100 protein-coding genes (1 of these 100 only partly in view) are annotated in these 112422 nt (G+C 74.8%); 50 read left to right on the top strand and 50 right to left on the bottom strand.

All coding sequences use genetic code 11. The features are described from left to right. Positions 1-194: 194 nt before the first annotated feature. The 5 genes from map (at position 195) to ACFVXH_RS16950 (ending at position 6385) form a co-directional block, all read left to right on the top strand. A complete protein-coding gene (gene map, locus ACFVXH_RS16930) occupies positions 195-962 on the top strand; it encodes a type I methionyl aminopeptidase (protein ID WP_074003633.1) in 768 nt (255 codons plus the stop codon). A 24-nt stretch (positions 963-986) separates the two neighbouring features. Next, the gene (locus ACFVXH_RS16935; RefSeq protein WP_074003632.1) at positions 987-1682 is read left to right on the top strand and encodes an HAD-IA family hydrolase; all 696 of its coding nucleotides are present in this window, start codon (positions 987-989) and stop codon (positions 1680-1682) included. A gap of 66 nt (positions 1683-1748) precedes the next feature. Then, positions 1749-2174, top strand: coding sequence for a thioesterase family protein (locus ACFVXH_RS16940; RefSeq protein WP_074003631.1), 426 nt, complete (start codon positions 1749-1751; stop codon positions 2172-2174). Between the two features lie 169 nt (positions 2175-2343). Next, entirely contained in the window at positions 2344-3876 is a 1533-nt protein-coding gene (locus ACFVXH_RS16945) for an alpha/beta hydrolase (RefSeq protein WP_074003630.1), read from the top strand. Between the two features lie 199 nt (positions 3877-4075). Continuing rightward, the gene (locus ACFVXH_RS16950; protein WP_074003629.1) at positions 4076-6385 is read left to right on the top strand and encodes a transglycosylase domain-containing protein; all 2310 of its coding nucleotides are present in this window, start codon (positions 4076-4078) and stop codon (positions 6383-6385) included. A gap of 123 nt (positions 6386-6508) precedes the next feature. Here ACFVXH_RS16950 and ACFVXH_RS16955 read toward each other — a convergent pair whose 3' ends face one another. Both ACFVXH_RS16955 and ACFVXH_RS16960 read right to left on the bottom strand, forming a co-directional pair. Continuing rightward, positions 6509-7105: a hypothetical protein gene (locus tag ACFVXH_RS16955; protein WP_049660092.1), complete on the bottom strand. Its 597-nt coding sequence runs from the start codon at positions 7103-7105 to the stop codon at positions 6509-6511. 49 nt (positions 7106-7154) lie between these two features. Beyond that, positions 7155-7703 (bottom strand): alpha/beta hydrolase, encoded by a 549-nt coding sequence (locus tag ACFVXH_RS16960; protein ID WP_049660091.1) that lies wholly within the window; start codon positions 7701-7703, stop codon positions 7155-7157. 257 nt (positions 7704-7960) lie between these two features. Between ACFVXH_RS16960 and ACFVXH_RS16965 the strand changes: the two genes are divergently transcribed. From ACFVXH_RS16965 to ACFVXH_RS16975, 3 genes are all read left to right on the top strand, one after another. Next, the gene (locus ACFVXH_RS16965; RefSeq protein ID WP_049660089.1) at positions 7961-8527 is read left to right on the top strand and encodes a DJ-1/PfpI family protein; all 567 of its coding nucleotides are present in this window, start codon (positions 7961-7963) and stop codon (positions 8525-8527) included. A 174-nt stretch (positions 8528-8701) separates the two neighbouring features. Beyond that, positions 8702-10000, top strand: a complete 1299-nt coding sequence (locus ACFVXH_RS16970) for a serine hydrolase domain-containing protein (protein ID WP_387824291.1) — start codon at positions 8702-8704, stop codon at positions 9998-10000. 56 nt (positions 10001-10056) lie between these two features. After that, complete coding sequence (locus ACFVXH_RS16975) at positions 10057-10575, top strand: gamma carbonic anhydrase family protein (RefSeq protein ID WP_049659101.1); 519 nt, start codon at positions 10057-10059, stop codon at positions 10573-10575. Positions 10576-10586: 11 nt separating this feature from the next. On the opposite strand, the gene ACFVXH_RS16980 is transcribed toward ACFVXH_RS16975, so the two are convergent. Further along, positions 10587-11780, bottom strand: coding sequence for an MFS transporter (locus tag ACFVXH_RS16980; RefSeq protein ID WP_387824293.1), 1194 nt, complete (start codon positions 11778-11780; stop codon positions 10587-10589). 199 nt (positions 11781-11979) lie between these two features. On the opposite strand from ACFVXH_RS16980, the gene ACFVXH_RS16985 reads away from it, so the two are divergent. The 4 genes from ACFVXH_RS16985 to ACFVXH_RS17000 all read left to right on the top strand — a co-directional run bounded on the left by ACFVXH_RS16985 (position 11980) and on the right by ACFVXH_RS17000 (position 13847). Then, entirely contained in the window at positions 11980-12225 is a 246-nt protein-coding gene (locus tag ACFVXH_RS16985; RefSeq protein WP_117486559.1) for a DUF2277 domain-containing protein, read from the top strand. A 15-nt stretch (positions 12226-12240) separates the two neighbouring features. Continuing rightward, positions 12241-12477, top strand: a complete 237-nt coding sequence (locus tag ACFVXH_RS16990) for a DUF6296 family protein (RefSeq protein ID WP_049659098.1) — start codon at positions 12241-12243, stop codon at positions 12475-12477. 68 nt (positions 12478-12545) lie between these two features. Beyond that, a complete protein-coding gene (locus ACFVXH_RS16995; RefSeq protein ID WP_049659097.1) occupies positions 12546-12830 on the top strand; it encodes a DUF427 domain-containing protein in 285 nt (94 codons plus the stop codon). Positions 12831-12875: 45 nt separating this feature from the next. Continuing rightward, positions 12876-13847, top strand: a complete 972-nt coding sequence (locus ACFVXH_RS17000; protein ID WP_387824296.1) for a hypothetical protein — start codon at positions 12876-12878, stop codon at positions 13845-13847. Between the two features lie 94 nt (positions 13848-13941). On the opposite strand, the gene ACFVXH_RS17005 is transcribed toward ACFVXH_RS17000, so the two are convergent. From ACFVXH_RS17005 to ACFVXH_RS17025, 5 genes are all read right to left on the bottom strand, one after another. Further along, positions 13942-14280 (bottom strand): hypothetical protein, encoded by a 339-nt coding sequence (locus ACFVXH_RS17005; RefSeq protein WP_117486557.1) that lies wholly within the window; start codon positions 14278-14280, stop codon positions 13942-13944. 103 nt (positions 14281-14383) lie between these two features. Beyond that, a complete protein-coding gene (locus tag ACFVXH_RS17010) occupies positions 14384-14548 on the bottom strand; it encodes a hypothetical protein (RefSeq protein WP_158077733.1) in 165 nt (54 codons plus the stop codon). Positions 14549-14717: 169 nt separating this feature from the next. Then, positions 14718-15932 carry a cytochrome P450 gene (locus tag ACFVXH_RS17015; RefSeq protein WP_387824299.1) on the bottom strand — a complete coding sequence of 405 codons (1215 nt, stop codon included), beginning with the start codon at positions 15930-15932 and terminating at the stop codon, positions 14718-14720. Between the two features lie 109 nt (positions 15933-16041). After that, positions 16042-16275, bottom strand: coding sequence for a ferredoxin (locus tag ACFVXH_RS17020; protein WP_074003623.1), 234 nt, complete (start codon positions 16273-16275; stop codon positions 16042-16044). 247 nt (positions 16276-16522) lie between these two features. Next, a complete protein-coding gene (locus ACFVXH_RS17025) occupies positions 16523-18067 on the bottom strand; it encodes an ATP-dependent DNA ligase (RefSeq protein WP_380743081.1) in 1545 nt (514 codons plus the stop codon). 329 nt (positions 18068-18396) lie between these two features. On the opposite strand from ACFVXH_RS17025, the gene ACFVXH_RS17030 reads away from it, so the two are divergent. The 3 genes from ACFVXH_RS17030 to ACFVXH_RS17040 all read left to right on the top strand — a co-directional run bounded on the left by ACFVXH_RS17030 (position 18397) and on the right by ACFVXH_RS17040 (position 21875). Then, on the top strand, positions 18397-18876 hold the full coding sequence (locus ACFVXH_RS17030) for a GNAT family N-acetyltransferase (RefSeq protein WP_049661127.1): 480 nt from the start codon (positions 18397-18399) through the stop codon (positions 18874-18876). A gap of 115 nt (positions 18877-18991) precedes the next feature. Continuing rightward, positions 18992-20029 carry a CAP domain-containing protein gene (locus ACFVXH_RS17035; RefSeq protein ID WP_387824304.1) on the top strand — a complete coding sequence of 346 codons (1038 nt, stop codon included), beginning with the start codon at positions 18992-18994 and terminating at the stop codon, positions 20027-20029. A 265-nt stretch (positions 20030-20294) separates the two neighbouring features. After that, positions 20295-21875, top strand: a complete 1581-nt coding sequence (locus tag ACFVXH_RS17040; protein ID WP_387824307.1) for a sigma-70 family RNA polymerase sigma factor — start codon at positions 20295-20297, stop codon at positions 21873-21875. Between the two features lie 14 nt (positions 21876-21889). Here ACFVXH_RS17040 and ACFVXH_RS17045 read toward each other — a convergent pair whose 3' ends face one another. The 3 genes from ACFVXH_RS17045 to ACFVXH_RS17055 all read right to left on the bottom strand — a co-directional run bounded on the left by ACFVXH_RS17045 (position 21890) and on the right by ACFVXH_RS17055 (position 24379). Then, positions 21890-22126, bottom strand: coding sequence for a hypothetical protein (locus tag ACFVXH_RS17045; RefSeq protein WP_049659354.1), 237 nt, complete (start codon positions 22124-22126; stop codon positions 21890-21892). A 60-nt stretch (positions 22127-22186) separates the two neighbouring features. Then, positions 22187-22693, bottom strand: coding sequence for an NUDIX hydrolase (locus ACFVXH_RS17050; protein ID WP_074003825.1), 507 nt, complete (start codon positions 22691-22693; stop codon positions 22187-22189). A gap of 171 nt (positions 22694-22864) precedes the next feature. Then, positions 22865-24379: a M1 family metallopeptidase gene (locus ACFVXH_RS17055; RefSeq protein WP_387824310.1), complete on the bottom strand. Its 1515-nt coding sequence runs from the start codon at positions 24377-24379 to the stop codon at positions 22865-22867. Positions 24380-24837: 458 nt separating this feature from the next. Between ACFVXH_RS17055 and ACFVXH_RS17060 the strand changes: the two genes are divergently transcribed. Beyond that, positions 24838-25722 (top strand): carbohydrate kinase, encoded by an 885-nt coding sequence (locus ACFVXH_RS17060; protein WP_387824313.1) that lies wholly within the window; start codon positions 24838-24840, stop codon positions 25720-25722. A 63-nt stretch (positions 25723-25785) separates the two neighbouring features. Here the strand turns inward: ACFVXH_RS17060 and ACFVXH_RS17065 are convergent, their stop codons facing one another. Continuing rightward, positions 25786-26313, bottom strand: a complete 528-nt coding sequence (locus ACFVXH_RS17065) for a GNAT family N-acetyltransferase (protein ID WP_387824316.1) — start codon at positions 26311-26313, stop codon at positions 25786-25788. Positions 26314-26553: 240 nt separating this feature from the next. On the opposite strand from ACFVXH_RS17065, the gene ACFVXH_RS17070 reads away from it, so the two are divergent. Beyond that, positions 26554-27504, top strand: coding sequence for a polysaccharide deacetylase family protein (locus tag ACFVXH_RS17070; RefSeq protein ID WP_387824319.1), 951 nt, complete (start codon positions 26554-26556; stop codon positions 27502-27504). A 49-nt stretch (positions 27505-27553) separates the two neighbouring features. On the opposite strand, the gene ACFVXH_RS17075 is transcribed toward ACFVXH_RS17070, so the two are convergent. The 3 genes from ACFVXH_RS17075 to ACFVXH_RS17085 form a co-directional block, all read right to left on the bottom strand. Continuing rightward, on the bottom strand, positions 27554-27985 hold the full coding sequence (locus ACFVXH_RS17075) for a YchJ family protein (protein ID WP_049657121.1): 432 nt from the start codon (positions 27983-27985) through the stop codon (positions 27554-27556). Positions 27986-28104: 119 nt separating this feature from the next. Further along, on the bottom strand, positions 28105-29649 hold the full coding sequence (locus ACFVXH_RS17080) for an FAD-dependent monooxygenase (RefSeq protein ID WP_074003619.1): 1545 nt from the start codon (positions 29647-29649) through the stop codon (positions 28105-28107). A 44-nt stretch (positions 29650-29693) separates the two neighbouring features. Beyond that, positions 29694-30308, bottom strand: a complete 615-nt coding sequence (locus ACFVXH_RS17085; RefSeq protein ID WP_074003618.1) for a TetR family transcriptional regulator — start codon at positions 30306-30308, stop codon at positions 29694-29696. Positions 30309-30512: 204 nt separating this feature from the next. Here ACFVXH_RS17085 and ACFVXH_RS17090 point away from each other — a divergent pair, with 204 nt between their 5' ends. Continuing rightward, positions 30513-30914 (top strand): cytochrome C oxidase subunit I, encoded by a 402-nt coding sequence (locus ACFVXH_RS17090; protein WP_143204590.1) that lies wholly within the window; start codon positions 30513-30515, stop codon positions 30912-30914. 93 nt (positions 30915-31007) lie between these two features. On the opposite strand, the gene ACFVXH_RS17095 is transcribed toward ACFVXH_RS17090, so the two are convergent. Next, positions 31008-32630 (bottom strand): ubiquinol-cytochrome c reductase cytochrome b subunit, encoded by a 1623-nt coding sequence (locus ACFVXH_RS17095; RefSeq protein WP_074003822.1) that lies wholly within the window; start codon positions 32628-32630, stop codon positions 31008-31010. A gap of 408 nt (positions 32631-33038) precedes the next feature. On the opposite strand from ACFVXH_RS17095, the gene ACFVXH_RS17100 reads away from it, so the two are divergent. The 3 genes from ACFVXH_RS17100 to efeB all read left to right on the top strand — a co-directional run bounded on the left by ACFVXH_RS17100 (position 33039) and on the right by efeB (position 37029). Then, on the top strand, positions 33039-33365 hold the full coding sequence (locus ACFVXH_RS17100) for a hypothetical protein (RefSeq protein WP_049657126.1): 327 nt from the start codon (positions 33039-33041) through the stop codon (positions 33363-33365). Between the two features lie 242 nt (positions 33366-33607). Then, positions 33608-35689, top strand: a complete 2082-nt coding sequence (gene efeU, locus ACFVXH_RS17105) for an iron uptake transporter permease EfeU (protein WP_387824324.1) — start codon at positions 33608-33610, stop codon at positions 35687-35689. Continuing rightward, a complete protein-coding gene (gene efeB / locus ACFVXH_RS17110; RefSeq protein WP_387824327.1) occupies positions 35689-37029 on the top strand; it encodes an iron uptake transporter deferrochelatase/peroxidase subunit in 1341 nt (446 codons plus the stop codon). Before efeU ends, efeB begins: the two co-directional genes overlap by 1 nt. A 54-nt stretch (positions 37030-37083) precedes the next feature. Here efeB and ACFVXH_RS17115 read toward each other — a convergent pair whose 3' ends face one another. Continuing rightward, complete coding sequence (locus ACFVXH_RS17115; RefSeq protein WP_387824330.1) at positions 37084-38562, bottom strand: sensor histidine kinase; 1479 nt, start codon at positions 38560-38562, stop codon at positions 37084-37086. Then, on the bottom strand, positions 38559-39239 hold the full coding sequence (locus ACFVXH_RS17120; protein ID WP_049654967.1) for a response regulator transcription factor: 681 nt from the start codon (positions 39237-39239) through the stop codon (positions 38559-38561). Before ACFVXH_RS17120 ends, ACFVXH_RS17115 begins: the two co-directional genes overlap by 4 nt. A gap of 198 nt (positions 39240-39437) precedes the next feature. On the opposite strand from ACFVXH_RS17120, the gene ACFVXH_RS17125 reads away from it, so the two are divergent. Beyond that, complete coding sequence (locus ACFVXH_RS17125; protein ID WP_387824333.1) at positions 39438-40964, top strand: glutamate synthase subunit beta; 1527 nt, start codon at positions 39438-39440, stop codon at positions 40962-40964. A gap of 51 nt (positions 40965-41015) precedes the next feature. On the opposite strand, the gene ACFVXH_RS17130 is transcribed toward ACFVXH_RS17125, so the two are convergent. Next, positions 41016-42545 carry a hypothetical protein gene (locus ACFVXH_RS17130; protein WP_387824336.1) on the bottom strand — a complete coding sequence of 510 codons (1530 nt, stop codon included), beginning with the start codon at positions 42543-42545 and terminating at the stop codon, positions 41016-41018. A 249-nt stretch (positions 42546-42794) separates the two neighbouring features. On the opposite strand from ACFVXH_RS17130, the gene ACFVXH_RS17135 reads away from it, so the two are divergent. Further along, positions 42795-43322 (top strand): YcxB family protein, encoded by a 528-nt coding sequence (locus tag ACFVXH_RS17135; protein WP_387824339.1) that lies wholly within the window; start codon positions 42795-42797, stop codon positions 43320-43322. Positions 43323-43351: 29 nt separating this feature from the next. Here ACFVXH_RS17135 and ACFVXH_RS17140 read toward each other — a convergent pair whose 3' ends face one another. Further along, positions 43352-44665 carry an MFS transporter gene (locus ACFVXH_RS17140; RefSeq protein ID WP_387824342.1) on the bottom strand — a complete coding sequence of 438 codons (1314 nt, stop codon included), beginning with the start codon at positions 44663-44665 and terminating at the stop codon, positions 43352-43354. A 127-nt stretch (positions 44666-44792) separates the two neighbouring features. Here ACFVXH_RS17140 and ACFVXH_RS17145 point away from each other — a divergent pair, with 127 nt between their 5' ends. Together ACFVXH_RS17145 and ACFVXH_RS17150 are read left to right on the top strand one after the other, a co-directional pair. Next, complete coding sequence (locus ACFVXH_RS17145) at positions 44793-45512, top strand: TetR/AcrR family transcriptional regulator C-terminal domain-containing protein (RefSeq protein WP_387824345.1); 720 nt, start codon at positions 44793-44795, stop codon at positions 45510-45512. Between the two features lie 19 nt (positions 45513-45531). Next, positions 45532-46044 (top strand): isochorismatase family protein, encoded by a 513-nt coding sequence (locus ACFVXH_RS17150; protein ID WP_387824348.1) that lies wholly within the window; start codon positions 45532-45534, stop codon positions 46042-46044. Between the two features lie 59 nt (positions 46045-46103). Here the strand turns inward: ACFVXH_RS17150 and murQ are convergent, their stop codons facing one another. Beyond that, positions 46104-47009: an N-acetylmuramic acid 6-phosphate etherase gene (gene murQ / locus ACFVXH_RS17155; protein ID WP_387824351.1), complete on the bottom strand. Its 906-nt coding sequence runs from the start codon at positions 47007-47009 to the stop codon at positions 46104-46106. Positions 47010-47198: 189 nt separating this feature from the next. On the opposite strand from murQ, the gene ACFVXH_RS17160 reads away from it, so the two are divergent. Then, entirely contained in the window at positions 47199-47330 is a 132-nt protein-coding gene (locus tag ACFVXH_RS17160; RefSeq protein ID WP_387824354.1) for a hypothetical protein, read from the top strand. 30 nt (positions 47331-47360) lie between these two features. Here ACFVXH_RS17160 and ACFVXH_RS17165 read toward each other — a convergent pair whose 3' ends face one another. Further along, positions 47361-48041, bottom strand: coding sequence for a DUF6445 family protein (locus tag ACFVXH_RS17165; protein ID WP_074003610.1), 681 nt, complete (start codon positions 48039-48041; stop codon positions 47361-47363). Positions 48042-48159: 118 nt separating this feature from the next. Beyond that, positions 48160-48807: a TetR/AcrR family transcriptional regulator gene (locus ACFVXH_RS17170; RefSeq protein WP_387824357.1), complete on the bottom strand. Its 648-nt coding sequence runs from the start codon at positions 48805-48807 to the stop codon at positions 48160-48162. A gap of 195 nt (positions 48808-49002) precedes the next feature. Here ACFVXH_RS17170 and ACFVXH_RS17175 point away from each other — a divergent pair, with 195 nt between their 5' ends. Both ACFVXH_RS17175 and mca read left to right on the top strand, forming a co-directional pair. Then, positions 49003-50448: an MDR family MFS transporter gene (locus ACFVXH_RS17175; protein ID WP_107086515.1), complete on the top strand. Its 1446-nt coding sequence runs from the start codon at positions 49003-49005 to the stop codon at positions 50446-50448. Between the two features lie 28 nt (positions 50449-50476). Next, positions 50477-51400 (top strand): mycothiol conjugate amidase Mca, encoded by a 924-nt coding sequence (gene mca, locus ACFVXH_RS17180; protein ID WP_387824361.1) that lies wholly within the window; start codon positions 50477-50479, stop codon positions 51398-51400. A 113-nt stretch (positions 51401-51513) separates the two neighbouring features. On the opposite strand, the gene ACFVXH_RS17185 is transcribed toward mca, so the two are convergent. Continuing rightward, on the bottom strand, positions 51514-53001 hold the full coding sequence (locus ACFVXH_RS17185) for a PHB depolymerase family esterase (RefSeq protein WP_387824364.1): 1488 nt from the start codon (positions 52999-53001) through the stop codon (positions 51514-51516). 200 nt (positions 53002-53201) lie between these two features. On the opposite strand from ACFVXH_RS17185, the gene ACFVXH_RS17190 reads away from it, so the two are divergent. Further along, positions 53202-53750 (top strand): PaaI family thioesterase, encoded by a 549-nt coding sequence (locus tag ACFVXH_RS17190; RefSeq protein WP_049654559.1) that lies wholly within the window; start codon positions 53202-53204, stop codon positions 53748-53750. A gap of 144 nt (positions 53751-53894) precedes the next feature. Here ACFVXH_RS17190 and ACFVXH_RS17195 read toward each other — a convergent pair whose 3' ends face one another. From ACFVXH_RS17195 to ACFVXH_RS17205, 3 genes are all read right to left on the bottom strand, one after another. Next, on the bottom strand, positions 53895-54893 hold the full coding sequence (locus ACFVXH_RS17195) for a YdcF family protein (protein ID WP_387824367.1): 999 nt from the start codon (positions 54891-54893) through the stop codon (positions 53895-53897). 72 nt (positions 54894-54965) lie between these two features. Continuing rightward, a complete protein-coding gene (gene pip, locus ACFVXH_RS17200) occupies positions 54966-55928 on the bottom strand; it encodes a prolyl aminopeptidase (protein WP_387824369.1) in 963 nt (320 codons plus the stop codon). Between the two features lie 131 nt (positions 55929-56059). After that, the gene (locus tag ACFVXH_RS17205; RefSeq protein ID WP_387824372.1) at positions 56060-56758 is read right to left on the bottom strand and encodes a TetR/AcrR family transcriptional regulator; all 699 of its coding nucleotides are present in this window, start codon (positions 56756-56758) and stop codon (positions 56060-56062) included. Positions 56759-56882: 124 nt separating this feature from the next. Between ACFVXH_RS17205 and ACFVXH_RS17210 the strand changes: the two genes are divergently transcribed. Next, positions 56883-58448: an MFS transporter gene (locus tag ACFVXH_RS17210; RefSeq protein ID WP_387824375.1), complete on the top strand. Its 1566-nt coding sequence runs from the start codon at positions 56883-56885 to the stop codon at positions 58446-58448. Positions 58449-58504: 56 nt separating this feature from the next. Here ACFVXH_RS17210 and ACFVXH_RS17215 read toward each other — a convergent pair whose 3' ends face one another. The 9 genes from ACFVXH_RS17215 to ACFVXH_RS17255 form a co-directional block, all read right to left on the bottom strand. Beyond that, positions 58505-59326, bottom strand: a complete 822-nt coding sequence (locus ACFVXH_RS17215) for a lysophospholipid acyltransferase family protein (RefSeq protein WP_387824378.1) — start codon at positions 59324-59326, stop codon at positions 58505-58507. Beyond that, positions 59323-60159: a GNAT family N-acetyltransferase gene (locus ACFVXH_RS17220; RefSeq protein ID WP_387824381.1), complete on the bottom strand. Its 837-nt coding sequence runs from the start codon at positions 60157-60159 to the stop codon at positions 59323-59325. The genes ACFVXH_RS17215 and ACFVXH_RS17220 overlap by 4 nt, the downstream gene beginning before the upstream one ends. Positions 60160-60564: 405 nt before the next feature. Beyond that, positions 60565-61944: a serine hydrolase domain-containing protein gene (locus ACFVXH_RS17225; RefSeq protein ID WP_387824384.1), complete on the bottom strand. Its 1380-nt coding sequence runs from the start codon at positions 61942-61944 to the stop codon at positions 60565-60567. 165 nt (positions 61945-62109) lie between these two features. Then, on the bottom strand, positions 62110-63435 hold the full coding sequence (locus ACFVXH_RS17230; RefSeq protein WP_387824387.1) for a M1 family metallopeptidase: 1326 nt from the start codon (positions 63433-63435) through the stop codon (positions 62110-62112). A 47-nt stretch (positions 63436-63482) separates the two neighbouring features. Beyond that, positions 63483-67445 carry a Pls/PosA family non-ribosomal peptide synthetase gene (locus ACFVXH_RS17235; RefSeq protein WP_387824390.1) on the bottom strand — a complete coding sequence of 1321 codons (3963 nt, stop codon included), beginning with the start codon at positions 67443-67445 and terminating at the stop codon, positions 63483-63485. A gap of 391 nt (positions 67446-67836) precedes the next feature. Continuing rightward, positions 67837-68703, bottom strand: a complete 867-nt coding sequence (locus tag ACFVXH_RS17240) for an NmrA family NAD(P)-binding protein (protein ID WP_375874969.1) — start codon at positions 68701-68703, stop codon at positions 67837-67839. Beyond that, positions 68700-69188, bottom strand: a complete 489-nt coding sequence (locus tag ACFVXH_RS17245; protein ID WP_387824393.1) for a hypothetical protein — start codon at positions 69186-69188, stop codon at positions 68700-68702. Before ACFVXH_RS17245 ends, ACFVXH_RS17240 begins: the two co-directional genes overlap by 4 nt. Positions 69189-69302: 114 nt before the next feature. Further along, the gene (locus ACFVXH_RS17250) at positions 69303-69824 is read right to left on the bottom strand and encodes a MarR family winged helix-turn-helix transcriptional regulator (RefSeq protein WP_387824396.1); all 522 of its coding nucleotides are present in this window, start codon (positions 69822-69824) and stop codon (positions 69303-69305) included. Positions 69825-69881: 57 nt separating this feature from the next. Beyond that, positions 69882-71147, bottom strand: a complete 1266-nt coding sequence (locus ACFVXH_RS17255) for an FAD-dependent monooxygenase (RefSeq protein ID WP_387824399.1) — start codon at positions 71145-71147, stop codon at positions 69882-69884. A gap of 210 nt (positions 71148-71357) precedes the next feature. Here ACFVXH_RS17255 and ACFVXH_RS17260 point away from each other — a divergent pair, with 210 nt between their 5' ends. The 3 genes from ACFVXH_RS17260 to ACFVXH_RS17270 all read left to right on the top strand — a co-directional run bounded on the left by ACFVXH_RS17260 (position 71358) and on the right by ACFVXH_RS17270 (position 75976). Further along, a complete protein-coding gene (locus ACFVXH_RS17260; RefSeq protein WP_387824402.1) occupies positions 71358-71963 on the top strand; it encodes a TetR/AcrR family transcriptional regulator in 606 nt (201 codons plus the stop codon). A gap of 406 nt (positions 71964-72369) precedes the next feature. Further along, a complete protein-coding gene (locus tag ACFVXH_RS17265; protein ID WP_198959396.1) occupies positions 72370-73989 on the top strand; it encodes an alpha/beta hydrolase in 1620 nt (539 codons plus the stop codon). A 364-nt stretch (positions 73990-74353) separates the two neighbouring features. Next, positions 74354-75976, top strand: coding sequence for an FAD-dependent oxidoreductase (locus ACFVXH_RS17270; protein ID WP_387824405.1), 1623 nt, complete (start codon positions 74354-74356; stop codon positions 75974-75976). 123 nt (positions 75977-76099) lie between these two features. On the opposite strand, the gene ACFVXH_RS17275 is transcribed toward ACFVXH_RS17270, so the two are convergent. Continuing rightward, a complete protein-coding gene (locus ACFVXH_RS17275) occupies positions 76100-76831 on the bottom strand; it encodes an ABC transporter ATP-binding protein (protein WP_049656422.1) in 732 nt (243 codons plus the stop codon). Between the two features lie 430 nt (positions 76832-77261). On the opposite strand from ACFVXH_RS17275, the gene ACFVXH_RS17280 reads away from it, so the two are divergent. From ACFVXH_RS17280 to ACFVXH_RS17290, 3 genes are all read left to right on the top strand, one after another. Continuing rightward, positions 77262-80633, top strand: a complete 3372-nt coding sequence (locus tag ACFVXH_RS17280) for an ABC transporter permease (protein WP_387824408.1) — start codon at positions 77262-77264, stop codon at positions 80631-80633. Beyond that, positions 80630-83476 (top strand): hypothetical protein, encoded by a 2847-nt coding sequence (locus ACFVXH_RS17285; RefSeq protein ID WP_387824411.1) that lies wholly within the window; start codon positions 80630-80632, stop codon positions 83474-83476. The genes ACFVXH_RS17280 and ACFVXH_RS17285 overlap by 4 nt, the downstream gene beginning before the upstream one ends. A gap of 133 nt (positions 83477-83609) precedes the next feature. Next, on the top strand, positions 83610-84599 hold the full coding sequence (locus ACFVXH_RS17290) for an ABC transporter ATP-binding protein (RefSeq protein ID WP_049658967.1): 990 nt from the start codon (positions 83610-83612) through the stop codon (positions 84597-84599). A gap of 21 nt (positions 84600-84620) precedes the next feature. Here ACFVXH_RS17290 and ACFVXH_RS17295 read toward each other — a convergent pair whose 3' ends face one another. Both ACFVXH_RS17295 and ACFVXH_RS17300 read right to left on the bottom strand, forming a co-directional pair. Continuing rightward, on the bottom strand, positions 84621-84803 hold the full coding sequence (locus ACFVXH_RS17295; RefSeq protein ID WP_049658969.1) for a hypothetical protein: 183 nt from the start codon (positions 84801-84803) through the stop codon (positions 84621-84623). Between the two features lie 167 nt (positions 84804-84970). After that, positions 84971-86521, bottom strand: a complete 1551-nt coding sequence (locus tag ACFVXH_RS17300) for an AMP-binding protein (RefSeq protein ID WP_387824415.1) — start codon at positions 86519-86521, stop codon at positions 84971-84973. A gap of 304 nt (positions 86522-86825) precedes the next feature. Between ACFVXH_RS17300 and ACFVXH_RS17305 the strand changes: the two genes are divergently transcribed. Further along, positions 86826-87434 carry an AAA family ATPase gene (locus ACFVXH_RS17305; protein WP_380743294.1) on the top strand — a complete coding sequence of 203 codons (609 nt, stop codon included), beginning with the start codon at positions 86826-86828 and terminating at the stop codon, positions 87432-87434. A 19-nt stretch (positions 87435-87453) separates the two neighbouring features. Here the strand turns inward: ACFVXH_RS17305 and ACFVXH_RS17310 are convergent, their stop codons facing one another. Next, positions 87454-87660, bottom strand: a complete 207-nt coding sequence (locus ACFVXH_RS17310; protein WP_380743296.1) for a hypothetical protein — start codon at positions 87658-87660, stop codon at positions 87454-87456. A gap of 287 nt (positions 87661-87947) precedes the next feature. Here ACFVXH_RS17310 and ACFVXH_RS17315 point away from each other — a divergent pair, with 287 nt between their 5' ends. The 3 genes from ACFVXH_RS17315 to ACFVXH_RS17325 all read left to right on the top strand — a co-directional run bounded on the left by ACFVXH_RS17315 (position 87948) and on the right by ACFVXH_RS17325 (position 91499). After that, positions 87948-89156, top strand: a complete 1209-nt coding sequence (locus ACFVXH_RS17315; RefSeq protein ID WP_387824418.1) for a proteinase inhibitor I4 serpin — start codon at positions 87948-87950, stop codon at positions 89154-89156. 152 nt (positions 89157-89308) lie between these two features. Then, entirely contained in the window at positions 89309-90061 is a 753-nt protein-coding gene (locus ACFVXH_RS17320) for a thioesterase II family protein (protein ID WP_049657441.1), read from the top strand. A gap of 154 nt (positions 90062-90215) precedes the next feature. Next, positions 90216-91499: a styrene monooxygenase/indole monooxygenase family protein gene (locus ACFVXH_RS17325; RefSeq protein WP_387824421.1), complete on the top strand. Its 1284-nt coding sequence runs from the start codon at positions 90216-90218 to the stop codon at positions 91497-91499. A gap of 79 nt (positions 91500-91578) precedes the next feature. Here ACFVXH_RS17325 and ACFVXH_RS17330 read toward each other — a convergent pair whose 3' ends face one another. From ACFVXH_RS17330 to ACFVXH_RS17340, 3 genes are read right to left on the bottom strand one after another with little or no spacing between them, the layout of a single operon-like run. Continuing rightward, on the bottom strand, positions 91579-92280 hold the full coding sequence (locus ACFVXH_RS17330) for a FadR/GntR family transcriptional regulator (protein ID WP_387824424.1): 702 nt from the start codon (positions 92278-92280) through the stop codon (positions 91579-91581). 10 nt (positions 92281-92290) lie between these two features. Further along, entirely contained in the window at positions 92291-93532 is a 1242-nt protein-coding gene (locus ACFVXH_RS17335; RefSeq protein WP_387824427.1) for an MFS transporter, read from the bottom strand. Next, positions 93529-95022, bottom strand: a complete 1494-nt coding sequence (locus tag ACFVXH_RS17340; RefSeq protein ID WP_387824430.1) for an amidase — start codon at positions 95020-95022, stop codon at positions 93529-93531. The genes ACFVXH_RS17335 and ACFVXH_RS17340 overlap by 4 nt, the downstream gene beginning before the upstream one ends. A 230-nt stretch (positions 95023-95252) precedes the next feature. Between ACFVXH_RS17340 and ACFVXH_RS17345 the strand changes: the two genes are divergently transcribed. Together ACFVXH_RS17345 and ACFVXH_RS17350 are read left to right on the top strand one after the other, a co-directional pair. Further along, a complete protein-coding gene (locus ACFVXH_RS17345; protein ID WP_079272352.1) occupies positions 95253-95585 on the top strand; it encodes a PadR family transcriptional regulator in 333 nt (110 codons plus the stop codon). After that, the gene (locus ACFVXH_RS17350; RefSeq protein WP_387824433.1) at positions 95582-96577 is read left to right on the top strand and encodes a hypothetical protein; all 996 of its coding nucleotides are present in this window, start codon (positions 95582-95584) and stop codon (positions 96575-96577) included. Before ACFVXH_RS17345 ends, ACFVXH_RS17350 begins: the two co-directional genes overlap by 4 nt. A gap of 159 nt (positions 96578-96736) precedes the next feature. Here ACFVXH_RS17350 and ACFVXH_RS17355 read toward each other — a convergent pair whose 3' ends face one another. Beyond that, the gene (locus tag ACFVXH_RS17355; RefSeq protein WP_049651185.1) at positions 96737-97360 is read right to left on the bottom strand and encodes a LysE/ArgO family amino acid transporter; all 624 of its coding nucleotides are present in this window, start codon (positions 97358-97360) and stop codon (positions 96737-96739) included. 69 nt (positions 97361-97429) lie between these two features. Here ACFVXH_RS17355 and ACFVXH_RS17360 point away from each other — a divergent pair, with 69 nt between their 5' ends. Then, the gene (locus ACFVXH_RS17360) at positions 97430-98347 is read left to right on the top strand and encodes a LysR family transcriptional regulator ArgP (protein ID WP_074003582.1); all 918 of its coding nucleotides are present in this window, start codon (positions 97430-97432) and stop codon (positions 98345-98347) included. A gap of 26 nt (positions 98348-98373) precedes the next feature. Here ACFVXH_RS17360 and ACFVXH_RS17365 read toward each other — a convergent pair whose 3' ends face one another. Continuing rightward, entirely contained in the window at positions 98374-99288 is a 915-nt protein-coding gene (locus ACFVXH_RS17365; protein ID WP_387824436.1) for a hypothetical protein, read from the bottom strand. A gap of 138 nt (positions 99289-99426) precedes the next feature. On the opposite strand from ACFVXH_RS17365, the gene ACFVXH_RS17370 reads away from it, so the two are divergent. Continuing rightward, positions 99427-101829 (top strand): ATP-binding protein, encoded by a 2403-nt coding sequence (locus ACFVXH_RS17370; protein ID WP_387824439.1) that lies wholly within the window; start codon positions 99427-99429, stop codon positions 101827-101829. Positions 101830-102100: 271 nt separating this feature from the next. Here the strand turns inward: ACFVXH_RS17370 and ACFVXH_RS17375 are convergent, their stop codons facing one another. After that, positions 102101-102880 (bottom strand): NAD(P)H-dependent oxidoreductase, encoded by a 780-nt coding sequence (locus tag ACFVXH_RS17375; RefSeq protein WP_387824442.1) that lies wholly within the window; start codon positions 102878-102880, stop codon positions 102101-102103. A gap of 162 nt (positions 102881-103042) precedes the next feature. Here ACFVXH_RS17375 and ACFVXH_RS17380 point away from each other — a divergent pair, with 162 nt between their 5' ends. After that, positions 103043-103933, top strand: coding sequence for a helix-turn-helix transcriptional regulator (locus ACFVXH_RS17380; RefSeq protein WP_387824444.1), 891 nt, complete (start codon positions 103043-103045; stop codon positions 103931-103933). Positions 103934-103948: 15 nt separating this feature from the next. Here the strand turns inward: ACFVXH_RS17380 and ACFVXH_RS17385 are convergent, their stop codons facing one another. After that, complete coding sequence (locus tag ACFVXH_RS17385) at positions 103949-104347, bottom strand: VOC family protein (RefSeq protein ID WP_074003579.1); 399 nt, start codon at positions 104345-104347, stop codon at positions 103949-103951. Between the two features lie 135 nt (positions 104348-104482). Here ACFVXH_RS17385 and ACFVXH_RS17390 point away from each other — a divergent pair, with 135 nt between their 5' ends. Both ACFVXH_RS17390 and ACFVXH_RS17395 read left to right on the top strand, forming a co-directional pair. Next, on the top strand, positions 104483-105478 hold the full coding sequence (locus tag ACFVXH_RS17390; RefSeq protein WP_387824447.1) for a helix-turn-helix transcriptional regulator: 996 nt from the start codon (positions 104483-104485) through the stop codon (positions 105476-105478). A gap of 141 nt (positions 105479-105619) precedes the next feature. Further along, a complete protein-coding gene (locus ACFVXH_RS17395; protein WP_049651192.1) occupies positions 105620-106117 on the top strand; it encodes a phosphoribosyltransferase in 498 nt (165 codons plus the stop codon). 322 nt (positions 106118-106439) lie between these two features. Here ACFVXH_RS17395 and ACFVXH_RS17400 read toward each other — a convergent pair whose 3' ends face one another. After that, the gene (locus ACFVXH_RS17400) at positions 106440-106988 is read right to left on the bottom strand and encodes a hypothetical protein (RefSeq protein ID WP_387824450.1); all 549 of its coding nucleotides are present in this window, start codon (positions 106986-106988) and stop codon (positions 106440-106442) included. Between the two features lie 156 nt (positions 106989-107144). Further along, a complete protein-coding gene (locus ACFVXH_RS17405) occupies positions 107145-107738 on the bottom strand; it encodes a TetR/AcrR family transcriptional regulator (protein ID WP_387824453.1) in 594 nt (197 codons plus the stop codon). Positions 107739-107862: 124 nt separating this feature from the next. Here ACFVXH_RS17405 and ACFVXH_RS17410 point away from each other — a divergent pair, with 124 nt between their 5' ends. The 3 genes from ACFVXH_RS17410 to ACFVXH_RS17420 all read left to right on the top strand — a co-directional run bounded on the left by ACFVXH_RS17410 (position 107863) and on the right by ACFVXH_RS17420 (position 111549). Further along, entirely contained in the window at positions 107863-108972 is a 1110-nt protein-coding gene (locus ACFVXH_RS17410; RefSeq protein WP_387824456.1) for an FAD-dependent oxidoreductase, read from the top strand. A 285-nt stretch (positions 108973-109257) separates the two neighbouring features. Beyond that, complete coding sequence (locus tag ACFVXH_RS17415) at positions 109258-110838, top strand: alpha/beta fold hydrolase (protein ID WP_387824458.1); 1581 nt, start codon at positions 109258-109260, stop codon at positions 110836-110838. A gap of 72 nt (positions 110839-110910) precedes the next feature. Continuing rightward, positions 110911-111549 (top strand): hypothetical protein, encoded by a 639-nt coding sequence (locus ACFVXH_RS17420; RefSeq protein WP_387824460.1) that lies wholly within the window; start codon positions 110911-110913, stop codon positions 111547-111549. A gap of 49 nt (positions 111550-111598) precedes the next feature. Here the strand turns inward: ACFVXH_RS17420 and ACFVXH_RS17425 are convergent, their stop codons facing one another. Further along, positions 111599-112422, bottom strand: the 3' portion of a protein-coding gene (locus ACFVXH_RS17425) for a helix-turn-helix domain-containing protein (protein ID WP_387824463.1). It continues 79 nt past the right edge of the window; only the last 824 of its 903 coding nucleotides appear in the window; the start codon falls outside the window, past its right edge; it ends in the stop codon at positions 111599-111601.

Here is a 112422-nt window from a genome sequence, read left to right on the forward strand (position 1 = left end):
TCGGTCGCCAATGCTCCGCAGTGGCTCCCTCCTCCGCCTTGCGATGCACGCACCCCAACGCCGCCCCGCCCGCCCTCCGGGCGGACGACGGGAGCTTGAAGACAGGCCCAGGTCCTCCCGCCCTGGGGCGTCCCACCCCCACGACCGTGATACAAATACCGGTATAAGAATTGGATCCAGGGGAGAGAAGCACCATGGTCGAACTCAAGTCGGACGCCGGGCTGGCCGCGATGCGCGAGGCCGGGCGGGTGGTGGCGGACGCGCTGGCGGCCGTCCGGGAGCAGGCGGCGGTCGGGGTGAGCCTGCTGGAGCTGGACGAGGTGGCGCGGGGCGTGCTCAAGGCGGCCGGGGCCACCTCGCCGTTCCTCGGCTACCGTCCGGCCTTCGCGCCCGTCCCGTTCCCGGCCGTCATCTGCGCCTCGGTGAACGACGCCGTGGTGCACGGCATCCCGGACGGCTACCGGCTGCGCGACGGCGACCTGGTGAGCATCGACTGCGGCGCCCTCCTGGACGGCTGGGCCGGGGACGCGGCGGTCAGCTTCACCGTCGGCACCGCCCGGCCCGAGGACACCGCCCTGATCGAGACCACCCGGCGCGCCCTGGAGGCCGGCATCGCCGCCGCCGTGGTCGGCAACCGCACCGGCGACATCGCCCACGCCATCGGCGCCGTCGCCCGCGCCGGCCGGTACGGCCTGCTGGACGGCTACGGCGGCCACGGCATCGGCCGCCGGATGCACGAGGACCCGCACGTGCCCAACGAGGGCCGCCCAGGGCGGGGTTACCCGCTGCTCCCCGGCCTGGTGCTGGCGATCGAGCCGATGCTGCTGGCCGGCGGCCGCGACGACCACCGCACCGACCCGGACGGCTGGACCCTGCGCACCGTCGACGGCGCCCGGGCCGCCCACATCGAGCACACCGTTGCCATCACCGAGGACGGCCCGCGGATCCTCACCCTGCCCTGATCCGGAAGGACTTAGGCTCGGGCCATGACCAAAGCTGTGATGTTCGACTTCTCCGGCACCCTCTTCAGGGTCGTCTCCACCGCCGAGTGGCTGGCGGCCCACCTCGCCGCCACCGGCCTCGCCCTGCCCGCCGGGGAGGAGGCCGAACTGATAGCCCGGCTGGAGGAGTTCGGCGCGCTGCCCGGCGGTGTGCCGCCGCGCCGCATCCCGCCGGAGGTCCAGCAGGCCTGGGACACCAGGGACTTGACCCCGGAGCTGCACCGCACCGCGTACACCGCGCTGACCCGCGCCGCCGAGCCGCCCGCGGCCATCGACGTGGACGCCCTCTACGAGTCCCACCTGGCGCCCGCGAGCTGGCGCCCGTACCCGGACGCCGCCCCCGTGCTGCGCGAGCTGCGCCGCCGGGGCGTACCGGTCGCCGTGGTGAGCAACATCGCCTGGGACCTGCGGCCGGTCTTCCGCGCGTACGGCCTGGAGGAGCTGGTCGACGTCTACGTGCTGTCCTACGAGGTCGGCGCCCAGAAGCCCGACCCGGTGATCTTCGAGGCCGCCTGCGAGCGGCTCGGCCTCGCCCCGGCGGACGTCCTGATGGTCGGCGACGACCGGACCTGCGACGGCGGCGCGACCGCGCTCGGCTGCGGCTTCCACCCGGTCGAGCACCTGCCGGTCGACCGGCGGCCGGACGCCCTCACGCCGCTGCTGGCCGTCCTGTCCGGGTGATCCGGGTGGGACGGGTGACGGAGGACACGAGGTGGTGCCCCGGGGGCCCGGAGTACCGTGCGGGGCATGAGTGATCAGGACTTCACCACGCACATCACCGTCCGCGGGTACGAGACGGACTCCCAGGGGCACCTGAACCAGGCGGTCTACCTCCAGTACGCCGAGCACGCCCGCTGGGAGTACCTCCGGGCGGCCGGGATCCGCCAGGCGGACCTGGTCGCCAAGGGGGTCGGCCCGGTGGTCCTGGAGACCACGGTCAAGTACCTGCGGGAGCTGCGCGCGGGCGACTCGGTGGCGGTCAGCTGCTCGTTCACCTGGCGGGACGGCAAGACCTTCCAGGTGGTGCAGCGGCTGGTCCGCGAGGACGGCGTGCTGGCCGCCGAGATCACCGGTGTCGGCGGCATCCTCGACCTGGCGGAGCGCAGGCTGGTCGCCGACCCGCGCGAGCCGCTGCGCGCCCTGGCCGCCGAACCGGGCCGGCTCGGCCTCTGAGCCGGACCGGACCCCGCCGTACCGCTCCCACCACCCCCACCCCGCGCGGCCGGAGACCGCGGCCGGAAGCGGTCTCCGCCCCCTCCCCGGCGCCCGGGGGCTTTCCCCACCCCCGACCGGCCCGCTGCCCGCATGGTCCCAAGTCCCGTGCCCCAGCAGACTCTTGGGCATGACGAAGCCCACCCGAACCACAGTCACCCGCACCGCCCCCACCCGCACCGTCACCGCCGCGGTCACCGCGGCCGCCGCCCTGGCCGTGACCGCACTGAGTGCCCTGCCCGCCGGTGCGGCCGAGAGCGCGAAACCCGGGCGGGACGGCCTCGCCTGGGCCGCGTGTCCGGGCGCCCCGGCCGACAGCCCCCAACGGTGCGCCGAGGTCACCGTCCCGCTGGACTACGCCGATCCGGACGGCGCCCGCGTCACCCTCGCCGTCTCCCGGATCAGCGCCGCCGACCCCGGCCGGCGCCGAGGCGTCCTGCTGGCCGTCCCCGGCGGACCGGGAGGTTCCAGCCTCGACCTCGTCCACGGCATGGCCGGGCGCCTGCCCCAGTCCGTCCGGGACCGCTACGACGTGGTCGGCTTCGACCCGCGCGGCGTCGGCCGCTCCACCCCGGTCAGCTGCGGCCTCGACCCCGCCGACCTGTCGATGGTCAAACTGCGTCCCTGGCCGGCCGCCGACGGCTCGATCGACGGGAACCTGGCCACCGCCCGCCGCATCGCCGACACCTGCGCGCGCAACGGCGGCCCGGTGCTGCGCAGCATCTCCACCGCCAACGAGGCCCGCGACCTCGACGGCATCCGCCGCGCCCTCGGCGAGCGCCGCCTCTCCCTCTGGGGCGTCTCGTACGGCACCTACGCGGGCGCCGTCTACACCACCATGTTCCCGGAGCGGACCGACCGGGTCGTGCTGGACAGCAACGACGACCCGGACCCGTCGCGGGTCGGGCGCGGCTGGCTGGACGCCTACGGCCGGGGCGTCGAGGACCGCTTCCCGGACTTCGCGAGGTGGGCGTCCGCGCCGGACAACCCGGACCGGGTCGCGGACACCCCCGAGGAGGTCCGCCCGCTCTTCCTCGACCTCGCCGCCCGCCTCGACCGGGCCCCGCTGCCCTGGCCGGGCGCCAACCCGGCGGAGCTGAACGGCAACGTGCTGCGCCAGACCCTGCTGGACGGCATGAACGCGGACGCCCGCTTCCCGGACGTCGCGGCGCTGATGCTGGCCGGTCTCGGCCGCCGTCCGCTGCCCGCCCCGGTGGTGCCGCCGGAGGCGGCGGTGCAGAACACCATCGCCGTCTCGGTCGGGACCCTCTGCAACGACGTCCGGTGGCCCGCCGACCCGGCCGGCTACGCCAAGGCCGTGACCGCCGACCGCGCCGCCCGCCCGCTCACCGCCGGCCTGCCGGTGAACGTGATGCCCTGCGCCTTCTGGCCGTTCGCGCCCGCCGAGCCGCCGGTGCGGGTCACCGACCGGGGCCCGTCCAATGTGCTGCTCACGCAGAACCTGCGCGACCCCGCGACGCCGTACACCGGCGCGCTCAAGCTGCGTGCGGCGTTCGGGGACCGGGCGCGGATGGTGACGGTGGACTCGGGCGGCCACGACGTGTACCGGGCCAACGGGAACGCCTGCGGCGACGAGGTGGTGACGGACTACCTGGTCACCGGCCACCGCCCGGCCCGGGACGTCTTCTGCCCGGCGGGTTGAGCGGGTTCGGCTGAGCGGAACCGGCCGAGCGAGGTCGGCCGAGCGGCACGCGGGGCAACGGGCCGTGGACGAACGGTCCTTGCCCCGTCGTGCACGCCCGTTCGACCTTCGGGAATGAGTCGAATCCGTCGCGATTTTGTGACAATCCTTCGCCAACACCCGCTCCCCATGGCCTGTTCACGGCCGTAATGTTCGATCTATGTCACCGAAGAGCCGCATACCCGCCGCTTCGGACCCGGGCGACACCTGGGTGCCGCGACCGAGGCGCCGCGAGACCCCGATCGGCTTCCTGGGCCACGCGGCCACCTTCCTCGGCTCCAGCGTGCTGGGCGGGGTGCTGCTGGCGGGCCTGATCCTCCCGGCGGCCGGGGCGGTCGGGCTCGGCGCGAAGAACGGCGCCGAGGGCTTCGAGAGCATCCCCGACGACTTCAGGACCCCGCCGCTGAGCCAGGCGACGCAGATCTTCGACGCCAACGGCGGCCTGATCGCCAAGGTCTACGAGCGCGACCGCACCGTCATACCCGCCGACCAGATGTCCCCGCTGATCCGCACGGCGCAGGTGGACATCGAGGACGCCCGGTTCTACGAGCACGGCGCCGTCGACCTCAAGGGCATCCTGCGCGCGATCACCAAGAACGCGGAGAGCGGCGCCGCCGTCCAGGGCGCCTCCACCCTGACCCAGCAGTACGTGAAGAACGTCAATGTGGAGAAGGCCGGGGACGACGCCGACGCGGTGCGCGAGGCGCAGCGCAAGACCCTCGGCCGCAAGATCCAGGAACTCCGGTACGCCATCAAGCTGGAGGAGGACCTGAGTAAGGAGCAGATCCTCACCAACTACCTCAACATCACCTTCTACGGCCACCAGGCGTACGGCATCCAGGCCGCCTCCCAGCGCTACTTCAGCAAGGACGCCAAGGACCTCAGCCTGCCCGAGGCGGCGATGCTCGCCGGGCTGGTGCAGAACCCGTCCCAGTACGACCCGAAGCTGCACCCGGTGGCCGCGCAGAAGCGCCGCGACACCGTCATCGACAAGATGGTGGAGAACAAGCACATCACCGCGGACCAGGCCAGGGAGGCGAAGGCCGCCCCGCTCGGCCTCAACTACCGGGACCCGCAGAACGGTTGCATCACCGCCAAGGCCGGCATGGGCTTCTTCTGCGACTACGTGCGGCACGTGGTCAAGCAGGACCCGGTGTTCGGCAAGAGCTCGGCCGAACGCAAGAAGCTGTGGGACACCGGCGGCCTGAACATCTACACCACGATGGACCCGGACAAGCAGGCCGCCGCCCAGAACGCCGTCTCCACCAAGGTGTACGTCACCGACCCGGTCTCGGCCGCGATGACGATGGTCGAGCCCGGCAGCGGCAAGATCCTGTCGATGGCGCAGACCCGCCCGTACGGGCTGGCCAAGGAGAAGAACGAGACCGTCGTCAACTACAACGTGGACGCGGCGATGGGCGGCGGCATCGGCTTCCAGCCCGGCTCCAACTTCAAGCCGATCGTGGCCGCCGCGGCCCTGGAGGCCGGCCTGTCGCCCACCCAGCGGTACGACTCGCCGAACCGGATGGACTGGCCGACGATGAAGACCTGCGACGGCACCTGGAAGAACCTCAGCAAGGGCAAGAAGGAGGGGACCATCCCCAACGAGAGCGCCGGTGAGGTCGGCCCGTACGAGCTCAAGCAGGCCATGGCGCTCTCCGTGAACACCTACTTCGTGCAGATGGAGCAGGAGATCGGCCTCTGCGCGGTCAAGCAGATGGCCAACAAGCTGGGCATGGAGGGCAAGGCGAACGGCGAGCCGCTCCAGGAACTGCCCGCGCTCGGCCTCGGCACCCAGGAGGTCAGCCCGCTGACCATGGCCAACGTGTACGCGACCTTCGCCGCCCGGGGCACCTACTGCGCGCCGCTGGCGATCAACAGGATCACCACCGTGGACGGCACCGACGTCCCGGTGCCCCCGGTCCACTGCTCCCCGGCGATGTCCGAGGACACCGCCGACGTGATCAACAGCGTGCTGCTCGGGGTGACCGAGAAGGGCGGCACGGCGCGCGACCTCGGCCTGGACGACGGTCGCCAGATCGCGGGCAAGACCGGGACGACGGACGAGAAGAAGTCGGCCTGGTTCACCGGCTACACGGGCAACCTGGCGGGCTCGGTCTGGCTGGGCAGCCCGGGCACCAAGGTGCCGATGCGCAACATCCGGATCGGCGGCAAGTACCAGGCCGAGGTCTTCGGCGCCACCGGCCCCGGGCCGATCTGGCAGCAGGCGATGAGCGACGCCGTCCGGAGCATGCCGGAGAAGCCGTTCGCCACCGTCCGCATCCCGGACCCGCCCCGGCGGGACGCCAACTGCACCACCGCCAGCGGCTCGCCGGGCTCGGTCACCTGCAGCGGCGCGCCCGCCACCGGGGGCCCGGGCAACACCGGCCGGCCGCGCGACACCGGCCCGACGCCCGGCCGCACCGCGCCGTCCGCCCCGCCCGGCACCACCGACCCGTCGGACCAGTGACGCGTCGGACCAGTGACCCCGAGGAGCAGCGACTCCGGGCAGCAGCGACTCCGGGCAGCGGTGACCCCGACGACCGGTGAACTGCCCGGCCCCGCCTGAGTACCCGTACCCAGGCGGGGCCGGCTACCGTGCCTCGACCGGTTCGCCGCTGTCCTGGTCGAGGTTGAACACCCGCCGGTAGGAGTCGGTCACCACGGTGATCTGCGAGCGCCCGGTCCAGCTCGCCTCCACCAGCCGGGCGTCGCCCGGGCGCCGGCCGATGTCCGCCAGCGACCAGCGCCGGGCCGACCAGCCCTCGCCGCTCTCCAGCAGCACCTGCCAGCGCTCGTCCGGGCCCGGCCCGGTGGCGTACGAGCGGTGCACCACCACCAGGGCCCGCTCGGCCCCGGCCGGGGCGTCCTCCCGGCTGCGGGTCTCGGCCGCCGACACCTTGTGCGCGGCCAGCACGCCGAGCAGGAACACCACGCCGGCGGTCACCGTGACCGCCCGGGTGGCCGTCCGCACGGCGGCGCGCGGGTCGCTCAGCCAGGCGGCCGCGATCAGCGCCGCCAGCGCCCCGCCGATCAGCAGCTCCGGCTGGTTGAGCAGGTCGGCGACCAGCATCAGCCCGCCCGAGCGGCTCTCCCACTGGCCCTCGGTGTAGAGCAGGACGGCGGCCAGCCCGCTGCCCGCCAGCAGCCGGACCAGGACGCGCCTGGTCCGGGACGTCCGTCGGTTCATCGTCCCCCGGTTCATCGTCCCCGCGCCCCCGTTCCCCCCGTCGCCGCGGTCACAGCCCGGCGAGCAGTTCGCGGCCCTCCGGCCAGTCGCCCAGTCCGGAGTCGGAGTTGAGGTGCCCGTACGCGCCCGGCTCGACGTACCGGGCGCCCCAGGCGGCGGCGAACGCGCGGGCCCGCTCGGCCGAGACCCACGGGTCGTCGGTCGAGGAGACCACGACGGCCGGGAACGGGAACCGCTCCAGCGCCACCGGGCGGAAGTTCACCAGCTCCGGGACCTCGGCGGTGTCGACGTCCGCCGGGGCGACCAGCAGCGCGCCCCGGACGGCGGCGGTCCGCTCGGCGGAGGCGGTGGCGACCCAGTGAGCCGCGGTGACGCAGCCCAGGCTGTGGGCGACCAGCACCACCGGGCCTTCGGCGGCGGCCGCGGCCACCGCGGCGTCCACCCGGGCCACCCAGTCCGTCCGCTCCGGGTGGTCCCAGTCCGCCTGCTCGACCCGGCGGAAGGACTCCGGCCCGGCCGCCTCCCAGCGGGTCTGCCAGTGCTCGGGGCCGGAGTTCTGGTAGCCGGGGAGGACGAGGTAGGTGGTGCGGTCGGGCATGGGCTCCTCCGGGAGCGGGACGGTCGTGGGCAGCAGGAGTCTAGGACGCGGGCCGCCGACCCCCGCAGCCGGGCGCCCGACCAGGCGCGCACTCCTCGCAACCGGCGCGCGTAGCTCCGTATGCGCCGTCGTACGCCCGGTGCGCCCCGTTGCCAACGGTGTCGCCGGTACGGGAGGTTGGACCGGGCCCGGGCCGGCCGCCACCGCCCGGCGCCCGTACCCGATCCGAGGCTCGACCACGTGGAGGGATGTCGGCGATGACATCGAAGATCCTGCTCGTCACCGGGGACGCCGCCGAGTCACTGGAGGTGTTCTACCCCTACCAGCGGCTGCGCGAGGAGGGCTACCAGGTCGACATCGCGGCCCCGACGAAGAAACGCCTCCAGTTCGTGGTGCACGACTTCGTCGAGGGCTTCGACACCTACACCGAGAAGCCCGGCTACACCTGGCCCGCCGACGTGGCCCTCGCCGACGTCGACCCGGCCGACTACGCGGCCCTGGTCATCCCCGGCGGCCGCGCCCCCGAGTACCTGCGCAACGACCCGGACGTACAGCGGATCGCCCGGCACTTCTTCGCCGAGGACAAGCCCGTCGCCCAGATCTGCCACGGCCCGCTGATCACCGCCGCCGCCGGCCTGCTGGACGGCCGCCGAAGTTCCGCCTACCCGGCGCTGGCCCCGGACATCAAGGCGGCGGGCGCCGAGTTCGTGGACGGCGAGGCGGTCGTGGACGGCGTCGTCGTCTCGGCCCGCGCCTGGCCCGACCACCCGGCCTGGCTGCGGGCCTTCATCGAGGTCCTGCGCACCAAGGCGCCGCTCGCCTAGCGCTGATCCCGGAGCCGGACCCCGAGGCGTCTCGGGGTCCGGCTCCGGGATCCCTCGGGGGCGGGACCCCCTCCCCAGGCGGACGATCCGGCCCGGCCGATCCGGCAAGGTGTCAGGTGAGCACCAGCCGACCGGAGTTGCCCACTCCGCCGACCCCGGACCAGGGAGGACGGCATGACCGCCGACCCGACCGCCCCCGCCCGCCGCCGGACCGCCCTGCGCGTCGCCGTCGCCGCCGCCGTGGGCGCGGGACTGCTCACCACCCTCGCCCCGACCGCCGTCGCCGGGCCCGCCGGCCGGCCGCCGGCCCCCGGCTGCCACGGCGCCGTGCACCTCTCGGTCACCGGCGGCACGCCCGGCGATGGCACGGGCACCGACGGCGCCGCCGAACGGCGCGGCGACTGGACGGCCGCCGACGCCGCCCTCGCCGGGATGACCGACCCCGGCTACTCGACCTCCGCCCTCGCCGCCGTCCGCGAGAACGGCCGACTGGTCTGGCGCAACGCCACCGGCGTCGCCGAACTCGGCACCGGCGAACCCGCCGACCCGGAGGGCGCGTTCCGGATCGGCAGCGCCACCAAGACCTTCGTCGCCACCACCCTGCTCCAACTCGTCGGCGAGCACCGGCTGGACCTCGACGACCGCCTGGAGTGCCTGCTGCCGGGCATCGTCCCGAACAGCACCGCGATCACCGTCCGGCAGCTGCTCGACCACACCAGCGGCGTCGCCGACTACACCCGGGACCGGGCCTTCGAGGTCGACCGGGACTGGCTGGCCGACCGCCGCTACAAGTCCTACCGGCTGCGGGACCTGGTGGACCTCGCGAACACCTACCCGCCGGACTTCGCCCCCGGCGAGGGATGGCAGTACTCCAACACCAACTACATCCTGGTCGGGATGATCATCGAGAAGCTCACCGGCCACAGCTGGAACGACGAGGTCACCCGCCGGATCATCCGCCCGCTGCGGCTCACCGGCACCTGGATGCCCGGCGACCTCCCGTTCATCCCCGGCCCGCACGCCCACGGCTACGTCAGGACGGACACCGGTCCGGCCGACGTCACCGTGCTCAACCCGTCCATGGCCGGCTCCGCCGGCGGCGGCATCTCCACCACCACCGACCTGACCGCCTTCCTCGACGCCCTGCTCGGCGGCCGCCTGCTGCGCCCGGCCGAACTCGCCGCGATGAAGCGGACCACCGACCACGGCGAGGGCCGGACGTACGGCCTCGGCCTCCAGCGCCTGGACACCCCCTGCGGCCCGTTCTGGGGCCACGCCGGCGGCATCCCCGGCTACAGCACGATGATGCTCGCCGCCCCGGACGGCAGCCGCTCGTTCGCCGCCGACACCACCTTCTACGACGCCCCGGACCCGGACGCCGCCGACACCGCCTGGCGCAAGGTGACCACGACCGCCCTGTGCGGCGCCCAGGCGGCGGCCGCGGCACCCGACCTCGCCCGCATGGCACCGTGACCGACCCCCTACGCTGACCGGCGACAGAACCGCCGACCGTCACAGGAGGACGACCCATGGCAGAGCCGCTGATCGCCGCAGTCGGGGGCCGGGTGCCCGCCGTCGACCCGGGCGCCTTCGTGGCGCCGAACGCCGTCGTGGTCGGGGACGTGACCGTCGCCGCCGGCGCGAGCGTCTGGTACGGCGCGGTGCTGCGCGGCGACGCCGAGTCGATCAGCGTCGGCGCGGGCAGCAACATCCAGGACAACTGCACCCTGCACGCCGACCCCGGCTTCCCGCTGGTGGTCGGCGAGCGGATCTCGGTCGGCCACAACGCCGTGCTGCACGGCTGCACGGTCGAGGACGACGTCCTGGTGGGCATGAACGCCACCGTGCTCAACGGCGCCCGGATCGGCACCGGCTCGCTGGTCGCGGCCGGCGCGGTGGTGCCGCAGGGCATGGTCGTCCCGCCCGGCTCGCTGGTCGCCGGCGTCCCGGCCAAGGTCCGCCGCGAGCTGACCGAGGACGAGAAGACCGGCATCAAGGCCAACGGCGCCGGCTACCAGCTGCTCGCCGACGCCCACCGGGAGATCTAGCGGCTTCCCGGCTAGGCCGTGGTCATCGCGGCCGCCGCCGGTTCCGTCGCCACCGGGGCGGGCCGGCGGCGGTCGGCCGCCCAGGCGAGCACCGCGACCACCGCGCCCGCGGCCGCCAGGACCGCGCCGACCAGCGTCGGCGCGGTCCAGCCGAGCCCGGCGTCCAGCGCCAGCCCGCCGAAGTACGCGCCCTGGGCGTTGGCCAGGTTGAAGGCGCCCTGGACGGTCGCCGAGGCGAGGGTCGGCGCGCTGCGCGCCTTCTGGAGCACCAGGGTCTGCACGGCCGGCACGATCGCGAAGCCGAACAGCCCGATCAGCACCACCGTGACGGCCGCCGACCAGCGGGCGTGCGCGGTCAGCGCGAACAGCGCCAGGGTGGCGGAGAGCAGCACGAAGGCCGCGCAGACGGTGGGGCGCAGCGCCCGGTCGGCGGCGAAGCCGCCCAGCACGTTGCCGATCGTCATGCCGACCCCGAACAGCGCCAGCACCAGGGTCACCGAGCCGGTCGCGTACCCGGAGACCTCGGTGAGCAGCGGGGCGATGTAGCTGTAGCAGGCGAAGAAGCCGCCGCAGCCGAACACCACGGTGGCCAGCGCCAGCCAGAGCTGGCCGCTGCGGAAGGCCCGCAGCTCGTGCCGGAGCCCGGACTGGCCGGAGGAGGGGAGCGCGGGCACCAGCCGGGCGATGGCGACCGTGCCGGCGGCCGCGATCAGCACGACCACCAGCATGGTCGCCCGCCAGCCCAGGTGCTGGCCGAGCAGGGTCGCGGCCGGGACGCCGACGATGTTGGCGACGGTCAGTCCGGAGAACATCACGGCCACCGCCCGGGCCCGCCGGTCCGGCGCGACCAGCTCGGCCGCCGCCACCGCGCCCGCCCCGAAGAAGGCGCCGTGCGGCAGCCCGGTGATCAGCCGGGCGGCGGCCAGCGTCCAGAAGTCCGGGGCCACCGCGCACAGCAGGTTGCCGGTCGCGAACAGCGCGGCCAGCGCCACCAGCACCGCCTTGCGCGGCCGTCCGGCGGCCAGCGCGGTCAGCAGCGGCGCGCCGACCACCACCCCCAGCGCGTACGCGGAGATCAGCCAGCCCGCCTGCGGGATGGAGACGTGGAGACTGTCGGCGACCTGGGGGAGCAGCCCCATGGCGGCGAATTCGGTGGTTCCGATGGCGAACGCGGTGACGGCCAGCGCGAGCAGCGCGAGAGGCAAGGGGGTGACTCCGGAGTGATGCCGACGGACCGGGGAAGCGCGCGGCGGGATGAAGGCGGGAATGACGGCGGGATGAATTCGTTCGTCCGGAATCCTAATCCGGCCGGATGACGGCGCCGTGAGGTGCGTGTGACGAAAGGGCGTCGCCGGCTGACGAAAGGGGGTCGCCGACGCGGCTCCGGCGCGCGAGACTGGGAGCATGTGCCGCAACATCAAGACGCTGCGACCTCCCGTCACGCCCGACGCCGACGAGGAGGACTTCCACGCCGCAGCCCTCCAGTACGTCCGCAAGGTGTCCGGGTTCCGCGCCCCCGCGGCGCACAACCGGGAGGCCTTCGACCGGGCGGTGGACGCCGTCGCGGAGGCCACCGCCCGGCTGCTCGCCGAGCTGGAGGTCCGCGGCCCGCACGCCCGGGCCGCCGTGCCGGCCGAGGCCGCCGGGTAGGCAGGAGCAGCTGTGATGAGCCACGCCGAGCGTTACGCCCTCACCTTCCCCGGCACCCCGGGCACCCAGGCCCCGCAGGACGTCGTGGTGGTCACCCGCACCGACGCGACCGGTCCGGGCGGCCACCCGGTGTACGAGGACGAGAGCGGCATCGTCCGGGCGGAGATCAGCGACGCCGGCGAGGTCCGGATCCTCGCCAGCGGCGGCCACCAGAGCCCGCACCTGCCGGTGCACGCCCACCCGCTGCCCTGACCGCCCGGAACCCTGGGCGGGCACTCGGAACCCCGGCGCGGATTCCGTCCGTCGGGCACAATCGCGGTATGACCACAGCGAGTTGGCAGGGCGTCGTCATCGCCGAGAGCGACGACACCGTCGTCGTCGAGGGCAACCACTACTTCCCGGCCGAGGCGGTGCGCACCGAGTACCTGCGCCCCTCGGAGACCACCACGGTGTGCGGTTGGAAGGGCACCGCCGGCTACTACAGCCTGGAGGTGGACGGGCGGACCAACCCGGACGCCGTCTGGTACTACACCGACCCGAAGCCCGAGGCCGAGCACGTGCGCGGCCGGGTGGCCTTCTGGCGCGGGGTGGTGGTCGCCGAGTAGGCGGCCCCGGGCCGTGCCGTCCTCGCGAAAGGGGTACCGGAGCCCATGGCAGTCTTCCGCAGGCCGGACCGCTTCCGGCCGCGTCCCGGATCCGCCCCGGCCGAGCCCGACCCGGCCGAGCCCGACCCGGCCGAGCCCGACCCGAGCGGGCCCGCCCCGGCCGAGCCCGACCTGGGCGAGCGGCTCGCCGAACTGGTCGAGGAGTCCGAGCAGCCCGTCGGCCGGGGCCCGGTCGCCGCGTACGCGGCGAGGCAGCGCGGCCGCGGCCGGGCCGTGGTCCTGCACACCGCCCGGCTGCTCGGCCACGGCGGCCGGGTCGCCGCCAAGGGGGCGGCGAGGGGAGCGGCCAAGGGCGCCGCGTTCGGCGGCAAGGCGCTGACCGACCAGCTGGTGCGGACCGCGCCGCGGATCCCGGTGCGCGACCTCGCCACCCTGCGGGCGCAGCACCCCGACGCGGCCTTCCCGGAGCAGCTGGCCGACCTGCTGGTCACCGGCGCCGTCCGGGCCTCCGGCGCGCTCGGCGCGGGCGTCGGCGCGGCGGCGATGCTGCCGGTGCCGCCCGCGATGCCGCTGGAGATCGCGGCCGAGACGCTCGCGGTCGCGGCCGTGGAGATCAAGCTGATCGCCGAGCTGCACGAGGTCTACGGCACCCCGGCGCAGGGCACCGCCACCCAGCGGGCCGGCGCCTACCTCGGTGCCTGGGCCAACCGCCGCGGGATCGACGCGGGCCTGCTGGTGCGCCCGGCCGGCTTCGCCGCGCTGGCGATCGGCTCGGAGGTGCGCCAGCAGGTCCGCCGCCGGCTGACCCGCAGCTCGCTGCGCCACCTGCCGGCGGTGACGCCGCTGCTGGTCGGGGCCGGCATAGGCGCCACCATGAACCGCCGCGACACCCGCCGGCTGGCCGGCGAGGTGCGCGAGGACCTGCGCGAGCGCCGCCCGGCGGACGGCGCCTACTGGGCCGCGGCCGCGCCGCCGCCGAAGGGGGAGACGGCCCCGCGGCCACCGGGGGAGGAGTGACAGGCGCGCCCGGGACCGGTGACGGTCCCGGGCGCGCCTGTCGCCGGAGGCTCTGGAACCCCGGGCGTCGAGGGGCCTGGGGTTCCTGGTGTTCCTAGGGTTTCGGCGGTGCCGGGGCACCCGCGCCCCGGCCGGCCTTGACGCCGTTCACCATCGCCTGGTGGATCGCCCGAGCGGTGGTCTCGTCCTGCGCCGGCACCGGGCTGCCGGTGACCGTGTACCAGTCCAGCGCTCCGGTGTACTGGACGGTCAGCCTCGCCTCGCCGTCCACCCAGGTGGTGTGCACGGTGAGGTCGCCGGAGATCGGGCCGATCTCGGTGGTGGTCACCCCGCCGGGGCCGCTGATGATCGATTGGGTGGTCCAGGTCGCCCACGACGTGCGCGGGTCCGCGGGCGGCTGGGCCTGGCGGTTTCCTTGGTCGTGTTCGGTCATGCGCCTATCCTCCCCCGCGGGTGGCCCGCCGCCGGAGCAGCGACACCTGCGGTCGCGGCGACCGCCCGGCGGCACCGGGCGGTCGAGTCGGTACGGCGGACGGTCAGCCGGGCTGGCCGGGCTCGTCCAGCATGGGGGCGCCCTCCGCCTGGGAGGTGTCCTGTGCGTGCAGGTTCTGCATCGAGGGGACGCCCTCCTCGGGGTCCGCGGCGCGGATGTCCTCGTCGTCCTCGGTACTCACCTTGGACCGGTCACTCATGTCGGTCATCGCGGGCTCCGTCTCCTCGGCCGGTCCTGGCGCGCCGGGCCGGAGGCGCGGCGGGACCGGTGGTGGCTCTTCGCCCCTCCAGCCTGCCTCCGCCCCGGCGCGAGGGCCAGCCGGGTGATCCGGGAAGCGCCCCGCGGACCCCACCCGGGCGTCAGGAGACCCCCGGGCGTCACCAGGCGACGGGCAGCGACCGCATGCCGTAGATGAACGCGTCGGTGCGGAACGCCAGCTCGTCGCGCGGGACGGTCAGCCGCAGCCCGGGCAGCCGCCGGAACAGCGTGGCCAGCGCGATCTGGAGCTCGGCACGGGCCAGCGGCTGGCCGAGGCACTGGTGCACGCCGAAGCCGAAGGCCATGTGCCGCCGGGCGTCCCGGTCCAGGTCCAGTTCGTCGGCCGGCAGCCGGTCGGCTCCGCCGAACACCGCCTCGTCCCGGTTGGCGGTGGAGAGCATCGCGACCACGCCCTCCCCGGCCCGGACGGTCGTACCGCCCAGCTCCACGTCCTCCAGCGCCACCCGGAGCACCCCGGTGTGGATGATGGTGAGGAGACGCAGCAGCTCCTCCACCGTGCCGGGCACCGCGGCCGGGTCGGCCAGCCTGGCGATCTGCTCGGGCCGGTCCAGCAGCAGGGCGGTGGAGAGCGAGATCATGTTCGCGGTCGTCTCGTGCCCGGCGACCAGCAGCAGGAAGCCGGTGCTGGCGACCTCGCGCGGGGTGAGGTCGTCGCGGACGGCGAGCCGGCTGAGGATGTCGTCCCGCGGCTCCTCCCGCTTGCGGGCGGTCAGCGCCTCCAGGTACTCCAGCATCTCGTCCCGGGCCGCCAGGAGCTCCTCGAAGGGCCTGGTGTTGCTGAGCAGCGTCCGGCTGATGCCCTGGAAGAACTCGTGGTCCTCGTACGGGACGCCGAGCAGAAGGCAGATCACCAGCGAGGGGACGGGCAGGGCGAAGTCGGCGACCAGGTCGGCCTCGGTGCGGCCCGCGGTCATCCCGTCCAGCGCCTCGTCCACGATCCGCTGGATGTCCGGGCGCATCGCCTCGACCCGTTTGACCAGGAAGTCCCCGGTGACCATCCGGCGCAGCCGGGCGTGCTCGGGGTCGTCGAGGTTCAGGAAGTTCGGGTTCTCGCCGATCCGTTCCCGGCTGCCGGCGATCAGCAGCGGGAAGGTCGGGTGGCGCAGGTCCGCGCTGAACCGGCGGTCGGACAGGATGGCGCGGACCTCGGCGTAGCCGGTGGCCAGCCAGCAGGACTCGCCCCCGGGCAGCTCGGCGCGGCTCAGGTTCGCGGTGGCGGCGGCCTCGGTGTAGGCGGGCGGCGGGCCGAACGGGCAGCCGGCGGAGTGCCGGGCCGGCAGCGGGACGGCGGGCACGGTGGGTGTGCTCGTCAAGGCGGGGTCTCCTTGCGTCGCGATGGTTCTCCGGTGGGGGTGGGGTTGCCGGACGCTCGCCGGTCCCGGGTGCGGTTCCGGTCCGCGGCCGGCCCGGACCGGCGTACGGTCAGCCGTCGACCGAGGCGGCCCCGGCCTCCGCCGGCCCGTCCTCGACCACGGTGATGGCGCCGCCCGGGCAGAGCTGGGCGGCCAGTCTGAGATCCTCGAACTGGTCGGGCCTGAAGGCGGTCTGACGGAGCCTCACCAGACTGTCGTCGTCGTCCTGGTCGAAGACCTCGGGAACGTTCGTGACGCACATCCCGGAGCTGCAGCAGCGGTCCCGGTCGACACTCACCCGCATGGTCGGGCACCTCTCGCCAGTGCGCCGCCGGCTGCCCGGCGGCCGCCTCTCGTTGTCATTGCCAACCTAACCGCCGCTACTCCGTCCACGGAGTGCGCGGTGGCGGGATCGCCGAGAATGGCCGATTCGGCTCCCGTCGGAGCCGCCGGAGCGGCGCGGGAGGTTTGAACGGACGTCACCCCAACAAGCCTGTACCGTACGGTGGTTCAAGCCCTCCGGGTGCTGCCCGTAGCCGCCCGCTCCCGGCTCAGAGCCCCTCGGCGGCGGCGATCTCCCGCACGGTCGCGACGGTGTCCGCCTCGGCTGCGTCCTTGTCCGGCCGGTAGCGCACCACCCGGGCGAACCGCAGGGCGAGCCCGGCCGGATAGCGGGAGCTGCGCTGCACCCCGTCGAAGGCGATCTCGACGACCAGTTCCGGCCGGACCCGCACCGTCCAGGCGTCCCGTCCGGTCTCCCGGGCCAGCAGTTCGACGGTCTGCCGGGCGAGCGTCTCGTCGGTCAGGCCCTTGAAGGTCTTGCCGAGCATCACCCACGGGCCCAGCCCCGGCTCGCCCGCCGCCCGGGCGCCCAGGTGCAGGTTGCTGAGGAAGCCGCGCCGCCGCCCGCTGCCCCACTCGGCGGCCAGCACCACCAGGTCCAGGGTGTGCCGGGGCTTCACCTTGATCCAGCCCGCGCCGCGCCGCCCGGCCGCGTACGGGGCCGACGGGTCCTTCACCAGCACGCCCTCGTGCCCGAGCGCCAGCGTGTCGCGGAAGAAGGCCAGCGCCCGGTCGCGGTCCCCGGTCTCGGTGCGGGCCACCCGCAGGCCGTCCGGCACCGCCCCGGCCAGCGCCGCCCAGCGCTCCCGGCCGGGACGGTCCACCAGGTCCTCGCCGTCCCGGTGCAGCAGGTCGAAGAAGTAGGCGTCGAGCGGGACCTCGGCGCGCAGCCGGTCCGGGTCCCGCCGGGAGGCGGTGCGCGCGGCGGTCTCCTGGAACGGGCGCGGCCGGCCGTCCGGACCGAGCGCGATCGCCTCGCCGTCCAGCACCGCCGAACGCAGCGGCAGCGCCAGCGCGGCCTCGACCACCTCGGGGACGCGGGCGGCGATGTCCTCCAGGCCGCGGGTGAACACCGCGACCTCCCCGCCCTCCCGGTGCACCTGCACCCGGATGCCGTCCAGCTTCCACTCCAGCGCGGCCGGACCGGTGCGCTCCAGCGCCGTCGCCACGTCCGGCGCCGAGGCGGCCAGCATCGGCCGTACCGCCCGTCCCACCTCCAGACGGAACGCCGCCAGCGCCGTCTCCCCGCCGGTCAGCGCCGCCTCCGCCACCGCGCGCGCTGACCCCCGGAACATCAGCGCCCGCCGCACCGCCGCCGACGGCACCCCCGCCGCCCGCGCCACCGCGTCCCCGACCACCGAGTCCAGCGCCCCCTGCCGCAGGTCCCCGACCAGCACCGCCCGCAGGAACCCCTGCTCCTCCGCCGTCGCCCGCGCGAACAGCCCGTGCAGCAGCCGCCGCCGCTCCGCCTGCGCCCCGGCCCCGTGCACCCCCGCGATCCGCTCCAGCTCCCGTTCCACCTCCCGCACCCCGAGCGAGGCCTCCACCGCGGGCCCGGGCAAACCCCGCAAGGCCGCCGGCCCGATCCCGGTCCGCAACCGCTGCGACTCCCCGGACAGCAACGCCACCGCCGCCGCCCCCTCCAGCGGCCCCAGCCCCCGCAGACACCCGGCCAACAACCCCGTCTTCGCCCGCCGCCCCGCCTCCGCCGCCACCTCCCGCGACACCGACGCCAAGCTCGACAACCCCGCCACACCACCACCTCCACCCCCCTCAGCATCCGCCCCCACCCCCACCCCCGCACCCGAGCACCCGCGCAGCCGTCGCCCAGCCGGGCCCGGCCCGGCCCCCGTGTCCACCCGCTCGCGCGCCCGGCGGGCCGGTGTCCGAGGCCGCCCCTGCCCCCGCCCCGGGCGGGTTGGGCTGATCGGGGTGGTGCTGCGTCCGGGGGTCCTGGCCGGGGAGGCAAGGCGCCGGAGTGGCGTAGCGGGTACGTGCTCTTGGCCGGGGCGGTGATCCGCGGCGGGGCGACGGGGCGTCATGCTGGGTGGCTCGTACCGCCCCCTGAGTGATGGAGACCGAGATGAACGACACCTCCACGGCCCGTTGGAGCGTCGGCGTGCCCGAGGCCGGTGACTACCCGGCCTGGCGTGAACTCTTCCGTGGGTACTGCGAGTTCTACCGGGTGCCGATTCCGGAGGAGAAGGCCGAGCTGGTGTGGTCCTGGGTGATGGATCCGGGGCACGAGGTGGCGGGGCTGCTGGTCCGGGACGGGGAGGGGCGGCCGGTCGGGCTGGCGCACTACCGGCCGTTCTCGCGGCCGTTGCACGGGGCGGTCGGGTGCTTCCTGGACGATCTGTTCGTGGCGCCGGAGGTCCGCGGCGGCGGGGCGGTGGACGCGTTGTTGGGCCGGCTGCGGGAAATCGCGGCGGAACGCGGGTGGAACACCGTCCGCTGGATCACCTCTGAAGACAATTACCGGGCCCGTGGAAAATATGACAAGGTCGCCAATCAGACCAGGTTCATCACCTACGACATGGCTCCGGAGGCACCGGCCGGCTGAGACCGCGGCCTGGCCCCCGGACATTCGTTCGGAATTTCTGTTATCGGCGCCCCGCCGGGAGGTCTCCCATGTGTCGACACCCGACCAGTCGACCCGGAACAGAAAGCGTGGCCACGTGAACAGCGACGACAGGACGACCATCCTCCCGGCGAGCGGGGGCGGCGCCGGCAGCGACAGCGGGCACGGGGCCCGCGGCCGCTCCGGTGGCCGGGCGGCGCGGCGGGCTGCCGAGCGGCACGCCGGCCGGGGCCGCCGGGCGCGGCGGGGCGGCGGGATCGTGCCGGTGACCGCGGTCGTCGTCGCCGTGGCCGGGACGGGGCTGTTCGCCGCGCTGGCCGGCGCGGGCTACGCGGCGTACGGCGGCAAGCAGACCGACCGCGACATGGCGGGCCAGTCGCTGGCCGCCGACATGCTGATCTCGGCGGAGCTGGGCACGCACGACGGCATCCAGGTGCCCGGCGCCGGGGGGACGAACCCGGACGTTCCGCTGCCGGCCACCCCCACCGCCGCCGACCCGGCGGCCACCCAGGGCGCCTCCGCCACGCCGACCGCTCCGGCCTCCCCGACGGCTTCGGCCGCCGCCTCCCCGACGGCCGTCCCCACTCCCACGGCCTCCGCCGTCAAGGCGACCCCGACCGCCGCCGGTGCCTCCACCGCCGGCCAGGGCACCGCCAAGCGGGGCATCCCGGGGATGCCGGGGGGCGGCAGCTTCCCGGGGAGCGGGGGCATGCCGGGGGGCGGGGGCGTGCCGGCCGGCGGAGGCGCGGCCCCGTCGTACGCCCAGCAGGTCGTCGACCTGGTCAACGTCGAGCGCAGTAAGGCCGGCTGCGGGCCGGTCAGCGCCGAGCCCCGGCTGACGAGTGCGGCCCAGTCGCACAGCGACGACATGGCCGACCGCAACTACTTCGACCACGCCAGCCCCGAGGGCAAGCACGCCGACTACCGGATCGAGGCCGCCGGGTACAGCTGGAGCACCTGGGGCGAGAACATCGCCCGCGGCCAGAAGGACCCGGCCGCCGTGATGGACTCCTGGATGAACAGCCCCGGCCACCGGGCCAACATCCTGAACTGCGCGTTCAAGCAGCTCGGCGTGGGCGTGCGGACCGGCAACAACGGCCCGTGGTGGACCCAGGTGTTCGCCTCCCCGGCGTGAACCGGCCCTGAACCGGCCCTGAACCGGCCCTGAACCGGCCCTGAACCGACCCTGGTCCGGCCCCCGTTCGGCCCCGCTCCGACCGTGGTCCACGCCTGATCGTCCCGGCTTCCGCTCCTGCCCAGGCCCGGTCTGACCCTCAGACCGGGCCCGCCGATCCGGGCCGATTTTCCGATTCCGTGCACATTGTTGTTATCTGATCACTCCCCACGGGTCTCCGAGGAGGCAGCGGCGGACGGATACACGGCAACACGGAGTGCGGACCATGAACGCTGAGGTGCAGAACAGGACCGGGACCACCCTGGTGCTCGCGGCGCAGGCAGGTGACCGGCAGGCCCGGGAGGCGCTGGTCGCCGCCTGGCTGCCGCTCGTCTACAACGTGGCCGGCCGCGCCCTCGGCGGCCACGCCGACGTGGACGACGTCGCGCAGGAGACCATGATCCGGGCCCTGGACGGCCTGGACGGGCTCCGCGACCCGGAGTCCTTCCGGTCCTGGCTGGTCGCCATCACCATGAACCAGGTGCGCCGTCGGCACGCCGCCGGTCAGCAGCAGCCGACCGTCGGCGGCCTGGACGAGACCTGGGAGGTCGCCGACCCCCGGGCCGACTTCACCGACCTCACCATCCTGCGCCTCGGCCTGTCCGGCCAGCGCCGCGAGGTGGCCGAGGCCACCCGCTGGCTGGACCCCGACGACCGCGAGCTGCTCGCCCTCTGGTGGCTGGAGGCCGCCGGCGATCTGACCCGCGCCGAACTCGCCGAGGCCCTCGACCTGAGCCCGCAGCACACCGCCGTGCGCGTGCAGCGGATGAAGAAGCAGCTCGAAGCGGGCCGCATCGTCGTCCGCGCGCTCTGCGCCTACCCCCGCTGCCCCGGACTGACCGAGCTCACCGCGGGCTTCGACGGCACCCCGAACTCGGTCTGGCGCAAGCGCATCGCCCGTCACATCCGGGACTGCGCGGACTGCGGCGGCCTCGGCCGGGACCTGTTCCCGGCCGAAGGACTGCTGGCCGGCCTCGCCCTGGTGCCGATCCCGCTCGGCTCGCCCGTGCTGCTGCACTTCCAGCACACGGCGGCCGCCGTCGCCTCCTCGGCCGCCACCGGAGCGGGCTCGGGCGCGGGAGCCGGGGCCTCTACCGGTACCGGCGCGCACGCGGCGGCGGGAGGGCACGGCGGCTGGGCCGGCACCGCGGCCCGCAAGGCCGTCCTGGTGAGCGGCGCGGCCGCGGCGGTCGCCGTGACCACCCTCGCCCTGGTATGGCCGCAGGCCGGCGAGCCGCCGCGGCCGACGGCACCCGAGCCCACCGCCCCGGCCGCGGCCCAGGACGTCCCGACGGCCGCCGCCGCACCCGCCGCCACCGCCCCGACACCGGTGCCGACCCCGCTGCCCGCGGAGAGCCCGACGCCCACGGCGACGGCCACACCGACCGCGACCCGCACCGCCATCGCGACACCGCAGCCCAACCCGGAGCGCCAGCTGGTGGACCTGGTCAACGCCGAACGCGCCAGGGCCGGCTGCGCCCCGCTGCGGATCGACCCCCGGCTGCACGGCTCGGCCCAGAAGCACGCGGACGACATGGCCACCCGCGGCTTCTTCGACCACGTCAACCCGGACGGCGTCCGGACCGAGGCCCGGATCACCGCCGCCGGCTACCGCTGGTCCCAGTGGGGCGAGAACCTCGACCGGGGCCCGACCACCCCGGCCGCCGTCTTCGCCCGCTGGATGGACGGCGGGATCCACCAGTCCAACATGCTCGACTGCGGATTCAAGGACATCGGCGTCGGCTTCGCCACCAACGCGGCCGGCACCCCCTACTGGACCCAGGACCTCGGAGCCCCGATGTCCTGAACCATGGACGGGGACTACGCCGGAGTGGCCGCCACCAGGCCGTTCGCCGACCCGGTCACGTAGCCCGTGGCATCCCCGAGGACGCCGCCCGCGTCACCGACCTGCCCGGGCACCAGGTCCGGAGCGCTGCTCAGCGGCCCGGGCAGTCCCTCCTGCCCGCCCACGGCACTGGCGTGCGCGCTCGGCGCGGTGAGGGAGGCCACGACACCGACGGCGATCGAGGCGACGGCAAGCATGCTGCGCTTCTTCATGGCCGGTCCAACGACGCTGCGCCGGAAGGGTTACGGCGCGGCGTGCCCGAGCTGCGGTCCTCAGTGATGCCAGGGCAGCTGAACCGGATCAGTGGGGACACGCCCGGCCACCAGCTCGGCCGCCAACCCGGCCAGGCCGAGCGGGTAGACCGTCTCGCCGGTGGCCGCGAGGTCGGTGACGGACCACCAGCGATGGCCGGCGTGGTACGTGCGCTCGTTCGCCTCCTGGCCGCTGACGTCGACCTGGTGGCCCGTGACGCGAAGCCGGAAGAAGACGTCCCGGAAGATCCCTTCGGCCCAGCCGACATCCGCGTATCCGGAGGTCTCCGCGACGGCTGACCGCAAGGCCTCCGGCTCCACGGACAGGCCGGTCTCCTCGCGAAGCTCGCGGGCTGCCGCCTCTGCCAGGGTCTCCCCGTCCTCGACACCACCGCCGGGCGTGCACCATCCGTGACCGCTCTCGGGAGCGTCCGGGTCGACATGGAACTTCAGCAGGAGCAGGCGGTCCAGCTCGTCGATCAACAGGACACGGGCGGATTCGCGGCGGTAGCTTCCCTGATCGGACATGCCGGCAGCGTAACCCTGGACGGCCCGCGAGCCGACCGGGACTCTGCCGGGCGGCGGGCGGGCCGTGGGAACCACCATGGCCCCACCCGCCCCTGCCGGTCAGGGGCGTGCGAGCCGCGACCGGACGCACGGCGGCGCGCCGGGCGTGCACCAGCAGTCCCAGCCGCGCCGTCAGAGCGTTCCGGAGCCCCGCGCCACCGCTGGCCCGCCCGCCTCCGCGGCCCCACCCTCCCAGAGCGACGCCCCGGGAACCGGCGCCCCGGGAGCCCCCGGAGCCGCCCCCGCCAGGCCCACCGGGCCCACCACCCAGTCCGGGTGACCGGGCATCGGCGGCGTCCGCAGCCCGTACAGCCAGTCGTCGAGGAAGCCCCGCAGGTCCTGGCCGGACACCGACGAGGCCGTCCGCACGTAGTCCTCGGTGGTGGCGTTCCCGGACCGGTAGGTGCGCAGGAACGCCCGCTCGATCCGGTCGAAGGCCGCCGCCCCGACCTTCTCCCGGAGCGCGAACAGCACCAGCGCGCCGCCCGTGTACCGCTGGCTGTCGAAGAGGTCGGCGGCGGTGGGGGAGGCGACCGGCCCGGAGTCGTGCCGCCACTGGTCGCCCAGCCCGTAGAGGTAGCGCATCCGGTCGGTCAGCGTGGTGTGGCCCCAGGCGTCCGGCCATCCGCGCTCGTAGCGGTACACCAGTCCGTAGAAGTCGGCGTGGCCCTCGTTGAGCCAGAGGTCGGACCACCTGGCGGGGGAGACGCTGTTGCCGAACCAGGAGTGGACCAGCTCGTGCATCATGTGCGAGCCGATCGCCGGTTCCGCCTGCCGCAGGAAGTTCGGCTTGTAGAGGGTGAGCGTCTGGGTCTCCAGGCCGGTGAAGGCGAACGCGGCCGGATCGTCCGTGTTGGCCGGCAGGAGCCCGTACGTCTCGAACGGGAAGGGCCCCAGGTGCGCTTCGGCCCAGGCGAGCTGGCCGGGGGTGAGGGCGAGCGCGGGTTCCAGTTCGGCGGCGCGCGCGGTTGGTACGACGTCGCGCAGCGGCAGGCCGTGCGGGCCGGTGCGCTCGCGCACGGTGTAGTCGCCGACCGAGATCTGGACCAGCTCGGTGGCCATCGGCTCGCGGGACACGTACCGGCGGGTGGTGCGGCCGTCGCCGCGCCGTTCGGTGGCCGTCAACTCGCCGTTGGCGACGCCGCGGAGAGCGTCCGGGGTGGTCACGGAGATGGTGAACCGGGCCTTGTCGCTGGGGTGGTCGTTGCACGGGAAGACGGTGTGCGCGCTGTTCGGCTGGCCGGCCACCGCGAAGCCGTCCGGGGTGGGGACCCAGCCGGTGTGCGGCAGCGCGGCGCGCGGGTCGGCGGTGTACTCGACGGTCAGCCGGGCGACGGCGCCCGGGCGGAACGGCCTGGCCGGAGTGACCGTCAGCTTCTCGTCGTGGGCGGTGAAGCCCGCCGGCCGCCCGTCGACCCGGACGGCGCGCACGGCCAGGCCGAGCGCGTCCAGGTCCAGCCGGGCCAGCGTGCGGTCGGGCCGGACGGTGAGCACGGCCGTGCCGTCCACCGTCCGGGGCCCGTCCCGGTAGTCGAAGGCCAGGTCGTACCCGAGCACCCGGTACCCGGTGTTCCCGAGCGAGGGGAAGACCGGATCGCCCAGCCCGTCGGCGGCGCCGGCCGTCGGCACGCTCGCGGACAGCAGCACCGCGCTGAGCGCGAGTGACGGGACGAGCCGGGCACGGGGCCTGAAGGGCCTGAAGGGCCTGAGGAGGCCGAGGGGCCTGGACAAGGGTGATCACCGCACTTCACGAGCGGGAGCGGAGGCGGAGCCCCCGGGGCGGGGAGAGCCTGGCCCACGGATGCTAGTGGACCGTCGGGCCGGCGCGGGCGCGATCGGTGCGGTCCGCCGGCGCGGCGTGGTGCGACGGCGGACCACGGTCCGGCGACACACCGTGTCCCCCGGACGGCCCACGGTGATGGCGCGGCGCCCGTACGCGGTCTAACGTCAGGAGTGCATCGTCCCCTGACGGACGAGCCACGGCCGTCGGAAAACCTGGCCAGGTCCGGCGGCCGTACTTTCCTGCCCGGGCGCCGTGCGTCCGGACGCACCCCGTAGGCTTGGCGGTCGAGACGACGCCCGCGTACCGGATGCCAGGAGCCGCCGTGACCAGCCCAGCCTCGCCCGTTCTGGTGATCGGCGAGTGCGTCGCCGACATCGTCCGAACGAGTGACGTCCCGGACCGGGTGCACCCCGGCGGCAGCCCCGCGAACGTCGCGTACGGCCTCGCCCGGCTGGGCCGACCGGCCACCCTGCTCACCGAGCTGGGGCCGGACGCCAACGGCCGGCTGATCCGGCGGCACCTGGAGTCGGCGGGGGTGCGGGTCCGGGCCGCCGAGGTCGCCCGGACGCCCTCGGCGGTGGTGGAGCTGGACGGGCAGGGGCGGGCCCGCTACACCTTCGACATCCACTGGACGCTCCCGCCCACCGAACTCGCCGAGCCGCCCGCCGCGATCCACCTCGGTTCGATCGCCGCGGTGACCGAGCCCGGCGCGGGTTCGGTGCTGGCACTGGTGGAGCGCTGGCGCGGGCACGCGCGGATCAGCTACGACCCGAACGTGCGCCCGGCGCTGATGGGCGACCGGGCCGGGGCCGTCCGCCGGGTCGAGCGCTGGGTGGCGCTGAGCGACCTGGTCAAGGTCAGCGACGAGGACCTGGACTGGCTCTACCCGGGCGAGCGGCCCGAGGCGGTCGCCGAGCGCTGGCTGGCCCTCGGCCCGGCCGTGGTCGCGGTCACCCTCGGCGCCGAGGGCGCGTTCGCCCGCACCGCCGGGGGCGGACGCGCCGAGGCCGCGGCCCTCCCGGTGCCGGTCGCGGACACGGTCGGCGCCGGCGACGCCTTCATGGCCGCCTTCCTGCACGCCCACGCGTCCGGCGCCGACCTCGGGGCCTGCCTCACCCGGGCGGTGACGGCGGCGGCGCTGACCGTCGCGCGCCCGGGCGCCAACCCGCCCTCGGCGGCCGAACTCGCGGCCGCCCTGACGGACTGACCGGAGCCCTCCCGGCGCGTCGGCGCGGTGTGAACCCGGTCCGTTCCCTCCGGGCCGCCGCCGCTACTCGACGGGGGCGAGGTCCTTGCCGTACCAGACCTGGGCGTACGGCCCGCTGCTGTAGGCGGGGATCTCCCGGTACCCGTTGCGCAGGTAGAGCGCGCGGGCCTCGACCAGGTCGAGGCGGGTGTCGAGGACGATCCGTTCGGTGCCCAGGGAGCGGGCGGCCCGGTCGACGGCGGCCAGCAGCACGGCGCCGCCGCCGGTGCCGCGCAGGCCGGGTCGGACGAAGACCCGGGTGAGTTCGACGGTGGCGGCGTCGAGTCGGCGCAGGCCGGCGCAGGAGTGGGCGGCGCCGTCGTGGCGGCCGATCAGGAAGTGGCCGTCCGGGGCGGCGAGGTCGTCGCTGGGGGAGTCGGCCAGGCCGGACTCCAGCTCCTCGGGGGTGCCCTCCCGGTCGAAGTGCAGGCGGTAGTAGCGGTTGGCCACGTCGTAGTAGTACTCGCGCAGCAGGTCCAGGGCCTCGGGGGCGGTCACATCGGCCGTGGTGACGGTCCAGAGGTCGGAACGGCGGGGCGCGGTGTTCGTCATGCGCGCATGATCCGATTCGGGGGCCGTCGCCGCAATCGGTTTTCCCGGCGGCCCCACCCGGCCCGCTCCGCCCCGGCCGTCGACCGGCGGTCACCCGGTCGCCCCGCCGCCCGGGCAAAGGAACGGCAAGGACCCGGTGCGTCGTTGCCCCGCACGGGTGACGCGGGGATTGGCGGTGGTGCACGGCAGGGGAGCAGTGCACCCATGAACAGACCATCAGTTTGTCGTAATAATGGGGGTTTGAGGGGAAGCCAGCACCACCGGGGCGGTGTACGGACCGGCCTGCTGGCCGCCGTCTGCCTCTCCGCCGTCCTCGCCGGCTGCGCCGCTCCCGCCGGGCCGAAGGCCGCCCCGGCCCCCGAGGCGAACACGGCGCCCGAGGCGAACACGGCGCCCGAGGCGAACGCGGCGCCCGCCGCTCCGGACGCCGACCACGCCGGCGCCCCGCCCCTGGCGGAGGACGCGAACGGCGCCGAGGCCGTGGCCCGTCAGGAGGCGGCCGCCCAGCACTGGGGCCTGGAGCGCCCGCCGCTGAAGGCCCCGCCGCGTCCGGCGACCAAGCCCGAGCTCACCCCGGTGCAGGGCGTCAAGCTCGCCGACGGCCGCCCGCCCGTCGTCTTCCGGGTGCCGACCGACGACAAGGTGGTCTTCCTGACCGTCGACGACGGTGACGAGAAGGACCCCGAGTTCTCCCGGATGGCCGCGGACCTGGGCATCCCGCTCAGCACCTACGTCTCCGACTACCTCGCCCGCGAGAACTACGGCTACTTCCGCGACCTGCACGCCCAGGGCGTGGAGATCAACAACCACACGATCAACCACCGCAACCTGAAGGTGCTGGACTACGACACCCAGCGCGAGGAGATCTGCACCCAGCAGGACCAGCTGGAGAAGCAGATCGGCGTCCGCCCCCGGCTGTTCCGGCCGCCGTACGGTGAGTACAACGACGACACCCTGCGCGCGGCGGCCTCCTGCGGGGTGCAGGCGGTGCCGATGTGGAACGAGGAGGCCTTCCCGGACCACATGGAGTGGCGCTACGACGACCGGAAGCTGCACCCGGGCGACATCATCCTGACCCACTTCCGGGGCACCGACATCTGGAAGGCCTCGATGCCGGACCTGCTGCGCAAGGTCGTCAACGACGTCACCGCGCAGGGCTTCGCACTGGCCCGGCTGGACGACTACCTGTAGCGGCGGCCCGGAGCGGCCACCCGACCGCAACCGCCGCGGGTCGGGTGGCTCAGCCGAGCGAGAGGGCGTCCAGGTACACCCAGGCGCCCTCGTGCCGCACGAAGCGGCTGTTCTCGCTGAGCACGCCCTCCTCGCCGCCCTCCGTCCAGTGTGCCCGGAAGGCGACGGTGCCCTGCGCGTGGAAGGCGCCGCCCTCGGTGGTGTCGACCACCTCCAGCCCGGTCCAGCGCAGCCCCGGGTCGAAGTCGACCTCGGCCGGCCGGGTGTCCGGGTGCCAGGTGCGCAGCAGGTACGCCTCGTCCTGCGCGGCGAAGGCGCTGAACCGGGAGCGCATCAGGGACTCGGCGGTGGTGGCCGCCGCCTGGCCCCGGTGCAGCCGGCCGCAGCAGTCGCCGTAGGCGGCGGGCAGGCCGCACGGGCAGGGGGACGAGGGCAGCAGCCGGGGCGCGGCGGCGCGGGGCGCGGAACGACGTCGGGACATGCCGCCATTCTCCCCCACCCGTCCGGCGCCTCCCCGGCGGCCCCGCGGACGGGGGGTACGGGCCCGTCCGCGTCGTCGTGGAACCCGTCGCCGGGGAGCTCGTCCGCGGGTGCCCGTCCTCAGGAGGAGGCGGCGCCGAACCAGGTGCGCAGCGCCCGGGCCAGCCCCTCCCGGTCCGCCCGGTCGGGCCCGGTCGCCCAGGCGACGTAGCCGTCCGGGCGCAGCAGCAGGGCGCCGGCCGGCGGCTGCGGGCAGTCGGCCGTGACGAGGTCGACCCGGTCCTTCCAGCCCGCCGCCGGGTCCGCGAGGCCGAGCCGGCCGCCGGTGAGGTCGACGATCAACGGGCGTCCGGTGCGGGCGAGTTCGGCGATCCGGGTGGGGCCGTTCGGGGTGGTCGTCGCGAGCTCCGGCACGAACCGACCGGCCAGCGGGTGCGGGCAGCCGACGTCGTGGCGGACGTCGCTGCCGGCCATCAGCGCGGCGATCCGGCCGAGGTTGTCCGGGTGCGCCAGCAGCTCGTCGAACAGGGCGCGCACCGCGGTGGTCCCGGGGCCGGGGGCCATCAGGGCGGTCTGGGCCTGGGAGTGCATGAACACCCGCTCGCCGACCGGGCGGCGCTCGTTCTGGTAGCTGTCCAGCAGGCCGGGCGGGGCCCAGCCGTGCAGGTCGGCGGCGAGCTTCCAGCCGAGGTTGGCGGCGTCCTGGAGGCCGAGGTTGAGGCCCGGGCCGCCGGTCGCGGCGTGCACGTGGGCGGCGTCGCCGACGAGCAGGACCCGGCCGTCGCGGTAGCGCTCGGCGAGCCGGGTGTTGTGGCCGACGGTGCGGCGCGGGGTGAACGGTCCGGCGGTACGGGCCGGGGCGAGCGGCAGGTCGGCGCCGGTCACCCGGCGGACGCTGGCGCGCAGCTCGTCCAGGGTCAGCGGGGTCCGCTGGTCCACCGGCGGGCCGCCCCACTCCATCGTGGCGATCATGACGGCGTCCGGGCCGAACGGGGAGATGACGAACACGCCGTGGTCGGTGCGGGTGTGGGTGAAGACGCGGAACGGGGTCGGGCAGCCGGGCAGCAGGACGTCGCCGTTGTCGGTGGTGCGCACCCCCTCGGGCGGCAGCACGTGCGCGATGCGGGAGACGGGGTCGGGCGAGGTGACGCCGGGGAAGCCGATCCCGGCGAGCTTGCGGACGGTGCTGCGGCCGCCGTCCGCGCCGACCAGGTAGCGGGCGCGCAACTGTCCGGCGCCGTCGGGTCCTCGGACGTCGACGGTCACCCCGGTCGGGTCCTGGCGCAGGCCGGTGACCTCGCGGTCGCGGCGCACGGTGACGCCCAGGTCGAGGAGGCGCTCCTCCAGTACCTCCTCGATCCGGTGCTGGGGTACGGGCACGGCGTGCAGCGGGTTCCGGTCGAGCCGGTGCAGTTCCAGCGGGAAGGCGCCGAACACGAAGCGCGGCACGGGCCGCGGCGCGCCCGGGACGCCGCTGAGCGGCTGGTACAGGCCGCGGTGGTCGAGCAGCCGGAGCACCTGGCCGACCAGCCCGTTGGCCTTCTGCTCGCCCGAGCGCGCGGGCAGCCGGTCCAGGACCACCGGCCGGATTCCGGCCAGCGCCAGTTCGCCGGCCAGGAACAGCCCGACCGGGCCGGCGCCGACGATGACGACATCGCTGTTCATCTCAAGTCCCCGTTCATGTCGAATCCCCCTCGGATGCGGTGGGGTCACCGTGACGAAGGATCGGGCAGCCCGGCCGCCAGCTGGCGCAGCGCCTCGGTGAGCAGCGGCTGGAACGGCACCACCGGGTCGGCGGCCAGGTAGTGCTCGTTGGCGGCCTGCAGCGCGGAGAGCGCGGCCGAGGCGACCAGGTTCGGGTAGAGGTCCCGGTCGGCGTCGGTCCCGGTCCGGGCGGCCACCGCCGCCGCCAGCTCCCTCCGGACCCCGGCGCTGTCGCGGAGCAGTTCGGCCTGGAGCGCCGGTTCGCGCAGCAGCAGCCGCACGGCGGCGGTCCAGCGCGGGTCGGGCCCCTCGGGCGCGCCGACGTACGGTGCGACGAGGGAGCGGGTCAGCGCCTCCCACAGCGGCTCCTGCGCCGGGCGGGCCCGCAGCTCCCCGGCGGCTTGCAGGACCCGGTCGCGGTGCCGGGAGACGATCGCCTCGGCCCTGCTGGAGAAGTAGTTGTTGTAGGTGCGCGGGGACACCCCGGCCGCGGCCGCGATGTCCTCCACCCGGACGTTCTCCAGCCCCCGCTCCACCGCGAGCCGCAGTGCGGCCCAGCCCAGTGCCTCCCGCGTCGCGGCCTTCTTCCGTTCCCGCAGGCCGGGCTGGTCCTTCGTCATGGCCACCACTGTCCCGCGAAAGGTGCGCGGTGCGCAATAGTGCGTGGCACGCAAGTTTTTCCCGGCCGCGCGGGCTGTGGCGAGCCGCCCGCCACCTGCGGTTTGTCGCTGGTAGTAGTTGCCTGGTCGCGGAGCGATCCCCGTCGGGAGCCCGACCCCGCAGGCTTTCCGGCGGGACGACTCGACAGGACTGGAGGAGCGGTCATGGGTGGCAGACAGCGTCCGCCGAGAGCGCGGACGCCCCGTCAGGGCAGGCCCGCCGGCGTCGGTGCCCGGGTGAACTCCCGGGCGGAGTTCGCCCGCATCGAGGGGTTCCTGGCCTGGGAGGCGGAGGTCGCGGCGGCCGAACGGGACGCCCGCGCGTTCGCCGCGCAGTTCCCGTGGCTGCCGGCGGCGGAGCGGGAGAGCCTCGAACAGGCCTACGCCGCCGACCGGTTGCGCTACGCCGAGGAGGTCGTCGACCGCGCGGTCGAGCGCTGCCGCCGGCTGGCCGCCCGGTACCGCGTCGAGTGCCGCCGGATCTGCGCCCGCTGGGCCGCGCTCTGCCTCTCCGTCACCGTGACGGCGGCGCTGTTCGCCGTGGTCCCGGCCGTCCTGCGCGGCTGAGCGGCCCGGGCCCGCCGTCGACGGGCCCCGGCACGACGAGGGCCCGCCGCACCGTTCCCGGTGCGGCGGGCCCTTTCCAGGTGCGGGAGGGGATCAGTGGTGGCCGTGGCCGCTGCCGATCTCCTCGTGCTCCTCGACGGTGGGCTTGGCGATCTGGCTGTACTCGCCGTAGAAGCCGCGGGAGAGCTTGACCCGCGCGCGGGTCCACAGCCCGGCCTTGCGGGCCACGCCGTTCTCGTCCACCTCGGGCGGCAGCTCGGAGGGCTGCGGCTGGTCGTGCGAGGTGAGGGTGTAGAGCCGGCCCTTCGGCAGCGGGGCGTGCACCTCGACGAACTCGCCGTGCTGGAGGCGGTTGATGACGCCGGTCTCCCGGCCGTGCAGCACCTTCTCCTTGTCCCGCCGCTGGAGGCCCAGGCACCAGCGCTTGGTGATCACGAACACGACGACCGGCACGGTGAAGAAGCCGATCCGCACCGCGTAGGTGATCGCGTTGATCGAGAGGTGGAAGTGGGTGGCCAGCAGGTCGTTGCCGCCGCCGGCCAGCAGGATCAGGTAGAGGCTGATCCAGGCCGCGCCGAAGGCGGTGCGGACCGGGGCGTTGCGCGGCCGGTCGGCGATGTGGTGCTCGCCCCGGTCCCCGGTGATCCAGGCCTCCAGGAACGGGTAGCACCAGATGGCCAGCAGGACGGTCGGGAAGACCATCAGCGGGACGAACACCCCGAGGTTGAGGGTGTGGCCGCCCCAGACGCTGATCTCCCAGCCGGGCATCACGCGGATCAGGCCCTCGGAGAAGCCCATGTACCAGTCGGGCTGGGCGTTGGTGGTCACCTGGTCCGGTCGGTACGGGCCGTACATCCAGATCGGGTTGACGGTGGCGATCGCCGCCATCACCGAGACCACGCCGAAGACCAGGAAGAAGAAGCCGCCCGCCTTGGCGGTGTAGACCGGCAGCAGCGGCATGCCGACCACGTTGCTGTTGGTCCGGCCGGGCCCGGCGAACTGGGTGTGCTTGTGGTAGAAGACCAGGATCAGGTGCGCCGCCAGCAGGCCCACCATGATCCCGGGGATCAGCAGGACGTGGACGGTGAACAGCCGGGGGATGATGTCGTGCCCCGGGAACTCGCCGCCGTAGAGGAAGAACTGCAGGTACGTCCCGACGATCGGGACGGCGAGGACCGCGCCCTCCATGAAGCGGATGCCGGTGCCGGAGAGCAGGTCGTCGGGCAGCGAGTAGCCCATGAAGCCGTCGAACATGCCGAGGATCAGCAGGAGCGCCCCGAAGACCCAGTTGATCTCGCGCGGCTTGCGGAACGCGCCGGTGAAGAAGACGCGCATCATGTGGGTCAGCATCGAGGCGACGAACACGATCGCGGCCCAGTGGTGGATCTGCCGCATCAGCAGGCCGCCGCGCACGTCGAAGCTGATCTTGACGGTCGAGGAGAAGGCCTCGGACATCGGGATGCCCCTGAGCGGGACGTACGACCCGTCGTAGACGACCTCGCCCATGCTCGGCACGAAGAACAGGGTGAGCCAGACGCCGGTGAGGATGATGATGACGAAGGTGTAGAGCGCGATCTCGCCCAGCATGAAGGACCAGTGGTCGGGAAAGATCTTGCGCAGGTTGGCCTTGGCCAGGGAGTAGATGCCGAGCCGGCCGTCCGCCCAGTCGGCGAGCGCCTCGGCCTTGTTGGCGGGGTCGGCGCGCGTGGTGGTCACCGGTCCCGGCTGCGACTGCTGGTCGGCTCTCACGACGGGCTCCCCGGCGTCCGCGGCGTACCGTGCCGGAGGCCCGCCGGCGGGAACGGCGGCCGGCGAAGTGTTGTGATCATGGGACCTCTCGATACGGGCCCGCCGGCGGGACCGGCGCGCGGACCAGCTGTTCCGCTGGGCCCGTTGCTCAGGGTGATGGAGCGCTTACTCTGTCATGCTGTCGGCAGGGGGCCGACTGTGCACGTCCATCGGCCCGTCCGGCCGTGCGTGTCGGGCCGGACGGGGGTTCCTGACGCCCGATCGGCTGGCCGCCGCTCGGCCCAACGGGTGCCGATGCTGCGGTCGGGTGCCGCTGAAGCGTTTCGGCGCGCGCCGCGTCCGGGGGTCGCGAGGTCCGGGGCCTACGCTGCGCCAATGGTGGATCACCGTGAACTCTTCGAGGACGTCACCGAGGCCCTGGCCCGCGCCGGGTTCGACACCGGACCGGGCCCCTCACCGCTGTGGATCGACCGCCACCCCGAGGGCGTGGTGGTCGGCTGGACGCCGGGAGCGGAGCCGGGCGGGCCGCCCTCCCGGGAGGCGCTCGCGGCGCTGAGCGGCGCGGCCGCGGTCGTGCTGCGCGAGTGCGGCTACCTCGTCGCCGGAACGGAGGAGGGTGATCTCCTGGTGCGTTGCGCCGAACCGGTGACGGTGCCGGAGTCGCCCGAACCGGAGGCGGTGCCGGAGCAGTGGTGGGGATGACCGGGGGCTCCTGACGGTCCCTCCGGCCTGCGGGTTTGGTCAACACGAGGGCGAGCTCATACCGAACCCTTACCCGAACCGGGGGTGCGGTTGACCTGCGCGGCTCTAAGGTTTGCCTAAGCTAAGCCGTGGCGCCCTGGACCGCAGTGTCCGGGGCGTTCGGCTGTGCCGCCCCGCCGCCACCGCGGCGGGGTCGAGGACAGGTGAACGACCCGGGCCGGCCCGGGGGAGGAGCCCGCCGCATGTGGGATGAGGCGTTTCCCAGCTTCCTGATCGGTCTGCGCGAGGGCCTGGAAGCCGGACTGATCGTGTCGATCCTGGTCGCCACGCTGGTACGGGCGGACCAGAAGGCCCGGCTGCCCCAGGTGTGGTCGGGCGTCGCGGCGGCCGTCGCGCTCAGCCTGAGCTTCGGCGCGGTGCTCACCTTCACCGCCGCCAACCTCTCCGGCCACGCCCAGGAGGCGTTCGGCGGGGTGCTCAGCCTGATCGCGGTCTGCTTCGTCACCGCGATGGTGTTCTGGATGCGGCGCTCGGCGCGCACCCTCTCCGCCGAGATCAAGGAGAAGGTCCAGGCCTCGCTGGCGATGGGCGCCGGCGCGCTGGTGCTCACCAGCTTCCTCGCGGTCGCCCGCGAGGGCCTGGAGACCTCGCTCTTCCTGTGGACCAACGTGCGCACCGCCGGGGAGTCCACCGGGCCGCTGATCGGCGCGGCCGTCGGCCTGGTGCTCTCGGCCGGGCTCTGCTGGGGCCTGTACCGGCGGGCCCTGAAGATGAACCTCACCCGGTTCTTCACCATCACCGGCGTCGGACTGATCGTCGTCGCGGCGGGCGTCCTCGGCTACGGCCTGCGGGACCTCCAGGAGTCCGGCCTGGTCGGCGGCGGCACCTCGTACGCCTTCGACCTGAGCGGGCACCTGGACGCCTCGTCCTGGTACGCGACGCTGGTCCAGGGCACCCTCAACCTGACCGTCACCATGACGGTGCTCCAGGTCGTCGGCTACGTCGCGTACCTGGGCGTCGTGATGACGCTGTTCGTCGAGGGGGTCCGCAGCGGTGGGCGCGCCCAGGCCGCCCCGGCCGCCGCTCCCGCCGCTCCCGCCGAGGCGAAGCCCGCCGCGGGCGGGGCCGAGGGCGAGGGCGGGGGTACGGCCGGACCGGTGCGGGCGGGCCGGCCGCGCTGGGTGCTGCCGACCGCGGCGATCGCCGTGCCGGTGGTGGTGGCCGGCGTGGTGATCGCGGTCAGCGAGGGCAAGCAGGGCGGCTCCGCCACCGTCGCCGTCTCCGAGCAGGAGTGCGGCAAGGGCTTCGCCGACCCGCGGCCCGGCCAGCAGGTGTTCCAGATGCGCAACACCGGCGACAAGGTCGCCGAGGTCTACCTGGTCGACCCGGGCAGCGGCGCGGTCTACGGGGAGATCGAGGGCCTGGCCCCCGGCACCACCCGCGCCCTGACCGCCACCATCGGCTCCGGCGACTACGCCTGGCGCTGCGTGCCCACCGGCGGCAGGTCCGTCACCTCGGCCGCCGTGCACGTCAGCGGCGCCGCCGTGGTCAAGGCCGTCAAGCCGGTCGCCGAGGAGGACCTCAAGGCTCCGCTGGACAGCTACAAGGAGTACGTCGACCAGGGCCTCGCGACACTCGTGACGGAGAGCCGGAAGCTCCAGGCCGACGTGCGCTCCGGGGACCTCGCCACGGCGAAGGCCGACTGGCTCACCGCCCACCTCCAGTACGCCTCGCTCGGCGCCGCGTACGGCACCTTCGCCGACCTCGACGGCAAGATCGACGGCCGCCCGGACGGACTCGCCGAGAAGGAGCGGGACCCGGGCTTCACCGGCTTCCTGCGGCTGGAGTACGGCCTCTGGCACGACCAGTCCGCCGCCGAGCTGACGCCCGTCGCCGACGACCTGGCGCAGAACGTGGAGAAGCTGGCGCACGACTTCCCCGGCCAGGACTTCGCCCCCGGCGACCTGCCGCTGCGCGCCCACGAGATCCTGGAGAACACCCTCCAGTTCGAGCTGACCGGCGACACCGACATGGGCAGCGGCACCAACCTGGCCACCGCCCAGGCCAACCTGACCGGCACCCAGGAGCTGCTGACCCTGCTCCAGCCGCTGCTCGACGAGCGGGACCCGCAGGTGCTCGTCAAGGTGAACGCCGGGATGAAGCGGGTCGGCGACCTGGTCGCCGCCGCCCACCGGCCCGAGGGCTGGACCCCGGTCGACCGGCTGCCCGCCGACGCCCGCCGACAGCTCAACGGCGCCACCGGTGAACTGCTCGAAGACCTCGCCCCCGTCCCCGCCCTGCTCGAGATCCGGAAGGCCGCCTGATGACCGACCACACCGCAGCCACCGGCTCCTGCCCGTTCCCGCACGCCGCTGCCGCCGCCTCCGTTGCCGCTGCCGAGGCTGTCGGGGAGGGCGGCTGCCCGGCCGGACCGGCCCGGCGCAGCTTCGTCCGGGCCGCGCTCGGCGCGGGCGCCGGAGCGGCCGTGCTGGCCGGCGGCGGCCTCGCCCTCGCCGCCGGACCGGCCGCCGCCGGGGACGGCACGCAGGAGAAGGCCGGGGCGGTGCCCTTCCACGGGGCCCACCAGGCGGGCGTCACCACGGCGGCCCCCGGCTTCGCGGCCTTCGTCTCCTGCCAGGTGATCGCCCAGGACCGCAAGGGCCTCGAAGCGCTGTTCCGGACCCTGACCGAGCGGATCCGCTTCCTCACCGCCGGCGGCACCCCGCCGGACCTCGGCGTCGGCGCGCCGCCCTCGGACAGCGGCATCCTCGGCCCGACCGTCCCTGCCGACCACCTGACCGTCACGGTCGGCGTCGGCGCGTCGCTCTTCGACGACCGCTACGGGCTGGCCAAGGCCAAGCCCGTCAGGCTCGCGCCGATGAAGACCTTCCCGAACGACAACCTCCAGGCCGCCGAACTGCACGGCGACCTCTCGCTGCAGATCTGCGCCGACCGCCAGGACACCGTGCTGCACGCGCTGCGCGACATCACCCGGCACACCCGGGGCGCGCTGCAGATCCTCTGGCGGATCGACGGCTTCCAGAACCAGTCCCGGCCGGACGGCGCCCAGCGCAACCTGCTCGGCTTCAAGGACGGCATCGTCAACCCGGACACCGGCTCCGCGCGCGAGATGGACCGGCTGGTCTGGGTCACCGACGGGACGGGCGAGCCGGCCTGGGCGACCGGCGGCAGCTACCAGGTGATCCGGATCATCCGGATGCTGATCGAGTTCTGGGACCGCGTCACCCTCACCGAGCAGGAGAAGATGTTCGGCCGCCGCCGGGACACCGGCGCACCGCTGGACGGCGCCCGGGAGACCGACGCGCCGGACTACGCCAAGGACCCGGACGGCAAGGCGATCCCGCTCGACGCCCACATCCGGCTGGCCAACCCGCGCACCGCCGACACCGACAACTCGCGCATCCTGCGCCGGGGCTTCAACTACGACCGGGGCGTCGACCGGGCCGGGAACCTGGACATGGGCCTGGTGTTCTGCTGCTACCAGCAGGACGTGGTGCGGCAGTTCGAGGCCACCCAGACCCGGCTGATCGGCGAGCCGCTGGTGGACTACATCTCGCCGACCGGCGGCGGCTACTTCTTCGTCCTGCCGGGGGTGAAGGACGAGGCCGACTGGCTCGGGCGGGGGCTGCTGGCCGCCGTCTGACGGTCGGTTCCACCGCGGGCCCGGCGCTGCCACGCGCCGGGCCCGTCCGCGTGCTCAGCCGTCGGGCCCGTCCGCTCCGTCGGCGCCGAGGGTGAAGCCGATCACCGCGCCGCCGCCCTCCCGGTTGGCGGCGAAGGCCGTACCGCCGTGCGAGCGGGCCACCTCGTGCACGATGGCCAGGCCCAGGCCGGAGCCGGGCAGGCCACGGGCGGCGGTGGCCCGGTAGAAGCGGTCGAAGACCCGGTCGAGGTCGGCCGCGTCGATGCCCGGGCCGCGGTCGCGCACCTCCACCCGCGGGCCGCGCACCACCACCTCGATCGGGCCCGTCCCGGCGGGGTCGAACTTGGCGGCGTTGTCCAGCAGGTTGCCCACCGCGCGGGCCAGCGCGTCCGGCCGGGCGGTGACCACGGTCGCGTCCGCGTCCACCACGACCTCCCGGTCGCTGCGCCGCCGGGCCTGGGCGGCGGCCTGCCGGACCACGTCGGCGAGCAGCACCTCGGTCGGCTGCTCGTCCGCCCTGCGGTCCGCCGCGAGCGCCACCAGCTCCTCCACCAGCTGGGTCAACTCCCGGGTCTCCTCGACCAGATCGGCCATCAGCGCGGCGCGTTCGGCGGGCGGCAGCCGGTCCAGGCTGGGGAGCACCGAGAGGTTGGTGCGCAGGCTGGTCAGCGGGGTGCGCAGCTCGTGCCCGGCGTCCTGGACCAGTCGGCGCTGGTTCTCCTTGGCGGTGGCGAGCCGGCCCAGCATCCGGTCGAAGGCCCGGCCGAGCCGGCCCACCTCGTCCGTGCCGGCGGCGGGCACCGGGACGTCCAACCGCCCACTGGCGGCGACCAGTTCGGCCGCGTGGGTGAGCCGGACCAGGCGTCGGGTGATCCGTCGGGCGAGCAGTCGGCCGGCCCCGCCGGCGAGCACCGCGACGATCGCCACCAGGGCGACCGTACGGGTCCGCAGGGTGGTCAGCAGCTTCTCGGTGGGCCCGACCTGCTGGATGATCTGGACCGCCCCGCGCCGGCCGCCGAGCGAGACCACGCCGACCCGGTAGGCCTCGCGGTGCTCGTGGCGCAGCCCGATCGAGGTGCGGCCCGGCTGGTCGGCGTGGGCGAGCTCGTGGTCGGACGGGCTCGGCGGCAGGTCGAGCCGGGCGGTGCCGGGCAGCACCGCGCCGTCGGGGTCGAGCGACTGGGTGGTGACCCGGATCGGGCGGACCAGGTCGGCGCTCAGGCCGCTCGGGCCGGCGAAGTCGCCCGGGAAGAGGACCTCCCGCTGGACCTGGCGGCCGACGGAGTCGACGGCGGCGCCGAAGTCGGCGGTCTCGTCGTCCCGGATCAGCCGCGCGGCGGCGTCGTAGCCGAGTGCGCCGATCAGCACCGCGACCAGCGCGGCGATCGCGGCGAAGGCCAGCGCGAAGGTGGTGGGCAGGCCGGGGCGCGGCAGCCGGGGGAGACGGGGGAGCCGGCCGCTCGGGCGCGGCGGCCGGGGCGCGCGGCGGGCCGGGCGCGGGAACCGGGGGAGGCGGCGGGCCGGGCCGGTCACGGCTCGCGCAGCGTGTAGCCGACGCCGCGGACGGTGTGGATCAGCGGCGCCAGGCCGGGGCGGTCGAGCTTGCGGCGCAGGTAGCCGATGAACACCGCTAGGTTCTTCGAGCCGGGGCCGAAGTCGTAGCCCCAGATCCGCTCGTACAGGGTGGCCTGGTCGAGGACGGCGCCGGCGTGCCGGGCGAGCAGCTCCAGCAGGTCGAACTCGGTGCGGGACAGTTCGAGCTCCTGGGCGGCGCGCCAGGCCCGGCGGGCGGGCGGCTCGATCCGCAGGTCGGCGACGGTCAGCACCTCGGTGGCGGACTCCGGCGGACGGCGGCGCAGCATGGCGCGCAGGCGGGCGAACAGCTCGTCCACGTCGAAGGGCTTGACCAGGTAGTCGTCCGCGCCCGCGTCGAGGCCGGCGATCCGGTCCGGCACCTCGACCCGGGCGGTGAGCATCAGCACCGGGGTGCGGTCGCCGGCCGCGCGCAGCCGGCGGCAGACCTCCAGGCCGTCCGGCTCGGGCATCATCACGTCGAGCACCAGGACGTCGGGGCGCTGCTCCGCGAGGACGGCCAGGGTCTGGGTACCGTCGGCGGCGACCCGCACCCGGTAGCCCTGCAGCATCAGCGCGCGGGCGAGCGAGTCGCGGATGGCCCGGTCGTCCTCGGCGATCAGCACGGTGTGGGTCATGGCGAAGATTCTCCCTGGCGTGCTCACGGCGGTTCCGGGCGGGGGCGGGGTGTCCGGGCCCGCTCCGCAGCCGCTCCGGGGCGGTCCGTGACGGCCGGGGCTGTCGCGCGGTGCTTCGCGGGCGTACGGTGGCCGTACGGTGGCGCGCCGCCGGGTGGGCCGCCTGATCCGAGTCGGCACGCCCTGCCGGAGGCCGCGATGGCAGACCGGATGGCCTTCTTCACCACCCCGCGCGAAGAGCGGGTGCGGCGTGATGCGCGGGAGCGGCTGGGGGACTGGCGGGAGGTGTACCGGCCCGGCCCGCTGCTCCCGGTGGTGGGCGGGCAGGCGGGGCGGTGCATGGACTGCGGGCTGCCGTTCTGCCACAGCGCCTGTCCGCTCGGGAACCTGGTGCCGGAGTGGAACCGGCTGGTGGCGGAGTCGGGGACGGGTTCCGGGGAGGGGACCGGAGCGGGCGCGGAGGTCGGCGCGGATTGGCGGGCGGCCGCGGCACGGCTGCTGGCGACCAACAACTTCCCGGAGTTCACCGGGCGGCTCTGCCCGGCGCCCTGCGAGAGCGCCTGCGTGCTGGCCATCGACGGCGCGGCGGTGACGATCAAGAACGTGGAACTGGCGATCGCCGACCGCGCCCTGGACGCGGGCTGGGACGGGCCCCGGCCGCCCGACCGCGCCGAGCGCTCCGGTGGGCGGCGGGTCGCGGTGATCGGCTCGGGCCCGGCCGGGCTGGCCGCCGCCCAGCAGCTGACCAGGGCCGGGCACGCCACCACGGTGTACGAGCGGGCCGACCGCGCGGGCGGGCTGCTGCGGTACGGCATCCCGCCGTTCCGGCTGGAGAAGCACCGGCTGGAGCGCCGGCTGGACCAGCTGCGGGCCGAGGGCACCGACTTCCGCACCGGGGTGTGGGTCGGCCGGGACGTCCCGGGCGAGGAACTGCGGGCCGGGTACGACGCGGTGGTGGTCGCGGTGGGCGCGACCGCCTGCCGGGAGCTGCCGGTGCCGGGGCGGGACCTGACCGGGGTGCACCAGGCGATCGAGTACCTGACCTGGGCGAACCGGGTGGACGAGGGCGACTGCCCGGTCTCGCCGCTGTCCGCCGAGGGGCGGCACGTGGTGATCGTCGGCGGCGGCGACACGGCGGCGGACTGCCTCGGGACGGCGCTGCGCCAGCGCGCCGCCTCCGTCACCCAGCTGGACATCAACCCGCGGCCGCCGCGGGACCGGGCCGACGGGCAGCCCTGGCCGGTGTACCCGAAGGTGTACCGGGAGACCACCTCGCACGAGGAGTCCGGTGCGGCGGAGGCCGGGCCCCGGGTGTTCGCGGCCACCACCGTCGGCTTCGAGCCCGGCCCGGACGGCCGGCTGGCCGCCGTCCGCTTCGCCGAGGCCGAGCCCGCCGACCGCAGCCCGCGGGCGGGCACCGAGCGGAGGCTGCCGGCGCAGCTGGTGCTGCTCGCGCTGGGCTTCACCGGGCCGGACCCGGACCGGCCGCTGTTCGCCCAACTCGGCCTCGCCACCGGGCCGGAGGGCACCCTGGCCAGGGACGACGGCTTCGCCACGGCGGCGGAGGGCGTGTTCGTCGCGGGGGACGCCGGGCGTGGGCAGTCGCTGATCGTCTGGGCGATCGCCGAGGGGCGGGCGGTGGCCGCGGCGGTCGACCGGTACCTGCGGGGGTGGACGGAACTGCCGGCGCCGATCCGGGCCTCGGCGCGGGCGCTCACGGTGTGAGACCGGGAGCACCCGCGCCGGTCGGGGTGGTGAGGGTGGTCGGGGCGGGTGTCAGAACAGCGGGAGGCGGCGGAGGAACACGTCCTCGGCGTTGTTGGTGTCCCCCGGGACGAGGGTGCTGTCGGACGAGGTGAACACCACCGCGGTGCCGAAGGCGTCGGGGAACGGGGCGTACGAGGAGCCGGTGGTCTGGGAACCGTCGCCCGCCACGCTGACCCGCTCGGTGCGGCCGGTCCACAGGTCGCGCCGGAACACGTCCTCGGCGTTGTTGGTGTCGCCGGGGACGAGGTTCTCCGCCGCCGAGCTGAAGTAGACCCACCGGCCGTCCGCCGTCAGCCGGCCGCCGAAGGAGTCGAGGGTGGTCTTCGTCCCGGGCAGGCCGACGCTCACCAGTGTCTCGGTGCCCTGCCGGAGGTCGCGGACGTACAGCTCGAAGTGGCGGTCCCAGGAGGTGTCGCCGTGGACGACCCAGGAGGAGTAGACGGCGTAGCGGCCGTCCGGGCTGATCGACGGGTCGGCCGCGCCCTTGTAGCCGCCGTCGGGGGCCGAGGAGGCCAGGCTGGTCCGCCCGGCGCGCAGGTCGCGGGCGTACAGCGGGTAGAGGCGCGGCTTGAGGAGCTCTGCGCGGGCGTCTGAGCGGGTGTCCGGGCGGGCGTTCGGGCGGGAGTCTGAGCGGGCTTCCGGGCGGAGGGAGTCGGCGGCGAACTCCTGGTCGGAGCCGGCCCTGAGCTCGGCGACGGCGGCCGGGGAGAGGGTGTCGGGCCGGCCCGGGCCGATGAGGTTGGTCGCCTTGGAGATGAAGACGACCGTGCTGCCGTCGCCGCTGATCTCCGGCGAGGCGGAGGAGGCGTCGGCCTCCTTGCCGTCCGCGCCGACGCTGACCAGGCGGGTGTCGCCGGTCCAGAGGTCGGTGACGTAGATGTTGCCGCCGAACCAGGTGACCGTGCCGGGGGCGAGGTCGCTGCGGTTGGACTGGTAGGCGACGTAGCGGCCGTCCCAGCTGATCGAGGGGACGTCGGACACCCGGTCGGTCTGCGGGGCTCCCGGCGCCTTGCCGACGCTGACCAGCCGGGTCTCGCCGGTCCGGCGGTCGTGGACGTAGACGTCCTGGTAGCCGCGGTTGGCGCCGGGGGCGAGGTTCGTGGCGCTGGAACCGAACGCCACGTAACGGCCGTCGCCGCTGATCGCGGCGTGGTGGGCGGGGCCGTCGGCCTGGACGCCGCCCGGACCGGTGTCGACCCGTTCGGTGCGGCCGGTCCACAGGTCGCGGACGAAGACGTCGGAGGTGCCGTTGGTGTCGCCGGGCACCAGGTCGGCCGCCTCCGAGGTGAAGACGGCGTAGCGCCCGTCGGCGCTCAGGCCGCGGGCCTGTGAGGCGCCGGTGGCCTGCGCCTGGCCGGGGCCGACGGAGACGCGTTCGGTGCCCGTGCCGCCCGGCCAGGTGGACGGTCGTGTGGTGGACGGTTGTGTGGTGGACGGGGCCGCCTGGGCGGGGGCGGCGACGGTGATGGTGACGGCGGCGGCCAGTGCGGCGGCCGCGAGGGTGCGGGCCGCGCGCAGTGGGCGGCGGATGCGGGTCATCGGGTTCCCTCCCCTGGGATCGGGCCGTGCCGCGTCGGCGGTGGACGCCGAACTCCCCGGCGGCCGGCTCGGGGTGAGCCAACCGCCGGGCGGGGTGGTCGGTCAACGGGTGGGTGCCGGGAGCGGCGCATTCACGCCGGAGGGCCGGGAGGCCGTGGACGCGGTCGCATCGGGTACGTACGGTCTTTGCTACGATCCGGCGAAGCTGGTGTCAGGAGTTGTGCGTACATGGGTCGGAGGGTGTGGGACGTGGGTTCCGACGAGCGGGCGGTGACGTCGGTCGAGGTCCGCTACACCCCGACGGCCGAGGACTTCCGGGAGGCCTTCGCGGCGTGGGAGCGGTGCACGGCGGCCGGACGCCGGTCGCGGCTGGCCGTGTACACGGTGGCCGTCGGCGGGACGGCGGTCGTCGGGCTGCTCGCCGTCCTCGGCGGGACGGTGCTGCGGTTTGTCGCCCTGCTGGTGGCGGTCGTGCTGCTCGTGGTTCTCGCGGGGCCCGCGACGCGGGTGCGGCGGGTGACGAGGACGGCGAGGGAGAAGGGCGAGTTCAGGGTCCTGCTGGACGACCAGGGGGTGGTCGTGAGCACCGAGGCCTCGGTCACCGAGTTCGCCTGGTCGGAGCAGCGGTACTACCTGGAGACGCCCCGGCTGTTCCTGCTGTTGAAGGGCAGCGAGGAGACCGGTGTGCTGACCATGCTGCCCAAGCGCGGGGTCGACGACCTCCGGGGGCTGGGCGAGCTGATCGACCGGCACGCGACGGCGCTCGTCCGGGACTGAGCAGTCGTGGGGTGGGTGCGGCGGGCGCGTCACGGGGTGGGCTCCGGCGCGACCGGCCCGGTGCGGTGCGTCCGCTGGTCGTAGCGCCAGAGTGCGGGGAGCGCGGCGGACACGGCGGCCGAGCTGCCGAGGCAGAGCAGGCCCCCCGTGCGCAGTGCCGCCCGGATGCCCTGGCGGGCCGCGAGCCCGCCCGCCCGCAGGTCGCCCAGGGCCGGCCCGGCGGAGCCGATCAGCATCTCCAACCCGGCTGCTCGGCCCCGGAGTTCGTCCGGAATGGACTGGTTCCAGATGGCGCTGCGGAAGGTGTCGCCGACCCAGTGCGCGCCGCCCGCGACGGTCAGGCAGAGCAGGACGGCCCACAGGCCCGGGGCGAAGGCGGCCGCCGCCGTCGCCGCGCCGACCAGGGCGGCGGAGAGCAGGACCAGCCGGCCGTGCCGGTGCACCCGCTCCGCCCACCCGCCGGTCGCGGCGGCGATCAGGCTGCCGGCCGCACCGGCCGAGTAGAGCAGGCCGAGCGCCCAGGTGGCGTCCAACTCCGCGGCGAGGAACGGGAAGAGCGCGGTGGGCAGGGCGAAGACGGTGGCCGCGAGGTCGGCCAGGTAGGTGCCGACCAGGTCGGGCCGCCGGGCCGCGTACCGGGCGCCGTCGAGGAACTCGGTGAGCTGCGGCGCCTCGGCGTCCCGCTCCGAGGGGACCGGCCGGACCCGGGCGAGCAGGGCGATCGAGAGCAGGAAGGTGCCAAGGTCGACCAGGTAGGCGGCAGGGACGCCGGCGGTCGCGATCAGCAGGCCGGCCGCCGCCGGGGCGGCCACGCCGCCGATGCTCCAGCGCAGGGAGAGCAGGGCGCCCGCCGCCACCAGCTGGTCCTGGGGCACCAGGCGGGGGACCATCGCCTCGACCGAGGGCTGCTGGATGCCCTGGATCGCCGCCGCCACCCCGGCGGCGACGTAGAGCGGCCAGACGGCGGGGGTGCCGAGCAGCGCGTTGGCCAGCAGTAAGGCGCTGAGCGCGGCCAGGGCGACCTCGGTGGCCAGGGCGACGGTGCGGCGGTCGGCGCGGTCGGCGAGGACGCCGCCGTAGAGGCCGAACAGGATGACGGGCACGAGCTCGACCGCGCCGACCGCGCCCACGGCCAGCGGCGAGCCGGTGAGGTCGGCGATCTGGAGCGGGATCGCGGTCATGGTGAAGATCGAGCCGAGCAGGGTGACGGTGCCGGAGGTCCAGGTCAGCCGGAAGTCCCGGGAGGAGCGCCAGGGGGCGGTGTTCGGCAGCAGGCGGGACCAGGGGCGGTCCGGGCTGGGGGTGGGGTCGGGTCCGGAGGTGGGGTTCGGGTTGGAGGTCACGAGGGGTGGGATCCCTTCGCGGTCGTCGGCGTCGCGACGGCCGTCCTTATCGCTGATAAATTCCAGCTCGGGAACTTATCGGCGATAAGGTGGGTCTGGCAAGCGGATAACCCAGGAGGGCGATCGGATGGCGCTGCAACGCGACGAGGTGGTGCGCACGGCGCTGCGCCTGCTCGACGAGGAGGGCATCGACGGGCTGACCACCCGCCGGCTCGCCCGTGAACTCGGCGTCCAGTCACCGGCGTTGTACTGGCACTTCAAGAACAAGCGGGAACTGCTCGACCTGATGGCCGAGGCGATGCTCGCCGAGGCCCTCCCGCCCGACCGCGAGCCGGACCCGGCGCACTGGCCCGAGTGGATCGCCGCCGACGCCCGCGCCAAGCGCGGCGCCCTGCTCGCCTACCGCGACGGCGCCCGGGTGCACGCCGGCACCCTGCCCAGTGAGGACGAACTCCCGGCGGTAGAGGCCCAGTTGGCCGCCCTGTGCGGGGCCGGGCTGCGCCCGCGCACGGCGCTGCGGCTGCTGCTGACCGTCGACCGGTACATCATGGGCTGGGTCACCGAGGAGCAGGCCTGGCGGCAGGACACCGCGGACCGCGACCGGCCGCCGTTCCCGGACGAGGCGCTGCGCGAACTGCCGCTGCTGCGCGAGGCGGTGGACGTGCTGCGGATGACCGACCACGACGCGGACTTCGAGTACGGGCTGCGGGTGCTGATCGAGGGGTTCCGGGCGGAGATCGCGCGGGAGGCGGCAGAGGGTGCTCCGGCTTCGGAGGCACGGGCCTCGGCGGGCCCGGCCTCGGAGGGCCGGGCGCAGGAGGGGCGGTCGTCGGACGGGCCGGCGTGACTGGACTAGCGTGACGTCCATGACCACCCTTGATCCCCGCAGTACGGCCCTGGTCCTGATCGACCTGATGGACCGGATCGTCGCCAACCCGCTCGCGCCGCGCACCGGTTCGGAGGTGGTGGAGGCCTCGCTGGAGCTGGCCCGGGAGTTCCGGGCGGCGGGCGCGCCCGTGGTCGCGGTGCGGGTCGAGAGGCCGAACGTCGCCGAGCAGCCGCCCGGGAGCGGGCTGGTCGCGGAGGTCGCGGCGGTGGCCGACGAGGTCGTGGTGAAGCGCACCATCGGCGCCTTCCAGGGCACCGGCCTGGACGAGCTGCTGCGGGCGCGGGGCGTGGAGACCCTGGTGTTCACCGGGATCGCCACCAACCTCGGCGTGGAGTCCAGCGCCCGGGCCGCCGGCGACCACGGGTACCGGCTGCTGTTCGTCGAGGACGCGATGGCCGCGCTCACGGCGGAGGAGCACCGGGCGTCGGTGGACCTGGACTTCCCGCGCCTCGGCGAGGTCGTCGTGGCGGCGGACGTGCGGTTGGGGTGAGTCGGCGGGGGACGGGGCTACGGCCGGGCGGGGTTTTAGCCGGGCGCGGTGGAGGGCTGCTACGGCCGGGCGAGGCGGAGGGCTTCGCGCAGCCGTCCCTCCGAGGCCGTGAGCAGGCGCGCGGCGGTGGGGGCGTCCACGTCCGCGAGCAGGGAGAGGATGGCGTCCTTGACCCGGCCGCCGGTCGCGGTCAGGGCGCGGTCGACCGCGGCCCCGTCGGCGCCGGTCGCCTCGGCGACGATCCGTCGGGCGCGGTCGCGCAGCTTGTCGTTGGTGGCGCGGAGGTCGACCATCAGATTTCCGTACGTCCGGCCGAGCCGGACCATCACGGCCGTGGACAGCAGGTTGAGCACCAGCTTCTGTGCCGTGCCCGCCTTGAGCCGGGTCGATCCGGCCAGCACCTCGGGGCCGACCTCCACCTCGATGCCCAGCTCGGCCGCGGCCGCGAGCGCCGAGCCGCGGTTGCACGCCAGCCCGACGGTCAGCGCCCCCGCCGCGCGCGCGGCGCGGACGGCGGCCAGCGGGTAGGGCGTACGGCCGGAGGCGGAGACGCCCACCAGGGTGTCGGCGGGGGTGAGGGCGAGCGCGGCCACATCGGCCTCGGCGAGGTCGGTGCGGTCCTCGGCGCCCTCGGCCGCCGCCGTGACGGCCGGGCGCCCGCCCGCGATCAGGCCGACGACCAGCGCCGGATCGGTGCCGAAGGTCGGCGGGCACTCGACGGCGTCCAGCACGCCGAGCCGCCCGGCCGTCCCGGCGCCCGCGTAGACCAGCCGGCCACCACGCGCCATCCGGGCGGCCACGGCGTCGACCACGGCGGCGATCCGCTCCAACTCCCCGGCGACGGCCTCGGGCACCGTGCGGTCCTCGGCGTTCATCAGCCGGAGCAGCTCGACCGTGGGCAACTCGTCGATCGCGGCCCACTCGGGGCGGATGGTCTCGGTCGCGGGAACGGTGTCACGACTCATGCGCCCGCCTCGCTTCGTGCGGCCGTGGCATTCGCCTGGGCATGTCCTCCGATGATTCGCTCGTTCATGCGGCCAGCCTCCCCGGGTGCGGGGTGCCCGAATCCGGGCAAGCGTGGATGGAGGGCATGAGGGGGCCGGAGGGAGGCGCAGGCGGTCTGGCCCTCGCTGCGGCCGTACTTCGACGAGCAGGTGCTGGCGGAGGCCTGGACGCTCGGGCTGCCGGGTGCGGTCGCACTGGGGGCGCTGGTCGGGCCGGCGGACCAGGCCCGGTTGGCGGCGGCGCTGACCAGGGCGAGTCTGGCGCACGTGGGCGCCGGCTGAGGGGCGGGTCGTCCGGAGAGTGGGTGGGGGTCAGGCCATCCAGAAGAAGACCGCCGTCATCCGCCGCTCGGCCAGGTCGGTGCCGTAGTAGCCGGTGGCGCTGTGGATCAGGTTGGCGTGGTAGAGGAGCAGCTGGTTGTAGCGGTTGGGGACGCGGACGTCCTCGGTGAAGTGGTCGCCGGGAACGTGGCGGGTGCCGAGTGCCTCGACCAGGTTGTTGTGCGGGGCGTTGACCAGGTTGCCGCCGAGGCGGCCGCCGGGGAACTGCTGGCGGTAGAAGCTGGTGCCGGCGTCCTTCGGGGCGCCGGGGCTGAGGTAGAGGACGGCGGCGTAGCGGCAGAGCGCGCGGGAGTCGGTGTGGGGGCGGGACTCGGACTCCCCGGCACCGACGACCTGGACGCAGTTGTGGTTGAGCGTGCCGCCGCCCGGGGTGCTCTGCACCCAGAGCCGGGAGGCGCCGGTGGCCTTGCGGACCAGCGACTCGACCCGGGCCAGTTCCCCGGGTTCCAGGCCCGGCATGGTGCGCAGCCCTGGCCAGGTCTCGGGGCGGTGCGGGTAGCCCTCGGTCCAGTCCCCGCGGGCCAGACAGCGCTCCCGGACGGCGTCCGGGTCGGGCAGCACGTTGTCCAGGACCCAGTAGTCCCGGCCCCGGGTGGGCTTGCGGTAGGGCAGGACCGGCAGGGTGGTGGGCCTGATGGGCTGTGAGGGCATGGGCCGACGATAGAGGCGGCCATCGCCAACCTTCTGCCGTGAGCAGGTCAACCTTTCGTCAAGGGTGCTCCGGCCCGGACACGTGGTTCAGCCCCTGGTCGGAGGCCGGGCCCGCGGCCTAGGCCTCCCGTACGGCGAAGCTCCCGAGGGCGCCCTCCAGACGGTCGTAGGCCCGGACCGCCGAGGGGAGGACGGCGGTGGCGATCGCCGTCTGCTCCTCGCCCGCCAGGGTGCGGCGGAACACCTCGGCGAACACCGCGCGGTCGACGGCGGCGAGCAGCGCGGCGGCGACGCGGCACTCGAAGCCGACGGGTCTCTCGTGCACCGCCTCGGCCAGCGCCTCGGCGAGCGCCGTCTCGCCCTGCTCGTGCAGCTCGCGCAGCCGGGCGCCCAGGGCGGGGCTGTCGAAGACGGTGCGGGCGAACTCCGGGCCGGAGAAGCCGAGCCGGGCGTCCTGCCGGTCGAGCCCGGCGAGGCAGTCGCGGCGCAGCGCGGCGAGCGCGGACTCGCCCGGCGCGCGCCCCGCGACGGTCGCGGCGAGCCGGACGACGAGCTCCTCGTGCAGGTCGAAGAAGAGGTCCTCCTTGCGCGGGAAGTGGTTGGTGACGGTCATCTTGGCGACGCCCGCGGCGGCCGCGACCTCGGCGATGGTCGTGCGGTCGAAGCCCTGCTCGATGAAGAGCCTGGTCGCGGCGTGCGAGATCGCCTCGCGGGTGCGGCGCTTGTTGAGCTCGCGCAGGCTCGGCGTGGTCACGTTCTCGGTCATGCCGGGAGCGTAGCGCAGGTTGCTGGGTCGGGTACAGGAATTAGGCTTGACCCAATCAGTGGGTCCGGCCTAAGTTCTTCTCGGGCGGCCGGAGCGGCTGCCCGGGTGAGCGTCCGAGAGTGTGCCGAGCGAGCGTCGGGGTGCCGCACGCGGGTTCGGGGGGCGCTGGCCCGACTGCGACTAGGGGAGGGGCGCATGACGACATCCGTCGCCGCGAAGGACCAGCCGGGAGGAGTCCGGGAGGGGGCACCGGAGCCGATTCCGGCGGGCCTGTGGAAGATGGCCTCGGTGCTCGCGCTGGGGCCGGTGCTCGCGCTGTTGGACAGCACGATCGTCAACGTCGGCATCGACTCCGTCGGCCGCGATCTGCACGGCTCGATCGCGGAGATGCAGTGGGTGGCCACGGGGTACCTGCTGGCGATCTCGCTGACCATGCCGCTCTCGGGTTGGGCCGCCGGCCGCTTCGGGGGGCGGCGGGCGTGGCTCGCCTCGGTCGTCCTGTTCGTGCTCGGATCGGCACTGTGCGGCCTGGCCTGGTCGACGGGCAGTCTGATCGCCTTCCGGGTGCTGCAGGGGATCGGCGGCGGGATGATTCAACCGCTCGGCCAGGCGATCATCATACAAGCGGCCGGGCCGTCCAGGGTCGGGCGGGTGATGGGCACGCTGATGCTCCCGATCAGCCTGGCCCCGGTCCTGGGGCCGATCCTCGGCGGGCTGGTGCTGGAGCACTTCGACTGGCGTTGGATGTTCCTGCTGAACGTGCCGGTCGGGCTGGTGATCCTGCTGCTCGCCGCCCGCTGGCTGCCGACTGACGAGGCGTCGGACATACCGAAGCCCCGGCTGGACGTGACGGGGCTGGTGCTGCTCTCGCCCGGTCTGACCGGGCTGGTCTACGGGCTCTCGACGATCGGTGACGGTGCGACGGCCGGCTGGGTCGCGCTGGTGGTGGGCACGGTGCTGGTGGCGGTCTACGGCTGGCACGCGCTGCGGGTGGGCCGCAAGGCCGGCCGGGCGCCGCTGATCGACCTGCGGCTGTTCGCCCGGCGCGGGTTCTCCGTGGCGACGGCGAACAGCTTCCTCCAGGGCGCCGCGCTCTACAGCTCGATGTTCCTGGTGCCGCTGTACTACCAGCAGGTGAAGCACGCCGGGGCGGTGGAGGCCGGTCTGCTGCTGGCGCCGCAGGCCCTCGGTACGGCGGTCACCGCCATGCTGGCCGCCCGGATCACCGACCGCTTCGCGCCGCGTCCGCTGATCATGATCGGCATCGCCTGCTCCCTGGTCGGCACGCTCGCGTTCACCCGGTTGGGCAGCGGCTCCGAACCGGCGGCCTGGCTGATCGCCGGCTCGCTGGCGCTGCGCGGCGCGGGCATGGGGCTGATCGCGATCCCCGGCCTGGCGGCGGTGTACGGGAGCGTCGAGAAGGCCCAGGTGCCGGCGGCGGCGGGCGCGGTCAACGTGCTCAACCGGCTCGGCGGGGCGCTCGGCACGGCGGTGCTGACGCTGGCGCTCCAGCAGGCGCAGGGCGGGCATCCCGACCAGCCGGGTGCGGCCTTCGGCGAGACCTTCTGGTGGGTGCTGGCCCTGTCGGCACTCGCCATCGCCCCGGCACTGCTCTACCCGAACACCCGCCCGTCCCGCTGACCGCCGAGCGGCTCCCGACCACCCAAGCATGGAGGTACCCGTGTCCACCCGTCACCCCGGCGCTCTCCGTCTGCTCAGCGTGCACGCGCACCCCGACGACGAGTCCAGCAAGGGCGCGGCCACCCTCGCCCGGTACGCGGCCGAGGGCGTGGACGTCCTGGTCGCCACCTGCACCGGCGGCGAGCGCGGCTCGGTGCTCAACCCGGCCATGGACCGGCCCGAGGTCCAGGCCGACATCGCCCGCGTCCGCCGCGAGGAGATGGCGGCCGCCCGGGAGATCCTCGGTGTGCGCCAGCGGTTCCTCGGCTTCGTCGACTCCGGGATGCCCGGGCCGGGCGAACCGCTCCTGGAGGACTGCTTCGCGGCCCGGCCGGTGGAGCTCGCGGCGGCGCCGCTGGTCGCGCTGATCCGGGAGTTCCGCCCCCAGGTGGTCGTCACCTACGACGAGACCGGCGGGTACCCGCACCCGGACCACGTGATGACCCACCGGATCACCGTGGCGGCCGTCGAAGCCGCCGCCGACCCGCAGCGCCACCCCGGGCAGGGCGAGCCGTGGCAGGTGTCCAAGCTCTACTACCACCTGGCGCTCTCCCGGGCCTGGTTCCAGGCGCTGCACACGGCGATGACGGAACGCGGTGTCCCCTCGGGGATGGGCGAGCTGTTGGCCAGCTGGCCCGACACCCCGCCCGCCCTGGCCACCACGACCCGGATCGCGTGCGCCGAGCAGTTCGCCGTACGGGACGCGGCGATGCTGGCGCACGCCACCCAGGTGCAGCCGGGTGTGGCCTTCATGGCCCACCCGCGGGACATCGAGCGCGAGGTCTGGCCGACGGAGGACTACCACCTCGCCCGGAGTCTGCTGCCGGAGGCCGGTGCGGCGGCCGCGGCGGGCGGGATCGAGACCGACCTGTTCGCCGGGCTCCGGGCGGAGGTGGAGGTGGGGGCGGGATGAGCCTCACGGTCGGCGTGGCGGCGCGGGCCGTTGTGCTGCGGGCCGTCGCGCTGTGGGCCGTTGTGGGGCGGGTGGTCGTGGTGCTGCTCGGTGGCGGGCGGGCTGCCGTCCGTTCAGCACTGGCCGTCGGCGAGCACGTAGAAGCCCGGGCCGGTCTGCTTCAGGGTGTGGGTGACGAAGGTGTTCCAGAGCCCCATGCTCTGGCCCGAGCCCAGCGCGAAGGTCAGGCCGCCGCTCCGGGTGGCACGGCCGGCCAGGACCTGGTCGTAGTTGCTGGCGGTGAAGCACTGGGGTGCGCCCCCGCCCGGGGTGGTCGCCGTCACCGCCGCCGAGTGGGCGCCGACCGTGCCCGAGCCGTCGACCGCCGCCACGGTGTAGCCGTACGTGGTGCCGGCCGCGAGTCCGGTGTCGGTGAAGACCGTGCCGGTCGCGGTGCCGACCTGGCCGCCGTTGCGGAAGACCTGGTAGGAGGCCGCGCCGCTGACGGCCTGCCAGCCGAGGGCGATCGAACCGGCGGTCGCGCTCGCCGTCAGGCCGGTCGGGGCCGGCAGCCCGGGGTCGGTGGGGCCGGAACCGCCGTCCAGCCCCCAGAACTGCGCGGTGTAGTAGCCGGAGCAGATGGTGTCGAGGAAGTAGGCGCCGGTCGCTCCGCACTGGTCGGCCCCGGAGCCCGGGTGGACGGCCAGGCCGTGGCCCATCCCGCTGATCGTGAACACGGTCACGGCGGGCTTTCCGCTCGCGTCGGCGTAGAGCTCCTGGGTGGTGCCGCCGGGGAGGCTCCGGGTGCCGGTCGGTTGGCGGCCGACGCCCTGGACGTTCGTCCACTGGTCCCGCAGCTCGGTCGCGTTCACCGGCCTGACCACGGTGTCGGCCGTGCCCTGCCAGATCGCCACCCTGGGCCATGGTCCGGTGTAACCCGGGTACGCGGCCCGGACCTTGTCGCCCCACTGGGCTGGGGTGAGCCCCTGGTCGGAGTTCTGGCAGCCGGAGGCGGCGGCCTGGGTGGCGGCGCAGTGGGCGGGCAGCCCGGAGTCGATCGCCCCGCCGGCGAACACGTCGGGGTAGTCGGCCAGCAGGTCGGCGGCCATCCCGCCGCCGGCCGAGAGCCCGGTGACGAACACCCGATGGGCGTCCGAGCCGTACAGGGACTCGGCCTTGGTGACCATCTCGACCACCGACCTGGCCTCGCCGACGCCCCGGGCGGCCTTGCCCGCGTCGAACCAACTGAAGCAGGAGAGGCTGTTGTTGACGCTGCTGGTCTGCGGGAACACCACCGCGAAGCCGTACTGGTCGGCGAACTTGGTCCAGCCCGAGCTGCGGTAGTAGTCGGTGGCGCTCTGGACGCAGCCGTGCAGCGCGACCACCAGAGGAGCGCCGCTGGGCAGCCCGGCGGGGGAGTAGGTGTACATCGCGAGGTTGCCCGGGTTGGTGCCGAACCCGGTGACCTGCTGGAAGCTGCCGCTCGCAGTCGCGGTTGCGGCTGCGGCTGCGGACGGCAGGGTGGAAACCGTGTCGGAGGCCGCGGACGCGCCGGGTGCGGCGGTACCGAGCGCGAGGACGGCGGCGGTGAACAACGCCGCGGCGGTGGGGCGCAGTGGCATGGGGACTCCTGGGTGGGGGAGGAGTGGGGGCCGGTCCCGTGCAGCGTGGCGCGCCGGGAGCCCCGGTGCCATGTGGCGGTCATCCGGGGTCCGCCGCCCGGGCATGGCACGGGCCGCCATGGTCCGGCGGCCGCGGCCCCGTACCCGCCGCGCGCCGTAAGGCACTTGAGGCAGGCGGCCGGACCAGGCAGGTTGATCCCATGACCACCGATGAGATCGCCGCCGAAGGCCCGCAGCCCACGAACGGCCCGGAGCAGCGCACCCGGACCCACACCTGGACGCCCGGCCCGCCGATCGCCGAGTTCACCCACCTGAGCGGAGAGGAGATCCTGCTGGAGTGGATCGCCGGGCGGATCCCGGAGCCCTCGATCTGCGGCACCATGGGCTTCCACCTGACCGAGGTGAAGCCGGGGACGGCGGTGTTCCGGGGCGAACCCGGAGACCACCTCCACAACCCGATGAACACCGTGCACGGCGGCTACCTGGCGGCCCTGCTCGACTCGGCCCTCGGCTGCGCCGTGCTGAGCAGGCTGCCGGCCGGGGTGGGCTACACCACCACCCAGCTCAACGTCCATATGCTGCGCCCGCTGTTCGCGGACTCCGGGACGCTGCGCTGCGAGGGCGTGGTGCTGCACCTGGGCCGGACGATGGCGACGGCGGAGGCCAGGGTGGTGGGCGCGGAGAACGGCAAGCTCTACGCGCACGCCACCACCACCTGCGCGATCCTGGCCCCCCGCCCGGTGGCCTGACCGCCCGGAGGCCTGACCGAGCGGGTGGCCCGGCCGGGCGGTCGCCGTACCCGCCCCGGAAACGGTCGGGCCCGGCCGCTGTGGCGACCGGGGCCCGAACCTGGCACTCGGAGCAGCCGGAGAGGTCTGAGCGGCAGGAGCCGCTCAGAGTGCCCCGAGCAGGCCGCAGAGGGCGATGAGGCCGCAGATGCCGAAGTTGACCAGCTTGTGGGACAGGAAGATCGCGGCGAACTCGCGGATGGTCGCGCTCGGCCAGTAGTAGCGGGCGGTGGGGGAGCCGAAGACGTGGCCGTTGACGCCGGTCTCGCGGGCGAGCAGGGCGGCCCGGAAGGCGTGGAAGTTGTTGGTGACCACGACACAGCGGTAGTCGGGCTTGGCCTGTTCCATGATGGCCTTGCTGAACCGCAGGTTCTCCTCGGTGGTGCGCGAGCGGTCCTCCCGCTCGATGTGCTCGGCGGGGAAGCCGTGTTCGACCAGGTAGTCGGCCATCGCGTGGGACTCCGGCAGCTTCTCGTCCGGCCCCTGGCCGCCGGAGGTGATGAGCACCGGCGGGTTGCCGCGGGCGCCCTGCTTCTCGTACACCTCGCGGCCCCGGTTCAGTCGGCTGGCGAGCAGCGGCGGGACGCGCTCGCCGCCGATCAGTCCGGAGCCGAGCACGACCACGAAGTCCACGTCCTGGCGGGGCCGGTGGCGGCCGTAGAGGAAGGCGTAGCCGATGAAGCAGGTGAAGAGGAAGGAGACGTAGCCGATCACCAGGAGCAGGGTGCCGACCACGATGCCCAGTCGGGCCGAGCGGAGGGCGAGGGCCACGAACAGCATCAGGATGACGGCGACGATGCCCAGACCGGCGAGCAGCGAGAGCAGGTTGGCCGGCCGTCTGCCCTCCTTGCGGATCATGGTCAGGCCGTTGGCGATGAGGAACCAGATCAGGGCCACGGTCCCGACGGTCGGCAGGAGGAAGATCGCCACCATCGCGATCTCCACCACCAGGGTGGGGGCTCTGCGCAGTTCGGCGAGCACGGCGAGGGAGAGCAGTGAGACGGCGATGCCGAGCAGGATGGCGTTGCTGAACTGGCGACGGTCGCGTAGTACCCCGAGTCCGAACAGGACGAAGAACAGGGCGGCTGGGGCATAGGCGATCATGCGCCGTATTCTACGGTCGCCGTAGGGCCGGGCCGTTGGCCGGAACGGCCCGACCCCAGGGCTGCGGAGCGCTCAGGCGAAGCGTTCGATCGCGGCCAGGACTGCCTCCCGCATCCGCGGACTCCCCGTGTGCCCGGACTCGTCGATGACCGTGAGCCGCGCGTCCGGCCAGGCCTTGGCCAGCTGCCAGGCGGTGGCGAGCGGTCCGCCGAGGTCCAGTCGGCCGTGGATCAGCTCGCCGGGGATTCCGGCCAGCCGTCCGGCGTCGCGCAGCAGTTGGCCGTCCGGCAGGAAGGCCTGGTGCGAGAAGTAGTGGGCGGTGATCCGGGTGAAGCCCATCAGCGCCTCGGAGGGGCGGTCGGTGTACGCGTTCGGCTTGCCCAGCGACTCGTGGGAGATGACCGCGTCCTCCCAGGTGGCCCAGGCGTTGGCGGCGGCCCGGCGGACGGACTCGTCGGCGCTGTTGAGCAGCCGGCTGTAGGCGGCGAGCAGTTCGGCGGTGTCCCCGTCCCGGTCGGCGGGCGGAAGGAAGTCCCGGAACTCCTCCCAGGGCCCGGGCAGGAAGCGGCCCACGCCCCGGTAGAGCCAGTCGGTCTCCTCGGGGCGGGTCATGGTGACCCCGCAGATCACGATCGCGGAGACCCGTTCCGGGTGCGCCTGCGCGTACGCGAGGATCAGCGTGGAGCCCCACGAGCCGCCGTACAGCAGCCACTTGTCGATGCCGAGGTGCTCGCGCAGCCGCTCCATGTCGGCGATCAGGTGCGCCGTGGTGTTGTGCTCCAGGCTGGTCGACGGGTCGGCGGCGTGCGGCCGGCTGAGCCCGCAGCCGCGCTGGTCGAACTGGACGAGGTGGTAGCGCTCCGGGTCGAAGTACCGTCGGGCGCCCGGGCTGTGGCCGGAGCCGGGCCCGCCGTGCACCACCACGGCCGGCCTGCCGGCCGGGTCGCCGGAGGCGTTCCAGTGGATCAGCTGACCGTCGCCGACGTCCAACAGGCCTTGTGCGTAGGGTTCGTAGAGGGGGTACGGCTCGGGCATCGGTGACTCCTCCGTGGTCGTACGGGCGGGGGCCCGGTGAGCCTACCCGGTGCCGGAGGCCGGGGTCCGGCCCGAAGGAGGCGGCGTGGAAGGAGGCCCGGGATCGGGAGGGGCGGCCGCGGGTCCCGGGCTCAGCGCAGGTCCGGCGGCAGCAGGGCCGCGAGGCCGTCGAGGATCCGCTGGACGCCGAACTCGAAGCGGGCGTCCATGTTCGGCTCGGTGAGGTCGTCGGCGAGGTCGACCAGGTTGGGGAAGGTCTCGGCGGGCAGGGCGCGGAACAGGTCTCCGGCGGCGTCGGCGATGTCCCGGCGGCTGGTGCCGAGGACCTCGGAGGCCGAGATCGGCGACTGCTCCTGGAGCACGAAGCCCTGGACGAAGGCGCCGAGCAGGTAGCTGGCCATGGCGGCGTCGGCGTCGGTGAAGCCGGCCGCGCGGAGCCGGTCCAGCTGGTCCTCCATGAGCCCGAGCAGGTTGGGTCCGGGGGCGAGCCGCCCGGCGACGACCCTGGCCGCGTCCCGGGTGTCGAGTAGCAGGCGGCGGTAGCGCCAGCAGTACGCGTGGAACTGTTCGCGCCAGTCGCCCTCGCGCGGCGGGGGCTCGGCGGAGCCCATCACCGCGTCGGTGAGCAGGTCGAGGAGTTCCTGCTTGTTGCGGACGTGCCAGTACAGCGAGGCCGCCTTGACGCCGACCTCGGCGGCGACCTTGCGCATGGACAGCCCGGCCAGGCCGTCCCGTTCCAGGACGCGCAGTGCGGCCTGGGCGAGGGCTTCCCTGGTCAGGGCGGGTGTCGCGTCGTCGGTTCCGGGTGTGTCGGTGTGGTTCTGCGGCATGGCTGTGCGGACGCCTCCGGTGGTGCGGTCGATTCCCGCTTGCAATCTAACACCGTTAGGTGCACTCTGTGGCTGTCACGTCGACCCCTAACACTGTTAGGGGCTCATGATCGGAAGGGAACCCATGGAGAAGTCGAGCGCCCGCCGCAAACGGCTCGCGCTGCTCACGCTCTGCATCGCCATGTTCATGGCCATGCTGGACAACGTCGTCGTCAATGTCGCCCTGCCCCGCATCGGGCAGGAGCTGGACGCCGGGATCAGCGGTCTCCAGTGGGTCGCGGAGGGCTACAGCCTGGTCTACGCCGCACTCGTCCTGACCGGCGGCGCGTTGGGTGACCGCCACGGCCGCACCCGGATGTTCGTACTGGGGCTCGGCCTGTTCACGCTCGGCTCCGCCGTGGCCGCGCTCGCCGGAACGATCGGCGTGCTGGTCGCGGGCCGGATGGTCCAGGGGGTCGGGGCCGCGCTGCTCACCCCCGGCAGCCTGACCCTGCTGGGGCACGTGTTCACCGACGAGCGCGAGCGGGCCAAGGCGATCGGCGTGTGGTCCGGGGTGTCCGCGATCGGCCTCTCGATCGGTCCGGTGATCGGCGGCCCGCTGGTCGAACACTTCGGCTGGGCCAGCGTGTTCTGGATCAATGTGCCGATCGGCGTGGCCGGCGTCCTGCTCGCCGCCAAGGTCCTCCCGGAGATCCCGCCGCGCGCCCGGCGGATCGACTTCGGCGGGTTCGCGCTCTCGGCGGCGGGCCTCGGCCTGCTCGTCTACGCCTTGATCGAGGGCCCCGCACGAGGCTGGACCGACCCCCGGGTGACCGGCTGCGGCGCTGCCGCCGCCGTCCTGCTGGCCGCCTTCCTGCTGCTCGAACTGCGCCTGGCCGAGCCGATGCTGGAGCTGCGGCTGTTCCGGGACGGCGCGTTGAGCGGTGCGCTGCTCAGCGGGTTCATGGTGAGCTTCGGGATGTTCGGAGCGCTGTTCTTCCTGCCGCTGATGATGCAGGGCGTGCTCGGCTGGTCCCCGTCCGGCGCGGGGTACGCCGGGCTGGCGATGACCGCGATGCTGGTGGTCGCCGGGCCGCTGTCCGGCCGGTTCGCCGCCCGGTACGGTCCCCGGCCGCCGATGGTGCTGGGCCTCGCGCTGTGCGCGCTCGGTCTCGGCGGGCTGTCGCTGTACGGCGACCACGCCCGCTACCCGGAGTACCTGTGGACGCTGTTCACGATGGGCTTCGGCATGGGGCTGACCTTCACCCCGGTCTCGGTCGCGGTGCTCCAGCGGGTCGCCCCGGCGCAGACCGGGATGGCCTCGGCGACCGTCAACACCCTGCGCGAGCTCGGCGGCGTGCTCGGGATCGCGGTGCTCGGCGCCGTCCTGACCAACCGGATGACCGACGGGCTGACCTCGGCCCTGCACCGGCTCGGCGTCCCGCCGGAGGCCGTCGGCCCGATCGCGGACGCGCCGACCGGCGCGGCCCACGGCGGTGGCGGCGCGGCCGGCGCACTGCCCGAGCCGGTGCGCCAGGCGGTGGACGGGGCCTTCGTCGACGGCATCCACCTCGCGCTGCGCTGCGGCTCGGCCGCGCTCGCCGTCACCGCGGTCCTGGTCGCCGTCCTGGTCGGCCGGGCCCGCCCGCTCGCCCCGGCGGCCTCCGAAGAGCCGCGGCCGGAGGATCTGGCCGGGGCGGGCGTCGCCTGAGCCGCCGGGACCGACCGGTGAGGTGCTGTCAGGAGGTCACAGGAGGTCGCGCGAGGTCAGCGGATCCCTTCCACCGCCGCCTGCGCCGTGCGGGCCAGTTCGCGCCGGGCGCCCGCCCGCCCGGGCCGGGGCCCGGGCGGAGGTATCGGCGGCAGGAAGGTCACGTCGGCGACCAGCCCGCGGGCCGCGACCACCCGGGCGAGCGAGGTGAGCAGCCCGTCGTCCCCGATGAAGGCGGGCACGCTGGTCGGCCGCCCGTCCGCCAGCCGGTAGCGGATCGTCACCGGCTGGACGTCGGCACCCGCCTCCACCGCCGCCTGGAACAGCGCGGGCCGGAACCGGCCGCTCTCCCGCCCGCACCAGGTCGACCCCTCCGGGAAGACGATCACCGGGTGGCCGGAGCGCAGCACCTCGGCCACCGTCGCGACGGTGTCCGGCAGCGTCCGCAGCCGGTTGCGGTCCAGGAAGACGGTGCCGCCCAAGGCGATCAGCGGTCCGAGCACCGGCCACTTCCGGACCTCGGTCTTGGCCAGCGACCGGCCCGGCTGCCCGGCGGCGAGCAGCGGTATGTCCAGCCAGGACACGTGGTTGGCCACCACCAGCACCCCGCCGTCCGCGCCGGGCCCCCAGCCGTCGGGCCCGGCGAGGTGGACCGTCACCCCGAGGGTGCGCAGCACGACCCGGGCCCAGAACCGGGCCAGCCGGTTCCGGGCGCGGTCCGGGAGCAGCCGGACCGGCGGGAGGAGCACGACCCCGGCCAGCACCGCCGCCAGACAGGCCGTCAGCCGCAGCGCCCGCCGGGGGTGGGAGACCCTCGGCGGGACGTCGGCCAGGCAGGTCTCGGGCCGGCAGGTCGCGGTGGGCAGCCAGACGCTCACGACGAGGCGCCCGAGGCGGGTCCGCCGGACAGGAAGTGCCGCAGGTAGCGCGGGTCGGTGCGCTCCAGCGACAGCAGCACGTACAGGTCGGCGCAGTCGAAGTCCGGGTCGTACGCGGGCGCGCCGCAGACCCAGGCGCCGAGCCGCAGGTAGCCGCGGAGCAGGGCCGGCAGCGCGCCCCGCTCGGCGCGCGCCACCCCGGTGGCGTCCCAGGGACGGTGCGGGGTGACCCGGTACTCCTCGGGCGCCAGGTGCTTGGCGCTGACGGTGTCCCAGACCCGGGCCGCGGTGGCGCCGCCGTCCGCCAGCTCGATCGAGCAGCAGCCGCCGACCCAGGTGTTGCCGGTGTCGGCCAGGTAGCGCGCGATGCCGCCCCACATCAGGTTGATGACGGCGCCGTTGCCCCGGTGGTCCGGGTGGATGCAGGAGCGCCCGAGCTCGACCAGGCCGGGGCGGACCGGCGCGAGCGCGGAGAGGTCGAACTCGCCGTCGGAGTACAGCCGTCCGGCCCGGCGCGCGGCCTCGGGGCGCAGCAGCCGGTAGGTGCCGACGACGGTTCCCCGCTCGCCCTCGCGGACCAGCAGGTGGTCGCAGAACTCGTCGAACGGGTCGACGTCCAGGCCCGCGACCGGGCTGTGCAGTTCGGCGCCCAGCTCGGTGCCGAAGACCTGGTGGCGCAGCCGCTGGGCGGCGCGCACGTCGTCCTCGTCGCGGGCGAGGGAGACGGTGTACGAGGCCGGGGCGGCGGGCCGGTGGGGGCGGGGCGCGGGGACCGCCGGGGCGTCGTGGGTGGTGGTGACTGCGGACGGAGCGTACGTGGGGACGGTGGTCATGGCGGACCCTCCAGGGCAGCACGATCGGCGGTGCCGTGGATCACCAGGGCACCGTCCCGGTCCGCAGGCGGTTGGGCATGGACGCGAACCGGTCCCCGTGTTTCTCTCCGAATCGGTTGGCATTCATGTTGCGGCCCGGAGGACCGCAGATGTGCACCTGTTGAATGGCACCACCCGTGGCCCGGCGGTCATCTGCCCGGCACCGGGCGCTCGTTCGCGGGGGGTGGACAACACGCACCACGGGGGCGTACGGCCGCACCGCACGCCCCCGTTGTCGCGACCCCGCGGTCGTCACGCGGCTGCTGTCACGCCGCTGTCGTCACGATCGCGCCGTCGCGCCGCTCGCGTCACGTCGCCGTCGTGACGATCCGATGTGCCGCTGTCGTGAGGAGAGCGGCGCGCCGCTCAGAACGCCCGCCAGCCCTCCGGGTCGACCCCGCCCGGGACGGCGCCGGCCGGGCCGTACGGCTCGCGGGTGTAGACGAAGGAGCCGACGTCGAGGTGGTTGACCGTGCCGTCGGGGTGGCGGACCACCCGCAGGGTCTCGCCCGCGTAGTAGTTCTCCACACCGGTCCAGGTGCCGTCCGGCTCGGGCCGGAAGCGCGAGCCGCGGCCGCGGCCGGTGAGCGGGGTGAGCTCCAGCACCCGCCCGGGCCTCAGCCGCAGGGCGGCCGGCGCTGCGCCCCAGTACCAGGGGCCGGTGAGCTCCAGCAGCTCCGCGTCCACCTCGGCGAGCGGGCGCCACGGTTCGGGCAGCCGGGGCTCCAGGTCGGCGGTGAGCGCGATCAACTCGGCGGCCAGCGACGGGGCGCTGGCGCCGCTGGTGGCGTTGGAGAGGGCGTACGCGGCCAGGCCGTCGGCCTCGCTGATCCACAGGCCCGCGGTGAAGCCGGGCATCGAGCCGGTGTGCCCGTACAGCAGCCGGCCCTCGTCGCGGCGCAGTTGCAGGCCGAGGCCGTAGCCGCTGGTCCACTCGGCGTCGTCCGGGGCGACGGCCGGGCGGCGCATCTCGGCGACGGTGTCGGCGGACAGCACCCTGTCGTCGCCGGCCGTCAGGAAGGCCGCCCAGCGGGCCAGGTCGGCGATGGTGGACCAGAGTTGGCCGGCCGGCGCCATCAGCCCGGTGTCGGTGAGCGGCTCGGGCAGCATGACGTCGGCCCAGGGGTGGACGGCGAAGCCCCCGGCGTGCGGGTGCTCGGGCAGCAGCGTGGTGCGGTCCATGCCGAGCGGGGCCAGCACCTCGCGGCGCAGCACCTCGCCCCAGGGCTCGCCGCGCAGCTTCGCGACCAGGGCGCCGAGCAGCGCGTAGCCGGGGTTGGAGTAGTGGTGCACCCGCCCGGCGGGGTGCTTCAGCGGCCGGTCGGCCTCCAGGACGTCGTCGAGGCCGGGGCGCAGCGAGCCCTCGGTCCGCTCCCACCACGGGCCGGGGGTCTCGGCGGTCAGGCCGGAGGAGTGCGCGAGCAGTTGGACGACGGTCGCGTCGTCGGCGGGGGTGCCGGGCAGGTGGCGGGAGAGCGGGTCGGCGAGGTCGAGCAGGCCCTCGTCGCGCAGCCGCATCACCAGCACGGCGACGAAGGTCTTGGTGAGCGAGCCGATCCGGTACTGGACGTCCGGGGTCGGCGCGTGCCCGTCGACCATGCTGCGGGCGCCGCTCCACACCGGCCGCCCGTCGCGCAGCACCCCGGCGACCATCGAGGGCGTGCGCCCCTCGGCCTGGGCGACGGCGAGCCGGTGCAGCAGGGCTCGGCGGGTGGCGGGCAGCAGCTCGGAGGGGAGGTCGGTCATGTGGGCTTCTGGACTCATCGACATGTGCACGGACAGTAGTCCAGCCCGGCCACGACGCCGACCCAATAATCCCGCGCACGGGCCCAATAACCCCCGCGCCCGGGCCCGGTGACCGGATCAGGCCGGGCCCGGTGAACCGGATCAGGCCGGGCCCGGTGAACCGGATCAGCCCGGCAGCGGCGGCAGTTCCGGCCGTTCCAGCCAGGCCTCGAAGAGCGGGCCGAGCGGCGCGGCGGTGTACCGGGCGGCGTGCGCGCGCAGGTCGGCGGTGGCGACCACGCCGTGCCGGTTGGCGCCCGTCCAGTCCCGCAGCATCGCGAAGAACGCGTCGTCGCCGAGCGCCCGCCGCAGCGCGTGCACCACCAGCCCGCCGCGCTGGTACAGCCGGTCGTCGAACATCAGCCTGCGGCCCGGGTCGCCGAGCGTCAGGTCCTGCGGCAGCCCGGCCAGCAGCCGGTGCGCGGCGGCGGCGTGCACGGCCGCGCCCGGGCCACCGGCGTGCTCGGACCAGAGCCACTCCGCGTACTTGGCGAAGCCCTCGTTGAGCCAGATGTGCCGCCAGTCGGCGATGGTGACGCTGTTGCCGAACCACTGGTGGGCCAGCTCGTGGGCGATCAGCCGCTCGCGCTCCCAGCCGCCGCCGAGGTGGTTGGTGCCGAAGGTGGCGACGCCCTGCGCCTCCACCGGGACGTCCAGCTCCTCGTCCGCGACGACCACCGCGTACTCGCCGAACGGGTACGGGCCGAAGACCTCGCCGAAGTACGCCGCCATCTCCGGCTGCCGGGCGAAGTCCCGGGCGAAGGCGGCGGCCAGCCGCTCCGGCACGTAGCCGGTCTGCGGCACCGCCGGGCGCACCGCCAGCGGCACCGGCCGGTAGTGCCCGATCGACACCGTCACCAGGTACGTCGGGGTCGGCGCGCTCTGCTCGTACACCCAGGTGGTGCTGGACGCCCGGGTGGTGCGGGTCAGCAGCCGGCCGCTCGCCACCACCGTGAACGGGGACGGCGTGGTGAGCGCCAGCTGGTAGGTCGCCTTGTCGGCGGGGCGGTCGTTGCACGGGAACCAGGACGGCGCGCCGACCGGCTGGCTCGCCACCAGCGCGCCCTCGGTCAGCTCCTCCCAGCCCAGGCCGCCCCACGGGCTGCGCACCGGGCGCGGGTTGCCCGCGTAGTGCACCTCGACGGTGAACGCCGCGCCCGGCGCGAGCGCCCTGGCGGGGCGGATCCGCAGCTTGCCGCCGCGGTGGGTGTAGCGGGCGGCCTTGCCGTCGACCAGCACCCGGCCGATCCGGAACTCGGCCAGGTCGAGCGCGAACTCGGCCAGCGCCGCGTCCGCGACCGCGCTCAGCCGGGCCGAGCCGGCCAGCCGGTTGGGCCCGGGCCGGTAGTCCAGCGCCAGCTCGTAGCGGTGCACCCGGTAGCGGTGGTCGCCGCTGTTCGGGAAGTACGGGTCCGGGGCGCCGGCGGCCGCCGGGACGTGCTTGGGCTTCACGGGGACGTGCGCTTCCTGCGGGCCGGGACGGGGGGACGGGGAGGTGGTCACGGCGTGCTCTGCCACGCCTCGATCGGGTTGCCCAGCCACCGCGTGTCGGCGGGGACGGACTCGGCGCGCATCACCAGCGAGGCCGGGCCCAGCGTGCTGCGCGCGCCCACCGTGCTGCCGGGCAGCACGATGCCGCCCGGGCCCAGGGTGGCGCCCTCGCGGAGGACCACAGTATCCATCCGCATGATCCGGTCGTGGAAGAGGTGCGTCTGCACCACGCAGCCCCGGTTGATGGTGACCCCGTCGCCGAGGGTGACCAGGTCCGCCTCCGGCAGCCAGTAGCTCTCGCACCAGACCCCGTGCCCGACGTGCGCGCCGATCGAGCGCAGCCACAGGTTCAGCACCGGGGTGCCCGGCACCGCGCCGACCAGCCACGGCACCGCCAGCATCTCCACGAAGGTGTCCGCCAGCTCGTTGCGCCACACGAAGCCGCTCCACAGCGGGTGCTCCACCGCCCGGAACCGCCCGACCAGCAGCCACTTGGCGGCGGCCGAGACCAGGCAGGCCAGCGCGCCGGCCGCCAGCAGCACCAGGCCCGACAGCAGCGCGGCGGTCAGCGGCGAGCCGGCCGCCAGCCAGGACAGCGCCGCCGCGGTCAGCAGGCCCAGCGCCGCCGAGGCCAGCACCGGCACCAGCCGGGCCACCTCGACCAGGCCGCGCGCCCACAGCAGCCGGGCCGGCGGCTCGTAGGTCAGGCTCTGGTCGGCCAGGTCCGCCGAACGCGGCAGCCGCATCGGCGGCATGCCCAGGTACGAGCCGCCCTTCTTCGCCTTCGCGGGCGTCGCCGACAGCACGCCCACCAGGCCGCGCTTGGGCACCGAGCGGCCCGGCGCGGTCATCCCCGAGTTCCCGAGGAACGCCCGCTCGCCGACCTTCGCCTCGCCGAGCCGCACCCAGCCGCCGCCGAGTTCGTACGGGGCGATCAGGGTGTCGTCGGCCAGGAACGCGCCGTCGCCGACCGTGGTCAGGCTGGGCAGCGCCAGCACCGTGGACACCTCCGCGCCCCGGCCGACCCGCATCCCGAGGGTGCGCAGCCACAGCGGCGTGACCAGCCCGGCGTAGAGCGGGAACAGCACCTCGCGGGCCCGGTCCATCAGCTGGGTGACGGTCCACGCCTGCCAGCCCACCCGGCCGTGCAGCGGGTGCGTCCCGGGCACCAGGCCGGTGCTCAGCAGCCGGACCAGCACCACCAGCTGCGCCGCGTACACCGCGCCGAACGCCAGCGTGGCGGGCAGCAGGCCGAGCAGCGCGCCGCCGAGCGCCGGGCCGAGCGCCGCGCCCTGCTCGACGAACCGGGACAGCACGGCCAGCGCGGCGAGCGCCGGCAGTGCCGGGAGCAGGCCGAGCACGGCACCGCTGGCGCCGTACAGCGAGGCCCAGCGGGCCCGGCGGGCGGGGCGCTCCTTGGGCCAGGCGCGTTCGGTGCGGCCCAGCTTGACGGCGGGCGCGCCGCCCCAGCGCTGGCCGGTCGGCACCTGCCCGGTGACGCTGGAGCCGGCCGCCACCTGGGCGCGCTTGCCGACCCGGGCGCCGGGCAGCAGCGTCGACCGGGTGCCGACCACGGCACCGGAGCCGATCTTGACCTGGCCGATCAGCAGCCGGTCGCCGTCCAGCCAGTAGCCGCACAGGTCCACCTCGGCCTCGACCGCGCAGCCGCGGCCCAGCTTCAGCATCCCGGTGACCGGCGGCAGCGAGTGCAGGTCCACCTCGGGCCCGACCTTGGCGCCCAGCGCCCGGGCGTAGCGCGTCAGCCAGGCGCCGGACAGCGAGTCCGCGCCGCTCAGCTCGGCGAGCCGCTCGGCGGTCCACAGCCGCAGGTGGACGGAGCCGCCGCGCGGGTGGCTGCCCGGGCGCACCCCGCGCAGCAGCAGCCGGGCGCCGCCCGCCGCGACGGCCAGCCGGCCCGCCGGGGTGTACAGCGCGAGCGCGCCCGCGCCGACCCACCACCAGGAGGCGGTCGGCGCCCACGGGTAGTCGCCGAGGTGGGTCAGCAGGTTCCCGGCGGCCAGCAGGGCGACCGTCCAGCGCAGGCCGACGACGGTGAACAGCGGGACCAGCAGGAGCAGCTGGAGCAGCTTGGCCCTGGTCGGCACCAGGGCGACGGTACGGGCCTCGGCGCTCTCGCCGGCGGTGCGCTCCAGGTGCCGGGCGAGCTTGCGCAGCGTCGGGTGCTGGTAGATGTCCAGCACGGCCGCGCTCGGGTAGCGGGTGCGCAGCAGGGTGGTCAGCCGGGCGGCGGCCAGGCTGCCGCCGCCGATCGCGAAGAAGTCGTCGCGCGGGCCGCCGACCCGCACGCCGAGGATCTCCGACCACTGCTCGGCCAGCCAGGCCTCGGTGCCGTACAGCTCCTCGCCGGGGCCCGCGTTCTCCAGCTCGGGCAGCGGCCAGGGCAGGGCGGCCCGGTCGACCTTGCCGGAGGTCCGGGTGGGCAGGGCCTCGACGGTCGCCAGCAGCGGCACGAGGGCGGCGGGCAGTTCGGCGCGCAGCCGCTCGACGGCCTGCTCGCGGTCGAAGCCGTCCTGGACCACCAGGTAGCCGACCAGCAGCTGGTTGCCGCCGCGCGCGGTCCGGACGGCGGCCGCCGCGCCCGCCACGCCGGGCAGGGCCTGCAGGGCCGCGTCGACCTCGCCGAGCTCGATCCGGCGGCCGCCCAGCTTGATCTGCTCGTCGGTGCGGCCGAGGAACAGCAGGCCGGCCGGGTCCGCCTGGACCAGGTCGCCGCTGCGGTAGGCGCGCTCCCAGCCCAGCGAGGGCAGCGGCGCGTACTTCTCGGCGTCCTTCTCCGGGTCGAGGTAGCGGGCCAGGCCCACCCCGCCGATCACCAGCTGCCCGGTGCCGCCGGGGGCGACCGGCAGGCCGGCCTCGTCCACCACGGCGAGGTCCCAGCCGTCCAGCGGCAGGCCGATCCGCACCGGGCCCTCGCCGGTCAGCAGGGCGGCGCAAGCGACCACGGTGGCCTCGGTGGGGCCGTAGGTGTTCCACAGCTCGCGGCCCTCGGTGACCAGGCGCTGCACCAGCTCGGGCGGGCAGGCCTCGCCGCCGAAGATCAGCAGCCGCACCTCGTTGAGGGCCTCGGCCGGCCACAGCGCGGCCAGGGTCGGGACGGTGGAGACCACGGTGATCTCCTGCTCGGCCAGCCACGGGCCGAGGTCGGCGCCGCTGCGCACCTGGGAGCGGGGGACCGGCACCAGGCAGGCGCCGTGCCGCCAGGCCAGCCACATCTCCTCGCAGGAGGCGTCGAAGGCCACCGAGAGGCCGGCCATCACCCGGTCGCCGGGGCCGATCGGCTCCTCCTGGAGGAAGAGCGCGGCCTCGGCGTCCACGAAGGCGGCGGCGTTGTGGTGGGTGACGGCCACGCCCTTCGGCTTGCCGGTCGACCCGGAGGTGAAGATGATCCAGGCGTCGTCGGCGGGGGTGGGGCGGCGCTCCAGGGCGGGAGCGCGCTCGCCGGTGGTCGCCAGGCCGCGTTCGGCGCCGAGCACGGCGGCGACGGCGGCCTCGCCGAAGACCAGCTCGGCGCGCTCGTCCGGGTCCTCGGCGTCCACCGGGACGTAGGCGGCCCCGGCGGCGAGCACCGCGAGGATCGAGACGTACAGGTCGTTGGTGCCGGAGGGCACGCGCACGCCGACCCGGTCGCCCGGGCCGATCCCGGCGGCGGCCAGCCGGCGGCGCAGCTGCTCGACCTCGGCGGCCAGCGCGCGGTAGCTGAGCACGGTGCGCCCGTCGTCCAGGGCGGGCTCGTCGGGGTGGGCGGACACGGTGGCGTCCAGCACGTCGACCAGGGTGCGCGGGGCGGCGGCCGGGCGGCCGGGGAACAGGGCGAGGGCCGGTTCGGCCTGCGGCACCGGCGCCTGGGCGGGCTCGGCGTGGGGCGTGGACCCCTGGACGGGGTCGGCGTGGGGCGTCGGATCCTGCGGTGGCGTGGGGTACTGCTCCGGGTGGCTCGGTTCAGCTGTCATGGCAGCCGTGCGCTCCTCGTCCTCGCCCCGTTCCGACCGATGCCCGACCCCTGGGGCGGTGGGAGCACCGCCTGATCGGGTGACCCCACTCCGGGGCCGGAGCGGACAACCCGACCGATGGTAGCCCCGGCGCGGCGACCCGGCAGGAGCGGACACACGGCCCAACTGGCGCCGGATTGGCCGAATCTGACGCTTCGTCAGTCAATAACTGAGCCCCGTTGGAACCCATGTGACGAGGTGTCAGTGGAATTGACGGATCGTCAGGTCGATTCTTCGACCGTGATCCACACCACAGCGAATGCTGCTCCCTTCGGGTGGCGGGCCGTCGGCGGGCCGGGTTTCGCGCTCCGGTCCCCTCGGTCCGGCCCCGGCCCGCCGTACGGCCCGGCGGTCAGCGGAACCGGTGCAGGTTCTCGCCGAGGAAGGCCTCCAGGGTGCGCGGAGCGCGTCCGGCGAGGCGGAGGAAGGTGTCGTCCGGTGTCTCCTTGCGGACCACCGCGAGCTGCTGGATCTCCACCACGTGGGTGGCCAGCCAGTCCGGCATCCCGGCCCGCCCGACCAGGTGGGCGTGCAGCTCGGACGGGCCCAGGTCGAGGTAGCGGACCGGCCGGCCGAGCAGCTCGCCCAGCAGCGCGGTGAGCTCCGGGTAGCTGTAGGCCCGCCCGCCGGTGAGCGGATAGGTGCCACCGGCGAGCTCGGGGCGGGTGAGCACCTCGGCCGCCGCGTCTCCGATGTCCCGGGCGTCCACGTAGTTGCAGCGCGCCTGTCCCAGCGCGCCGTGCACCACTCCGGCGGCGGCGATGCCGGGCGCCAGGAGCAGCAGCTTCTGCATGAACGCGTACGGCCGCAGGACGGTGGTGGTGATGCCGGAGGAGCGCAGCCGCTCCTCGATCAGGTGGTGGCCGCGGGAGACGGCCACGGGGGAGTCCGGCTCCGCGGCGGGCGCGGAGACCTTGACGATGTGCTCCACGCCGCAGTCGACCGCCGCCTCGATCGCGTTCAGCTCGTACCGGACCTGCTGCGGGCCGTTGGCCATGGTGAGGAAGAGCTGGTGCGCGCCGCGGAAGGCCGCGCGCAGGGAGGCCGGGTCGGCGGCGTCCGCCGGGAGGGTGGCCGTGCGGGCGAGGGTGCGCTCGTCGAGTGCGGCGGCCAGCCGGGCGGGCTCGCGGCTGAGGGCGCGGCTCGGTGCGCCGAGGGCGGCGAGGCTGCGCAGGGTGGCGCCGCCGGTGGCGCCACCGGCGCCCATGATGACGATCATGACGTCTGCCTTTCGGGGAGGGGTGCGGTGGGGAGTCGGTGCTGTGCCGTGCGGGCCGGGCGGCTGCCGCGCCAGTGCCAGGTGGTGATGGTGGCGGCGATCGCCGAGGAGACCGGCAGGTCGATGGGGAGCCGGTGCGGCCACGGGCTGTCGGCCAGCCCGGGGACCTGCGGCAGCCAGTGGGCGGCGGCGAGGCCGACGGCCAGGCCGAGCGCGGCTCCGGCCAGGCCGAGTGCGGCGGCCGCGAGGGCGCGCGGGGTCCGGGCGGGCCGGGTGCGGACGGGGCGGCGGCGCAGCGCGGCGCCGAGTGCGGCGGCCACCAGGGCGGAGGTGCCGCCGATGGTGGTGAGCGCGGCGGCCACCAGCTGGGGCTGGCCGGTGACGGCTCCACCGGCCCCGGCCATGGCGGCGGGCATGGCGTAGGCGAGCAGGACCTCGCGCCACAGGACGAAGGGCGGGGGAGCGCCGGGGGCCTTCTTGCTCATCGGAGCGGATGTCCTTTCGTTAGTGGTTAGGTGCCTAAGTATTTGTGCTTAGGCACCTAACTATTGGGGCTGAGAGGAGGCGGGCCGCCGAACGGCGGCCCGCCTGGGTGCGGATCAGTCCTCGGTGAGCGCGTCCATGCCCGCGACCACCCGGCCCAGCAGGTCCAGGAAGGTGGCGCGCTCCTCGGTGGAGAGCCCCCCGACCAGCGCCTGCATCCGGGCGAAGTGCTCGGGCGCCAGCTCCCGCAGCCGGTCGGCGCCCCGCGCGGTGAGGATCACCACGTTGCCGCGGCCGTCCTCGGTGGACGGCCGGCGGGCCACCAGGCCCTCCCGCTCCAGGCCGTCGACCAGGCCGGTCACCGTCGCCCGGGAGACGCCGAGACTCGCCGCGAGCTGGGAGGGCGACTTCTCGCCGCCGTGGTCCTCCAGGTCCGCCAGCAGTCGGTAGCGGCCGGTGGAGAGGCCGAAGCGGCCGAAGTGCACCTCGCCGGCCTGGTTGATCCGGGCGCCCGCCGCCATCAGCCGGGCCGCGACCAGAATCGCCTGCGGATCGGCCGAGAGGCCGTAGCGGGCGATCTGGCGGCGCGCCTGGTCGAGGCTGGGGGCGGTGGGACCGCCCGCGGAGTACTGGGTCACGAGAAGTAATATGGTGCCTAACCTGATTTCGCGTCAAGCGGGACCATGGGCTTGTGCCTAGGCGGCACGCGGAGCGATCCGCGGCGGCGTCCAGTCGGCGTGCCGCAGGACGGTCCGGACCATCGCGCCGGGCGGGGTGAGCCGGATCGCGGCGTTGCGCAGGCCGACCGCCAGGGGGTGGGCCAGCTGCTGGCCCATCCGGCCGGCCCGGCGGGCGTCCCGGGCCACGGTCTGGCTGCGCGGACGACGGGCCGCGTCGTACCGGGCGAGCGCGCCCTCGACCGTCCGGGCCTCGGCGAGCGCCGCCGCCAGGGTCACCGCGTCCTCCAGGGCCTGGCAGGCGCCCTGGCCGAGGTGGGGCGTCATGGCGTGCGCCGCGTCGCCGAGCAGTGCGACCCGCCCCGAGACGTAGGAGGGCAGCGGGGTGGTCAGCTCGTTGATGTCGTGGTGCAGCACCGCCTCCGGCCGGGTCGCGGCCAGCAGCGAGGGGATGGGCTCGTGCCAGGGCGCGAAGCGGCGGCGGACCTCGGCCAGCGGGTCCCGGTAGCGGACCCCGGCCGGGGCGTTCAGGACCGCGTGCCACTCGGCGGTGCCGTCCGGGAAGGCGATGTGGCCGAACTCGGCGCCGTGCCCCCAGGTGATCTCGAAGTCGGCCCTCAGTCCGTCGACCGGGCGCTCGGTGATCGCCCGGAGCACCGTCGAGCCGCCGTAGACCGGCCCGGGGTGGTCGGGGAAGAGGCGGCGCCGGAGCCGGCTGTTGATGCCGTCGGCCGCGACCAGGAGGTCGGCCTCCAGGAAGTCGGCCTTCGGGCGGTCGGAGTGCTGGGGGGCGGCGTGCCGGGGGTCGGTCTGCCGGGGGTTGGCCTGCTGGGTGTCGGTCGCCGGGGTGGTGCCGCCGAACCCGACCCGGACCCGGAACGGCCGGGTGGTGTCCAGCTTGGTCACCTCGGCGCCGACGATCAGGGACTCGGCGGGCAGCGCCTCGCGCAGGATGCGGTGCAGAGCAGCGCGGGGGATCCCGACGATCGGGGCGCCCAGCTCGCGTTCCAGTGCCGCACCGTCCATCGCGGCGAGCCGGCGGCCGTCCGGCGTCCGGGTGCCGCCGGTGTACTGGCGGCGGGCGGCAGCCTCGACCGCCTCGCCGACCCCCAGGGCGGCGAGCGCGCGCATCCCGTTGGCGGCCAGCGAGATGCCGGCGCCCGCATCGTCCAGGACGGCCGCCCGCTCGACCACGGTCACATCCCACCCCGCCAGTCGGAGCCCGATCGCGGCCGCCAGTCCGCCGATGCCGCCCCCGACCACCACCGCGCTGCTGCTGCTCATGCCCGGTCCTTCCCGTGTCGCCGCGCTGCTTTCTACATCTGTAGAAGTAGCGTACTACGGGGGTGCCGGCAGGTGGACGGGGGTGGGGGCGGGTCGGTCGGGGGCCGTCGGGGTCCGCCGGGGCGGTTCGGGGTGGTGGGGTGGCGGTCGGCGGTCGGCTCGGACCGAGGTGGTGCGCGCCGGGTGCCGCGGCCCCGGTAGAAAGGAGGGATGCGGCGACACGAGGGCCAGAAACGGGACGATGCGGGGCGGCCGGACCGCCGGACGGTGTTGGCGGACGCCGCGATCGGGGTGCTGGCCGACCTCGGGGTGCGCGGACTGACCCACCGGGCGGTCGATGCGGCGGCCGGGCTGCCGGTCGGAACCACCTCGGCGTACCTGCGGACCAGGCAGGCCCTGCTCACCGCACTGGTGCGGCGGCTGGTGGAGCTGGACCAGGGCGAGCTGCACGCCATGGGGGAGCGGGTGCCGGTCCGTTCGTCGGAGGAACTGGCCGACGGCATCGCCGAGTTGATGCGGCAACGACTGTCCGGCGACGGGCGGCGGCGCTCGCTGGCCCGGTACGCCTGCGCGGTGGAGAGCGTGCGCGATCCCGAACTGCGCGAGATCCTCGTCCCGCGGGAGAACGCCGGGCGCGCCGCCGTTCGCGCGTTCCTCGCCGACCAGGGCGTGAGCGACCCCGACGGGCGGACCACCACACTGCTGGCCTGCGTCGACGGCCTGGTCTTCGAGCACCTGGTGGGCGGCGGCAAGCCCGGTGTCGACGCGATCCAGGGACTGGTGGCGGCCGCCCTGCGGGGAGCGGCCGCGAGTTGAGGCGTGCCGCTCCTCGCCGGCGCGACCCGGCTCGCGCCTGCGAGGCGTGGGACCATCTCCCGTCCACGGGCCGCCGAGCACCGGCGGGGAGCGCCGTGCCCTCGATGCCGATCGCGCAATAGCGGGAGCCCCTGGGTGTTCGGCCGCGCGGGAAATCCGCGCCCTTGTCGGCTGCGCAGGCCCCCCGCCGGACGCCGCCCGCCCCCACCGAACCCGGACGGCCGACGGTCGATCGGCAACGCGGGATGACGAAATCTCAGGTCAATCAACCGTCAAGTTGGTTCATTCACAGAATATTTCGCGATGTGTCACATGACGGGTGGATGATTTACGCCGCTCCCAGGTCTTCCCACGGAGATCTCCGACTGACAGGCTGGGGCCGCCCTTTCAGTACGGAGGAGGTTCCTTGTCCCGCATATCCACGCTGGCCGGAGCGGTCACCTGCGCTCTTGCACTTGTCACCGGCACCGCCGCCGCCGCTTCGGCAGCGCCTATTGACCAGACCCCGAGCCTGGCCGAGGCGAAGGTCGATCCCGTCGCCTGGACGCCGTGCAACCCCGACCCGACCAAGCCGGACCCCGGCATCTACGACTGCGCCGTCTACCCCGTGCCGCTGGACTACGACAAGCCGTCGGGCGAGAAGGTCGGCATCGCGATGATGCGGCGGCGGGCGAGCGACCCGTCGAAGCGGATCGGCTCGCTGTTCCTCAACCCGGGCGGCCCGGGCGGCAGTGGCTACCTGTGGGCGACGACCGCCCGCTTCGGCACCGAGGTGCAGTCGAAGTTCGACCTGGTCGGCTTCGACCCGCGCGGCGTGGCCCGGAGCAACCCGCTCAAGTGCTTCAAGACCCAGGAGGACGCCGACGCGGTCACCAACCGCATGGTCGGCGTGCCGGTCACCAAGGCCGAGATCAACGAGACGCTGGACGCGGACCAGGACTACACCGACGCGTGCAGCAAGAACGCCGGCCCGCTGATCGAGCACATGTCGACCATCAACGTGGTGCGCGACCTCGACCGGATGCGCCGCGCCGTCGGCGACGCCCAGCTCACCTTCGCCGGGTTCTCCTACGGCACCCTGATCGGTTCGACGTACGCCAACATGTACCCGAACAAGGTCCGCGCGATCATCGTCGACGGCAACGTCGACCCGAACCTGCGCCTGCACAACGGCCTGGAGTACGACCGCCAGCGGGCGAACGGCTTCGAGCTGGCCCTGGACGAGTTCCTCAAGCGCTGCCAGACCGCCGGCGCCCCGCGCTGCGCCTTCGGCGAGGGCGACACCCGGGCCAAGTTCGACCAGCTCCGCGACCACCTGCGGACCAGCCCGATCACGCTGCCGAACGGCTCCAAGGTGACGCTGAGCAGCTTCACCGGCGAGGTGGCCAGCGCCCTGTACTCGCAGGCCAAGCTGGCCCCGCTGGCCAAGTCCCTCCAGGCGACCTACCAGGTGTTCCAGAAGCCGGCCGCGGCCGCCCTGCTGGCCCCGCAGGCGAACGTCTCGGACGAGGACGCCAACCTGCTCTCGGTGGACGTCCCGCGGACGGCGCTGCGGGAGGCCCCGGTCGACTCCGAGTACACCGCGGACGACTCCTACATGGCCGTCAACTGCCAGGACAAGCCGTACCCCTCCAACGACCGGGTGTTCGCGAACGCGGCCAAGGCCTGGGAGAAGGAGATGCCGACCTTCGGCCGCTACCAGGCCTTCGACGCGCCCGCGTGCGCGAGCTGGCCGGCCCCGGCCCGGGACGCCGAGCGCTTCTCCGGCCCGTGGAACAAGAAGACCTCCAACACCGTGATGGTGATCGGCAACCTCTACGACCCGGCCACCCAGTACAAGTTCGCCCAGCGGATGCAGCAGGAGCTGGGCAACGCGGTGCTGGTCAGCGTCGACTCGATCGAGCACTGCGCGGTCGGCCGCAGCCAGGCGCTGAACAAGATGGTCACCCGCTACCTGGTCGACGGCACCGCGCCGGCGGCCGGCCAGCTGCTGAAGCCGGACGCGGAGATCTTCCCGGCGGTCTGACGGAACGGCCCCCGGTGATCCGGGGGAGGGTTTGACGGTCGTGGTGGTCGGCGGTGCAGCCGGCCACCACGACCGTGTTTTCCGGGCGAGTTCCCGGAGGGCCGGGAAGGCCCGGAGAACGCGGAGAACGCGGAGACGGATCGTCATCGAACCTCCCGTGGAGCGGATTCCTGCGATTCGTCGGCGACCATAGCCCATGCCACTGACAATGGGATTCCGGCGTCACGGCGACGGTCAAGACCAGGCTGGACCAGCAGGAATGACGTACTGTCACACTTTCCATTAACCGATTCCCGTGGCCGGATATCCGTGTTAGCGTGCGGGCCGCCGGCTTCTCTCGGACTCGGGAAAGTGGGGACGGAACATGCGGTACGAATTCTCCCGGCGGGGATTCCTGGGCGGTGCCGGCGCGGCGGCCGCCGGGATCACCGCCGCTTCCACGGGCGCGGCGGCGGCCGAGGGCGCGCGCCGGGAGCTGCCGAAGGGGCGGTCGGTGCTCCCCGGTGACCCCCGCTACCAGACCCTCGCCCAGGGCTTCAACCAGCGGTGGAGCAGCAGTCCCGCCTACATCCGGCTGGTGGGCGACGAGGCCGACGCGGTCGCCGAGGTGAACCGCGCGCTGGACGCCGGGCTACGGCCGACGGTCCGCGGCGGCGGGCACTGCTACGAGGGTTTCGTCGACAACGACCAGGGCGTCATCCTCGACCTCGGCACGATGCGCGGCGTCGCCGCCTCGACCGACAAGTTCGGCCGGCCCACCTACGGCGTCGACGGCGGCGCGACCAACTGGGACGTCTACACCACGCTGTTCCGCGAGTACGCCGTCACCCTGCCCGCCGGGTCCTGCTACTCGGTCGGCGCGGGCGGGCACGTCTGCGGCGGCGGGTACGGCCTGCTCTCCCGGCGGCACGGGCTCACCGTCGACCACCTCGTCCAGGTCGACGTGGTCACCGTCCGGGGCGGCCGGGCGGTGGTGACGAAGGCGCACCGCGAGGACGCGCCGGGCTCGCCCGAGCAGGACCTCTTCTGGGCCCACACCGGCGGCGGGGGCGGGAACTTCGGGGTGGTGCTGCGGTACCACTTCGCGTCGGACGTGCCCCAGCCGCCGCCCCGGGTCTGGCTGAGCAGCGTGGCCTGGCCCTGGGCCGAACTGCTCCGGCGGCCGGCCGACTTCGAGACCCTGGTGGCCAACTTCGGCGCCTTCATGGCCGAGCACAGCGGCCCGCGGGAGGCGGTGTACCAGGGGCTGTTCGCCATCCTCAAGCTCACCCACCACTCCAACGGGAACGTCGTCCTGTTCAGCCAGTGGGACGGAGCGGACCCGGCCCCGCTCGACGCCTTCGTGGCCGCCGTCGAACAGGGGATGACGACGCGCCCGGTGGTGCAGACCCGCTCGGCCGGCGGGCTGTTCCTGCCCTACCCGGACAAGCGGCGCCGGATGCCCTGGTTCCAGGCGACCATGACGCTCAACCCCTCGGGAGACAACGAGCGGGGCAAGCACAAGTCGGCCTACCACCGGGAGCCGTTCGCCCCGGTGCAGATCGCCGCCTTCTGGGACTGGCTGACGCGGGACGTCGAGGGGGCGGACCTCTCGAACACGGTGGTCCAGATCGACTCCTACGGCTGCCGGATCAACGCCCGCCGCCCCGAGGAGACGGCCGTCCCGCAGCGCGACTCGATCATGAAACTGCAGTACCAGACGCACTGGACGGACCCGGCCGAGGACGAGAAGCACCTCGCCTACCTGAGCGGGCTGTACCGCGACGTCTACCGGGAGACGGGCGGTGTCCCGGAGATCGACACCGCGACGGACGGCGCCTACGTCAACTACCCGGACACCGACCTGGGCGCCGCCGACCAGCCCGACCCGGACTACCCGCGCCTCTACTACAAGGGCAACTACCCACGGCTGCAACGCACCAAGGCCTACTGGGACGGGGAGGAGGTGTTCCACCATGCCCAATCGATCGTCCCGGCCGGGCCCTGAGTCCGAGCGCCGGCGGCCCACGGGGGCGGGGAGGCACCCCGCATCCCCACCCCCGTAAAGCAGTCCTGTCGCGCGCATCCGGGACTCACCCCGGCACCAACTCCCGGGCCCGGGCCCGTTCCGCTAGGCGGCCTGCTCCGCCTCCTCCTCGACGATCCGTCCGTCCCGGACCTCGATCACCCGGTCGGCGAGCCCCATCAGCGTCGGGTCGTGGGTGGCGACCAGCACGGTGACGCCCTCGCTGCGCACCACCGCGCGCAGCAGCTCCATGATCGAGCGGCCGGTCTCGGAGTCCAGCTGACCGGTCGGCTCGTCGGCGATGATCAGGCTGGGCTGGTTGGCCAGCGCACGGGCGATGGCGACGCGCTGCTGCTGGCCGCCGGAGAGCTCGCCGGGGCGCTGGTTGGCGTGGTCGGCGAGGCCGACCAGGGCGAGGAGGGTGTGGGCGCGCTCCTCGCGCTCGGCGGCCGGGGCCTTGCGCAGCCGCAGGGGCACGCCGACGTTCTCGGCGGCGGTGAGCATCGGGATCAGCCCGAAGGACTGGAAGACGAAGCCGATCCGCTCCCGCCGCAGGGCGAGCCGGCCGTCCTCGTCCAGCGAGGCGAGGTCGATGCCGTCCAGCGCGATGCTGCCGCCGGTCGGTGCGTCCAGGCCGCCGACCAGGTTCAGCAGGGTGGTCTTGCCGGAGCCGGACCGGCCCTTGAGCGCGGTGAGTTCACCGCGGCCGACGGTGAACGAGACGCCGCGCAGGGCGTGCACGGTCCGCTCACCGGTGCCGAAGCTCCGGCGCAGGTCGGTGACGGCCACCATCGGCTGGGTGGTGGTGTCGGCGGTGGCGGCCTGAGGCTGCGTCATGCGGCGTCCCCCTGTGGGCGTGGCGGCCCGGTTCCATCCGGGTCCCGTCCGGTTCTACGGATATGAGTGCTCCGGCGGTTCACGTTCCCGGGCGGGAATCCGAGAAGTCGGTGTCCCGGGCCAAAGGAGTGCGCCGAAGCCGGATTTGTGAGGTGTTCATGGCATTTCAAGTAGGGCATCCCCGGCCGGGATGCTACCAATGAAAGGAATTTGCTCATTGCTTACTTGATTCGCGCAAGTCCCTTCCGTTCCTGGATCGAATCTGACAGCATCGTCCGCTATCCGGCGACCGATAGCCGGTGATCAATGCGCCGGTGTGCCCGCGGTGTGTCCATCTGTGACCGATCTGCACGCGGATCGGCACTCGGATCGGACCGACGAGCGGGGCCCGGGGATGCAACCGGGGACGTAAGTCCGGGGGAGGAACCTGATGCTCGGCTTCGTCGTGCGCCGACTGCGCGGACGAGTGCCGCTGGCTGCCGCCGTCCTGCTCGCGGTGCTGATCACCACATCCGTGCTGACCGCCTTGGTCGCCTTCAACAGCAGTGTCGGCGAGGCCGGCCTGCGGCAGGCGCTCCAAGGGCCCGGTCACGCACGGACCACGGTGACAGTGACCGGCGAGCACGGACTCGACCAGCGGACGAAGGACGAGGAGGCGCTCGCCTCCTACCGGCAGAAGCTCTTCGGCGACCTGCCCGTGCACACCGACAGCGTGATGCGCAGCCGCTCCTACAGCCTGCCCGGCTCCGGGGGCGCGGCGAACGGCAGTGCGGCGAACGGCAGTCCGGCCAACGGCACCGCGGCCAACGGCAGCCCGGCGACCGGCAGCCCGGCGAGCGGCACCGGCGCAGCCGGCGCCTCCGCCGGCCAGGCCCCCGGCGCCCAGCTCGACCTGACGGTCCTCGCCGACCTCGACCGCGGCCGGGTCCAACTGGTGGCCGGCGCCTGGCCGGGCGCCGCCACCGGGCCGGCCCAGTCCGCCGCCCCGGAGGCCGCCGTCCCGCAGAGCCTGCTGCGCCGGCTCGGTCTGACCGAGCAGGCCCTGCCCGCCGAGGTCCGGCTCGTCGACCGGAACGACAGCAAGCCGCTGACCGTCCGGATCACCGGCGTCTACCGGGCCACCGACCCGGCCGCCCCGTACTGGCGGATCGACCCGGTCGGCGGCCACGAGATCGAGGTCGCCGGCTTCACCACCTTCGGCCCGATGATGGTCGACCAGAGCGCCTTCACCACGGCCGGCCTGGTCCAGAGCAGCCGCGGCTGGTCGCTGGACGCCGACTTCTCCGGCGTCGACCGGGCCGCCGCGCAGGCCGTCGGCGACCGCGCCCAGCGCCTCTCCGATGAGCTGCGGACCTCCGGTTCGCTCGCCGCGAAGACCGAACTGCCCGACATCATGCGCGAGTTGTCCGACAGCATGGTGGTCGCCCGGTCCACCCTGCTGATCGGCGCCCTCCAGCTGGCGGTGCTCGCCGCGGCGGCCCTGCTGCTGGTCGTGCACCTGATCGCCGCGCGGCAGGAGTCCGAGAACGAGATGCTCGCCGCGCGCGGCGCCTCGGCCGTCCGGCTCGGCTCCTTCACCGCCCTGGAGTCGCTGCTGCTGGCCCTGCCCGCGGCGGTGTTCGCGCCGCTGCTGACCCCGTTCCTGGTCCGCGCGCTGGCCGGCCTCGGCAGCGCCCACCAGGTCTCCCTGGACACCGGCATCAGCTGGTCGCTCTGGCCGGTGGCCGTGGTCTGCGCGTTCGCCTGCATCCTGCTGGCCACCGTGCCGAGCGTGGTGCGCGGCGTCGGTGCCGCCCTGCGCCGCCGGGCCGGCCGCCGCCAGGCGGTGGTCTCCGGCGTCGCCCGCAACGGCGGCGACATCGCCGTGCTCGCCCTGGCCGCGCTCGCCTACCAGCAGCTCGACCAGTACGGCGGCGGGCTGTCGCCCGACTCCACCGGCCGGCTGGACGTGGACCTGCTGCTGGTCGCCACCCCGACCCTCGCCCTGTGCGCCGGCACCCTGGTGGTGCTGCGGCTGCTGCCGGTCGTCGCCCGGCTCGGCGCCCGCGCGGCGGCCCGGGGCAGCGGCCTCGGCCCCGCCATGGTCGGCTGGCAGCTGGCCCGCCGGCCCGGCCGCGCCACCGGCCCCGTCCTGCTCCTCGTCATGGCCGTGGCCACCGGCGTCCTGGCGCTCGGTCAGCACGCCACCTGGACCGCCTCCCAGCGCGACCAGGCGGCCTTCGCCACGGCCGGCGGCCTGCGCATCTCCGGCTCGCACAACGCGCCGATGGGTCAGGGCGGCCGCTACGGCAGCCTGCCCGGCGGTGATCGGCTGGTCGCGGTGGTGCGCGACGAGCAGCCGCTGCAGGGCGGCTCCGGCCAGCTGATGGCCGTGGACGCCGCCGCCTTCGCCGAACGCGTCCCGGTCCGCTCCGACCTGCTCGACGGCCGCACCGGCGCGGAGGTCTTCGGCTCGCTCGCCTCCCCCGCCCCCACCGGCATCCCGCTGCCCGGCAGCCCGCTGCGGATCGACGCGGACATCGCGGTGAGCCAGCAGGAGCCGAAGAACTCGCGGTTCACCAGCGTCCCGATCCAGCCCGAGGTCCGGTTGCTGCTGCGCGACCGCTTCGGCCTGGTCCACAAGGTCCCGTTCGGCGAGCTCCCGATGAACGGCCAGGTCCACTCCTCGATCCGGCTCGGCGCGCTGGTCGACGCCCCGGTGGGCTCGGTCGCCGCCCCGCTGACCGTGGTCGGCGCGAACGTCGCCTTCGGCGACCGCAGCGAGGGCGAGGTCACCCTTCGGAACCTGGCCGTCTCGGACACCGCCGACGGACCGTCCACCGCCGTCCCGGTGCCGTCCGGTGCCGGCTGGACCATCAAGCCGCCGGAGTCCCGCAACGGCGCGGGCGGCTCGCCGGTGGCCGCGCTCGCCTCCGAAGCGGCCGCCGCCGACAGCCTGTTCACGGTCCGCTACCACCCCGCGGGCGGCATCGGAGACCCGATCCGCGCGGTGCTGAGCCCGACCGGGGCGCCGCTGCCGGCCGCCGTCAACGGCGTCGCCACCCACGACTACCTGAAGTCCGTCGGAGCCTCCGTCGGCGACACCCTCCAGGTGCCGTTCAGCGGGGTCGTCGTCCCGGTCAAGGTGACCGGCGCGGTCGAGGCCCTCCCGGTGGCCGGCCAGCGGGCGCTGCTGCTGGACCTCGGCTCGGTCGCCCGGATGCTGTCCGTCCAGGACCGCAACCTGCCCTCCCGTACCGAGTGGTGGCTGCCCGCCACGGGGCCGGGCGACCGCATCCCGGCCGAGGCCGCCGCCGCCCTGCGCGGCGCGCCCGGCAGCCAGGACCTCGCGCTCTACGAGGAGGTCTCCGAGGGCCTCCTCGGCGACCCGGTCGGCGCCGCCCCGCAGAGCGCGCTGATGGCCATCGCGATCGTCACCGCCGTGCTCGCCGCGATCGGCTTCGCCGCCGCGGTGGCCGGTTCGGCGCACGAGCGCTCCCGGGACTCCGCGCTGCTGCTCGCCCTGGGCGCCCCGCGCAAGCAGGTCACCCGGACCGTCGCCGCCGAGAACGCGGTGCTGGTCGGCCTGGGCGGGATCGTCGGCCTCGCCCTCGGAGCCCTGCTCGTCCGGCTGATCGTGCCCTTCGTGGTGCTGACCCCGGCGGCCCGCCGCCCGGTGCCGGAGGCCCTGGTCGAGCTGCCGTTCGGTCAGGCGCTGCTGTTCGCGGGGGCGATCGCCGTCGTCCCGCTGCTGTCGGCCTTCCTGATCGGCCGCCGGCGTCGAGACGTGGCCGCGCGGCTGCGCCACGTGGAGGAGATGTGACCACCAAGGCCGGCACCACCGTGCCCACCCACGCGCCGCCGCCGGCGCCCGAACCGGCGCGGGCCCACCGGCCCGCGCCCTGGGTCCGCACCCGGCTGCGCGCGATGCCGCTGGCCGCGCTGCTCACGGCGGCCCTCGCGCTCGTCACCGTCTTCCTGGCGGCGGCCTTCCCGCGCATCGCGGACCGGAACGCGGACAGCGCGCTCCAGGAGTTCACGCGCGGCCTGGGCACCAACGTCACCAACCTGGAGGTCACCTCCGGGCTGGCCCCCGGCGACGACGGCGCCGCCCTCGAAGCCCTGCAGCGGAAGTTCGACGCGCAGATCGGACGGCAGCTGCCGCTGAGCGCGTCCGCCCAGGTCCACGGCACCCGGATCAAGACCGAGCGGAAGATGTTCAACCCGGGGTTCACCCGGCTCTCCGACCGGGCCGTCCCGGGGCTCGGCCTGTTCTACCTGCACGGCCTCGCCGACCGGGCGACGCTGACCGCGGGCACCTGGCCGGGCCCCGCCCCGGTCGACGGCCCGCTGCCGATCGCGCTGAGCCAGCAGGCCGCCGAGGCCATCAACATCAAGGTCGGCGACGTCATCGAGAGCGGCACCGACGGACCGGTCGCGCTGCGCACCACCGTGACCGGCCTCTACCGGGTCAACGACCCCCAGGACCCGTTCTGGGAGGGACTCGGCTGCCCGTCCAGGGCCTGCCTGGGCGTCAAGGGCGAGGACGCGTGGTACTGGACCAGCGGCTTCGTCGACGGCGGCAGCCTGACCGCGCTGGCCCGCTGGGGTTCGAGCGGCCAGAACTTCTGGCGGCTGCCCGTCGACCCCGGCTCGCTGCGCGCCGACGAGCTCGACCACACCCGCGAGGTCCTCGGCTCGTACACGGCCGGCCCCGGCATGACCGCCCTGATCGACGCCACCCTCCGGGCCGACCTGCACGCCACCTCGCTGATGCCGGACGTCCTCGCCCGGGCCACCGCCCGCTACCAGGCCGCGGCCCCGCTGGGCGCGATCGGGCCGGCCGGTGTCGCCGGCGTCGCGGTCGTGGTGCTCTGCCTGGCCGCGGCGCTCAGCACGGACCGGCGCACGGCCGAGATCCGGCTGCTCCAGGCCCGCGGCGGCTCGCGCACGGGGGTACTGCTGCGGCTGCTCGGGGAGGGCGCGGTGACCGTGCTGCCCGCCGCCGTGCTCGGCACGGCCCTCGCGCTGGTGCTGCTGCCCACCCCGCGCTGGGGCACCCCGGTGCTGCTGGCGCTCGCCGTGACCCTGCTCGCGATCCTGGTCTTCCCGGTCCGGGCCGCGCTGCTCTGGGCGCGCCCGCGGGCGGCCGGCGGCTGGCGCCGGATGGTCGGCGAACTCGCCGTGCTGGCCGTCACCGCCGCGGCCGTGGCCGAGGTCCGACGTCGCGGCGTCGGCCACCCTGGTAGCGGCGTCGACCCGCTGCTGGTGGCCGCCCCGCTGCTGCTCGCCGTCTCCGGCGGCCTGCTGCTGGCGAGGATCGAGCCGGTCGTGGTCGGCTGGCTGGCCGCACTCGCCGGCCGCGGCCGCGGACTGGTCGGCTTCCTCGGCCTGGTCCGGGCCGCCCGCGACAACTCGGGCCGGCGGCGGCCCTCCGCGCTGCCGCTGCTCGCCCTGCTGATCGCCGTCACCGCCACCGGCTTCGGGGCCACCGTGCTCGACACGGTGGACCACTCCCGGGCGCGTGCCGCGCGGCTCTCCACCGGCGGCGACGTGTCCGTCTCCGTCCCGCTCTACGCCAACCTGCCGGAGGCCTTCACCAAGGCGGCCGGCGAACTGCCCGGCGTCCGGGCGGCGACCGGCGCGTGGATCGAGGAGCGGGCCACCTTCGTCGGCGCCGACCGGGAGACCGCCGAGGCCGTCCTGGTGGTGGTCGAGCCCGAGGCCTACGCGGAGATCTCCCGCACCGTCGGGGTCGGCGGGTACGACCCGGCCAAGCTGACCGCCGCCCCGGGCGGCAAGGACGGCCCGGTCCCCGCGCTGTTCAGCCGGGACCTGGCCGCGCACCTGGACTCGGGCGCACCGCAGGTGCGCACGCCCTCCGGCAGCCAGATGGCCACCAGCGTCGCCGGGATCGTCACCGCCACGCCCGCCTTCCCGGACCCCGGCAAGCCCTTCGTCGTGGTGCCGGCCGGCCCCGCCGCGGAGCACCTGCCGGAGCTCAAGCGGTCGAACCGGGTGAACAAGTGGTTCGCCGTCGGCGACGTCGACCCGGACCGGGTCCGCGCCCTGCTGCGGGAGCGCGCCATCGGCAGCGGCGAGCTCCTGGGGCGCGTCGCCAAGCTGATCGACGCGGAGGCCACGGCGGCCGGGAAGACCACCGCCGGCCTGCCCCCCGGCTACGTGGTGCACAGCAGCCGCGAGAAGATCGCCGAGCTGGCCGGCGACCCGGTGCAGCACGCCGCCGGGCGGCTGTTCTGGTACTCGGGCTTCGCCGCCGCCGGCTTCGCCCTGCTGGCCGTGCTGCTGACGCTGCTGCGGGCCGCGCCGGACCGTACGGCGGTGCTCGCCCGGCTGCGCACCATGGGCCTGCGGCCCCGGCAGGGCCTGGTGCTGATCATCGCCGAGGCGCTGCCGCAGACCCTGGCGGCGGCCGTCGGCGGCGGGCTGGTCGCGCTGGCCGCGGTCGCCCTGCTCGGGGGCGCCTTCGACCTCTCGGCGCTGGTCGGTGCCACCGTCGGCGAGACCCTGGCCCCGGCGGTGCTGCCGGTGCTGCTGCCCACCGCCGGTCTGGCCCTGGTGGTCGGCCTCGGCGTGGTGCTGGAGACCCTGGTCGCCGGCCGGCGCCAGATCGCCACCGAACTGCGAGCGGGGGAACGGCAATGAGGCCGGCACGGATAGCGGCGGACCCGCCGGGAGCGGCGGGCGGGGGCGGTGCACGGGCCGTGACAGCGGCCCGGTCCGCCGGGACAGTGGAGAGCGGTGCGATGAAGCAGACAGTCGAGACAGGAGACCACCGGTGAAGAGCACTCCCCAGGAGCGGACGGTCACCGAGGCCCCCAGCCTCCAGGAGCTCCAGCAGCGGGCCCTCGCCGCCGCCTCGCCCAAGGCGTACGGCGAGGGAGCGGCCATCGTCTGCGACCGGCTGGTCCGGATCTTCAGCGCGGAGGGGGTCGAGGTCCAGGCGCTCCAGGGCCTGGAGCTGACCATCCGCCAGGGCGACCTGGTCGCCCTGGTCGGCGCCTCGGGCAGCGGCAAGTCCACGCTGCTCACCATCCTCGCCGGGCTGGACGTGCCGACCGCCGGCACCGCCACCGTGGCCGGCTGCGACCTGCTGGAGATGTCGGTCAAGGAGCGGCTGCGCTACCGGCGCGAGGTGGTCGGCTTCATCTGGCAGCAGACCGCCCGCAACCTGCTGCCCTTCCTCACCGCCGCCGAGAACATCGCCCTGCCGATGCAGCTGCGCGGCCGTCGTTCGGGCGCCGGCGGGGCCCGGCAGCAGGCGGCCCGGGTGGCGGAGCTGATGGAGGCGCTGGAGATCGGCGAGCTCGCCCACCGCAAGCCCAACGAGCTCTCCGGCGGCCAGCAGCAGCGGGTGGCGATCGCGGTGGCGATGGCCAACAACCCGCCGGTGCTGCTCGCCGACGAGCCCACCGGCGAGCTGGACTCGGAGACCGCCGGGATCATCTTCGAGTCCTTCCGCACCGTCAACCGCGAACTGGGCGCCACCGTCGTGATCGTCACCCACGACCCGATGGTCGCGGGCGAGGTCCGTCGCACGGTCGCGATCCGGGACGGGCGGACCGCCAGCGAGGTGCTGCGCCGCACCGTGACGGACGAGCACGGCGAGGAGTCGGTGAACGAGCGCGAGTACGTGATGCTGGACCGCAGCGGCCGGGTGCAGCTGCCGGTCAAGTTCCTGGAGTCGCTCGGCATGGAGCACCGGGTGGCGGTCGATCTCGCCGCCGACCACATCGAGGTCCGGCCGGACGACATCGCCGGGCACTGACCGGCGGTGGGCGGCGCGGCGTCAGCTGTCGCCGCCCATCCGCTGGAAGAGGCCGCTGCCCTCGGCGTCCGCCCGGAGGTCGGGCGGCGCCTCCTCCGCGGCGCGCTCGCCGCGCGAGGTGGCGGTGCAGAGGGCGAAGACGATCAGGGCACTGGCCGCCACGGCGAGGATGCCCAGTGCGGTCAGGACGCGTAGCCAGGTCAAGGGAGTGCCTCCTGGGGGGACGGTGCGGCCCACAGCGACGTGCACGGCGCTGCCGGGGATGTATCGGCAGGTCGGGCCGCACGATCGAGTGCCCACGGACGGTTCTTCCCGCCGGGTGGCGCACGAGAGGTCGCCCGCGTAGGCGCTCGATGCACTCGTCGGGCGCGTCACACCCCGTTGCGCGCCCCCGCGGTGGCGGCCGCCCGTCCGCTCCCGGCGTCCACCTGGGCCCGCAGGGCGGCGAGGTCCGGTTTCCCGAGACCGTTCAGCGGGATCGCGGGCAGCAGCAGGAGCGAGTCCGGGGCGCACCGGCCGAGGCCGTGCGCCCGGGCCCAGCGGTGCAGCTGCCCGGCCGTCAGCCGCGAGCCGGGGACGAGGGCGACGGCGGCGTGCACCCGCTCCAGGCGGTCCGGGTCGGCGGTCGTGAACATCACCGCCTCGCGGACCTCCGGGTGGGTGCGCAGTGGCTCCTCGATCTCGCGGGGGAACACATTGTGCCCCTCGACGACCGCCATCGGGTCCCGCCGCCCGGCCACCGTCAGATAGCCGGCCGCGTCCAGGCTGCCCAGGTCGCCGGTGTGCAGCCAGCCGTCCCGGAGCACCTGCCCGGTCAGCTCCGGGTCGCGCCAGTAGCCGGCCATCGCGGTCGGCGTCCGGACGCAGATCTCCCCGGTCCGGTCCGGCGGCAGCTCGGCGCCGTCCTCGTCCAGGACGCGCAGCCCGGTGTCCGGGTACGGGCGGCCCGCGGTGGTCAGCAGCCGCGGTGCCAGGTGCTCGTCCGGGCCCAGCCGGGAGACCGGCCCGCACTCCGTCAGGCTGTAGGTCTGGTGCAGCACCCGGCCCAGCCGCCGGGTCGCCTCGGCGAGCCGCCGCGGCGAGGGCGCGCAGCCGGTGTACCCGACCCGGCGCAGGCTGCCGGTGTCGGTCGTCGGCAGCAGCGGGTGGTCCAGCAGCCGGTACAGCAGGTGCGGCGGCAGGTACATCCGGGACACCCGGTGCCGCTCCACCGCCGCCAGCACGGCCCCGGCGTCGAACCCGTCCTGCATCACCACCATGCCCCCCGCCGCCAGCGCCAGGTCCGCCGTGGTGCCGCCGCCGTGGCAGAGCGGGGTGCACAGCAGGAAGACCGAGCCGGCCAGCAGCGGCGGGCGCGGCGGACGGGCGAAGCGGCGCAGCACCCCCTTCGGGCGCCCGGTCGTGCCGCCGGTGAACCGCACCGCCATCACGTCCTCGGGCAGGTAACGGGGCGCCAGCGGGGCGGGGGAGCGGGCCGCGGCGAGGTCCAGCAGGTCCGTGCCGAGCCCGAGCGGCGACGGGCCCAGCGAGAGCAGGACGGCCGAGGGCACGGCCCGCGCGACCCCGTCGGCCGCCGCCGCGCACCGGACCGGGTCGAAGACCAGCGCGGACGTCCCGGCGAACTCCGCCAGCGCCACCTGCTCGGCGACCGGCCCGTCCGGGAACGGCATCGCCACCCGGCAGCCCAGCAGGTTCGCGGCCAGCCGCACCAGCAGCGCCTCCGGCCGGTTCCCGGCCAGCACCGTCACCCCGTCCCCGCGCCCGAGCCCGGCCCGCTCCAGCGCGCGGGCGGCGCGGTGCACCAGGTCCAGGCAGCGCTGCCCGGTCCACTCCTCGTCCCCGTACCGGAGCGCCACCCGGGCGGGATCGCGGGCGAGCCCGTCCAGCACCAGCGCGGTGTACGTCGGAGCCGCCTCCGCCATGGCCGTCCTCCTGTCTGACGGCTCGTCAGCCTAGTGGACGGCGGGCCCACGGGTGCACTGCGGTCGCCGGGGGCCCACGGGTACCGACGGGCGCGGGTGGGCGCCGACGGACCGGTGCGGGCCTGCGGGGTCCCCTCGGCCCCCGGCCGGAGGGCGCCCCCGCTTCTGCCGCGAGGCGCGCACGCCCGACGCCGAGGCCCGGTCCGGCCGGATCCGCCGAGCGGCCGGCCGGGCGTTGTTGTTAGGGTTCCCGGTCGGACGTGAACGGGGGCTCGGACTGGTGAGCGGCGGGGTGGATGCGGTCGTGGCACCGCGCGGCGTGGTCGATCTGCGGGGCGAGGCCGGGGCGGGGTTCGTCACCGCCTACCCGGCCGACGCCGTCGTGGTGGTGTCCGGGCTGCCGGGGGCCGGGAAGAGCACGCTGCTGCGGCGCTGGTCCGGGGCGGCGGTCCGGGCCGTGGACCCGCGGACGGTGCACGAGGCCTGCGAGGCCGTGATGCCCGCCGCCCTGCCGTACGCGGTGTACCGGCCGTGGGCCCGGCTGGAGCACTTCCGGCTGCTGCGGTCCTCGGTGCGCGGCGGCGGCCCGCTGCTGGTGCACGACTGCGGCAGCCGCGCCTGGATGCGGCGCTGGCTCGCCCGGGAGGCGGCCCGCCGGGGCCGCGAACTGCACCTGGTGCTGCTGGACGTCGGCGCCGCCACCGCGCTGGACGGCCAGCGGGCCCGCGGCCGGCACGCCTCCGGCCGGGTCTTCGCCCGCCACCGCCGCAGCCTGGAGCGGCTGTTGGCCGCCTTCACCCGGCACGTGCGCGCCGGCGGCCCGATGCCGACCCCGGAGGCCTCGTCCGTCCTGCTGCTGGACGCGGCCTCCCGCTCCCGCGCCGAGACGGTCCGCTTCGGCGCGGCGGGCTGAGCCGGGCCGGCGGCCGCCGTCACCGACGGGCCCGGCGCTCGGCCTCGGCGTGCCACCAGCCGGGCGGGGAAGGTCCGTTGACGACCGCGGACGCCTGCTCGGGGTGCAGCCCGATCGTCCGCAGGGCGTCGGCGTCGACCCGGACGTCGAACCAGCCGCGCCACCGGCCGTCCGGGCCGACCCCGCAGAGCAGGTCACTGCGCACCGCATCGGCGGCGATGGGCATCCAGTCGATGCCCCGGTCGCGCAGTCAAGCGCGGAGGGCGGCCGGCGGGGTCGGGCGGCCGGGAAGGTTCTCGTACGCCGCGATGGTGATCCAGTCGTCGGGTTCGCTCATGCGGCCATGCTGACACGGATCGGATCGGGTCGGCAGTGGAAAAGGAGTCGGGGCGGCGGAACCCGCCTTCGCCGGGCGGGCGTTGGCGGCCGGGAGTGGCGTTAAACCGGTCGCCTCCCACCCGGGCCCGGGCCTACCCTCGGCGGCGTGCCGGACGATCGAGCGCAGGGGGGCGGATGAGCCAGGCCGAGGCCGTGAGGGTGGTCAACACGCTGGGCGCGCGCTGGGTCGGGCAGGTCGACCCGGAGGGTGGGACGGTCCTGATGCCGGCCGGTGTCTGGCCGCTGCTCGGCCTGCTGGCGCCGGCCGGAAGCCCCGCCGTCCAGGGCGAGTTGACGCAGGCCCTGGGTCTGCCGCCGGAGGCTGCCGCCGAGCGGGCCCGGGAACTCCTCGGTCTGCTGGAGGGCATCCCGGCGGTCGGCTCGGCCCTCGGGCTCTGGACGGGTGAGCGGCTGCGGCTGCGCCCGGAGTGGCCGGCCGGGCTGCCGGCGGGTGTACACGGGCGGCTCTCCGGTGACGTCCGGCAGGACCAGGCGCGGCTGGACGCCTGGGCCGCCCGGGCCACCGGCGGTCTGATCGACGCCATGCCGGTGCGGTTGGACCGGGAGACCCGCCTGGTGCTGGCCGCGGCGCTCACCGTCCGGACCGACTGGATCCGGCCGTTCGACGAGATCGACGGTCCGCCGGAGGGTCCGGCGGACGCCTGGGGCAGGCCCGTCCGGTACCTGTCGCGGTACACCTGCCTGCTGGACCGGGCCGCCGTGCTGGAGTCACCGACCGGGCTCGTCACCGAAGTGCGGGTGCACGGGTACGGGGACATCAGTGTCCATCTGCTGCTCGGCGAGCCCGGCGCGTCGCCCGGCCGGGTGCTGGCCACCGGCATCGAGGCGTTGAGCGGGCGCCACCGCCGGACCACCGCCGACCGCCTGCCCGTCGGCGCCCCCGGCCCCGGCCTGACGATCGACCGGATCCGGCGGTACGAGCCGGAGGACCTGTTGGCCGTGGACGTCCCGCGGTTCACCGTCGGGGCCGACCACGATCTGCTCGCCCGCCCCGACCTCTTCGGCCTGGCCACACTGGGGACCCGCTCGGAGACCGAGCACCGCCTGCCCGGGCTCGGCGGAGCGGAACCGCTGTTCATCGACGGCGCCCGGCAGCGCGCCACCGCGACCTTCGGCCCGGACGGCTTCCGGGCCGCCTCGGTGACCGCCCTCGGAGTCGCCGGGAGCGGCGCCGCGCGCCCGCGCCCGTCGTACCTGCGGCGGATCGTCCGGGCCGGTTTCGGACGGCCGTTCGGCTTCGTCGCCGTCCACCGCACCTCCGGTCTGCTCCTGGCCGCGGGCTGGGTCACCGATCCGGACCCCGCGACCGGTGTCCGGGCCTGAACCTCCTGGCAGGCAGGCCCGGGCGGCCGGAGGGGCACCGGCGAGAACCGGCCTGCCGGAGGGTCATGATCGTCACTTCGCGCCCGCGGCGGGGCCCGGCACTGCCAGACTGGGGCCTGCAGAGTCCGTCACGGAGAGAGGTCGCACCCCGCATGTCCAGCAGCGCCGTCGTCGAGAATCCGTGGTTCCGCAGATTCAACCCGTCCGACTCCGCGCCCGCCCGGATCGTGATCTTCCCGCACGCCGGCGGCTCGGCCAGCTACTACCTGGAGTACGCCAACGCGCTGGCGCCGCACGCCGATGTGCTCGCCGTCCAGTACCCGGGCCGGCAGAACCGCATCGGCGAGCCGACGATCGGCTCGGTGACCGGCCTCGCCGAGCAGCTCGCCCGGGAGCTGCGGGAGTGGGCGGACCGGCCGCTCACCTTCTTCGGGCACAGCATGGGTGCGGCCGTCGCCTTCGAGACGGTCCGCTGCTTCGAGCGCGACGGCGTACGGGGGCCGGACCGGCTGGTCGTCTCGGCCGGCCGCGCGCCCTCGCTGCCCCGGACGACCAGGGTCCACCAGCTGCCGGACGACGAACTGCTCGCCGAGATCTCCGCGCTCGGCGGCACGGACGACCGGATCTTCGCCGTGCCCGGCCTGCGCGAGCTGGTCCTGCCGAGCCTGCGGGCCGACTACATGGCCGTCGAGACCTACTGCAGCACCCCGGACGCGACCGTGTCGCTGCCGATCACCGCCCTGGCGGGGGAGTCCGACGCGCACGCCACCGTCGACCAGGTCGGCCAGTGGGAGCGGCACACCACCGGCCCCTTCGACCTGCGGGTCTTCCAGGGCGGGCACTTCTACCTGGCCGACCGGACCCACGACGTGGTGGAGGTGCTCACCGCGCACCTGCGCGGCTGAGCCGGCCCGGGGCACCCCGGGTGGCCGGGGCGGCGGCGCGGTCCGCACGCCGCCGCCTCCTTCGAACGGATGCGCCCGCCACCGGTGACCGGAGTGCGCCCGCTCGACTACTGTGCCTGCTTGACGGACCGTCAACAGACCACCAGGAGGCAGCGTGCGCCGGATCGCCGTCGTCGGAGCGGGCCAGGCCGGCCTCCAACTCGCGCTCGGGCTGGTGGCGGACGGGTACCGGGTGACGCTGGTCGCCGAGCGCACCCCGGAGCAGCTGCGCGGCGGCCGGGTGCTGTCCACCCAGGCGATGTTCGGCCCCGCCCTGCGGATCGAGGCGGCGGCCGGGCTGGACCTCTGGGCGGAGCGGGCACCGGCCGTCTCCTCGGTGGAGGCGGTGCTGGCGGCGCCCCCCGGCGTGCGGGCGCTGGAGTACACCATGACGCTGGACGAGCCCGCCCAGTCGGTGGACCAGCGGCTCAAGCTGGCCGGCTGGCTGGAACTGCTGGCCGAGCGCGGCGGCGTGGTCGAGTACCGCACGCTGGACCGCGGCGGGCTGCACGAGCTGGCCCGCCGGCACGAGCTGACCGTGGTCGCGGCCGGCCGCGGCGCCCTGTCCGGGATCTTCGAGCGCGACGCCGGCCGCTCGCCGTTCGACGGGCCGCAGCGGGCGCTGTCCTGCCTGTACGCGCACGGCGTCGGCTCGCCGGACCCGGCCGCCGGGCCGAGGGCCCGGATGAACGCCCTGCCCGGCCTAGGCGAGCTGTACCTGCAGCCGGCGCTCACCCTCTCCGGCCCCTGCGACATCCTGCTCTGGGAGGCGCTGCCCGGCGGCCCGCTGGACGCGTTCGGCGATGCCCCGCCGCCGGATGTCCAACTGGCCCGGATCCGCGAGCTGTTGGCCGAGTACCTGCCCTGGGAGGCGGAGCTCTGGACGGAGGCCGAGCCGACCGACGCCGGGGCCGGGCTGTTCGGCGCGGTCACCCCGGTGGTCCGGCGCGCGGTGGCGGAGCTCGGCTCGGGCGTGGACGCCGTCCACGTGCTGGGCCTCGGCGACGCGGTGGTGGTGACCGACCCGATCGCCGGACAGGGCGCCAACAACGCCGCCCGGGCCGCCGAGGCCTACCGCCGGGCCGTCGTGGAGCACGGCGACGCCCCCTACACGGCCGACTGGATGTGCCGCACCGCCGAGCGGTTCTGGCAGCAACAGGCCCGCCACAGCGTCGAGTTCACCGCCGCGATGCTGACCGTGCCGGACCACCTCCAGGGGGTGTTCGCGGCCGCCGCCGAACACCCGGAGGTCGGCCGCCGGCTCGCCAACACCTACGCCGAAGCGCGCGACTACGCCGCCTGGCTGGCCACCCCCGAGCTGACCGCCGCCTACCTGGCCTCGGTGGGGAGCCAGGTGGGGCCCGGTGATGCGGATGGGCCCGGCGGCTCCTGTCGGTAGGAACCGCCGGGCCCGGGGGCCGTACGAGGGCACGACCGGCCTTCCGGGCCCGAGGCGGTCGGGCGCGGGTGCGGCCGGCTCAGCGTGGTCCGGTGCCCGTGGCGCGCAGTCTGTCGAGGGTGTGATCCAGGTTGGCCTGGGTCGCCGCGACGGCGGCGTCCGGGTCGCCCGCGGCGATCGCCTCGATCAGGGTGCGGTGCGCATGGGTGATGCCCTCCGCTTCGACGCCGTCGTGGAGCCGGTTGTCGGCCACCACGTGGCCGGCCGCTTCGCGCAGCGCGTCGACGAAGGAGTCGAAGAGGCGGATGAGCACCGGGTTGTGCGCCGCCCGGACGACCTGGCGGTGCAGTTCCAGGTCGGTCTCGACGAGCTCGGCCGGGTCGGCGGCCGCGTCGCGGGCGGCCAGCGCCGCCCGGAGCGCGGCGACGTCCGCCTCGGTGCGCCGCTGCGCGGCCAGCCGGCCCGCCTCCACCTCCAGCGCCGCCCGGACCTCGTACACGTCGAAGACCTCCGAGCGCCGCAGCTCCCGGTCGAACTCCGAGACCGGGGCGGCGGCGGCCACGTACGTGCCCGAGCCCTGACGGGCGCGCAGCTGGCCGTCGGCGATCAGCACCCGGACGGCCTCGCGCGAGGTGGTCCGGCCGACTCCGAGGAGTCGGCTCAGCTCCACCTCACCGGGCAGTTTGCTGCCGACCGGCCACTCGCCCGTGCCGATCAGTCGGCGCAGCTCGGCCGTGGCTTCCTCCACCAGTGAGCGATGGCGTACCGGGCGAACAGTCATGAGGACGACCCTATCGTCCTCCGGGTGCCGCACCCGTGGCGGCCTGCTCGTTCACCCGTTCCGGGGCCGGTTCCGGCCCCTGCTCCGGCCCCGCCTCCGGCAGTACGCGGTCGCGCAGCCGCAGCGCGGAGCCGAGTCCGAGCGCCAGCACGCCGAGGACCAGGGCGAGGACGGTCCGCAGGCCGTGGGCGTCGGCCAGGCCGCCGAGCGCCGGTGCGGCGAGGCCGCCCACGGACATGGCGAGTCCGAGGGTCAGCCCGCTGGCGGTGCCGGGCCGGGTGGGCAGGTAGTCCTGGGCGAGTGTCACCTGCGGGGCGAAGGGCAGGAACATGGCCAGTCCGAACGCCACCGCGCCGGCCATGGCGACCGCGACGGAGGGTGCGAAGGCCACGGCGGCCAGGGCGGGGACGGCCAGCAGGTAGCCGGTGCGGATCGGGGTCATCCGTCCGTGCCGGTCGCCGAGCCAGCCGCCGAGCAGGGTGCCGGCCGCCCCGGCCAGGGTGAGCAGGGTCAGCGCCGCGGCGCCGGTTCCCGTCGAGCCGTGGAGGTCGCGCTGGATGTGGAGGGCGAGCATCGAGGTGACGGTCACGTAGGGGATCGACCAGGCGACGGTGGTCGCGGCGAGGCGTCCGAACGCCCGCCAGTCGTCGCGGTGGGAGCTCGTCGCCGAGCCCCGGGCGGCGGCCGGGGTCGCCGGGGTGTGGCCGCGGTACCGCAGCCAGCGGCCCTGCGCGGCCCACAGCAGGGCCGTCACCAGCGCCGGGACGGCCAGCAGCCAGCTGCCGCCCAGGCCGTACGCGCCGACCACGAGGGTGACCAGGGCCGGTGCCAGCGAGGCGCCGAGGGTGCCCCCGACGGAGAACAGGCTCATCGCCCGCTGGGACTGTCCGCCGGCGACCCGGGCCTGGTTGGTGGCGGCCGGGTGGTAGGCGGCGATGCCGATGCCGGCCAGGGCGGCGAAGAGCCAGGTCAGCGGGTAGCTGTCGGCGAGGGCGGCGCCGGTGATCCCGGCCGCGGCGGTGAGGAAACCGGCCGGGATGAGCCAGCCGCGGGGGCGGCGGTCGACCAGCAGGCCGAACAGCGGCTGGACCACGCTGGACAGGCCGCTCGCGGCCAGGGCGATGCCGGAGACGGCGGTGTAGCTGTAGTGCCGCTGGGACATCAGGAAGGGCAGCAGCGCCGGGACGGCGCCCTGGTAGAGGTCGTTGACAATGTGGGTGCCGGTCAGGAAGGCCAGCTGTCCGCGCTTCACCGCGTCCCCCGCTCGGGCCGCGCCGTGTTCTGCCCGGTCGCCCGCTCCAGTACGGCCGCCTGCCGGGCGGCGTGGTGGTGCCAGGGCCGGGCCCGTTCCAGCTGGGCGCCGAGGGAGAGCAGGAGGCCCTCCTGGTGGAGCCGGGCGGTCAGCATCACGCCGATCGGCAGTCCGTCCGGGGTCCAGTGCAGCGGCAGGCTGATCGACGGCCGGCCGGTGAGGTTCGCCACCGGCGTGCGCGGGGTGACGGCGAGCATCCGGGCGTAGGTCCGCTCCGGGTCGTCCGGGTCGGCCAACGACCCGACCGGCAGCGGCGGTTGGTCCGTCGTGGGGCTCAGCACCGCGTCGAAGCGGTCGTACCGGTGGCAGATCGTCCGGGCGGTGGCGGTCAGCGAGGCCATCGCGGCGGCCAGCCGGCCCGCGCTGTGCTCGTTGCCCCGGGCGCGCAGCCAGCGGGTCAGCGGCAGCAGCCGGTCCTCCCGCTCCGGCGGGACGGGCACGGCGGCGGCCAGCATGCTCCACAGCACGGTGAAGTCCGGCACGTACTCGGCGGGGTCGAACGGCGGGGCCTCCTCCACCCGGTGGCCGAGGTCGGCGAGCAGGTCGGCGGTGCGGCGGGAGGCCAGCGCGGCCTCCGGGTGCCACCCGTCCGTCCGGGGCAGGACGCCGATCCGCAGCGGGCCGGGCTCGCGTTCGACGCAGGACCTGAAGTGGCCGGCGGGGGAGGCGGGCAGGGTGCTGCCGTCGCCCGGGACGCTGCCGGCCATGACGTCCAGCAGGAGGGCCGCGTCCAGTACCGTCCGGGCCAGCGGGCCGGCGGTGGCCAGCCCGAAGGCGTCCGTGCCGGGGGCGGTCGTCACCCGGCCCCGGCTGGGCTTGAGGCCGACCACGCCGCAGGCGGCGGCCGGGATCCGGACCGAGCCGCCGCCGTCGCTGCCCAGGGCCCCGGCGGCCAGCCCGGCGGAGACCGAGGCGGCCGCCCCGCCGCTGGAACCCCCGGCGCCGCGGCCGGGGTCGTACGGGCTGCGCGCGGTCGCGTGGACCGTCTCCGTGTAGGCGGAGCAGCCGAACTCGGCGGCCGTGGTGGTGCCCAGCAGTACGCCGCCCGCGGCCCGGAGGGCGCCGACCACGGCGGCGTCCTGCGGAGCGACGCGGTCGTCGAAGGCGGCGGAGCCCGCGGTGAACGGGAGCCCGCCGACCGGCCAGGTGTCCTTCACCGACAGCGGCACGCCGAGCAGCGGCGGCAGCCCGGCGCCGTTCCCGGTCCCGGTCCCGGTCCCGGCGCCGTCCCCGGCGGCGGCCAGCCGGGCCTCGGCCGCACGGGCGGCCCGACGGGCGCCGGGCGCGTCGACCGTGCGGTAGGCGCCGAGCACGCCGTCGAGGTCCTCGATCCGGCGCAGGTGGTGGTCGACCAGTTCGGTCGGCGAGACGGTGCGCCCGCGGATCGCCGCCGCCTGTTCGGCCAGCGTCAGGGCATGGAGGTCTGACATGATCACTCTCCCCAAGTAGTCCTCAGGTCCCCAGGTCTTCAGGTCCTCTGAGGACTTCACCATAGAGGCGGGCCCGACTCGATGGCAAGGCAAGCCTTACCGGCTGCCCGGGTGCGCGTTGGTCCTGGCGGATGAGCGGTGCGTGCCCCTCCCTCGCCTCCGATCGCACCCGCTCTTCCGGACACTACGGTGACCGTACTATGGTGATCGGCGTGACGAAGAAACGCTCCATGCAGGAGCCCACCTTCCTGCTGCTCACCGCCCTCGCCGACCAGCCCCGGCACGGCTACGCGCTCGGCGACGAGGTCGCCGCGATCTCCGACGGCCGGGTCCGGCTCGGCGCCGGAAGCCTGTACGGCACGCTCGACCGACTGCTCGCCGAAGGCCTCATCCGGGTCGAACGGGAGGAGACGGTCGACGGGCGACCCCGCCGCGTCTTCGCCCTCACCCCGACCGGCACCCAGGCCCTCACCGACGAGAGCCGGCGGCTGCGGGCCGCCCTCCGCGAGGCCGACCGCCGCCTCGCCATCACCCGGAACAGGCTCGCGGGAGGCCCGGCATGACCGCGCACCAGGACCACCAGGACCACCAGGATCACCAGGAGCAGAGCAGGGAGGGCCGCCTGACGGCCCACCTGCTGCGCCGCGCCCTCGCCCTCTACCCGGCCTCCTACGGCACCCACGCGCTGGCGGAGGTCGCCGATCACGCCGAGCGCCGCGTCCGAACCGCGAGTCCGCTCGCCGCCCTGCGCGAGGTGGCCGATGTGGCGGGGCACGGCGTCCGGGTCCGGCTCGGCCTGGTCTCCCACCGGCCGGCGGGCCGGGCCCTGGCCACCGCGGCCCCGCTCGCCGCCGCACTGGCCGGCGGCTACGCGGCCGTACACCTCTATTGGGCGGTCCGGGCCGCCACCGACCCGGACGGCGGGATGCGCGTCGGGTCGCTCGGCGCCACGATGGCGCTGCTCGTCCCGGCGGTGCTGATGGCCGTCGCGGCGCTGACCGGCCGTTGGACGGCGGCCCGCGCCCTGGCGGCGGCCACCGTCGTGGCCCCGCTGCTCGTCCTGCTCGCCGGCCCCGAACTGCCCGGTGCGCACGCGCGGGGCCCGCTGACCTACGGTCTGGTCGGCCCGGACACGGTGCTGTTCGCGCTCAACGCCCTGGTGCTGCTGGCCGCCCCGCCGGACCGCACCACGCGACCGCGCTCCGCCGTACCGTGGGCGGTCGTGCTCACCACCACGGCAGCGGACGTCGCCCTCGTCCTGGTCTCCGGCCCGGGGGAGGGGGTGTTCTTCCGGACCGGATTCCCCCTCGTCGCCCCGGTGGTCGTCGGCGCGGCCGTCGCCTGCACCACCCGTACGGTCCGCTCGGCGGCCCTGACGGCCGTCGTCCTGGGGGTGCCGCCCGTGGTCGCCCCCACGCTGACGGGCTACTACGTCATGAACGCGACCGCTGTCCTGTTCCTGGTGGTGCTGTTCACCGTCGGGTACGCGGTCGCCCTCGCGGCGGTCCGGCTGACGGGCCGGTTCGGCCCGCGGACCGACCCGCAGCAGCCCTGATCCCCGGGCACGGCCCCGGCCCCGCGTCGTGAACCCGCGCGTACGCCCGCGGGTCCGTATGGCGTCGGACGAAGGGTGGCATCCGGCCTGGTCGGGTCGGATGCCACCATGGCCGGCCACCCACGCGGGTGGCAGCCGGGGCCGGTGGGTCAGGGCGCCCTACGCCCCGGCGAGGAGCATCCCGCCCATCGCCAGCATGGTCGCCGCGACCAGTCCGTCCAGCACCCGCCAGGCCCTCGGCCGGGACAGGACGCCGCTCAGCAGCCGGGCGCCGAAGCCCAGGGCGGCGAACCAGCACAGGCTGGCCAGCGCCGCGCCCGCGCCGAAGGCCCAGCGCAGGTCGCCGCGGTCGGAGGCGAGCGAGCCCAGCAGGAGCACGGTGTCGAGGTACACGTGCGGGTTCAGCCAGGTCATCGCCAGGCAGGTGAGGACCGCTCGCCGGACGGAGCCGGTCTCCGGTCCGCCGCCGGTGAGCGCGGCCGCCGGATCAGGGCGCAGCACCCGTCGGGCCGCCAGGAAGCCGTAGCAGAGCAGGAACGCCCCGCCGACCAGGCCCACCGCGGTCAGCGCCGCGGGCCAGGCCGTGACCACCGTGCCCACCCCCGTCACGCCGAGCGCGATCAGCGCCGCGTCCGAGACGGCGCAGATGGCGACGACCGCGAGGACGGCGTGCCGGCGGGCGCCCTGGCGCAGGACGAACGCGTTCTGGGCCCCGATGGCCACGATGAGGGAGAGTCCGGTACCGAATCCGGCGAGTGCGGCGGCGATGGTGCTGCTGGTCATGGGTCCGACCGTATGGACCGCGTATAGATGAGTACAGCTAAAGATTCTAAAGTAACCTTAGCCGTACTTATGGACGAGCTTCCCCTGGACCAGGTCCGGACCCTGCTCGCGGTGGTCGACGAGGGCACCTTCGACGCCGCGGCCGCCGCCCTGCACGTGACCCCCTCCGCCGTCAGCCAGCGCGTCAAGGCCCTGGAACAGCGCACCGGGCGGGTCCTGCTGATGCGCACCAAGCCGGTGCGCCCCACCGAGTCCGGCGAGGTGGTGGTCCGGTTCGCCCGCCAGCTCGCCCGGCTGGAACGCGACGCCCGCGCCGAACTGGGCCTGGCGGCCGAGCAGGGCCCGGCCCGGGTCCCGATCGCGGTCAACGCCGACTCCCTCGCGACCTGGTTCCTGCCCGCGCTCACCCGGGTGCCGCAGGACCCGCCGATCTGCTTCGAGCTCCACCGGGAGGACGAGGCCCACACCACCGCCCTGCTGCGTGAGGGCCAGGTGATGGCCGCCGTCACCTCCTCGCCCGACCCGGTGGCCGGCTGCACCGTGCGGCGGCTCGGGCTGGCCCGCTACCTGGCCGTGGCCACACCGGAGTTCGCGGCCCGTCATCTCACCGGGGACCTGGCCGAGGATCTGGGCCGGGCCCCCACCGTGGCCTTCGACCGGCGCGACGAGCTCCAGGACGAGTTCGTCCGGTCCCTCACCCGGGGGCGGTCGGGCGCCGGGCGGATCCGCCACCTGGTGCCCGCCTCGGACGGGTTCCGGGACGCGGTGGCCGCCGGTCTCGGCTGGGGCCTGGTGCCCGAACCCCAGGCCGAGCCGCTGCTGCGGTCCGGGCGGCTGGTGGAGCTGGCACCCGCCCGGCCGATGGACGTCCCCCTGTACTGGCAGCAGTGGAAGCTGGACTCGCCCGCCCTGTCCACGGTCGCCGAGGCCGTCGCGGCGGCCGCCGCCGAGGCCCTGCGGCCCGGGCCCACCCGCCGCCGGCCGTAGACCGCTTGGGGCTCGGCCCGCCCTCGCTATCCCTCGTGTCCTTGGTCCTGCCCGTTCCGCAGGGCGGCGCCGTGGGCGAGCAGGACGCTCAGCGCCACGTAGTCCGATCCGGGGCGGCGGACGGGCACGAACACCTCCAGCCGGTCCCCTTCGGTGCGGTAACCCGCCTTCGTCGCGCGCCCCGACAGGGCCCGGCTGCCGACGTGCGAGGCCAGTCCCCGGACGTCGAGCCGGACACCGTCCGCCGGGCGCGCGGAGACGAGGGCGATCCGGGACCAGGCGATCGGCGCGGGGAACGGGGAGAGGGTCATCCCCTCGGCGGTGAAGGTCAGGGCGCCCCAGCGGAACGACCCGCCCGCGCCGAGCTCGTCCAGGAGGCGTTGCGCACGGGCCACGGCGACGGACTGCGTCGCGTCCGAGACGAAGCGCGCGCCGGTGGTGGGGTGCGCCTTCGTGATCATCCGCCAGAAGCCGCACTCCTCCTGGACCCTGATGTAGTCCAGGCCCCGGAGGCGGATCCGGCCGCCCGAGTGGGGGCGGATCACGGTCTTGAGCACGTCGTGCGAGTGCGCCGAGTTGAAGTGGACGGACACCCGGGTCGACTCGACGGAGGCGATCTCCTGCCACGCGTACCGCAGCGTGCGGCGCCCCGGGCGGCGCAGCTCGAAGCCGTGCTCGTACTCCCGGATCCGGATCCGGGCGTGCCGCACGCACAGGGCGAGGCACCCCAGGGCCGCCACGGGCAGGGCCCAGAACGCGAGGCGGAACGAGGAGTCCTCGTCGTAGTACTTGCCGACGAGGGAGCACAGCACGCCGAACAGGATGAGGAGCACGACCAGCGCGGTCGTCGGCCTGCGTACGTAGGCCCCCTGGTAGGTCCACACCCGCTGCCCCAGCAGCCGCCCGCTCCGCTCCGACCCCGCCGCCGTGCCTGCCGTCACCACACACCTCGCATAGCCGTCCGATACCGCGTCGTCGAGTCTCGGGCGGGTGCGTGCGGGGGACAACGGGAGAACTACTCAATTCCCGCACGCTTTCCGTGCCGGTACCGTCAGCGCGCGTCCGTAGGATGACCACCCATGGGAACGGGGGCAGCCGCGGGGACGTTCGCCGGCCTCGGCGGCTTCGACGCCGAACTGACGCCGCTGATCGGGCGGCGGGCGGACACGGCCCGGATCGCCCGGCTGCTGTCCGGCGCGCGTCTGGTGACGCTCAGCGGCACCGGAGGCGTGGGCAAGACCCGGCTGGCGCTGCGCGTGGCGGCGGACGCGGCGCGCTCCGCCTTCCCCGACGGCGTGTACGTCGCCGAACTCGCCGACCTCCGGGACCCGGAGCTGCTCGCGTCGAGCGTCCTCGGCACCCTCGACGTGGCGAATCCGGGGCACCCCGGCGCCGGCGCGGCGGCCGTCCTCGCCGCCCGGCTGCGCGAGCGGCGCGCCCTGCTGGTCCTGGACAACTGCGAGCACCTGGTCGACGCGTGCGCCCGCCTCGCCGACGCGCTGCTGCGGGCCGCGCCCGGACTGCGCGTCCTGGCGACGAGCCGGCAGCCGCTCGGCATCGCGGGCGAACAGGTCTTCCCCGTGGAGCCGTTGCCGGTGCCGGACGCGCGGGCGGGTCACGGCCTGCGCGACCTGAACGGCAATCCGGCCGTCGCGCTGTTCGTCGACCGGGCCGCCGCCGTGCTGCCCGGCTTCACCCTGACCAGGCCGGACGCCGCCGCCGTCGCCGAGCTCGTCCGCCGCCTGGACGGGCTGCCCTTCGCGATCGAACTGGCCGCCGCCCGCATCCGGAGCCTGACGCCGCAGGAGATCCTGGAGCGGCTCACGGACCGGTTCGCGCTGCTCACCGGCGGGAGCAGCGTCGCCGCCGACCGGCAGCGCACCCTGCGCGCGTTGATCGACTGGAGCCACGAACTGTGCACGGGGCGCGAGCGGTTGCTCTGGTCGCGGGCCTCGGTGTTCCGCGGCGGCTTCGACCTGGAGAGCCTCGAACGGGTCTGCGCGGACGCCGAACTGCCGCCCGCCGCCCTGCTCGACGCCCTCGATGGCCTGGTGGCCCGGTCGATCGTCAACTGCCGCCACGTGCGGGGACGTTCGCGCTACCACATGCTGGAGACGGTACGGGAGTACGGGCACCAGCGGCTGGCCGCGTCCGGCTCGCTCGACGCCCTGCGCGGCCGTCACCGGGACCGGTACGCCGAACTGACCGCACGAGCAGGGCGGGAGTGGTTCGGGCCCCGGCAGGTCGACTGGTTCACGCGCCTTCGCCTGGACCATCCGAACCTGCGCGCCGCTCTGGGGTTCTGCCTGGACCGGCCCGGGCAGGCCCGGGCCGGTCTGGCCCTGGCCGTTTCGCCCCGGCACTACTGGATGACCGCGGGCCTGCTGTCCGAGGGGCGCCACTGGCTGTCGCAGCTGCTCGCCGCCGACCACGCGCAGGACGGCGGTGACGGCGACGGTGACGGCACAGCGGGCCCGGATGCCGCCGTCCGCGTCCATGCCCGGGTCACCGACACGTACCTGCGCATCCTGCAGGGCGACCCGGACGCCGACGTACGGCAGGCGCTCGCCGCGTGCGAGGCGGCGGCCGAACAGGGCGGCCACCGGCAGGAGTTGGCGTGGGTGTGGCACCACCACGGGATCCTCGCCGTCTGGCGCGAGGACTACGCGAGCGCCGCCGAACTGTTCGCGCGGGCGCGCACCGAGTTCCGCGCGCTGGGCTGCCTCGACGCGGCCCTCGAATGCCGGGTCAAGTTCGCCATCGCGCACGCCTGCGGGGGCGAGGCCGCCGTGGCCGAGGAGGCGTGCGGCGAGGTCGAGGCGGCCGCCCGCACGCACGGCGAGTCATGGCTGCACGGCATGGCCCTGCTCGCCCGCGCCCTGCTGGCCCTGCGCGCGGACGCGCCCGCCGACGCGACCACGCACGCCAGGGCGGCCATCGCCCGGCTGCGCCCGTTCCAGGACTGGTGGGACGTGGCCATGTGCGTGGAGGTCATCGCCTGGAGCACCCGGAACGACCCGCGGCGCACTGCCCGGCTCCTGGGCGTGCTGCACCTGTTGTGGGAGTCACTGGGCGGGCGGCTCGGCGCGGCGCCGTTCATGCGCACCCAGCACCTGCGCCTGGACGCCGCGGTACGGGAGGCGCTGGGCGCGGCCGCCTTCGACCGGGAGTTCCGCCGCGGAGCGCGCGCCACCGTGGACGAGGCGATGGCCCACGTCCTCGACGACCCGGCCGGGGTCCCGGGACTGACGAAGCGCGAGAGCCAGGTCGCGGAACTGGTCGCCGAGGGCCTCACCAACAAGGACATCGCGGCGCGCCTCACCATCGCGCAGCGGACCGCGGAGAACCACGTCGAACGCATCCTGGGCAAACTGGGGCTCGCCTCGCGCACGCAGCTGGCGGTGTGGACGTACGAGCAGCGAGGCGGTCCCGCCCGGGGCCCGCGGCGCCGGGGGCCCACGGAGCGGTCGCTGGCGGACTGAGTCGGAGAACTGGGTTGTTCAACCCAGCCGACGGACTTGGTCGTTCGACCCAGCCGATGGACCGGGTTGCTCGACCCAGCCGCCAGACTGGGTTGTCCGACCCAGCCGGCGGACTGAAGTAGCAGACCGAGCCGACGGTCCGAGTCGGTGGACCGAGCCGACCAACTGAGTCGGTGGACCGAGCCGACGAACTGAGTCGGTGGACCGAGCCGACCAACTGAGTCGGTGGACCGAGCTGACAGACCGAGTCGGGGGACCGAGTCGACCGCCCTCAGCCGCGCACGTGCAGCCCGAACCCCGTGCGGCCCGCGGGCTCCAGCCCCTCCTTCAGGTGCAGCGAGGGGATCTCGTAGTCGCCGAAGTTCTGCCGCCGGAACGCGATCGGCTCGGTCGACTCCAGGGTGAGCAGGCGCTGCTCCCAGGCCCGGGCGACGGCCGGGTAGTCCTCGTCGGTCATCCGGTCGCTGCCGTACAGCACGAACGGCGGCAGCACCTCGATGCCCGGGTAGTAGAGGACGCCGTGCTGGAACGGGAACAGCAGATCGTCGAAGGGGCCGCTGATCCCGCGAGCGGCGTAGTGCGACTCCGGGCCGCCGACGGTCACCGACAGCAGCGCCCGCCGGCCCGCGAGGGTGCCCTCGCCGAAGCGCTCGCCGTACCTGGTGGCGCTGTGCTCGCCGACGCCGTACGCGAAGCGGTAGGTGAACACCCGGTCCACCCACCCCTTGAGGATCGCGGGCATCGTGTACCACCACAGCGGGAACTGGAAGACGATCGTGTCGGCCCACAGCAGCTTCTCCTGCTCGGCGAGGACGTCCGGGGAGAGCGTGCCGGCCTCGAAGGCCCGGCCCGAGTCCAGGGCGACCTTCAGCGGACTCGAGGCCTCGGGGCCGTAGTCCGCGGCGTCCACGACCGCCTTCCAGTTCATCGCGTACAGGTCGCTCACCCGTACCTCGTGCCCGGCGGTCTCCAGGGTGGACACCGCGAGGTCCTTCAGCGAGCTGTTGAGCGACTTCGGCTCCGGGTGGGCGTGGACGATCAGCGTCTTCACGGGGGACTCCTTCGAATCGGATGCCTCCGATCCTGGACGCCGCGGCGCCCGGCGTTCAGGGGCGCCGCTTCCGTCGGACCGGACTTCCTGGTACCGGCAGGGCCACCCTCACGGGCACCCGAGCCGGCCGTACGGGCGCCCGCCGCGGCCATACTGAGGGGCATGGACGATCTCGCGGGCTTCCTACGGACCAGGCGTTCCCGGGTCGATCCGGCCACCGTCGGCATCCCCACCGACAGCCGCCGCCGGGTCGCGGGGCTGCGCCGCGAGGAGGTCGCGCACCTGTCCGGCGTCAGCGTCGACTACTACGTACGCCTGGAGCAGGGCCGCGCGACCCAGCCCTCCGAGCAGGTCCTCGACGCGCTCGCCCGCGTCCTCGACCTCGACGAGACCGAACGCGGGCACCTCTACCGCCTCGCGCGGCAGCGCCGCCGCCGTGCGACGGCGCCGGGCAGCCGGGTCCGGCCGGAACTGCTGCGCGTCCTCGACCTGGTGGCCGGCGCACCCGCGCTGATCATGAACCACCGCCTGGACGTCCTCGCCGGGAACCGCCTCGCCGGACTCCTCCTCGGCCGCCCGATGCCGGGCCTGAACACCGCCCGGCACATCTTCCTGGAGGAGGCCGACCGCGGCCTCTACGCCGACTGGGAGAACTGCACCCTCGACGTGGTCGGGCACCTGCGGCTGGCCGCCGGCCAGTACCCCGACGACCCCCGACTGGCCTCGCTCATCGGCGAGTTGGCGATGGGCAGCGAGCGCTTCCGCCGCCTCTGGGCCCGCGCGGACGTCCGCGCCCGCACCCACGGGCGCAAGGCGTACCGGCACCCCCTGGTCGGACCGCTGGAACTGCACCAGGAGAACTTCGCGCTGCCGGACGAGCCGGGCATCGAGCTGCTGGTGCTGTCCGCGGCCCCCGGCAGCCCCGCCGAGGACGGACTGCGCCTGCTCGCGGGGCTGGGCACGGACACCGGCGAGCCCCGCGGCGCGGCGGCCGTCGGTGCTGCGGGCGCCGCGGGTGACGAAGACCTGCTTCGGCGGGCGGGGATGGCGTAGCGGCGGGGTGCCCCGTCAGCGGGTGAACTTCGCGATGGCCGCCGGGGTGACGGGCGTGAAGAAGTTGACGAGGTTGCCGTCGGGGTCGCGGAGCAGCAGGGAGCGGTTGCCCCAGGGCATCGTGGTCGGCTCGGTGACGAAGTCCGTGACGAACCCGGTCAGGTCGCGGTGGACGCGGTCCACGTCGTCGACGAGGAACTCGGTGATGACGCTCTGGTTGGCGGCCGGGCGGGCGGAGCCCGGGGCGAACAGCGGGACGGTGCGGGTGCCCGCGATCGCGAGGGTGGCTCCCGGGGTCCGGAGCTCGGCGAAGTCCTCGGTGGCCCACTCCGCCCGTACCTGCGTGGCGCGTTCGTAGAACTCGACCAGGCGTGCGACGTCGCCGGTGATGATGCGGATCGAAACGAAGTCCATGGTGTCCTCCTGGGACGGGGGCGGAGCCGGCCGCGGTCGCGCGGCTGAGTGCTGGTGCCGCTGAGCGGCCGTGCGCTCCGCAGACTAGGAGGGATAGTGGACAGAACCTGTCCACTATCCGCCTAGGCTGTGGACATGTCCCGACCCACCGGCCGTGTGCTGACCCTCCTGGAGCTGCTGCAGTCGGGCGGTACCCGGACGCTGGCCGAACTGGCCGACCGCCTCGGCGTCGACGGGCGCACCGTGCGGCGCTACGTGGACCACCTGATCGACCTCGACGTGCCCGTGGAGTCGGTGCGCGGCCGGTACGGCGGCTACCGGATCTCCCCGGGCTACCGCCTTCCCCCGCTCATGCTCGGCGAGGACGAGGCGCTCGCCGTGCTGCTCGGACTGCTCGCCGGACGCCGGACGGGACTGGCGACGGCCGAGCGCACGGCGGGCGAGACTGCTGCCGCCAAGATCCGCCGGGTGCTGCCCCGGCACGTCGCGGCCCGGCTCGACGCGCTCCTGGACGCCCTCTCCTTCACGGACGGCTCCGACGGGGACGCCGCCCCGGACGCCGGGATCCTGCTCACCCTCGCCGACGCGGTGCGCCACCGCCGGCCGGTCTCCCTCAGGTACACCGACCGCGACGGCCGGCCCAGCGAACGCATGCTGCACCCGTACGGGATCGTCGCCCACGCGAACCGCTGGTACGTCACGGGCGCGGACCCCGGGATCGGCGAGGACCGGACCTTCCGGCTCGACCGCGTCACGGACGCGAGGGCCCTGCCCGGCACGTTCGACGCGCCCGCCGGCCCCGACCCGGCCGACCGCCTGCTGTCGGGCTTCGCCACGGCCGACTACCGGCACGAGGTGACGCTGCGCATCCACGGCACGGCCGAGCAGATCCGCGCCCACCTGCCCGCCGGCGTCGCGACACTGGAGGACCACGACCCGGCACCGGCACCGGACGGGGACCCGACCGCCGAGCGCTGGCTGCGCGTCGAGCTGCGGGCGGAGCGCCTCGACTGGCTGCCGCCGCTCCTCGCCGCGATCGACCGGCCGTTCGTCATCGAGCGCCCGGAGGAACTGCGCACCCTCGTCACCGCCCTCGCCGACCGCCTGGCCTCCCACGCCCGCCGAACCTGACGGCACCCGCCCGACTCCCCGCGGGCCGGCCGCCGTGGCCCGGGGAACCGGAGCGCTCGGCCGACGTGTGAAGCACCACACTTCCGGTCCAGAGCGTGCCGGAACTCGCGGCCCGGCCGACGGCCAAGGACACTGATCGTCGTGACTGATGTGCGTGAGACCCTGGATTACCAGACCTTCGGGCGGGCGGTGCGCGAACTCGCGCAGACGATCGCCGACGACGGCTACGAGCCCGACCTCGTCCTGAGCATCGCCCGCGGCGGGGTGTTCGTGGCGGGCGGTCTGGCGTACGCGCTGGACTGCAAGAACATCCACCTGGTGAACGTCGAGTTCTACACGGGCGTGGGCACCACCCTCGAGATGCCCGTCATGCTGGCGCCCGTTCCCGCCGCGATCGACTTCACCGACAAGAAGGTCCTGATCACCGACGACGTCGCCGACACGGGCAAGACCCTGCGGCTCGTGCACGACTTCTGCCTCGACCACGTCGCCGAGGTCCGGTCCGCCGTCATCTACGAGAAGTCGCACTCCCTGGTGAAGTGCGAGTACGTGTGGAAGCGGACCGACGACTGGATCGAGTTCCCGTGGTCGACGGAAGGACCGGTCGTCAAGCGCGAAGGCCAGGTCCTCGACGCCTGACCGGAGGCCTGACCGGAAGCGGTCCGCGCCGGACGCCGGGACGCCCCCAGGCCGGGACACCCCCAGGGCGGACTCCCGCGGAGCAGAAAAAATCGGAAGGGTTGGGACCTGTCACCCCTTCGGGGGGTGGAGCTGGCGCGCGCGGGCAGGGGTGCGGCAGCATCGGGGCGGGAGCCCGGTCCTGGCAGGACCGGGGGTGGTTGAGGAGCGGGTGCCCGTCGTGGTGACGCGGGCACCCGCTTGGCGGTGTCCTCGCTGATACCGGTGCTCGCAGCCGGCACCGGTGCTCGCACCGCCCGCCCGATGCGTGACGACCGACGACCTACACCTCGTCGTCCCGGTCGCCGTCCTGCGGCGTCTCGCCGAACCGCTCCTGCGCCTCCGCCGACCCGCAGCCGAAGGCGCGGCCGATGTACTCCCAGGTCATCAGGTTGTGGTGGGCCCTGCGGCCGGCCAGCAGCGCGGTCGAAGCGGCGGCGCGCTCGAACCGGCCGGCCGCACGGGCGGCGGCGTACGGCCTGCTCTCCGTCAGGTCGCAGATCCGGTCCACCAGCGCCGCGATCAGGTCCTCGACCTCGCGCGGCACCACACCCTCGGTCAGGTCGACGTGCGACTCCCAGTCCGCGAACGGCCCGGTGGCCTTGCCCACCGCCTCGGTCGCCGAGTCGTCGCCGAAGTCCAACCGGTGCACCTGCTCGCCCCGCCAGCCGCAGCTGCAACCACCGCGCACCGCGGTGGCCCGGGGGCCGTCCGCACCGTTGTAGAGCCACCAGGTGGTGCGCCCGTCCGGCAGCGGCTCCGGCTCGCTGCCGTCCGCCAACACCGCCGCCGGGAAACCCCGGTGGCGTTTGCTCTCGTCAACCCATGGCATGCCGTGTCCCTCGCGTCCCTGGAGTACAGCACCAGGGTTCTCAGCCCGTGGCGCAGTGTCAAGGCTTCGCGACAATCGGTGCGATCCGCGGATCACAGGGGCCGCGGCCGGGAGCACGCGGCGCCTGTGCGCGCATCGGGGCTCTCGCGGATCGGGTCAGCTGCTCGGATGGGAGGCCGCCCAGCCGTGTTCGAGCAGGGCGAAGGCCTCGTCGGCGGCCCGGCGCGGTTCGGGGTGCTCCAGGATCAGGTTGCGGGCCGCCAGGGCGAACCGGGCCAGGGCGACGCAGCTGACGTCGTCGTCGGGCGCGTCCACGGCCTGCGCGATGGCCCGCGCCAGGGCCGTTTCGTGGCGGGTCCACATCCGTTGGGAGTAGTCGCGCAGCGCGGGGGTGTCCTGCACCAGGCGGGTGAAGTCGGCGAACCGCGGGTCGGCGGCGTGAATGGCGAACCGGGTCTGGTTCAGCAGCAGGTGCTCGCGCAGCGCCTGTGGGACCGACCGGCCCGGGGGCCGCTCGCGCACGGCCGCGACGAGGGCCGCCTCCAGGTCGTCGTCCTGGTCGAAGACCAGCGCCTCCTTGCTGGTGAAGTGCTTGAACAGGGTGGTCACCGAGACGTCCGCGGCGTCGGCGACGTCCTTGACACCGACCTGGTCGTAGCCGTGTTCGAGGAAGAGTTCGAGTGCGGCGTCGGCCAGGGACTGGCGGGTCTGGGCCTTCTTGCGCTCGCGGCGCCCAATCGCTTCGGTCACCCGACCACCATAGCCCGAAGTGCATCCACTCTGAAAGTGTAGTCATTGCACTTATTTAGTGAGTGTGCTTTCTTGGTGGTGTCGGGCCGCCCGGCGACCCGCCCACCACCGGAAGGACGCACCCATGCCCACTGCCCGTGCCCCCCGCATCGCGATCGTCGGCGCCGGCCCCGGCGGCCTGACCTGTGCCCGGATCCTGCAGCAACACGGCCGCGCCGTCACGGTGTTCGAACGTGAAGCCGACGCCGACGCGCGCCCGCAGGGCGGCTCCCTCGACCTTCACGCCGACACCGGCCAGGCCGCCCTGCGGTCGGCAGGCCTGCTCGACCGGTTCCATGCCCTCGCCCGCCCCGAGGGCGACGAGTGGCGGGTGCTCGACCATGCCACCGGCGCCCTCCTCACGCAGCGGGGGCCGACCGAGGGCGGGGGCCGGCCGGAGATCGACCGCGGCCAACTGCGCGGCCTGCTGCTGGACTCGCTCGCCCCGGACACGGTGCGGTGGGACCGTGCCGCCGCCGGGGTCACCCCGCTGGCGGGCGGCACGTGCCGGCTGCTCCTGGGCGACGGTACGTCCGAGGAGTTCGACCTGGTGGTCGGTGCCGACGGCGCCTGGTCACGGGTCCGCCCGGCGCTGTCCCCCGCCGTACCCCACTACACCGGTGTCACCTTCGTCGAGACCGGCTTCGACCAGTGCGACACCCGCCACCCCGAACTCGCCCGACTGGTCGGCAACGGATCGCTGCTGGCGAAGGGCGTCGGCCGGACCCTGGTCGCCCAGCGCAACAGCAACGGTCACATCCGCGGCTACCTCGCGCTGCGCGAGCCGCAGGACTGGCACACGGCCGCCGGACTCGACCTCGGCGACCAACGGGCCGTGCGGGAGCACCTGTCGGAGATGTTCGACGGCTGGGACGACGGCCTGCTGCGGATCCTGCGCGACAGCGACCACGGCTTCGTCAACCGGCCCCTGCACGTGCTGCCCGCCCCGCATGCCTGGACGCACGTGCCCGGAGTGACGCTGCTCGGCGATGCCGCACACCTGATGCCCCCGGTCGGGCTGGGCGCCAACCTCGCCATGCTCGACGGCGCCGACCTCGCCCACGCCCTCGTCACCGAATCCAGCGTCGGCGACGCCGTCCGCGCCTACGAGCACGTCATGCTGCCCCGCTCGATCAAGGCGGCGACGGGAAGTGCCCAGGGCCTCGACCACCTCGTTCCCGCGACGGCCCGCTGAGTCGACTCCACCACCGCTCGACGACGCCGAAGACGCCGAAGTCGTCCAGGGGATCGACTCCGACGGCCCCCTCGACGCGTTCCGGTACCGCGTCCGCCCTGCGGAAGGAACGGGCGGGGTGGTACGCCGGTCGTATACCGATGGCCCGCCGTGGTGCGTCTGACGTACCGCCAGTTCGTGTCGCAGGGCGATGCCTTCGGAGCAGGTGCGTTGAGAGGCTCGACCGGCACGGCCCGGACGTCCTCCGGGTCGGACGCGTCCGTCACCCCTCCGGGAGAGAGCAGCATGACCATCACCGGCACCACCGTCCGGCGCGCCTCGGCCGCGGGGCTCGTCCTCGCCACGGGCCTCACCACCTGCCTGGCCGTCGCACCCGCCGCCCTCGCCACGACGCCGGCCGCCGCCGTCGACGCGGCCCCTGCCGCCGGACTCGGCCGCTACTACCAGCAGCGCCTGGACTGGCACGGCTGCGCTCGGGGCGGGGAGGACCAGACGGGCCGCGCCCTCGACGCCGCTGGCGCGCGATGCGCGGACGTGACCGTACCCCTCGACTACGGCGACCCCGGCGGCAGGACCATCACCGTCGCCGTGTCCCGCCTGAAGGCCACCGACACCCGCCATCGGATCGGCTCCCTCCTGGTGAACCCCGGAGGCCCGGGCGGCCCAGGCCTCGGCATCGGGCTCACCGTGCGCCCCGTGATGAAGGAAACCGGCGCCCGCTACGACGTGATCGGCATGGACCCGCGCTTCACCGGCCGCAGCACCCCCCTGGACTGCGGCCTGTCCTCCGGGCCCGGCCTGCTGTCGGCCGGCCCCGACCGGGCAGGCTTCGACCGCCAGACCGCCCGGGCCAGAGACGTCGCGGACCGCTGCCGGGCCACCAACGCCGACGTCCTGCCGCACGTCACGACACGCAACACCGCCCGGGACATCGACGTCGTGCGCGGCGCGCTCGGCGAACGGAGGATCTCCTACCTGGGCTACTCATACGGCACCTACCTGGGCACGGCCTACACCCAGATGTTCCCCACCCGCTACGACCGGGTGGTCCTCGACAGCGCCCTGGACCCCGACCGCTACAGCCCCCGCCTCATGAAGGGAACCGAGGCCGAGAACGAGAAGGCGTACGACGACTGGTCCGACTGGACCGCCGCCCGCGACAGCACCTACGGCCTCGGCCGCACCCGGGAGGAGGTACGCGCCACCCTCGACGGCGTCATCGCCGCCTCCTCCCGCGAACCGCTCACCGTGGGGACCGCCCCCGACGCCTTCCGCCTCGACGACAGCCAGGTCCCCGCCCTGCTCTTCACGGGGATGGCCGACGACACCGACCCGGCGCGCGCCTCCCTGGCCGAGCAGATGTCCCTGCTCGCCCGGGCCGCCCAGGGCCACCCCTCCACCCTGCCGCCCGCCTTCGCCGACCTCCTGCGCTCCGTGTTCACCCCCGCCGGCTCCAGCACCGGCAGCGCCCAGACCGCGATCCTGTGCGGAGACGCACCCGCCCCGCGCGACCCCGAGACGTACTGGAGCGACATCGAACGCGCCCGCGCCGCCCACCCGCTGTTCGCCCCGCTGACCGAGAACATCACCCCCTGCGCCTTCTGGGACCGCCCCCGCGAAGCCCCCGTCCGGGTCCGCCACGACGCCCCGGCCCTGATCGTCGCCTCCACCGGCGACCCCCGTGTCCCCTACACCCGCAGCACCGCCCTGCACGACCGCCTCCCCAGCTCCCGCCTGCTCACCCTCGCGGGCGCCAACCAGCACGCCAACTACGGCGTCCACGGCAGCTCCTGCGTCGACACCGCCGTCAACACCTACCTCGCCACCGGACACCTCCCCGCCCGCGACCGCACCTGCACCGCGTAGGCCCGCTACTCAGGGGCCCTTGAGTACGTCCGCTCATGCGTTCCGACCAGCTGTTTCCCTACCGTGACCCGCATGGACACGAACGCGGTTCCCGCCTGCCCCCGGCCCTCCGACACCCCGCGCTGGGCCACCGTCCTCGGGGTCGTGCTGGCGGTCCTCACCGCCCTGGTCGTCCTGGGAGCCATGGCGCTGGCCAAGTTCGAGGACTCCCTGACCCAGCACGGGTACGTCAAAGGCCCCGGAAGCGTCGTCGAGCCCCTGGGCGCCGGCGGGACCGCCCGCTACGACGACGGTCTGAGGATCACCGTGGGCCCTCCCCGCCGGGAACCCGACGGCAGCTACAGCTTCACGATCACCTACGACAACGGCACGGGTGAGGAGTTGCGCCCCGGTGGGACGTCCCCCGACACCGGCGTCGGCACGACCGGTGGCTCCGCCGCCGTCGTGGTCCGGGCGGGGAAGGCCATCGACTCCGGCCCGCTGTCCACCCCTTCCGCCTTCGGCTCCGCTCCCGTCCCTGCTGCGAGCATGACCTTCCTGGACCAGGCCGCGACCGTCACCGCCCTCACACCGCCCCTCGGCACGGAGCAGAAGCGCACCGTGCCGGTGCGGGTGAAGCCCGACAAGGCGGGAGGCCCGGTCACGGTCGAGGTCGCCCCGAAGTCGCCCGGGTTCCGCGACACCGCGTACTGGCAGTTCGACCTCGGCTGACTCCGCGTACAGGTGCCGCCTCTGCCGCTCCGTGGTGAGTGGCCGACGGTCAGGGCCGGTGCGAGGAGCCGGACGCGTGCGAGAGCCCGTCGGGCCCCTGCCGCGGCCCGGCGGCAGCTGCGCGCAGCCGGTCCAGGGCCGCCTGGCTCTCCGCGTCCGCCGCACGGTAGATCACCAGCAGCTGGTCCGGGTCCTGGAGCGGCCTGAGGGTCTCGAACTGCACGGTGAGGACGCCGGCCTCGGGGTGTCGCAGCGCCTTGTGGCCGCGGCCGTTGACCCGGACGTCCCGCTCGGCCCACAGGCGCGCGAACTCCTCGTCACCGGCGGTGAATTCGGCGATGAGGCCGCTCAGGGCCCGGTCTTCCGGGTAGGCGGCCCACGCGGCGCGCAGGTGGGAGATCCCCTCCCGCACCACGCGTTCGCGGTCGAGGTAGAACTCCCGCACCCGCGGATGCATGAGGCACAGCCACATCGCGTTGCGCTGCGGGGCCGGCAGGGCGTCGAAGTCCACCATCAGTCCCGCCATTTCGGCGTTCCAGGCCAGGATGTCGTAGCGGTGGTTCAGGAGCATGGCGGGCAGCGGCGCGAGGTCGGCGACCAGCCGGGCCAGCGGCGGCGCGGCGGCGGTGGCGGGCCGGTCGGCGCCGGGGGGCCGCCGCAGGGCCAGGTCGAAGAGGTAGGCGCGCTCGTCGGGGGCCAGGCGCAGCGCCCCGGCCAGGGCCTGGAGCACGTCGGGGGAGGGGCGCAGCCCGCGGGCCTGTTCCAGTCGGACGACGTAGTCGACGCTGACCCCGGCCAGTTCGGCGACCTCCTCACGGCGCAGCCCCGGGGTGCGGCGGTTCCGGAGGCGCGCCGGCAGGCCGACGTCCCGGG

Origin of the sequence: Kitasatospora sp. NPDC058184 (genome assembly GCF_042883725.1) — a bacterium.
Lineage (GTDB): Bacteria > Actinomycetota > Actinomycetes > Streptomycetales > Streptomycetaceae > Kitasatospora.

Coding starts and splice junctions, on each gene's coding strand:
- ACFVXH_RS17090 (WP_143204590.1), top strand. CDS start 30,513: ATGGGTGGCAGACAGCGTCCGCCGAGAGCGCGGACGCCCCGTCAGGGC.
- ACFVXH_RS17350 (WP_387824433.1), top strand. CDS start 95,582: ATGACCGCGCACCAGGACCACCAGGACCACCAGGATCACCAGGAGCAG.
- mca (WP_387824361.1), top strand. CDS start 50,477: ATGGAGGTACCCGTGTCCACCCGTCACCCCGGCGCTCTCCGTCTGCTC.
- ACFVXH_RS17130 (WP_387824336.1), bottom strand. CDS start 42,545: ATGACCCGCATCCGCCGCCCACTGCGCGCGGCCCGCACCCTCGCGGCC.
- ACFVXH_RS16975 (WP_049659101.1), top strand. CDS start 10,057: ATGGCAGAGCCGCTGATCGCCGCAGTCGGGGGCCGGGTGCCCGCCGTC.
- ACFVXH_RS17300 (WP_387824415.1), bottom strand. CDS start 86,521: ATGGCGGAGGCGGCTCCGACGTACACCGCGCTGGTGCTGGACGGGCTC.
- ACFVXH_RS17360 (WP_074003582.1), top strand. CDS start 97,430: ATGGACGAGCTTCCCCTGGACCAGGTCCGGACCCTGCTCGCGGTGGTC.
- ACFVXH_RS17260 (WP_387824402.1), top strand. CDS start 71,358: ATGCGGCGACACGAGGGCCAGAAACGGGACGATGCGGGGCGGCCGGAC.
- ACFVXH_RS17190 (WP_049654559.1), top strand. CDS start 53,202: ATGACCACCGATGAGATCGCCGCCGAAGGCCCGCAGCCCACGAACGGC.
- ACFVXH_RS17390 (WP_387824447.1), top strand. CDS start 104,483: ATGTCCCGACCCACCGGCCGTGTGCTGACCCTCCTGGAGCTGCTGCAG.
- murQ (WP_387824351.1), bottom strand. CDS start 47,009: ATGAGTCGTGACACCGTTCCCGCGACCGAGACCATCCGCCCCGAGTGG.
- ACFVXH_RS17085 (WP_074003618.1), bottom strand. CDS start 30,308: ATGACGAAGGACCAGCCCGGCCTGCGGGAACGGAAGAAGGCCGCGACG.
- ACFVXH_RS17125 (WP_387824333.1), top strand. CDS start 39,438: ATGGCAGACCGGATGGCCTTCTTCACCACCCCGCGCGAAGAGCGGGTG.
- ACFVXH_RS17255 (WP_387824399.1), bottom strand. CDS start 71,147: ATGAGCAGCAGCAGCGCGGTGGTGGTCGGGGGCGGCATCGGCGGACTG.
- ACFVXH_RS17170 (WP_387824357.1), bottom strand. CDS start 48,807: ATGACCGAGAACGTGACCACGCCGAGCCTGCGCGAGCTCAACAAGCGC.
- ACFVXH_RS17005 (WP_117486557.1), bottom strand. CDS start 14,280: ATGACCGAACACGACCAAGGAAACCGCCAGGCCCAGCCGCCCGCGGAC.
- ACFVXH_RS17270 (WP_387824405.1), top strand. CDS start 74,354: ATGCGGTACGAATTCTCCCGGCGGGGATTCCTGGGCGGTGCCGGCGCG.
- ACFVXH_RS17150 (WP_387824348.1), top strand. CDS start 45,532: ATGACCACCCTTGATCCCCGCAGTACGGCCCTGGTCCTGATCGACCTG.
- ACFVXH_RS17355 (WP_049651185.1), bottom strand. CDS start 97,360: ATGACCAGCAGCACCATCGCCGCCGCACTCGCCGGATTCGGTACCGGA.
- ACFVXH_RS17415 (WP_387824458.1), top strand. CDS start 109,258: ATGACCATCACCGGCACCACCGTCCGGCGCGCCTCGGCCGCGGGGCTC.
- ACFVXH_RS17020 (WP_074003623.1), bottom strand. CDS start 16,275: ATGCGGGTGAGTGTCGACCGGGACCGCTGCTGCAGCTCCGGGATGTGC.
- ACFVXH_RS17370 (WP_387824439.1), top strand. CDS start 99,427: ATGGGAACGGGGGCAGCCGCGGGGACGTTCGCCGGCCTCGGCGGCTTC.
- ACFVXH_RS17120 (WP_049654967.1), bottom strand. CDS start 39,239: ATGACCCACACCGTGCTGATCGCCGAGGACGACCGGGCCATCCGCGAC.
- efeU (WP_387824324.1), top strand. CDS start 33,608: ATGTGGGATGAGGCGTTTCCCAGCTTCCTGATCGGTCTGCGCGAGGGC.
- ACFVXH_RS17205 (WP_387824372.1), bottom strand. CDS start 56,758: ATGCCGCAGAACCACACCGACACACCCGGAACCGACGACGCGACACCC.
- ACFVXH_RS16990 (WP_049659098.1), top strand. CDS start 12,241: ATGAGCCACGCCGAGCGTTACGCCCTCACCTTCCCCGGCACCCCGGGC.
- ACFVXH_RS17345 (WP_079272352.1), top strand. CDS start 95,253: ATGCAGGAGCCCACCTTCCTGCTGCTCACCGCCCTCGCCGACCAGCCC.
- ACFVXH_RS17410 (WP_387824456.1), top strand. CDS start 107,863: ATGCCCACTGCCCGTGCCCCCCGCATCGCGATCGTCGGCGCCGGCCCC.
- ACFVXH_RS17220 (WP_387824381.1), bottom strand. CDS start 60,159: ATGACCACCGTCCCCACGTACGCTCCGTCCGCAGTCACCACCACCCAC.
- pip (WP_387824369.1), bottom strand. CDS start 55,928: ATGCCCGAGCCGTACCCCCTCTACGAACCCTACGCACAAGGCCTGTTG.
- ACFVXH_RS16945 (WP_074003630.1), top strand. CDS start 2,344: ATGACGAAGCCCACCCGAACCACAGTCACCCGCACCGCCCCCACCCGC.
- ACFVXH_RS17330 (WP_387824424.1), bottom strand. CDS start 92,280: ATGACTGTTCGCCCGGTACGCCATCGCTCACTGGTGGAGGAAGCCACG.
- ACFVXH_RS17240 (WP_375874969.1), bottom strand. CDS start 68,703: ATGATCGTCATCATGGGCGCCGGTGGCGCCACCGGCGGCGCCACCCTG.
- ACFVXH_RS17320 (WP_049657441.1), top strand. CDS start 89,309: ATGTCCAGCAGCGCCGTCGTCGAGAATCCGTGGTTCCGCAGATTCAAC.
- map (WP_074003633.1), top strand. CDS start 195: ATGGTCGAACTCAAGTCGGACGCCGGGCTGGCCGCGATGCGCGAGGCC.
- ACFVXH_RS16935 (WP_074003632.1), top strand. CDS start 987: ATGACCAAAGCTGTGATGTTCGACTTCTCCGGCACCCTCTTCAGGGTC.
- ACFVXH_RS17165 (WP_074003610.1), bottom strand. CDS start 48,041: ATGCCCTCACAGCCCATCAGGCCCACCACCCTGCCGGTCCTGCCCTAC.
- ACFVXH_RS17080 (WP_074003619.1), bottom strand. CDS start 29,649: ATGAACAGCGATGTCGTCATCGTCGGCGCCGGCCCGGTCGGGCTGTTC.
- ACFVXH_RS17145 (WP_387824345.1), top strand. CDS start 44,793: ATGGCGCTGCAACGCGACGAGGTGGTGCGCACGGCGCTGCGCCTGCTC.
- ACFVXH_RS17050 (WP_074003825.1), bottom strand. CDS start 22,693: ATGTCCGATCAGGGAAGCTACCGCCGCGAATCCGCCCGTGTCCTGTTG.
- ACFVXH_RS17010 (WP_158077733.1), bottom strand. CDS start 14,548: ATGACCGACATGAGTGACCGGTCCAAGGTGAGTACCGAGGACGACGAG.
- ACFVXH_RS17195 (WP_387824367.1), bottom strand. CDS start 54,893: ATGATCGCCTATGCCCCAGCCGCCCTGTTCTTCGTCCTGTTCGGACTC.
- ACFVXH_RS17380 (WP_387824444.1), top strand. CDS start 103,043: ATGGACGATCTCGCGGGCTTCCTACGGACCAGGCGTTCCCGGGTCGAT.
- ACFVXH_RS17040 (WP_387824307.1), top strand. CDS start 20,295: ATGAACGCTGAGGTGCAGAACAGGACCGGGACCACCCTGGTGCTCGCG.
- ACFVXH_RS17420 (WP_387824460.1), top strand. CDS start 110,911: ATGGACACGAACGCGGTTCCCGCCTGCCCCCGGCCCTCCGACACCCCG.
- ACFVXH_RS17235 (WP_387824390.1), bottom strand. CDS start 67,445: ATGACAGCTGAACCGAGCCACCCGGAGCAGTACCCCACGCCACCGCAG.
- efeB (WP_387824327.1), top strand. CDS start 35,689: ATGACCGACCACACCGCAGCCACCGGCTCCTGCCCGTTCCCGCACGCC.
- ACFVXH_RS17210 (WP_387824375.1), top strand. CDS start 56,883: ATGGAGAAGTCGAGCGCCCGCCGCAAACGGCTCGCGCTGCTCACGCTC.
- ACFVXH_RS16955 (WP_049660092.1), bottom strand. CDS start 7,105: ATGAACCGACGGACGTCCCGGACCAGGCGCGTCCTGGTCCGGCTGCTG.
- ACFVXH_RS17245 (WP_387824393.1), bottom strand. CDS start 69,188: ATGAGCAAGAAGGCCCCCGGCGCTCCCCCGCCCTTCGTCCTGTGGCGC.
- ACFVXH_RS17175 (WP_107086515.1), top strand. CDS start 49,003: ATGACGACATCCGTCGCCGCGAAGGACCAGCCGGGAGGAGTCCGGGAG.
- ACFVXH_RS17310 (WP_380743296.1), bottom strand. CDS start 87,660: ATGCCCATCGCCGCCGATGCGGTGCGCAGTGACCTGCTCTGCGGGGTC.
- ACFVXH_RS16940 (WP_074003631.1), top strand. CDS start 1,749: ATGAGTGATCAGGACTTCACCACGCACATCACCGTCCGCGGGTACGAG.
- ACFVXH_RS17315 (WP_387824418.1), top strand. CDS start 87,948: ATGAGCCAGGCCGAGGCCGTGAGGGTGGTCAACACGCTGGGCGCGCGC.
- ACFVXH_RS17280 (WP_387824408.1), top strand. CDS start 77,262: ATGCTCGGCTTCGTCGTGCGCCGACTGCGCGGACGAGTGCCGCTGGCT.
- ACFVXH_RS16985 (WP_117486559.1), top strand. CDS start 11,980: ATGTGCCGCAACATCAAGACGCTGCGACCTCCCGTCACGCCCGACGCC.
- ACFVXH_RS17275 (WP_049656422.1), bottom strand. CDS start 76,831: ATGACGCAGCCTCAGGCCGCCACCGCCGACACCACCACCCAGCCGATG.
- ACFVXH_RS17400 (WP_387824450.1), bottom strand. CDS start 106,988: ATGCCATGGGTTGACGAGAGCAAACGCCACCGGGGTTTCCCGGCGGCG.
- ACFVXH_RS17030 (WP_049661127.1), top strand. CDS start 18,397: ATGAACGACACCTCCACGGCCCGTTGGAGCGTCGGCGTGCCCGAGGCC.
- ACFVXH_RS16970 (WP_387824291.1), top strand. CDS start 8,702: ATGACCGCCGACCCGACCGCCCCCGCCCGCCGCCGGACCGCCCTGCGC.
- ACFVXH_RS17100 (WP_049657126.1), top strand. CDS start 33,039: ATGGTGGATCACCGTGAACTCTTCGAGGACGTCACCGAGGCCCTGGCC.
- ACFVXH_RS16950 (WP_074003629.1), top strand. CDS start 4,076: ATGTCACCGAAGAGCCGCATACCCGCCGCTTCGGACCCGGGCGACACC.
- ACFVXH_RS17385 (WP_074003579.1), bottom strand. CDS start 104,347: ATGGACTTCGTTTCGATCCGCATCATCACCGGCGACGTCGCACGCCTG.
- ACFVXH_RS17340 (WP_387824430.1), bottom strand. CDS start 95,022: ATGTCAGACCTCCATGCCCTGACGCTGGCCGAACAGGCGGCGGCGATC.
- ACFVXH_RS16995 (WP_049659097.1), top strand. CDS start 12,546: ATGACCACAGCGAGTTGGCAGGGCGTCGTCATCGCCGAGAGCGACGAC.
- ACFVXH_RS16965 (WP_049660089.1), top strand. CDS start 7,961: ATGACATCGAAGATCCTGCTCGTCACCGGGGACGCCGCCGAGTCACTG.
- ACFVXH_RS16960 (WP_049660091.1), bottom strand. CDS start 7,703: ATGCCCGACCGCACCACCTACCTCGTCCTCCCCGGCTACCAGAACTCC.
- ACFVXH_RS17000 (WP_387824296.1), top strand. CDS start 12,876: ATGGCAGTCTTCCGCAGGCCGGACCGCTTCCGGCCGCGTCCCGGATCC.
- ACFVXH_RS17045 (WP_049659354.1), bottom strand. CDS start 22,126: ATGAAGAAGCGCAGCATGCTTGCCGTCGCCTCGATCGCCGTCGGTGTC.
- ACFVXH_RS17225 (WP_387824384.1), bottom strand. CDS start 61,944: ATGACCGACCTCCCCTCCGAGCTGCTGCCCGCCACCCGCCGAGCCCTG.
- ACFVXH_RS17185 (WP_387824364.1), bottom strand. CDS start 53,001: ATGCCACTGCGCCCCACCGCCGCGGCGTTGTTCACCGCCGCCGTCCTC.
- ACFVXH_RS17065 (WP_387824316.1), bottom strand. CDS start 26,313: ATGACGAACACCGCGCCCCGCCGTTCCGACCTCTGGACCGTCACCACG.
- ACFVXH_RS17075 (WP_049657121.1), bottom strand. CDS start 27,985: ATGTCCCGACGTCGTTCCGCGCCCCGCGCCGCCGCGCCCCGGCTGCTG.